Below are 115343 nucleotides of genomic sequence, written 5' to 3' on the forward strand. Positions count from 1 at the left end.
ATTAAACTTTGAATAATTACTGTGTAATCTTCTACTTCTCCATATTGAAATGATTCGCAAGCTGTTGGAATCGCATTATACTTCATGGAAACACGCATTCTTGTAGAACCTTCAACTGCTCCAGATGGTATGGTAAAATCCCCACTAACTGGTGTTGTTTTAGTTCGAGCATTAGTCCAAACTTGTTCGCCAGCATCATCAAAATCACCATCAATATTATAATCAATCCAAACAGAATATCCTTCATTATAAACCGTTCCTGTCCAAGTTGGTGTAACTATAATTGTAAATTGAGTGTCTTTAGTTAACGTTGTTGAAACACTTGTAAAATCAGTATAGAATTGTGCGCCAGAACTATTATCAATAGTATTTAATTGTACTCTGCCAATATATTCATCGTTAACATTCGTGCTAGCAGAATCACAATAATTTAACTGCACATTTGTAGTTGTAAAATTGACAGAAGCACTATAAGGCGAACTACTTCCTCCATTACAATTACTTCTAACTTGAGCTTCGTATTGTGTTAGGGCGGTTAAACCTGTTAAATTAGTAGAAGCATCTGTTAGCCCGTTTACATCTGTCCAAGTAGACGATCCCACTTCTCTATACCTTAAATCATAAGTTGCACCAGAAGTAGCATCCCAACTTAATGATACAGATGTTGCACCTAAATTAAAAGCATTTAATCCCGTAGGAGCAACTGCTCCAATTGGTGTTAATAAAACATCTGCTAAAGTAATCGTTTGATAATCTGAAATTGTTTGACCAGTTAAAGTAGCTGATTGGTAGCAAGGTGCTTCAAAAAGAATATCATAGGTTCCTGCTTTTATTGGCCTATAATAATCGCCGTGAGAAATATCTGTTACAGTATGCGAACCATAAGCATCATGACCAACAATAGTTACTGTGGCATCAATAGGATTGTTTGTATTAGCATCTTTTACAGCTCCTCTAAAACCATAAGTGCCTTGAGTTAAATAATCTAACAATGCATCACGATTGTAAAGCCAATAATTTACCAATTGGCTTTCGGGTAAAATTTTGGTATCCGATAGTTCTACAGTAATCTCTCTACACTGGTGGTAAAAGTTCATAAAATCTTGTCTGCCTCCGTAAACACGATACCATTCTGCACCATGAGTTACACCAGGGCTAGGGTAGACATTACTGTCATCATCAGCGGTCATGTATGTTGTATCTCCTAAAGCATCGCTATCATTTTGCGCATGAGTTGCATATTCAACACCTGTAAATTCAAACCAATTCCCGTCAGGATGTGTGTATTGACTAACATAAGCATTATCAAAAGGATAGTTTACCAATTCGGTACCACCATGAAAATTGGCAGAAATAACAAAATGATTTGCATCGGCCAGAGCCATAAACGCTAAAGTTTCTGTTTGGTACGCATTGCCATCGGTATGAGCTCCTTGTACGTTATCAGGATAATTTCTATTTAAATCTACGTTATTAGCATTGCCCCTTCTGGCATTGACAACCGAAGTATTGCTAGTACTATTATGATATGTTCCATCTGGATTAGCGTTAGGGTTAATCCAAATTTCAGCATTTTCTACTAAGTTTTTAACTCTTGCATGATCTGCATGTCCAGGATTTGAATATACCGTTAAAATATAATCTATTAAACTTAACATCATAGGATAGCCTGCAATTTCATCACCATGCATAGATGAAGTAAACAATAGTTTTGGTTCTTGCTCGTCAGTTGCAACATTATCTGATATTTTCACAAATAATAATTCTTTGTCGCCTTGAGTCGTTGTACCAATACTAAATTTATCAACCAAAGTAGGGTAATCATTTTCAAAATCCTGCATTTGTTGAGCATATTGAGCATAAGTTGGATAATTAGCCACAGGAAAAGTAAGCGTGTTGGCAAGACCTTTTGCCGAAAGACCTTTTGAAGATTTAGATTTATTATCATAAATTAAATTTGCATCTACTTCATTTTCGCTCACTGGGACTTGAAAAGGAATGTTTTTAGATTCAAATACTCTAAATTGTTTTTCATTTGCCCAAGCCTTAACCGTTTTAGTTTTCGAATCATAGTTTACTATAGAGAAGTCTTTAGTATAATTATCGATTTCATGTTGGCTACTAACTTTAAACGTAAAGGTTAATTCGCCTTTAGTAGACAAGTATTTTTCTGCTTTCTGCGCATCATTCTTTTGAGAGAACACAAAAGTAACATTCAATAAGATTACAAGTGATAGTAATAATTTTTTCATAATGGTTGGCTATTTGGTTAAAAGTTAGTTTGAAAATAGTAGTTTTTTAAAGATTAAAAATGTTTTTTATGGATAATTTTTATTCAATATGGTTTTTTACGGATAACCCATAATTTATATGTAGAAAAAGCTTACTTTTTGTGTTTTTTCTTTATAAAAATTATTATTATTCAATAAATCTAAAAAAAACTCAGCGGTCGAAGCTTTTATAGTAAACAAAATAATCTATAATTTATTAAATAGAAGAATGAAATAGTAGTCTAGATATAACTATAGTTTTACAAATTAAACTCATCATAATACAACGAATCATTTTTTGCTTGAAACTGCTTTTTTGCAAAACTCAAAATTTTTAAATTTACTAGATGATCTAAATGTATGTTTGCTCAATTATTAGCTAAGACCATAAGTGATAAAAAGGAATTAAATAGTGTAGATATTATCTTTAATAAAACTAAAAAAGTATTTATGCTATCTTATAAATTATAGCATAAATACTTTTTTAGTTAAATACAGCAAGCTTTTTAAAAACCTTAAGTTTTCTCTAAGTGTTTCTTTTAATTTGCTTTCATTAAATGTAGGTTGTTCAGGTAGATTTGATTCCATAATTCTGTAGGTTAAGTTTAATGATAGATTTGGGAAAATCTTAAATTTGACTTGGTTAATTTGGGACAGTAAATATGGAACTTATTTTTAAATAATCAGATTAAAAACATATAAAATCGATAAAATGTAAATTATTTTAACATTTAACATGCTTTTAGTCGGTCATCTTATTTTTTACAAACTCATTTCAGGAATATCGCCTTCAATAATCAACGTACCTTGGGTAGCGTTTTTAATATCTTCAACTGTAACTCCTGGAGCGCGTTCTAAAAGTTTAAAGCCTTTTTGTGTTACTTCTAAAACAGCTAAATTGGTGACTACCTTTTTTACACAACCAACACCAGTTAATGGTAGCGAACATTTTTTTAATAATTTTGACTCTCCTTTTTTATTAGTATGCATCATGGCTACAATAATGTTTTCGGCACTTGCAACTAAATCCATGGCGCCTCCCATGCCTTTTACCATACGCCCTGGAATTTTCCAATTAGCAATATCCCCATTTTCAGCAACTTCCATCGCTCCTAAAATGGTTAAATCTACATGTTGACCACGAATCATTGAAAAGCTCATAGCAGAATCAAAAAAACTAGCTCCTGGCAATGTGGTTATAGTTTGTTTACCTGCGTTAATAATATCAGCATCTTCTTCTCCTTCAAAAGGAAATGGCCCCATACCTAAAACACCATTTTCACTTTGAAATTCAACTTCAATATCGTTTCTCACATAATTTGCAACTAACGTAGGAATACCAATTCCTAAATTAACATAATAACCATCTTTTACTTCTTTAGCTATTCGCTTTGCTATACCTGTTTTATCTAACATAATCAATCTCTTTGTCTAACTGTTCTTTGTTCAATGCGCTTTTCATATGTTTCTCCTTGGAAAATACGTTGCACAAAAATTCCTGGAATGTGTATTTGATTTGGATCTAGGCTTCCAAGAGGCACTAACTCTTCTACCTCAGCGACTGTTATTTTTGCTGCACCGCACATGTTTGGATTGAAATTTCTAGCAGTACCTTTAAAAATTAAATTACCTGCCGCATCACCTTTCCATGCTTTTACAAAAGCAAAATCAGCATCAAAGGCATGTTCTAAAACATACATTTTTCCATTAAATTCTCGTGTTTCTTTATCATCGGCAACTTCTGTCCCAAAACCTGCAGGCGTATAAATAGCAGGAAAACCTGCTTGTGCTGCACGACAACGTTCTGCTAATGTACCTTGAGGTATTAACTCAACATCTAATTCTCCCGAAAGCATTTGTCGTTCAAACTCATCATTTTCTCCCACATAAGACGACACCATTTTTTTTATTTGTTTCTTTTGAAGTAATAAGCCCAATCCAAAATCATCTACTCCAGCATTATTAGAAATACAGGTTAACTCTTTCACTCCAAGTTTTACTAGTTCTGCTATGGCATTTTCCGGGATTCCGCTAAGTCCAAAACCACCAAGCATAAAAGTCATATTATCTTTAACGCCTTGAAGCGCTTCTTGAACGTTGGCTACTTTCTTATTAATCATTAAGTTTCTTTTTATGTTGCATAAAATTACGAATAATTGAATAATAACATCAAAATATTATCAAATAAAAAACCATTCTAAAAGAATGGCTTGAAATTTTAAGAATACAATTAAATAAAATGTATAAGAATATGGAATTAATTAAAATCTAAATCATCAGGAATAGCATCGCTTCCATCATCAATAACAGTTTTATCTTTAGCTTTAGAGCAATCAACAAGTATTGAAAGGTTTGTTGGTTCTTCAAAGTCTGCTTTAGAAATATTTAAAGTTTCATCGGCGTAACAGCTTTTCATATAAACACCCCAAATTGGTAATGCCATAGCTGCTCCTTGACCGTAAGTAATACTTTTAAAATGTATAGATCTTTCTTCACCGCCAACCCAAACACCTGTTACCAAATTTGGCACCATGCCCATAAACCACCCATCACTTTGGTTTTGTGTTGTTCCTGTTTTTCCAGCTATTGGATTCTCGAATTCGTAAGGATAGCCTGTAACCACTTCTCTATAATCTGGTCTATAAGCATCTGCTCCTTTTGTTCGTAAACGAGCTCCTGAACCTGATTGTGTAACACCTTCCATAAGTTTTACAGTAACATAAGCGGTTTCTTCGCTTAAAACATCGTTGGTTTCTGGAGTAAATTGATATAAAATAGTACCGTTTTTATCTTCAATACTAGTTACCATAACAGGTTTTGTATACACGCCTTTATTAGCAAAGGTTGAGTAGGCGCCAACCATTTCGTATACACTTAAATCTGGAGTTCCTAAAGCAATAGATGGCACTGGAGGAATATCAGACTCTATACCTAATTTTCTAGCTAAGTCTACAACGGTTTGTGGTCCAACTTTATCAATTAATCTAGCTGTAATGGTATTAACAGAGTTTGCTAAGGCGTTTTTTAATGTTCTGTTTCCTCCATAATCATTATCGCCTCCAGAATTTTTAGGGCACCATTCTTTTACATTTCCATGTTTATTTGCTTCTATACAAAAAGGGGTATCTGGAAATTCGTCGCAAGGAGATAAATGCAACTGATCTATGGCTGTAGCATAAACTAAAGGCTTAAAAGTAGAGCCTATTTGACGCTTACCTTGCTTTACCATATCGTATTGAAAATGTCTATAATTCATGCCGCCAACCCAAGCTTTTACATGACCTGTTTGTGGGTTCATAGACATCATACCTGGTCGTAAAAACGATTTGTAATAACGTATAGAATCGATAGGCTTCATTATAGTATCTCTTTCTGAAGGCTTACCATCTTTCCATTCGAAAACAGTCATTTGAACTGGCTTATAAAATGAAGCTTCAATTTCTTTATCAGTTTTTTTTAAATCGTACTTCATGTGCCTCCTACGCTCTGATTGCCTCATAGAATTTCGTAGTAAAGTATCAATAGCGCCTTTAGTTAAATCTAAAAATGGTGCTGTAGGATTTCTATCAGGTGTGTTTTGATGGAAAAACTCAGCTTGTAGCCTAGGCATGTGTTGTTGTACTGCGTCTTCTGCATATTTTTGCATACGAGAATCGATAGTAGTATAAATTTTTAAACCATCATTATATAAACTATATTTTGTGCCATCTGGTTTTGGGTTCTTATTTATCCAATCTTTCATAAAACCAGAAAGGTAGCCTCTAAAATAAGTTGCGATACCATCACGGTGAGATTGTGGTGTATAATTTAAATCTAAATCTGTTTTTTGAAGTGAATCTTTAATAGTTTCAGTTATGTAACCATATTTTTCCATCTGAGACAACACCACATTCCGTCTGTTTTTTACACCTACTGAATTCCTTCTTGGGTTATAAAGAGATGAATTAACAAACATCCCAACCAACATAGCAGCTTCTTTTATATCCAAGTCAATAGGTTCTTTATCAAAATAAATACGAGATGCGCTTCGAATACCATCACCATTATTACCAAAATCATAAATGTTGAAATATTGTGCCATAATCTCTTCTTTAGTGTACTGGCGCTCTAAACGTGTTGCGATAACCCATTCTTTTATTTTTTGAGTATACTTATCCAATTTTTTGGATCTTACACCAATAAATAGTTGTCGTGCTAATTGCTGAGAAATTGTACTGGCGCCTCCTCTTTTTCCTAAAAAGGCAAAGGCTCTTAATGTGCCTCGGGCATCAATACCAGAATGCTCATGAAAACGGGCATCTTCAGTAGCAATTAATGCATCTACTAAATGTTGAGATAAATCGTCATAACCTACAGGTGTTCTATTATCATTAAAATAAAATTTTCCTAAGGTTTCACCATCAGCAGAAATAATTTCAGTTGCCAAATGGGTTTTAGGGTTTTCTAATTGGGTATGATCTGGCATCTCTCCAAGCCAACCCCATGAAGCTGCTAAAAATATTAGTATTACCGTAAGAATGCCTCCTGAAAACAGTATCCAAAACCAACGGATATATTTTGAAAAATCTTGACTTGCTTTTGCTTGTTTCTTTTTTGCTTTTGCCATTTAATTTTGAATATTAAATACTTCTCGATACAATTCCTCATGCTTCGGAATCACTCGAAGTGACATTAATTTTTTTGTGGTTTTTCAATCCTAAAGCCAATATCTGTAACACCTTCTAAATCAACAACGCCATTAACTTTTCCGTTTTCTCGCATGGCGTGCTGAATGTTAACCATGTATTCTCCTGCTTCTTTAAAAACAACTTGTTCTTTATACCAAAGCTTGTTTTCTTTAACACCAGTTATTCCTGTACCTAAAAGTTTTCCGCTTGGATCTGCCATTTTATATTCTAAAGTGTCTTTTAAAGTTTTACCATGCGGAAAAACCATTTCGACTATTAAATACAAATTGTTAAATTTATAATCGTTCGTATTTCTTAAATTAACAAACAAATTATAAGCATTTGTAGAATCTGGCGGATTAACCTTAAAGCTTACTATACTATCTTTATGCCACGCATTGGGAACAGATTTGTAAGTGTCGAAAACACGATTAGAATCGCATGATGTTAATACTAAAGAAAAAACTAAAGAAAACAATACCGCACTACTTCGCTTCATTTTTGTTTTTTTGAGGTTTTCTTCTGTTGTTTTTGTTTCTATTATTCTGATTTGGGTTATTTGGCTTAGCGTTTTTATTTGCCTGATTCCCTTTCTTTCTATTATTTCTACGTTTATTATTACGTTTTGGACTATCGAACCTTGTTAAACTATCTTGACCTACAACGTTCTCAAACTCTGTTTTAGTATCTTCAATAAGGTCTGAAGCGTATTCTTCAAGGCTTGCTATTTTTTTATTTTTCTTATTGGCTTCAATAATTTCATTGGCTTGATCTGTAGTTATTTTATGCCAATTCATCCATTCCCCTTCGTAAGCATACCACATGTGTCCTTTAAAAATATCGGTTTTTTGGCAAACTGCTGTTCCTTTTTCGGTTTTAAGTTTTATATCCGTTTTTGGAAATGCTTTTAAAGCATCTAAATAGGTGTCGAGTTCGTAATTTAAACAACATTTTAGCTTACCACATTGTCCTGCTAATTTTTGTGGATTTAAAGATAATTGCTGGTAACGCGCTGCCGATGTGCTTACCGACCTAAAGTCGGTTAACCAAGTGGAGCAGCATAACTCTCTTCCGCAAGAACCAATACCACCAAGTCTAGCAGCTTCTTGTCGAAACCCAACTTGTTTCATTTCTATACGTGTTCTAAACTCACGTGCAAATAGTTTTATAAGCTCTCTAAAATCTACTCGCTCTTCGGCTGTATAGTAAAAAGTGGCTTTACTAGCATCGCCTTGAAATTCGATATCTGAAATTTTCATCTGCAATTTCAAATCAATAGCAAATTGACGTGCCTTAACCTTCATAGCTTCTTCTTTGTCGCGTGCTGTCGACCAAATATCAATATCTTTTTGACTTGCTTTTCGGTAAATTTTTAAAATGTCGTCGCCTGTTTCTGAAATATTTTTGCGTTTCATTTGAACACGCACCAATTCCCCCGTAAGGGTAACCATACCAATATCATGACCAGATTGCGCCTGTGTTGCAACCACATCGCCAATGCTTAGTGTTAAGTTTTCGGTATTATGATAGTAGTTTTTTCGTCCATTTTTAAAACGAACTTCTACCCAGTTAAAAGGTTTTTCGCCATTAGGAAGCGACATGTTTGATAGCCAATCGAAAACAGTTAGTTTATTACAACTATCTGTACCGCAAGTGCCATTGTTTTTACATCCTTTTGGTTGACCGTCTTTTCCAGTTGAACAACTGTTACAAGCCATAAATTTCTATATATTGAATCCGTTAATAATCAAATTATTACGAATGAAGGTTTATAAATCTTTTGAAACGTAAATATAAGATTATTCTAAAGACTTAAAACAAAGAATTTATAGTTGTTGGTTTTAGTTGAAGTTTGAGCTTATTTCTTTTTTAAAACTTCAAAAATATTTCTTAAGTCTTTTTTATAAGGCAGGTGGTCTGCACGTCCTTTTTTGAAAATATCATTACTATTACCTTGCCCTTTACGGAGTTCTTTTTGCTCTTCGAAGGGTAATGCGTGTATGTCTTTACAATTGGTTGAACAGCAGTTATTCATTTCTGCCTTACAAGCATCACATTGAATAAATAATAAATGGCAAGCATCATTAGCACAATTAGTATGTATATCTGCAGGTTTACCACATTGATGACAACAAGCAATAACATCGTCACTAATTTTTTCAGCTCTGCGTTCATCAAAAACAAAATTTTTGCCAATAAATTTATTTTCTAAATGCTTTTCGTTTACTTGTCTTGTATACTCAATAATACCGCCTTCTAATTGATACACATTTTTAAAACCTTTGTGCTTAAAATACGCGCTAGCTTTTTCGCAACGAATACCACCGGTGCAATACATAACTAGGTTTTTATCTTCTTTATGATCTTTTAAATCGGCTTCAATTATGTCTAACGATTCTCTAAACGTATCAACATCTGGAGTAACGGCATTTTTAAAATGACCTATTTCACTTTCGTAATGGTTTCGCATGTCTACCAAAACCGTTTTATCGTCTTCAATAAGGCTGTTAAACTTATTTGCGTCAACATGAATGCCTTTGTTGGTAACATCAAAAGTATCATCGTTTAAACCATCTGCAACAATTTTATGACGCACTTTTACTTTAAGTTTTAAAAACGACATATTATCTTGCTCTACAGCAATATTTAAACGAATACCTTTTAAAAAATCGATAGTATCTAAATGTGTTTTAAATTCGTTAAAACGATCTGCCGGAAGTGATAGTTGCCCATTAATACCTTCGTGTGCTACGTAGATTCTACCAAGAACATCTAAAGCGTTCCAAGCAATAAATAATTGATCTCTAAATTCTTGAGGATTGGTAATTTTAGCGTATTGATAAAAAGAAAGTGTTAATCGATCTTTACCTGCTTTTTCGATTAATTCGGCTCTTTCTTTAGCGCTTAATTTATTGTACAGTTGCATGCTATACTAATGCTTTAAGGTTAAAAAATATTTTAAAATACAAAAATACAATTTTAAAAGGATAGCGCAGTATGTTGTATAAAAAAAGCACTTTAATTTACATAAAGTGCTTTATAAAACAGTTCGAGTTAGTTTATATTCAAACCATTAATAGGTAAATTTCATAGCAAAATCTTCCTGCGTTTACTAATAGATGCAAAATGTATAAAAAGGTTGCGTGATAAAATTGTATTGTGAAAAAACTTATAGTATTTTAGCATACATAATTTCAGAAAAACAGAAAATGAGCAACGAAAAAGAAAAAGAAGCAAAATTAAAAGCACTAAAACTTACATTAGATAAATTAGATAAAGCATACGGTAAAGGCACCGTAATGAAAATGAGTGACCAAGCAGTTGTAGATGTTGATGCTATTCCATCGGGATCTTTAGGTTTAGATATTGCCTTAGGCGTTGGTGGCTATCCACGTGGTCGTGTAATAGAAATTTACGGACCAGAATCATCTGGTAAAACGACTTTAACTTTACATGCTATTGCTGAAGCTCAAAAAGCGGGAGGTATTGCTGCGTTTATTGATGCAGAGCATGCTTTTGATCGATTTTACGCAGAAAAACTAGGTGTAGACATTGACAATTTAATAATCTCGCAACCCGATAATGGCGAGCAAGCTTTAGAAATTGCCGATAATTTAATTCGCTCAGGTGCTATTGATATTGTGGTTATAGATTCCGTTGCTGCACTAACTCCTAAAAGTGAAATTGAAGGTGAAATGGGAGACTCGAAAATGGGCTTACATGCACGTTTAATGTCTCAAGCTTTAAGAAAACTTACTGGGTCTATTAGTAAAACCAATTGTACCGTAATTTTTATTAACCAATTACGTGAAAAAATTGGTGTTATGTTTGGCAACCCAGAAACCACAACCGGTGGTAATGCTTTAAAATTTTATGCATCGGTTAGATTAGACATTAGACGTTCTACTCAAATTAAAGATAGCAACGGTAATGTTTTAGGAAACAAAACTAGAGTAAAAGTAGTTAAAAATAAAGTAGCTCCTCCTTTTAAACTAGCAGAGTTTGATATTATGTATGGAGAAGGCGTAAGCAAAGTAGGAGAAATTTTAGATGTAGCTGTTGAGCACGAAATAGTTAAGAAAAGCGGCTCGTGGTTTAGTTATGATGATACTAAACTTGGCCAAGGGCGAGATGCCGTAAAAGCTATTATAAAAGACAACCCCGAACTCATGGACGAGCTCGAAGATAAAATTAGAAACATTTTAAAAGCATCAGAATAAATAAAAAATCCCGAATTTTCGGGATTTTTTTTATATAATTAAATTAATATTACACGCAACCTTTTAATTTATTTGGCATCTATAAATACAAAAACATGTATTAAACAGAAAAATTAAAAATTATTTGCAATGAAAAAGTTAGTCGCCCTAAGCTTAGCTTTATTTTTATTTGCGTCATGCAGTATTGATGATGATAGCACAAATTATAGCTTTGAAATATTACCAATAGAAAGTGTTGATATTCCTAACGAGTTTACTTTAGGTGAAGTTTATCCCATAACAGTTTCTTATTTTAGACCTTCAACATGTCACTCTTTTAAAGAGTTTTATTATTTAAAAGAAAATAATCAGCGTACTGTTGCCGCTATTAATTATGTATTTGATAATAATAGTTGTGAAACACTTACAGAAGAATTAGTAGAAGCAACATTTAATTTTATTGTTACCAGTAATGGATCATATATATTTAAGTTTTGGCAAGGTGAAGGTGATAATGGAGAAGATCAATACCTAATTATAGAAGTGCCTGTTACAAATTAAGTTTAAGTATTAATAAATACGTGTTTTAATTTGAGTTTAAACCAACTCATAGAAAATTGTAGAATTAATGATACTAAAGCCCAAGGAGAATTATACAAACTCTTTTCGAGTAAATTATTCTCTGTATGCTTGAAGTATTCGAGAAACTATGCCGAAGCAGAAGATAATTTACAAGATGCTTTTTTAACAATTTTTGATAAAATAGAACAATATAAAAGTAAAGGCTCTTTTGAGGGTTGGTTAAAACGAATAACAATAAACACCGTTTTGCAACGCTACCGAAACGAAAAAGTTTTTGATATTATAAATGAAAATGTAGCCGATGAAGTTGAATTAGAGATTGATGAAGATAATGTCTCTTTAGATTATCTCTTAAAAATAATCCAAGAATTGCCAGATCGTTACAGATTAGTATTTAACCTTTATGTTTTAGATGGTTATTCGCATAAAGAAATAGCAGATATGCTAAGTATAAATATAGGGACTTCAAAATCTAATTTAGCTCGTGCTAGACAAGCTTTAAAAGAAACTATTGAAAATCATAAAACAAGACAAAGTTTACAATCCTTATAAATGAGTGATAAAAAACATATAGACAGATTATTTCAGGAGCGTTTTAAAGATTTTGAAGCGACTCCTAGCGATACTGTTTGGGAAAATATTGAAGCCAAATTAAATAAGAAAAAGAAGAAACGACGTGTTATTCCTATTTGGTGGCGTTACGCTGGTATTGCTGCTTTATTATTGCTTTTATTAACTGTTGGTGGTTTATTTAATGGTAATGATTCTGAAGATCTTCCAACAAACCAGGTTGTTGAAACTGAAGATATAAATCTTGAGAAATCTAATACTACTGAGGATAATAATTCGACTATTAATATTGAAAAAGAAGATAAAATTATAGATATAGAAGATGATGCTATTGCAGGATCTAATACAGAAAAAGAATCTGCTGAAAAAGCTTCAGAAACTAAAATTGATAATACTCAAAAAGATATTACACCTTCAAACGAAACATCTGTTGCTGAAAATGCCTCTTCAAAACTTAAAAATGAAGGTACACAAAAATCGCAGTTACCTTCAAATAAAAAATCAAATATCGGTGATGTCATTGTAAAAACAGATAATACAACGGTAATTACTCAAAATTCAAAAGAAAAAAATAATAAGGCGATTCAAAATAAAAATCCCCAAATTGATATCAATAAAGCAAAGCATATAATTAACAATTCAACAAAAAAAAATACCGCTATTGCGGAAGTAAAACCCGATGATATTTCGACAGACGCAATAACCAAAACCGAAGCTATTGCCGATAACAGCACCAAAGAAAACACGCTTACCATTGAGGAAGTATTAGATAAAAACAAAGATATTATTGAAGAAGAGAAAGACGAAAAATTAAATAGGTGGAGTATCGCCCCAAATGCTGCGCCTGTTTATTTTAGTAGTTTAGGAGAAGGTTCTTCAATAGATCCGCAATTTAACAACAACTCGAAAAGTGGCGAACTTAATATGAGTTACGGTATTAAAGCCAGTTATGCTGTTAATAATAAATTAAGTATTCGTACGGGTATAAACAAAGTTAATTTGGGTTACAATACCAATAATGTTGTAGTCTTTCAATCTATTAGTTCTAGCTCTAACTTATTACAAAATGTAAATACAAACAGTAATACTGCTGCTGATGCCGTTTCAATAATTAGTGGTAATAGTTTAAATTCTTCTAAAAGTCCGGAAGCTTTTACGAAAAGTTCAAATACTTCTATTAATCAAGACATAGGATACATTGAAGTGCCTTTGGAAATTCAATATGCACTTACGAATAAAAAATTAGGTGTTAATTTAATTGGTGGTTTTAGCTCGTTCTTTTTAAATAAAAATGAAATATTCTCAGAGGTTTCTGGTTCTCGAACCCTTTTAGGAGAAGCTAATAACATAAACAATGTAAGCTATAGTGCTAATTTTGGTGTGGGATTAAATTATAAAGTTTCAAAAAAAATAGATTTGAATTTTGAGCCTATGTTCAAATATCAAATCAATACGTTTAATAATACGTCTGGTAATTTTAAACCTTATTTTATTGGGGTTTATACCGGATTTGCTATTAAGTTTTAGGTTTTTGGTTAGATCTAGATATGGGTTTCCTTTAAGCTCGGAAATCAATATCAAGAAAAACTGCTCTCCCCAGAGCAGTTTTTTATTTTTTAAAACCAAGAATTATTTTTCTCCAATGTAAAAATACCGAACCTCTTTGATGGTGATTATCAACTAAATTAAAGTAAAAATAGTACCAATAATGATGTTTTTCTTGATTTTTGACATTATGATCCCACTTGATTTTGGTTTTTTAATTTTTATAATCATCATACAAAACTATAATCACTTCTTGATTTAAAATATTTTATTTTCTTGAGAAAATGAATTAAAGCCAATTATTAAGCTGCAAAAAAATTAGTGTGTTAAATTTCACAAATATCCTCCTTTTTATTTTTTGATTAGAAGTAATAAACTCTATTAACCGCATTTAACTGTTTTTTTACTACTTGTTTTATATAATTATCTCAGGAAAATATCTTACTTCCTTTATTGTAATTAATTTCTTCTTTACATCATCCCCATCAATTAATAATATTTTCTTTGCTTTACTAAATAACTTCAAAGTTTCAGCATAACCAATTTTATCTATAACCTTCTTTGTTAATATTATGCTTTTGTTTTTCCTTAAAAAACTTTTATTTACGGAAACCTTGAGAGCCTTTATATTATTTGATTGGTCATCAAAATTCAAATAAGTCCAATAATGTAGCGAGAGAGATTCTTTATTATATTTACTATCAATAAAATAATAGTAATAGGATATTGTCTCTATATCATTTTTCTGCTTGCTTTCTCTTTTCTCAACGGATAAATCCTTAGCAGTATCAAAATAAACTATTAATACTTCTTGGCTTTTTATCCTTTCTAAATCTTGAGAAAAAACAGTTGTACTTATAAAGCAAAGAAAAATGGTTAAATATTTCATTTTATTTTATTTAGTTACTACAATTTATTGAAAACCCACCAACTCCAACAGATTTGTATGTCTGATAGTTCTTTTCTTCATTAGATCCCACAGGTAATTCTTGTTTAAAGGTATCTGTATTTTGCAACCCAACCATACTGAAATAATAATAAAATTGATCCCAGTTCCAAGGTAATTCATCCCCCGATGGATTAACTTCATCTATAAATGTGTAATTATTTTCAGCTCCTTGCTGATGAGATAAAGGTATTAAAGAATCCTTAATATCTGCCATAACCTCAGACATTGTAGGAATCATATTATCAAACATAAATTCATGTTGAGATTGGGAACCACAAGAAGGCTCATAATAAGTGTTTAATAACTCCCCAAAACTCATGTTGTTAAGATCATTTAAAATTTCTTTAGCAGGTGTACCGACATTACAATTAATATGTTTGATTTGTAAATAAGCATGAATGGATTCATGCAAAATTGCAGTTGCAAGTGAAAAAGCGCTAACCCCTATTTTCGTTTTATTAATTTTAATTGTAACATTTAGCTCTTTTATAGAACCATCTAAATTTAACTTCCCCTCTGTTTGTGTAGTTGCTGTAGGCTGATTAGTTGACGGTTGTATAGCAGGAATATTTTCTGCTAATTCAAATTTAACGTTTAAATTCTTATTCTCTCCAAATGTATCTAAAAATAACGTTTTAAATTTTGGTGACTTTGTAAGTTTGTCATAAACACACAAAATTTTCTCATTATGAATATCATCCGTAGAGATTTTATCACAAGGTGTTTTTGTAATCTCTTTTAAATCAACATTAAATGGAGAATTTTTACTATAATATGCATTAAGTACATCAAGAGAAGCTGCACACTCTGCATCACTTCCATCTTGATTAATTGGGGAAGATATGGTATCGTCTGTACCTGGTCCACTAGATGTGTCCCCTCCACTTGAACTTCCACCACCTGGACCAGAAGGACCACCACCATCTCCTCCTGATGAAGCACCTCCTCCCGGAGAACAGTAGGAAGATTTTAAAACCCACATAAATTCTGGGTCTTCCTCATTGCCTGCACCTACTAATTCACCTTCATCACCTAGATCTATTTCTACTACAACCCATTCTTCAACACAGCCACCTTTTGCACTAGATGCTTTTGATTTTGACCCTTTATTTAAAAATGAAGTATCAAAATCAATTAATTGATATTGTGTAGTTCTGCTACTTAATAAGTCAGCATCTAAATTATTAAACACTTCATTACTAAACTCTTCTTTTGTAAATCCATAGGTTACAATGTAAGCGTTATAGCCACCTTCACTATTTAAAGATAACAGTAAATTCTCTAGTTGATTAGTATTAGGATTATCTCTTATTATGGAAAAATTATAAGAATGGTAATCTTCTTTCTCAATGTACTTAACGTAATCTGTGTTTATAGAAAAGCCCTGTTCAGCATTATATAAAACATCTCTGTTAGAATTCTTTTGAGAAGAAAACTTTTGTAATTTACTTATAGCTTTACTGTTAGATTGAATTTCATTAAAATCTATAATCTTTACAGTAATTTCTGAAGTGTTTTGATTTGAGTCAAAGCCTTCTTTTTGACAGCTATTAAATAATAAAGAAATTCCAAAAAATAGAATTCCTAGTTTCAAATAATTTTTAAAATTAAATTTCATAAGCATATATAATTAAAGCTAATAGTTATATGCTACTAAATAATAATGAGGGAGGATTGCTATTTTATAAACCTAAAACATTTTTTTTGTAATAAAATACTTGTATTTGTTAAAATTTCAGAGTTTTAATGAATATCTTAAATTACTGCTGTGGGAAACCCGTAAAAGTTGTGTTTTTTATAAATTTTTTGGATTAAAATAAGATTCAAAGTTTTAATATTCCAGTTAAAGTTTTTCGCTTTAGGCGACTTCTTTTAGCTGTTAAAAGTCTCTAATTGCTTTAAAATAGCACTTCTCGCTTCTGCATTTAGAACCTTTGTGTCATCAACCGTTAAATTTTCAGTAGACAAAAATTTATGAATTTTAACACGCATTTTTCCCGGACCTCCGCTAAAAAAAGTATACGAAAAACGTTTTTTATTATCGGCAAAGGTTAATGGCACAATGGGTATTTTATGATTAATTGCTAATCTAAAAGCGCCATCTTTAAACTCATCTAATTCTATATGTTCCTCGGGTACGCCACCTTCAGGAAAAATACAAATACTTACCCCAGTTTGTAATCGGCGTTGCGCTCTTAAAAAAACAGCTTGTCTACTTTTTGCAGAACTTCTATCAACCAAAATACAAGTGCGTTTATAGAAAAACCCAAAAAGAGGGATTTTAACCAACTCCTTTTTGCCAACAAAAACAAACGGGTTTTTAACCGAAACTAACATGAGCATAATATCTGCCATAGAAGTGTGGTTAGCAATAAACATATAGCTTTTATTTTTTTCTGGCGTTTGTTCACGCTCTATAATTGGTCTAAATCCCATACCAATTAAAATAACTTTTGCCCAAAAACGTGCCAATTTAAAAAAGAACGGATACCAAGACTCTTTTAGAATAGAAATTAAAAGAATAGGAAACATAATCAGTATTGGTAAAGCTACAAGAATGTAGAACCAAATACGGTAAAATGTCCAAAAAGTGTACTCTATAATTTTCATTTGCATCAAAAATACTATTATAAATTGATTATCTTTAAAACATAATAACTTTAAAATCATAAAAACTATGGGTTTACTTTATGCATTATTAATAGGTGCCATTGCTGGTTGGTTAGCAGGAAAGCTAATGAAAGGCGGTGGCTTTGGATTATTACTAAACATCGTTATTGGTATTATTGGTGGCTTAGTTGGTAATTGGCTTTTTGCAACACTAAACATTAACTTTATTGATGGTGTTATTGGAGACATTTTAACAGGTGCTATTGGTGCTTCGGTTATATTATTTATAGCTGGTTTATTTAAAAAATAGACCTTTATTTAACATATTCTTAAAAAGTGGCTGTTGCCGCTTTTTTTATTGGGTAACTTATCTTTAAATTTGCGCTTTATATTAAAACTATGGCAAGAATACTTACAGGAATACAAAGTACAGGGACACCGCATTTAGGAAATATTTTAGGTGCCATTATTCCTGCAATAGACATGGCAAATACTCCTGAGAACGATTCGTTTTTGTTTATAGCAAATTTGCATACATTAACGCAAATTAAAGATGCCGAAACTTTACGCACAAATACGTATTCTACCGCTGCTACCTGGTTAGCCTTTGGATTAGATATTGAAAAAACTGTGTTTTACAGACAAAGTGATGTGCCGCAAGTAACCGAATTATCATGGTATCTAAGTTGTTTTTTTCCATATCAGCGTTTAACCTTGGCACATAGTTTTAAAGATAAAGCCGATAGATTAGAAGATGTAAATTCTGGTTTATTTGCATATCCCATGCTTATGGCTGCCGATATTTTGTTATATGATGCCGAAATTATCCCTGTTGGAAAAGATCAATTACAGCATATTGAAATGACACGCGATGTAGCCTCTCGTTTTCATGCAAAAATGGGAGAAACCTTTGTGCTTCCCGAAGGAAAAATACAAGAAAACACGATGCTTATTCCGGGAACAGATGGTGAGAAAATGAGCAAAAGTAGAAATAACATCATCAATATATTTTTAGATGATAAAAAACTACGCAAGCAAATCATGTCTATTGAAACCGATAGCACCCCACTTGAAGAACCTAAAGATTGGAGTACTTGTAACTGTTTTGCTATTTATAATTTATTGGCAAATGATGCTCAAATTAAAACTATGAAAGCCAATTACGAAAATGGTAACTATGGTTATGGGCACGCAAAACAAGCCTTGTTTGAATTGATTGTTGACAAATTTGCCACACAACGCGAGCGTTATAATTATTATATGAGTAACCTCAACAAAATTGATGCTGCATTAGCAGTTGGAGCTGAAAAAGCGAAAGTTGTTGCAGATAATGTTTTGAATAGGGTTAGAGAAAAGGTTGGGTATTAACACCCTTTTTTAACCAATTACATAAACGCTATACTTGTCCTAAATATTGTCTTTTTGGGTTAAAAACCTCATAATTGATTTTCATTTTTTACTTTTTCTAAAATGCATCAAAAAACAAAAGACATTCTAAAACGTTATGATGGTTTTCTAGAAACACCTTGTTTATGGAAACAACATGCAGTTTTTAATTTAAAGCAGTTTTATATTAAATCTAAATCAACAAAAATTGATATTGAAATTGATGAAAAATTGCGTCTTGGAAAATACATAGAACGCTTAGTTTCTTTTGAATTACAGCAAGAAAAATTAATTTCTATTTTGTCTGAAAATATTCAAATTCAAAATGGAAAAACAACTTTAGGCGAGCTGGATTGTTTGCTTTTAAAAAATGAAAAAGCTATTCATTTAGAAATTATCTATAAGTTTTATATTTATGATGATTCCATAGGTGCTTCCGAAATTGAGCATTTTATCGGTCCCAATAAAAAAGATGCTTTAGTTGAAAAATTAAAAAAACTAAGCCAAAAACAATTGCCGCTTTTACATTCTGAAGAAGCTAAAAATTATTTAAAAACTCTAAACTTGAATTCGGCTAAAATGGAACAGCAAGTCTATTTTAAAGCACAATTGTTTGTTCCATTTCAGAAAAAAATCATTTTAAAAACATTAAATCAAAATTGTATTTCAGGGTTCTATATTTACAAAAAACAGATGCAACAGTTTTCTGATTGTAAATTTTATATTCCAAAAAAGATAGATTGGATTATAGCAACGCATTCAAACGTAAATTGGTCAAATTTCGAATCTTTTAAAAAGGCATCTGACACCTATTTGGAAAGACAATTTTCACCACTTTGTTGGATAAAATTTCCTAACGGTATACTTAAAAAATTCTTTTTAGTGTGGTGGTAGTATTGGCTATTAAACCACCTCAAATAACTTCCCAGGCAACGGCCTAATAACGCCTTTTAATTCCATAGTTAACAAAATACTAGCCACTTTAAAAATGGGCATTTCGCAATTAATAGCGATTACATCTAATAGTTGTTTCTCGTTTGCTTTTAGGTAATTATAAATAATTTTTTCAGTGGTATCTAACTCAACAAATAGCTGTTTTTGTATGGTTGGTTTGGTTATTGAGCCTGTCGAAATATCATCTTCCTCCAACTGCCAATTCAAAATATAAGGTACATCTAAAGGATTGGAAAGCATGTGTGCCTTTTGGTGCTTTATCAAATTATTACAACCCACACTTTGCGAATCTGTTATGCGCCCAGGAACTGCAAATACATCGCGGTTATACGAATTTGCAATATCGGCAGTAACTAAACTTCCACCTTTTTCAGCAGACTCTATAACAATCGTAGCTTCACTTAAACCAGCAATAATTCTATTTCTTTTTAAAAAATTGTTTTTATTAAAGGTGTCACTACTCCAGAAATCGGTAAAAAACCCACCATGTTTTTTAACTTCAGCCATGTATTTTTTATGCACTTTTGGGTAAATGGTATGCATCCCATGTGCTAAACAGCCAATGGTTTGTAAATTGTGTTTTAAAGCTGCTTTATGCGCTGTTATATCGGTTCCATAAGCATAACCTGAAACAATTATGGGATTATAAGGCACCAGTGCTTCAATCAAATTCTCGCAAAATGCAATACCATTTGTTGTGATTTTTCTTGCACCAACAATACTAATAATGTGTTGTTGCTTTAAATTAATATGTCCTGATTGAAACAATACAATAGGGCCATCAATACAATGTTTTAATTTTTCAGGATAACTGTCTCCTTTAAAATATAAAACCTTGAGTTGGTTTTCTTTAATAAATTTTATCTCTTTTTCTGCTTCTTTTAAATGATAAGTTTCAAACAAATCACTTAAAATAACACTACCAATTCCATCAATTTTAAGCAGGTTTTGCTTTTTTTCTTTTAAAACAGCCTCAGCAGAACCGCAATGAGAAATGAGCCTTTTGGCAGTAATATCGCCAATATTTGGTACATGCTGTAAGGCTAAAGTATAAAGCAAACTATTTTCTGTCATCGTAAACATTTGGTTTTAAAGCTACAATAAAAGAATTTTTCGACTGTTAATAAATACTTCGCTCGAAATTTTATCTGAAAGCATAATTTTTTAACTTTGTTTTTATGCAATTAGAAACCTACATAAGCGATTTATTATATAGATATGAGTGTGTTACGATTCCAGAATTTGGATCTTTTTTAACGCAACGCGTATCTGCTTCGATTAATAATTCAACACATGCGTTTTATCCGCCAAAAAAAGCGGTGTCGTTTAACGAGCAAATTCAGCAAAACGATGGACTATTAGCACACTATATTGCCGATGTAGAAAAAATTCCTTTTGAGATTGCTTCCAAAAAAATTGCGAAACGTGTTAAAATACTTAAATCGTATTTAACCCAAGGTGAAACACTTACGTTTAATAATATTGGCGAAGTGGTATTTAATAATGAGGGCAAAATTTTATTTGAACCAACTTATAATCTTAACTATTTAACCGATTCATTTGGTTTATCTCAATTTACATCACCTTCCGTAACTCGCGAAGTATACAAGAAAGAGGTTGAGCAAATTGAAAACGTAATTCCGCTTACCGTTTCTCTTGAAAAACGTAAAACTAGACCGTATTTAAAATATGCAGCTGTAGCTTTAGTTGCATTAACGCTTGGTGGTTTTGCTGCTTCTAATTTTTATGTTAATCAAATTGAAACACACAACCAATTAGCGCAAGAAGAAGCGACAAAACAACTAGATACTAAAATACAGCAAGCTACTTTTAGTTTGAACCCATTACCTGCTATTACCTTAAATGTCTCTAAACAAACTGGCAATTATCATATTGTTGCAGGCGCTTTTAGAGTTGAAGAAAACTGTAATAAAATAATAAACAAGCTAAAAAAAGATGGTTTTAGCGCCAGAAAAATTGGCGTAAACAAATACGGTTTACACGAAGTGGTTTATGCGAGTTACGAAAATGGTCAAGAGGCACTTAAAGCCATCCGCGAGATTAGAAAAACACACAATAAAGATGCGTGGTTACTAGTTAAAAAACTCGATTAAGCTCTAAAACAATTCACGCCTTTTTACTTCTTTAATACTTAAAAGCATAGTACCTTTGCAACATCATTAAAATAAAAGTGATGCAAGCAAAAACACCCGAGCAATCAAAAACAACGCTTACCGATATGGTTTTACCTGGTGAAACCAACCCGCTAAATAATTTATTTGGTGGTGAACTACTTGCGCGAATGGATCGTGCCGCTAGTATTGCAGCTAGAAGACACAGTAGACGTATTGTTGTTACCGCATCGGTTAATCATGTAGCATTTAATAAAGCCGTTCCTTTAGGTAGCGTAGTTACCGTTGAAGCTAAGGTGTCTCGTGCCTTTAAAACTTCTATGGAAGTATTTATTGATGTTTGGATTGAAGACAGAGAATCTGGTGAAAAATCTAAAGCTAACGAAGCCATTTACACCTTTGTTGCTGTTGATGATACTGGTAGACCTGTTTCTGTTCCAGAAGTACATCCACAAACCAATTTAGAAAAAGAGCGTTTTGATGCTGCATTACGTCGTAAACAATTAAGTTTGTTGTTGGCTGGTAAAATCACACCAGATAAAGCTACCGAACTTAAGGCTTTGTTTGAGTAATTTAAATATAATTTGCTAATACATTTTATAAATCCAAGACGCAGGATTTTGGGTATTACTTTCTTTAGAAATACTAAAACTTAGTATTGTCTCTCCATTTATTTTATTAGTATAAACTTCGCCTATTTCTTGTTTAGTAACAACTTTATCACCTTCTTTTACATAAACTTTAGAAAGGTTTTTGTAGTAAGTAATGTAGTTACCATGACGAATTATAACTATAGGGTTTACATTTTTCATTCTAACAACATCTATAACTTCGCCATTAAAAATAGATCTTACTTTAGCGTTTTTTTCGGTAGCAATTCTAACACCATTACTTTTAATGGTTAACGACCGATTAATAGGATGCGGTTGTGTGCCATAGCGCACTTTTACAATACCCTTCTCAACTGGCCAACTCAGTTTCCCTTTGTTCGATTCAAAATCTTTTGCCAAAGCTTTCCCCGCTGGTGTTAAAGCAAATGTTTTTGAGCTTGAAGATTTCCCTGCTTTTTTATTAGATTTTGCAATAGCTGCTTTTATAATTTTGTCTATTTCGGCATCAATTCTATTTGCTTCGCGCTGTCTTTTATTAATTTGAGACGTGTAAAGATTAATGTTATTTTTAATAGATTTCATTAAAACTTCATGCTGCTTGCGTTCGGTTTCTAATGATTTTTGAGTCACTTTATTTTCTGTTATTAGCTTTTGTTTATCTTCTTTTTGCTTTAATAAATTGGCATTAATGTTTTGTAATTCTGCCGTTTTTCCTTTTATAGTTTCTCCTTGTTGCTTTTGATGGTCACCATATTGTTTAATGTATTGTAATCTTTTATAGGCTTGTTTAAAGTCGTTAGAAGACAACAAAAACATAATCCTACTTTGTTGGTTTTTGCTTTTATAAGACTTAACAAGCATTGCTGCATAATCTTCTTTTAATTGCTTTAATTCCGCACGAAGTTTGGTAATTTGCTTTTGATTCGAATTAATTTCTCTAGTAATTAAATTCGCTTGTTGGTTAGTAACTTTAATTAAGTTATTTAACACATTTATTTTATAATTAAAATCTTCAATTAATGACAATTGTGATTTTTCTTTTGACTTATTTTCTAAGCGTAATTCATTAATTTTCTGTATTTCGCGTCGTAATTCTTGTCGTCGTGTTTCTAACTCTTTTTGCTTATTATTTTGCGATGAACCCAAAGCAAAACACAAACAAAACCCAAGTAGCATTAAAAATTTATATGTGTGTTTGTTATTCAATGTTATAGCTTAATTTCTTTAAAACCAGAAGGTATTTTAAACGGAAAACGTAAGTCTTCATTTAACGATACGTTTTTAAATTCTAGCTTTATAATGGTTTCTTGATTTGATTCAACAGCATTAATTTTCACATACTGTGGTAATGTTTGACTACCAACTTTTTGATACGACAAATAATCAATCTGTAAAATCCTTTGTTCTTTTGGTTGTGATATTTGCTGCGATTTCACTTTAAAATGCGACGGATCTAACAAAAAAAAGATTTCAAATAAATCGCGTTGCTTTTTAGGTTGAAGCACATAAATATTATCATCAATACTCGCCTTATAAACATCGTCTTTTAAATTAAATAATGTTTCTCCTAATAATAAATTTTGAACTTTTTGAAAGTCTAATTCTGTACCTAATAAACCACTTAAATACTCATAATTCCCTTCAAAATAAGTATTATCCAACTTGTTATAAAAACTAACTTTTTCTGGTGTTACTTTGGCTCTTATAACAGAAAAAGTTGCGCTTATCCAAAATATTTCATCCTTTTTTGCTCTAAATGAGACTGAATGTGTTTGCTCTTTTTGGTTTTGAAAATAGGTTATTTTAAGTTTAGCTTGCAGTGTCTTAAAACTTGCTGCTTGTTTTGCGTTTTCCTTTATTAATTGTCTTGTAGATAAGTTATAATTTGCTACACCAGCACTAATTGTTTTGCTTGATTTACAACTAACCGCAAGCAATGTAATAAGTGTAAAAACGATATAAGTATATCTATTCATTAATTTGAGGTTTCTATTTGTTTTGCCTTATCACTAAACGTTTTTGCCTTAACCGTATTGTTTAACAAGGTATATGCTTTACTTAATTGATTATAAAAATCTGCCTCCATTTTAGTATCGTCAATAATATAATCTAATCCAGATTCTAAAACTTCGATAGCTTTTTTAGATTGATTTAAAGCGTTTAACACCACTCCATTTATTAAATAAAATATGGGTTGAGATGGATACTTTTCTAAAGCACTATTGCTTTTTTCTGAAGCTAAATTATATTTTTTCAAATCAATATAAAGCAATAATACATTACGTAAAACTTGAAAGTTATCGACCTCTAAAACCAAAGCATCTTCGTAATATTTTAAGGCTTTAGTTTTATCGCCATTTTTTAAATAATACTGTCCTAACTCAACTAAAGTTTTACTATTATTACTATCGCCAACAAGCGAAGTGACTTCAACTAAATCTGCTTCATACTCTGGATTATTACGAACAAAATTTACAAAATCTGATAATACTTTAAGCTTAGCATCTGGTTTTATTTGGTTGCTTTTTAAAACTATTTTCATAGATTCAATAGCATTTTCAGTATTATTATCATCTAAATAAAACTTGTATAAAGCTAAGTGAACCATTTGCGAATTCGGATTAATTTTAAGCAGCTCTTTCGCAGTTTCAAAAGCTTTATCCTTTTCGTTATTTTCGCTGTATCGAAAAATAAGGGCTAAATAATTCGACTCTTTATCTGGATTATTCTCAACACGCGATTCTAGGTTTTTAATTTGGTCTTTTTTTCGTCCAGTAGCTTCGTAAATTTTATTACGAAGCATATCTCTAGCAACCGATATTCCAAACTCTAAATCCAATTCATCTAAAATTTTTAAAGCCTCATTATAATTTTTTGTGCGCACGTAAAGCGATGCTAAATCTTCTTTGTAATCTGGATGATATTTTACAAGTTGTTTAACTGTTTTTATGGCTTTATCATAATCATTCTGTTCAGCATAAAAACCATATAATTCATCTAAAAACCACTCATTATCGGGTTCTTTTTTTATAGCATCTTTAAAAGCATCTTCGGCAGCACCAAAATTTTTAAGCTTGATATAGTTTTTTCCTAATTCGAAATATAAAACAGATACAGAATTATCTATTTCAATACATTTTAAAAGCACTTCAACTGATCGATCGTAATTCTCAATACCCTTTTGTTTTAAAGCTTCGTAAAAAAGTTCTTGAAATTTATCATCTACATTTCCTAAATCGTCATATGGTTTTTTATTAAAATCTACTTGGGCATAGTTTTCCTGTGGAAAGAAAAATGTTCCAAGGATAAAGAGAAATATGTAGATTCTTTGTTTCATTTAAAAAAACCTTTCGACTGTGCTCAAGGTGACATTAACAATTTCAAATACTATTCCAAAACAGAATAATCGCCAATACTTATACTCGTAAAATCACCATTATATTTTACATGATTACCAATCATGGCGTTATCTAAATTAGCATTTTTAATAGTAGTATGGGTTTGAATTAAGCTATTTTTAACGGTTGTGTTCTCAATAACACTATCGTTTCCAACAGAAACAAATGGTCCAACAGTGCTGTTTTTAAGCACTACATTGTCTCCAATAAAACATGGTTCAATAATATTTGAGTTATCTAATTTAGCTGATGAAGCCACTAATTGCTCGTCTCCATCGGCTTTTAAAAAACCTAACATCCGTTGATTGGTTTCTATGGTTATAGCTTTGTTTCCACAATCCATCCATTCATCAACGGTGCCAGTTTTAAATACTTTACCATCTGCCATCATGCGTTTAATACCATCATTAATTTGGTATTCGCCACCATTCATAATGTTTTCGTCAAGAATTTCTTGTAGCTTTCCTTTTAAAACGGCAACATCTTTAAAATAGTAAATTCCTATAACGGCTTGATTGCTTATAAAAGTTTCAGGTTTTTCAACTAGCTCAACAATTTCATTATTTTCGTTAAGTTTTACCACACCGTAGGCTTCAGGGTTTTCGACTTGCTTGGTCCAAATAACAGCATCGGCTTTGTTATCTAAATCAAACTCAGCTCTAATCAACGTATCGGCATACGCAATAACCGCAGGTCCCGAAAGCGATGGTTTAGCACACATAATAGCATGACCTGTACCCAATGGTAAATCTTGACGGTAAATAGATGCCTTGGCACCTAAACTTTCGGCTAAAGCTTCTAAACTTTTCACAACATCGTCTCCAAACCAAGCTGGATCACCTAAAACAAAAGCAATTTCTTCGATAGATTGTTTTAAAACTTTTGCAATATCTTTTACTAATCGATGAACAATAGGTTGTCCTGCAACTGGAATTAATGGTTTTGGTACAGTTAAACTATGTGGGCGTAAACGAGAACCTCGTCCTGCCATGGGTACTATTATTTTCATTAGTTTTATTTTTTGTCATTCCCTTGTAGAAGGGAATCTTTTCAATATTAAATTTTATTTCAATTAGGTATCGACTGCACTCAATCTAAAAAGTTGATTTGTGTATTTGTTTATTTGACTCCAGTACTTCCAAAACCACCTTCACCACGAGAGGTTTCAGATAATTCATTTACCTCGACCCATTCAGCACGTTCATGTTTTGCGATTACTAATTGTGCAATACGTTCGCCTTTATTAATAACAAAGTCTTCATTTGAAAGATTAACCAAAATCACGCCTATTTCACCTCGGTAGTCTGCATCAACTGTTCCGGGGGCATTTAAAACGGTAATGCCTTTTTTAGCTGCTAATCCGCTACGTGGTCGCACTTGTGCTTCATAACCTATTGGTAATTCTATAAATAAGCCTGTGCCTACTATACTACGTTCTAAAGGTTTTAAGACTCTTGATTCTGATATATTCGCACGTAAATCCATTCCTGCTGATGCTACAGTTTCGTAATGCGGTAAATCGTGACTAGATTTATTTATTATTTTAATTTGCATATTAACTTTTAATTTGAAATTCTATTTTTTTTCAATATTAGTTTTAATTCCTTTCGTTCCAAAAAAGCAACTATTACCACAAAGAGCAACAAAAATACAGTTCCTAATAAAATATTTCTATCTAAATGATAATAAGTTATGAAACTTAATGATGTACTTACTATAAGATAAATTGCAATTCGACTTAAATCATAAGGTACCGGATAATACTTTCTACCTAATACATATGAAATTAGCATCATTAAACTATAGGCAATAAGTGTTGCATAAGCACAAGCCATAAAACCTATTTTAGGAATAAACATGATATTAAATCCAATAGTAATCGCTGCCCCAGTAAGCGAAATATACATTCCGAAACGTGTACGGTCTGTAAGCTTATACCAAATTGAAAGGTTATGATAAATACCTAAACAAAGATTAGCTAACAAAACAATTGGTACTATATCTAAAGCCAATAAATAGCTTTCTTTTTTTATAAAAATTGGTCTTAACAAATCTATATATATCACAACAAACATTAAACCCAAAGCACCAACTATGGTAAAATATTTTAAAATAGTTGCGTAGGTTTGTGTTGCATTTTCTTTAACAGAATGATTAAAGAAAAACGGTTCTGCTCCCATTCGAAAGGCTTGAATAAATAAGGTCATAAACACAGCTAATTTGTAACATGCGCTATATGCTCCATTAACAAACTCGCCTTCAAGTTGTGGTAACAACCATTTATCTAAATTTTCATTGATTACAAAAGCTAATCCTGCAATCATGATAGGCCAGCCGTAGCTTAAGAATTGTTTCAGAACTTTAAATTCAAAATTTAGTTTAGCTTTAAAGAAATAAGGCAATACTAAAATTAAAACGAATGCACTAGCAATAAGGTTTGCTATAAATATGTACTCTACATTGTTTTCAACATTAAATAATGATCTCAATCCTTCTGATCCATAGGTTGTAGATAGTAGAAGCACATTTAAAAGCACCATAATAAAAACATTAATCAATTTGATTGATGCAAATTTTATTGGTCTTCCCGTGACTCTTAAATAAGCAAATGGGATTACAATTAAGGTGTCAATAAGTGTAATACCAACAAGAAGTGAATAGAAATCCGTATTGATTCTTAACGCTTCTGAAATTGGAACTCTAAATAAAAATAGCAATATTCCAAAAATAAAAGTACTAACAACAATGGTTATTATTGCTGTAGACAAAACTCTATCTTTATCTTTGTTTTTACTAAAAAATCTAAAAAAAGATGTTTCCATTCCATAAGTAAGAATGACATTAAAAAAGGCTGCAACTACGTAAAATTCTGTGTTTTCAGAATAGCCTTCATTAGGAAGCACATCTGTATGCAAACGCACTAAAAGAAAGTTAATCAGTCTAGGCAATACAATAGCCAAACCATAGATAACTGTATCTTTAAAGAAAGTTTTTAGTACGCTCAAAGGATATATTTTGTTCTGCTAAAAATACGTTTTTAGCTAACGTAAACCAAAGATAAGTTATTGCTTTATTAGGTCTCACAGTTAGCTAATGCTTAGGTTTCTTTAAAAGAATATTTGAGATTTTAAAATACTTAAGTGTATTTCCTTGTTTGTAGCTAATAACACATTCGTTGTCTTCTAATTTAAAAGGTGCTTTTTTAGGAAGTTCGGGTACTTCATTACCATATTCTGCATATGGGTCGCTACTCATTATAATATCCTTTTTTTGATTTGTAGCGGCTTTGAAACGACCTATAAAAAGTGGTTTTTTAGAAGCTTCTAATTTAGCTTGTTGCCCTTTAAAATAAACACTATCTAATATTATGCTATTAGGATTTGATGTTACAGGAATAAATAAATTAAATCTAGAATCGCCGCCCTTTACATCTTCTATCAAATGTTGATAATATACTTCTCCAATTATAAAAGGCACAGCATTTTGAAGTTTTTTAGTTGTTGAACACTTAGAAAAACTAATCATAACTAAAAGCATTAATAATGTGTTTGATATGTTTTTAATGGTTTTCATTTCAATATAATTGAATATTATAAAGATATTATTTGCAAAATGGATGCCATAAAAAAAAGCCTCACGAAATGTGAGGCTTTATATCTATTAAAAATACCTTTCGGTTATACTCAAGGTAATATTTTAAATTTATTAATTGTTCAACGCTTCCGCTCCACCAACAATCTCAAGAATTTCATTGGTAATAGCTGCTTGACGTGCTTTATTGTAAGTTAACTTAAGCTGGTCTCTTAACTCTGTTGCGTTATCTGTTGCTTTATGCATTGCTGTCATACGTGCACCATGTTCGCTAGCAAAGCTATCTCTTATTCCTTTAAATAACTGTGTTTTTAATGACTTAGGTATTAATTGCTCAACGATCTCAATTTTTGATGGTTCAAAAATATAATCTGAATTATTATCAGCTTCGCCTTCAACAGGAACAATTGGTAAAAACTGCTCGGTCATTACAATTTGCGTAGCGGCATTTTTAAACTTGTTGTAAACAATTTCGATTTTATCGAACTCTCCTGTAACAAATTTTCCCATTAGCATTTCAGCTATTTCAGAAACATTATCAAAAGTTAAATCATCGAAAACTTCACTTTTGTTAGCAATAACTCTATTTTGCTTTGCAAAAGCATCATTTGCTTTTTTACCTATTGCAACTACAGAAACTTTTTTATCTGCATACACATTGCTTATTAAGTGCTGTGTTTGCTTAATAATGTTAGAATTAAACGCTCCACATAAACCTCTATTAGAGGTAATAGGAACAATTAAAACGTTTTTTACCTCACGTTGCGTTGAGAATTTACTTCCTGAATCTGCATCTAAAGTGGCGCTTAAACTTTGTAAAAGCTCAGTTAATTTATCTGCATAAGGACGCATTGCGGTAATAGCATCTTGTGCCTTCTTTAGCTTTGCAGCAGATACCATTTTCATGGCACTGGTAATCTGCATCGTTGAAGATACTGATGATATTCTGTTACGTATTTCTTTTAAATTTGCCATTCTTTATTTTTATAAAGACTCTTCGCAATAAGCAAAAAGTGACATTAGTTTAATAATTAAGCTCTGTATTTACCTGATAAATCTTTAGCTACATTTGTTAATGTATCTGTAACCTCATCAGTTAATTTACCTGCTTTTAAAGTGTCTAAAATACCTCTATGTTTTGCGTTTAAGAATTCAATGAAATCTCTTTCAAATTCTTTTACTTTTTCAACAGGTACGTCTCTTAATAAATTTTTAGACCCTGCATAAATAATAGCAACTTGATCTTCAACTGTAAACGGATCGTTTTGTGCTTGTTTTAAAATTTCAACGTTACGTTTTCCTTTTTCAATTACATTTAAAGTTACAGCATCTAAATCTGAACCAAACTTTGCGAATGCTTCTAATTCACGGAATTGTGCTTGGTCTAATTTTAAAGTACCTGCTACTTTTTTCATTGATTTAATCTGCGCATTACCACCAACACGAGATACCGAAATACCTACGTTAATTGCCGGACGTACACCAGAGTTGAATAAATCACCATCTAAGAAAATTTGTCCATCTGTAATAGAGATTACGTTTGTTGGAATATATGCAGAAACATCACCCGCTTGCGTTTCAATAATTGGTAGCGCTGTTAACGACCCTCCACCTTTCACTAATGGTTTTAATGAATCTGGTAAATCGTTCATATCTTTAGCGATACTATCATCATTAATAACTTTTGCAGAACGCTCTAATAATCTTGAGTGTAAATAGAAAACGTCACCTGGATACGCCTCACGTCCTGGTGGACGACGTAATAATAAAGATACCTCACGGTAAGCTACGGCTTGTTTAGATAAATCATCATAGATAATTAAAGCTGGACGACCAGTATCTCTGAAGTATTCACCAATTGCAGCTCCCGCGAAAGGCGCATATACTTGCATTGGTGCAGGATCTGATGCATTTGCAGCAACAATAGTTGTATAAGCTAAAGCACCTTTTTCTTCTAATGTTTTAGCAATTAACGCTACCGTTGATGCTTTTTGACCAACAGCAACATATATACAGTATACAGGCTCACCTGCATCGTAAAATTCTTTTTGATTTAAAATGGTATCAATACATACAGCGGTTTTACCAGTTTGTCTATCTCCAATAACCAATTCACGTTGACCACGACCTACAGGAATCATCGCATCGATAGATTTAATACCTGTTTGTAATGGCTCTGTTACTGGCTCACGGAAAATAACACCAGGAGCTTTACGTTCTAATGGCATTTCGTAAGTCTTACCAGAAATTGGTCCTTTACCATCAATAGGGCTTCCTAATGTGTCAACAACACGACCAACAATACCTTCACCAACATTAATAGAAGCGATACGTCCAGTACGTTTTACTGTAGAGCCTTCAACTACTGCTATAGAGTGTCCTAGTAATACGATACCAACATTGTCTTCTTCTAGGTTAAGTACAATACCTTCAAGACCGCCATCAAATTCTACTAACTCACCATATTGAGCATTAGACAATCCGTAAGCACGTACAATACCATCACCTACTGTTAATACTGTTCCTACCTCGTCTAATGAAGCTGATGCTTCAAAACCTGATAGTTGTTGTTTTAAGATTGCTGATATTTCAGCTGGTTTTACTTCTGCCATTTTATTTTAATTTAAAGTAAATTCTCTTTTTAACTTATTTAATTTGTTTCCTATACTAGCGTTGTATTGTTTGTCTCCAACACGTAAGATGAAACCTCCTAAAATCTCTGCATCTACAATATTGTTAACTTCCACATCTTTTCCTGTAAGTTCTTTCGCTTTTGCTAAAACCTTAACTTTTAAATCATCTGTTAAGGGAATTGCAGTTGTTACTTGTGCAATTTGAATCCCTTTTAATTCATCATACAAACGGTTATAACTAGTAGCTACATCATTTAAAAGTGCTAATCTTCTGTTTGTAATAAGGGTATCTATCATAGTAGTTGTCATTGCGTTTGAGCCTTTAAAAACCTCAAGCAATACAGCCTTTTTATTAGATGATTTAACTACAGGGCTTTGAAGCATACTATTTAAGTCTTTATTACCTGCAATAGTTGTTGCAATTAACTTCATGTCATTATTTACAACCTCAGCTATATTCTTATCTGATGCTAAACTTAAAATTGCTTTTGCGTAACGTACTGCTGCTCTTGCTCCCGCCATTATTTCTTAGTTTAATTTTGCTTCACCTAACATAGACTCAACTAATTCTAATTGTTTGTCTTTATTAGATAATTCTTGACGTACTACTTTTTCTGCAATATCTAATGATAAGCCTGCAACATGATTTTTAAGCTCTGCCATAGCAGATTTCTTTTCGCTTTCAATAGCAGCTTGTGCTTGCTCAATCATTTTGTTTGCTTGTGCTTGTGCTTCATCTTTAGCATCAGTAATCATTTTTGCTTTTATATCGCGTGCTTCTTTAAGCATTGCTTCACGTTCTGCACGGGCTTCTTTTAAAATACGTTCATTATCTGCATGAAGATTCTCCATCTCTTTACGCGCCTCTTCTGCAGATGCTAAAGCATTCTTAATTCCATCTTCTCTTTCTTCAACTGCTCCTAAAATAGGTTTCCAAGCAAATTTTCTTAAAATGAATAGCAATACTAAAAATGTAATTGCTGTCCAAAAAACCAATCCAAATTGAGGTGTAATTAAATCCATTTCTTTTTTTGTTTTAAATAACTTAAATTTTAAAAAATACTGAAGCAACCAACCGTTACTTCAGTATTCTTAGGTTTTTATCCTTGTAAGAAAGCAACAACAACACCAAATAGTGCTACTGCCTCTACGAAGGCTGCTAAAATTAATGCAGAAGATTGAATCTTTCCGTGCATCTCTGGTTGACGAGCCATAGCTTCCATAGCCGATCCACCAATTTTACCAATACCAACTCCAGCTCCAATAGCTGCTAAACCAGCTCCAATAGCTGCAATTCCAGTAATAGTCATAATATAAAATTTAAATTAATTAATGATGTTCTTCTTCTGTTGCCATACCAAAATAAAGGGCTGACAATATTGTAAATATATATGCTTGTATTGCTGTAACAATAATTTCTATAACTGTAATAAACAATGAGAATGCTACAGATACTGGTGCAATTGCAACAGACTTAAATACAAATATTAATGACATTAATGCTAATATAATAACGTGTCCTGCTGTGATGTTAGCAAACAAACGAATCATTAACGAGATTGGTTTTACAAACATCCCGATAATTTCTATTGGCATTAAAAATATTTTCATTGGTACAGGAACACCAGGCATCCAAAAGATATGTTTCCAGTAATTCTTGTTACCACTAAATGTTGTGATTATAAAAGTAAATACCGCTAGTGTACATGTAAATGCAATATTACCACTTAAGTTAGCGCCATTTAAAATGGGGATTAAACCAAATATATTATTTATCCAGATAAAGAAAAAGATGGTTAGCAAGTAAGGCATGTACCTTTTATATTTACGCTCACCAATCATTGGTTTTCCTATTTCATCTCTAACAAATACTACAAGTGGCTCAATAAAACCTGCAATTCCTGTTGGTACATTATCATCAGATTTTTTATAACGTCTAGCAGTTGCAAAAAAGATTAGCAACAAAACGATTACCGAAACCCACATCATAAACACATTTCGTGTGATTGAGATATTTAATGGTTTAGAGGCATTGGTTGGATGATGTTCTGCATCAAAACTAACAGCGTTAGCTCCCGCCTCTAATTGATATATTTTTTCGTGAAATTTAACGAATTTACCACCGTTCTTTTCAACAATAGTTTTACCCGAATCATCATGATGAAACGCACTAGACATAAACGTCGTTAAACCATTATCTGTCCAAAGTATAATTGGTAAAGGAATAGATATTGGCTTTCCTTTCCAGTCAAAAATATGAAACTCATGTGCATCTTTTACGTGATGCAAAATCATTTCTTTGGCATTGAACTCTTTGTCGTCTTTGTTGTCTGAATCTTCTATTGCATATCCAGCAAATGATATTGCTAAAAATAATGCAGAAAATAATACGTTCTTAAAGGTGTTTAATGTCATTCTGTATCGCTTAAAAATACCTTACTTTAAATTCGGTGCAAATGTACACACATAAAATGAATTGACAAATAATAATTTAATGATTATTTAGCTGTGGTTTTTTAAGTGAGTTAAGTTTATGGACTCGTTACTTTTTTTGAAGAATTCTAGTTACAGAATACACTTCAAATGCAAGAAAAATAAAATAAGGAATAAAGAAATTGGCAAGGTCATATCCTTTTTGTTCTGGTTTGGATAAAATCCATGGCAACAAGAATACAACTGTTAATATCATTTTTAAAAGCATTCCCAGTATGAAAGCATTAAATACTTCTGTTTTACCAACAGACTCTCGGTAATTAATTATAGTATAGATTATAATAACTGTAACTAAATGAAACATATAGATGTGCCACAATGGAAAAAATAATATAACGCCTTTAGTAAAATGAAAGTTTAAGTAAGTGTGAATTCCAAATAATAAAACACTTAAAGCAATGAGCTGAATAAGAAAATTAGACGTTCTCTTTTTAAAAAGGTTATTCATTTTATTGTTCTTCTTTTGAAGTTGCAATAATACGTCTAATTATATATATTATTGATATAATTACTGAAGACAATGCACCAAAAAGTGTAAATAAGCTATGCTTATTTGGGTAGTTTTCATCTAACTTATACCCTATAAAAGTGCCGACACCGATAATAGCAAACATTTGAATGGCAAGTCCTGAAAATCTAGCGTAAGTATTAAGCTGTCTTTTCGGTTTCTGACTGTGTTTTTGGTTGTTGTTGTCCACTTTTATTCATTTCTTTTACAGTACCTTTCATAATACAGGTCACATTAAATGTTGCCCCAGGTTCAACCGCTAGTTTTCCAACAATTACTTCACCTTCAATATGCGCTGCTGTTTTTAATGTAAGTGTGCCAGATAGCGATAGCTTTCCTGAAAACTTACCTTCAAAATAAGCATCGGTTCCTTGCAAGGTTCCTTTTATAAAACCTGCTTTACCTACAACTACTTTTCCAGTAGTTTTTATATTGCCTTCTATAATCCCATCAACCCTAAAATCGCCTTCGCTATTAAAGTCACCTACAATTTTAGTGCCTTGAGATATAATATTTTGACTCGATGTTCCTTCTACCATGTTTTTATCTTTTTTATTATCAGAGAACATAATGTTATTAATTTTAATTATTACTGATGTTTAAATACGTGTCCAAATTTTTATGAATCTGGACGATTTGATAATTTGCAGATGATATTGCAAAATAAGGTTCGGTTATTTTTCGATTATCTTCTTTGGTTAATAACTGGTCGAATGTTTTAGCAACCTGAGCATTTTTTAAACCATGAATAATAACGAATGTAGTGTTTGGGTTATAAACATCAACTGATGTTTTTAAAGTATAATACTTTACATTTTTTAAAACAGTATCTAACGTGTTTTTAAAAGCTTCTATCTTATCAGAATCTGAGTTTTCAAATTTATAAACCACTTTAAAGTTGGTTGAAACATCGTCGGTTTCTTCAACAAAATCAGTACTTGCTATTTTTGGTAAAACCTCAGACTCTATCTTCTGCGCTTGCAGACCTTCTGGTGTGTTAGCAAATGTAATAGCTACATAATTAATGGCTTTTTTATAAGCATCGTAACCAAATAATCTACCTATTGCCGTGGCTTTTAAAAGTTCAAATTTTGAAACTATGGGATCCCCATCAAACGCATTTATATAAGTTTCGCATTTAGATATTACTTCTTCGTATTCTTGATTTTTATGCTGAGCGTATACGTTTTCATATACATTTTCAGGGCTATTCTCATCTTTTAAACTAACTAAATCTGGATTGTTTAAAATGGTTGCGTAGCGCGATTCTGGATAGTTTGTAATAATCTCATTTTTAGCAATGGAAGCTTCATCACCTTCCCCTAGTAATTCATAAATCTTATATAAATTATACCTTGATGGCACTATCAATCGTTCTTCTGGATTACTGTTTAGTAAGTTTTGAAATTTGCTTTTTGCTAAATGGTATTCTTTAAACTTCTCTTTGTAAATGAGTCCTAGTTGATAATATGCAAAATTGCGATCTTTTAAAATACTATCAATTACTTTCCCTTCGGAAGGAATTTTAGAAATGTAATACTGCGGATCGAACCGTTCTTCATCCGATGCGGAAGCTACTATACTAATGTCTGATACAGTATTTCCTGTACCTGAAATTGTTTTGTTAGACCATCTCCAATTATCTTCTAACGTTCTGTTGCCCCAAATTTTAATAAACTCATTTTTTCCATACGCCACTGTAGTGGGGTTATAAAAATAAAATAAAGTAGCTTGATTTGGTGTAGTATTATTTTGTGCTTGTCCTCCAATTTTATTATTAACCGTTGCTAAGCCTGTGTTGCGTTCTGCAGCTTCGGCTTTTTCCTTTTCTTCTTCGGCTTTAACTTTTAAAGTTTCAACAAACGACTTAAAATATTCTAATCGTTCTGTTTCAGAAAAGTTTACTAATTGTAAAACACTATCGTTTACTCGAGCAACGTTTTCATAATAGATAACATCTTCTAAATTGTCTCGTTTCCTTTTAATGATACGATATGGTTTAGAGTTTAATAGCAAATTTGTCATCGTGCTATCGTAATAATTACCAGCGATTTCATATCTAGAGGTATCAAAACTCATATCGCCAAGGGTTTGATAATTTTTAGCTCTTAACAATTTATCTTGCGAATTGGTACGCAACGATTTATTATAATAAGCCACTGCTAAAGAATCTGATTGATTGTTTAAATGGTACTCGCCAATTTGATGGTAAATCTTATCTAAATACGGTCTGTTTTCTCTATTTTCTTCAAGTTCATTAAGATGTTCTAAAAGCACTATTTTATCTTCAGTTTCATAATCGAAATTTTTAATTTTCTCAATATTAGCACTAATCATGTAAATTCGAGGCGTTTTTCTATTGAGCTCAATAACCTTATCAAATGCTATATTAGCACTGTCTTTATAACCTAATGTGTTATAGAGTTGTCCTTGAATAAAACGATAACGTCCTCGTTCGTCGTTACTTTTAGTTGCATTTGCCGCAATTTCTAATTGAGTAATAGCACTATCTACAGATTTGGTGTTTAAATACGCTTGTGCTAATATAGAAGTAGCATCGGCTAAATCTTGATCATCCAGCTCTTCTTCTTCCAATAAGCGTTTTAATTTTTTTATAGCAATTTCGTTATTATCTAAACGAATATTAGCTTTTTCACGCCAAATTTTAACTTGATTTATTTTATCACTGGTAGGATATTTATTAAGAATATTATTAAACGCCGCCAATGCCGGTACAAAACGCTGATCGAAATAACGCGCCTTTCCCAACAATAAATACGCCTCGTCTATTTGCGGATTTTTCTCTTTGCCTTCAATATTTATACTGTGTTTCTGAATGGCTTTTATCGCTTTTTCTTCGGCTCTATTAAAGCTTTCATTTTTAGATTGCCCAGGTAGCACAACCTCTTCTTGGATTTGCATACGCTCGATAGGAAGAATGTCCCAATAATTATCGGCATAACTTTCGTTTAAAGTACTTCTTCCTTGTTCTAAAGCTAAGTAGCCATTATAAAGCGCATTAAACTCGGTTGTAACTGCGTGGTAATTTCTAGTAAGGAAGGTGTCTTTTTTTCTGGAGCAACTTGTTACTAAGATAACAGAAAATATTATGAATAATATGGGTTTTATAAATCCTTTCAATGCTAGTTTTTTAGTCTAATAAATAACTGAAAAGTACAGTTATTATTATTCGATATCGTAAAAATAAGCATCTTTTTGGATTTAGCTATAAAAATCAATTGGCTTTTAAACTGCCTCCGTTCCCGAAAAATGTGCTTCAAGTTCTTTTAAAGTGGCATCACTTGTATTTAAATCTTTAACTATTTCGCCTTTTTCAAGCACTACAATACGTTCGCAAACATCGGTTACATGCATTAAATCGTGACTGGAAATTAATACCGTAACCCCTTGCTTTTCGGCTAAATCTTTAATAATGCCTTTTAATCGAATTTGTGTTGTGGGGTCCAAGTTTGCAAAAGGCTCATCTAAAATAATAACTTCGGGGTTACCAATAAGCGCAGCAACGATTCCTGCTTTTTTCTGATTTCCTTTGCTCAAATCGCGTAAATACTTTTTTTGCCCCAGAATTTCTCCGTGGAAAAAATCTGAAAATTGATTTACTAATGTATCAACATCGGCTTTATTTTGTCCGCGTAACTCGCCAATAAAATAAAAGTATTCTTCGGCTGTTAAATAGCCTATTAAAAAGCTTTCATCAATAAAAGCCGATGTAAACGGTTTCCAATCTTCACTCTCATGAACCAAAACGTTATTATTTTTAATATGCCCCGTTGTAGGCTGAATTAAATCTAATAACAAGCTAAAGTACGTGGTTTTTCCAGCTCCGTTATTACCAACTAAACCAAAGCTTTGCCCTTTAGGAATATCAAGATTTTCAATATTTAAAACAAGGTTGTTGTTGTATTTTTTTGAAAGATTTGATGTTGTAATCATTATAGTTGTATTAATTATTTTGTTTGTAAGCATCTAAAGTTTTGTATTTTTCAGATTTATATACCTTCTCTATAATATCAAAAACTTTATTTTTAAATAAAAGCCCGGCAATTCCACATATCGCTACTAATGTAAAACCAAAAACTTCACCAAGTATAAAATGCCCAATAGCATAAATTACCATTGGTAAAACCAATTTAGGAATAGTGAGTAATAGTGTTTTGGCATTAAATGATTTCTTGTCACCAAAGGCCTTTTTATTAGATGTTAAATCTATAGGTGTTTTTATATAAGCGCCTCCCCAGAGTACCATATGTGAATTTACTCCAATATTATAAATTGCTCCAACTACAACAGCAACATAGGCTTGCCAGCCAAAATACAAATAAAAGGAAGCTAAAACTGTTGTTACTATAGTTGCAATAACCATTAAATACCATTTAGATGAGATATACTCTTTATATCTAATGTTTTGACTCATCATTAATGGGTAATAAGCACTGTCCCAGCTTGGTACAAATTGCCCAAAACTGAATAGGAATCCACCAGACACAAAAATACCTGCAAAAATTCTCCAAAAAGGTCCTTTATAGGCTTCAATAGAGTTTGTGAAAAACAAAAGCCCATAAAAAATAAATAAAAAACTCATCAACAAGGTTGTTTTTGACCGCTTATTCCTTTTTAATAATCTAATGTCATTTTTTAAAAATTTTGAAACACTACCAAAACGATTTAACCAAGCAAAATCTTCTGCCTGCACAATGTTTATCTTTTTTGCTAAACCTGCATCAAGGTAAAAATTCTTCTTAAAATAATTGAATGCCATTTTATACAACACTACCATTAATAATAATGGAATTAATGCTAAATATGGTGCGTTATAAAATGATTCAAATATTGGAGAAGTAAATGTTGTTACATCAAAAACATTATAATACATCAATCCGCCAAGTACCACTAAAAACGAAATAACACTATAAAAAACAACGTCTTTGCTGTTTACAAAAACATTAATAAAATTGTTGCAGTATACTAGTGCAAAAACAGCTATATGCCAACCTAAAACATTAATAAAAGGATAACCCTCTATGACAAGCACAACAGAAAAAGGAATAAAAAAGAAAGCATGTACAAGGTTAAAGAAAGATATAATAGTTTTGTTTAAAGCAAAACTTACTACTTTACTCTTTTTAATAGGCAAATACAGTAATGGTCTAATGTTCACTAACGGCATTGCTTGTAGGAAATAACGAAATACTAAATCAAAAACCACATAGAATACCAAAAATTTGTTAATCGTTTCTAATGGATCGAGGTTTAATTCATTTTCAATAAAGTAATATGCTCCAACTCCTAAACCAAAAAAAGAGACTATCATCCATAATGCACTAAAGCCTAATAAGATCTTAAAAAAGAGATTCATTTTGAATGAAGCAGACCTAAAAAAAGACTTCCATTCTAAATTTACAAAATGCTTAATCATAGTTTTGGTTAGTTATATTTTTAAGTTTAGTTTAATGTATTAGTAAACCTTTTATCTCAATTGTTACAAATAAAGTTAAAATTTAAAAATCATCTTCACTATTTTTGTCAAAAATTTATATATGTCATCATTTCATAAACTCACTATAAAAGAAATAAAAAGAGAAACTAGTAAAGCGATCAGCATTAGTTTTAATATTCCTGAAAATTTAAAAGACACATTTTCTTTTAAAGCTGGACAGTACATCACATTAAAAACTGAAATTGATGGACATGAAGTGCGCCGCGATTACTCACTTTGTTCTTCACCAAAAAGTGGTGAGATAAAGGTTGCCGTAAAAGAAGTTAAAGATGGTACATTTTCAGCTTATGCCAATACCACATTAAAAGCTGGGGATGCTTTAGACGTTGCTCCACCAAAAGGGCGTTTTGTTTTCGAGCCTAACGATTCTAAAACTAAAAACATAGCTGCATTTGCAGCAGGAAGTGGTATAACACCTATTTTAAGTATTATTAAATGTGCTTTAGAAGAAGAAATTTTAAGTAAAGTTATTTTGGTTTTTGGTAATAAAAAGACTGAAGACACTATGTTTTTAAACGAACTTTTAGAGCTTCAACATCAATATAAAGATCGTTTTTCTATTCAATTTGTATTTAGTCAAGCTGATGAAGACGATGCTATTTTTGGTCGTATTGAAAAAAGCACGGTTAACTACGTCATGAAAAATAAGCACAAACATATTGATGTTGATGCTTATTATTTATGTGGGCCAGAAGCCATGATTCATACGGTTAAAGATGTTTTAACCGAACACGATATTGATGAAAACCGTATTCATTTTGAACTTTTTAAAGCGGCAAAACCTGCTGAAATTGAAGAAGGTGTTACCGCTAGCGGAAAAACCAAAATAACCGTTGTTGTTGATGACGAAACGACAACTTTCGAAATGTCTGCTAAACAAACCGTACTTGAAGCAGCCTTAGATGAAGATTTAGATGCGCCATATTCTTGTCAAGGCGGTATTTGTAGCAGTTGTATTGCCCGTATTACAGAAGGTGAAGCGACGATGAGGCAAAATAATATTTTAACAGAAAGTGAAGTTGCTGAAGGTTTAATTTTAACTTGTCAAGCACATCCAACAACGCCAACACTTGTTATTGATTATGATGATGTTTAGAAAAAGACGCTAAACTTTAGATCGCTTCGCTGTTAGATAATAGATACAATTTTATTAACTATAGTTTCTGGAGTAATACTTCTTGACGCTTCTTTATAGTTTTCTGGGTATTTATTCCCGTAAATTGAGGTTGGTATTTTAGGGTATTGATTTCTATTGGCAATCAAAGCATAATCTTCAGGTTGATTAAATGGCGCAAAACCAGCAAATGGATGTGTAACGCCCCAAATAGTAACCACCTTTATGCCTAACATAGTGGCAATATGAGCATTGCCCGAATCCATAGAAAGCATCACATCTAAATTTGAAATGATATCCATTTCTTCATTTAACGTCAACTTTCCTGCAAGATTAATGACGTTTTCAAATTCATTTTCAAAACCATCTAATAAATCTATTTCATGAGTTCCTCCTCCAAATAAAATCACTTTATAATCTTTTGAAAAGATTTCAATAACTTGTTTCATTAAATCCAAAGGATACATTTTTCCCTCGTGAGCCGCAAAAGGAGCAATCCCAATTCTTTTTTTTGAATCTTCACCTAAAATCAATTGGAGGTTTTGATTTAAATCTGCTTTTTTAGGAAATGTTGGTTTGGTTAAATCTAAAGGAAAACCCAATGTTTGAAAAACATCGGCATAGCGTTGATGTGTAGTTTTAAGTTGTTTGAATGCTTTTCCAGAAGTTAAAAGACGTTTTTCTTTTCTGCCTTTATCAACGGAAACAAAGCGCTTGCACCGAATAAACTTTTTTAAAATCTTGCTTCTTAAAACACTGTGTAAATCGGCAATAGCATAAAAATGATTGTCTCTGTTAAGTTGTCTCGCTAATTTGTAAAGTCCGAAAACGCCTTTATGTTTTTCTTTAACCTCAACTGGAAAAACAGTAACATTCTGTAAATTTCTAAAAAAAGGTTTAAAAAAGGATTTTGTTAAAACGGTTATTTTAACATCGGGATGTTGTTGCGATAAAGCACACAAAATAGGAACCGTCATAGCGACATCGCCCATAGCAGAGAGACGAATAACTAGGATATGTTTTGATGGTTTTGGCATCTCAACTTATATGGGATAAAATTATGGAACAGATTCAGGAATATTGTGTTCTTGTATGGTTTGTTGCTTGAGCTAAAGATAGTAAAAAGAAAGAAGCCTTGTTTATGGTAAAATAAATGTATGTACATTTAAAAGTTTTATTGTTTAATTCATCCATTTCTTTCATCAGCATTTCGTTCAATATAAAAATATTTGATAGGCTTCTCGTATCACTTTTACGAATGCCACCTTCAAAAATCAAGTGTTTCCCTTCTAGTTTTATACAAGCATTTCTACTGTCCATTAGGGATTGAGCAGTTGCGCTCCCTAAAATTAATTCAGAAAATTTGCTTTTTCCACCAGAGAAATTGAAAGTATCTGATCTTGAAATAAAAGAAAGAAATTTCGCTTCAGTTAAAGCTCAAGAAACAAATTTATCTTTAAGATTGCTTTTTCTAGATTTGAGAATAATTTGTATTCTTCTTTTATTCCATTTAACAAAAACTTCGACTGTCCAATTATTCTGTTTTTCAACAAGTCTAACCTCTCCTTCGAGTAAGGTTTTCATTGAGTGAATTATAGATTGGGTGAATTTATGATTCTCGTCCAAAAGCTCTCAATAAACTATTATTTCTGCGAACGCAATACAGGATTTAATTCATCATCATTGTACATCTTCATTTGCTTGTAAACCTTCATATATTTATCGCCGTTTTCAATGTCGCTTAAAAGTGTATCGATGGCTGTAGATAAATCTACACGTTGTTCTAATAAAACATTTAACTTTGTTTGGCAAGCTGCTCTATGCGAATCAGAAGCATCAGTTCTTGTCGCTTCTTCATTCATATGATATACTTTCAATGCTAAAATAGATAACCTATCAACACCCCAAGCTGGACTTTCAGTGTTAATCGTGGCATCATCTTTTACGTTAGCATTTTTATATTTTTCAAGAAAATAACTATCAATATATTCTACCATATCGGTTCTATCTTGATTTGATGCATCAATTTGTCGTTTTAAAGTTAAAGCTGCAACAGGATCAATTTGTGGGTCGCGAATAATGTCTTCGTAATGCCATTGCACCGTATCAATCCAACATTTTCTATATAATAAATGTTCTAACAAATTTGTGTCTTTGTTATAAACATTAATAAAAGGTTGGTCTACCGTGTTAATTACATGATATTTTTCTATAACGTCTTGAAAAATTTTATTGGCTTTACTTGTAAACATAATGTGTTAATTTTAAAGCGTAAATATACTTCTAAATAATTAACTTTACTATTTCAAAATAACAAAAAACCAAGATGCACATTCATAATTTATCTCAACAAAACTCTGTTTTAAATACGTTTATTTCTGAAATACGAGACGTTACTATTCAAAAAGACAGCATGCGTTTTAGACGAAATATTGAGCGTATTGGAGAAGTTTTAGGGTATGAAATGAGTAAATCTTTAAGTTTTAAAAATTCGGAAATTAAAACACCTCTTGCGAGTTGCTCTATGGGTTTATTAGAGAATGATATTGTTTTATGTTCTATTTTAAGAGCTGGTATCCCGTTACATAACGGCTTACTTAATTATTTTGATACCGCTGAGAATGCTTTTATTTCGGCATATAGACATCATAAGGAAAACCCTGAAAGTTTTGAAATTATTGTAGAGTATTTAGCCTGTCCAGATTTAGAAAATAAAACCTTAATTCTTGCCGATCCTATGCTGGCAACTGGTCAATCTATGGTTGCTACTTTTGAAGCTTTAAAACCTTTTGGTATACCTAAAGAGGTACATTTAGTTAGTGTTATTGGAGCTCAAGAAGGTGTTGATTATGTTAATAAAACATTCAATAAAAACACACATTTATGGATTGCTGCTATAGATGAAACTTTAAATGATAAAGGCTATATTATCCCTGGACTTGGTGACGCAGGCGATTTGGCTTTTGGTAAAAAGCTACAACAATAACATTATAAAAGGAACTACAATTATAACCGAAAGAAACAACTCTTTAAACCATTTTTCTTCTATAATTTCAATGTAATTAGCTATTATAATGGCTAAAGGCGCAAACAAAAATAAAAACTCGCTGCCATTTTTATTTGGTGCAAATACTATAATTAAAAAACCTATGAATACTGCAAATAAAACCACGTAATATGATGGTCTGAAAGCTTTCTTCTTTTGTTTAATATTTTTTATATAGAAAATAGAGGCCCACATTCCGAAAGAAAATAGCATCGTTATTATTACTACATATTGCATCAAATTATAATCACTAAAATTGTAACTTACTTCTGGTAAACTACTAAATATTCCAAAAAACCTATCGTGCCAAATTATAGAAATACTAATTGAAATTAAAAAAACGGTTAATAATCCTGTAAACGGAATCAACCAATGTCTAATACTACTATCAGTATATAAAAGCAATGTGATAATAATAAGCACAAAAAACAATATAGCCCAAAAATAAAATAGTGCTGCAATACCAAACCAAAAAGCAGCATCAAATAATTTTTTATTGACATTTATTTGAGAGCGCAAACTTATAATTCGCCTATAACCAAGCAACACAAAAAAGTTAGCAAAAATAATATCTGGGCTACTTACCGCTTGCGGAAGTGCTAATAAAAACAAGCTATACAGTACAATTTCGAAATTATTTTTTTGCGTTAAACTATTCTTTTCAACAATAAAGCTAAGCGCCAAAACAGACACGTAGCAAACAAGAAACAAAAGTGTGTTTTTAAAAAAAAACGAAACGGTTATAGGTGCTTCAACATGCTTTACATGAAATACAATAAAAGCCAAAAGCGTAATAAAAAAAACAATCGTGAAATTTATTGGTTTAGATTTATTAAAAATGCTTGTAATCATTAACTCTTTTTGTATTTTTGTAACGTAAATATACTAACTATATATTCGGTTATAAAATAATATAATACACATGAAAGATTTCTTTTACGCTATACAAGATTTATTTGTTGATGTGCTTTTTGCGCCTTACGATGCTTTAAGAGCACTAGAACTTGATAACTGGTTTGCAGCAAACACAGTGTCTTGGCTATTCTTAATCATAGGTTTTGTTGCTATGGTTTATTGGATGGGACAACTTAGAATTTTTGATAATAACAACGAAGAAGATAAAAGTATTTCTTCGCACTCTTATCTATAAATCGAAACCAATATCTTTACGATAATTCATCTTATCAAAATGTAGTTTTTCTATACTTTGGTAAGATTTTTTTATGGCTTCTTTATAGGTGTTTCCGTAAGAAGTTATAGCCATTACACGTCCGCCTGAGGTTACTATTTTATCATCCTGTATTTGCGCGCCTGCATGAAACGGGATAGAGTGTTCAATATGCTCAACACCAGAAATTTCTTTTCCTTTTTCGTAAGCCTCAGGATAACCCCCAGATACTAACATAATAGTTGTTGCAGCACGTTCATCAATTTCTATATCAATCTTATCTAAAGTTTGATTAGACATTGCTTGAAGTATTTCAACAAAATCGTTTTTTAAACGTGGCAAAACCACTTCGGTTTCCGGATCTCCCATTCTAACATTATACTCAATAACTTTAGGGTCGTCTCCAACTTTAATAAGTCCTATAAACACAAATCCTACATACGGTAAATTATCCTTTTTAAAGCCGTTAATAGTAGGTTTTACAATACGTTCTTCAATTTTATTAAGAAACTCATCAGTTGCAAATGGCACTGGAGAAACTGCCCCCATACCACCAGTATTTAATCCTGTATCGCCTTCTCCAATACGTTTATAATCTTTAGCAGTTGGTAAAATTTTATAGTTTTTACCATCGGTTAATACAAAGCAGCTTAATTCAATGCCATCTAAAAACTCCTCAATAACAACTTTTGTACTCGCTTCGCCAAATTTAGCATCAACCAACATACTTTTTAATTCCGCTTTAGCTTCATCCAAATTATTTAAAATAACAACACCTTTTCCTGCTGCTAAACCATCTGCTTTTAAAACGTAAGGTGGATTTAATGTTTCTAAAAACGCATAGCCTTTTTCAACAGATTCTTTTGTAAAACTCTCGTAGGCCGCCGTTGGAATATTATGCCTATATAAAAACTCTTTTGCAAATTCTTTACTACCTTCTAATTCGGCCGCTTTTTGTTGTGGCCCAATAACTGAAACATGCTTTAAGTCATCATCATTTAAAAAGAAATCATGTACACCTTTTACCAATGGGTCTTCTGGCCCAACAACGACCATATCGATATTTTCATTTAAAACCAAAGTTTTAATGGCTTCAAAATCGGTTACTCCAATATTTACATTAGTTGCAATTTCTGCTGTTCCAGAGTTCCCTGGAGCTACATAAAGATCTTTACATAAAGGACTTTGAGCAATTTTCCAAGCAAAAGTGTGTTCTCTTCCGCCAGAACCCAATACTAAAATATTCATTGTGGTGTAGTTTTTTATAATGCGCAAAAATAAAACTAATGCTACGAATACACGAATATTTTTTATTTACTTTACAAAAATTATCTTTTTCTTTTGAAATTATTTGATCTTTCATTAAAACTAAAAGGCTTCCCAATAAAAGAAGCTAAAACGCATTTGGAATTTATTCAAAATAAAAATGATGATAACTTTAAATCTTACCAAGAAACTAGAAAACAAGATATTGTTTTATATCATTTAAATCATAACCCTTTTTACAAAACGTTTGCAAAACATGCTAATCCTTTAGATTGGAATAGTATTCCAGTGATGACCAAACAGGATTTGCAACAGCCTTTGCAATCGCTTTTATCTGATGGCTTTTCAAAAAGCAATGTTTATATCGATAAAACTTCAGGTGCTTCGGGAACACCGTTTATTTTTTCAAAAGACAAGTTCTGCCATGCCTTAACTTGGGCTGTTATTCAAGATAGATTTGGTTGGTATAATATTGATTTCAACACCTCGAAACAAGCGCGATTTTATGGTATTCCATTAGATAAAAAAGGATATTACTCAGAAAAACTAAAAGATTTTGTGAGCAACAGAACTCGATTTGATGTGTTCGATTTAAGCGACACCGCTTTTGATAACTGGCTCTCAACATTTAAAACAAAACCCATTGAATATATAAATGGCTACACTAGCCCTATTGTGCAGTTTGCCAAACATTTACAACGTAAAAATCTGGTACTTAAAAGCGTTTGCGAATCTTTGCGAATTTGTATTGTGACTTCTGAAATGCTTTTTGATGACGACAAACAACTTATGGAAACCCAATTTGGAGTGCCCGTTGTTAATGAATATGGGGCTTCTGAATTGGATTTAATTGCTTTTGAAAATCCAAATAACGAATGGCAAGCGAATAGCGAAACCCTTTTTGTAGAGGTTTTAGACGAGCAGAATAACGTGTTGCCATTAGGTGAAGAAGGTCGGTTAGTTATCACGTCACTTTACAATAAGTCGCAACCATTTATTCGTTACGATATTGGCGATATTGGCGTGCTATCAAAAGAAAGTACCCTTAAAAAGCCCATTCTTGAAAAACTAGTGGGCAGAACCAATGATATGGCTATTTTACCCAGTGGAAAAAAAGCGGCAGGCCTTACTTTTTACTATATTACCAAAAGCATTATTGCAGACGATGGTCATGTAAAAGAGTTTGTAATAGAGCAGCAAAAGCTTGATACGTTTAAAATTATGTATGTGAGCGATAAGCTCCTTTCTAAAGAAAAAGAAGCTGTAATTAAAAATGAAATGCAGCTATATCTTGAAAAAGGTTTGCATATACTTTTTGAAAAACAAGACTATTTACAACGCTCTAAAAGTGGTAAACTAAAACAGTTTTCATCATTAATACCAAAAAAACAATGAAAATAACTATTATCGCGGGTGCGCGTCCTAACTTTATGAAAATAGCTCCGATAATTGACGCTATAAAGAAAAAGAAGTCTGAAGGTTTCGATATTAATTATAGATTGGTTCATACAGGTCAGCATTACGATAAAAATTTAAGCGATACTTTTTTCGAAGAATTAAACATTCCTTTTCCAGATTTAAATTTAGAAGTAAAAAGTGGCTCACAAGCAGAACAAACTGCAGCAATTATGATTGGTTTTGAAAAAGAATTGGAACAAAATCCATGCGATTTAGTAATGGTTGTTGGCGATGTAACCTCAACCATGGCCTGTACCATTGTAGCCAAAAAAGCAGGTATAAAAGTAGCACATGTTGAGGCTGGCATTCGATCTGGAGATATGAATATGCCCGAAGAAATAAATAGAATTGTAACTGATAGTTTAACTGATTATTTTTTTACAACCTCTACTTACGCTAATAATAATCTGGTGCAGTTGGGTGTGTTGGAAAGCAATATTTTTTTTGTTGGAAACGTGATGATTGATACATTACGAAAGCATGAAAACAGATTAAAACAACCTAATATTTGGAATAATTTAAAATTAAAGGAAAAACAATATTTGGTAATGACACTTCATAGACCAAGTAATGTTGATGAAGAATATCAATTAAAAAGTCTAATTGCACAAATAGTGATATTAGGTAAAGACTTCCCTATTGTCTTTCCTGTCCATCCCAGAACCAAAAAGCTATTACAAGGTCTTGATTTGAATTTTGAAAATCTTCATTATATAGAACCTTTAGGGTATTTAGAGTTTAATTTTTTAGTTAAAAACGCTTTTGGTGTTTTAACAGATTCTGGCGGAATAACAGAAGAAACCACAGTTATGAATGTGCCTTGTATAACGCTTCGTAATTCTACTGAACGTCCTGAAACATGCGAAATAGGAACCAACATTTTAGTTGGAAACAACCCTGTAAAAATTGAAGCTGCTTTTAAAAATTTACTCTCTGGAAATTGGAAAAGCAGTAAAATTCCTGAGCTTTGGGATGGAAAAGCTGCCGAACGAATCATTAATCATTTGGTTGAAATTTATAGGCTATAAATGAAAGATATTCTAATAATAACTAATTACTTTCCTCCTGAAACTGGTGCAGCATCAAATAGAATTTTTCATTTAGCCGAAGGACTACAAAAACATCATTTTAAGGCATCAGTAATTACGCCATTACCTAATTATCCAACAGGAAAAATATTCAACGAATATAAAGGTAAGTTTAAACATATTTCAACAGAAAAAGGTGTTAAAATATTTAGATTATGGATTTATGCTAGCAACTCAAAAAATAAATTATTACGTTTATTTGCTATGCTTTCGTATAGTTTTAACTTGGTTTGCTTTTTTCTATGTAATAAAATTCCTAAAACAGTAATTGTTCAATCACCGCCTTTATTAGTCGCTTTCACTAGTGTACTTTTTTTACGTTCTAAAAAGCGTAAACTCATTTTGAATGTGAGCGATTTATGGCCTATTGCAGGCTTAAAATTAGGAGCTTTGAAAAAGAATTTTAGTTATAAAATACTTGAGAAAATTGAACGGTTTAATTATAAAAATTCCGATTTAATCTTAGGGCAAAGCGAAGAAATAATTACACATATAAAATCCGTTTTTCCCGAAAAGGATACATTTTTATATAGAAATTACCCGAATTTTTTTTCTCTTGAAATTAATCATAAAAACAAACCTAAAGAAAAATTAACACTAGTATACGCTGGTTTACTGGGTGTTGCTCAAGGCATTTATAAGCTCATACAACATTTAGATTATACAAATATTGAGTTTCATATTTATGGTAATGGCGCAGAACAAGAAAAGATTAAAGCTTTTATTAACAATAACCCAAACTCGCCTATTTTCTACCATGGAGAAATGTCTAGAAATAAACTTCACAAAGCTCTATTACAATACGATGTGACCATTATTCCTTTGTTAAACAGGATTTATGGTTCTGTACCTTCAAAGATATTTGAATATGCACGATTAGGTTTGCCCATAATTTATTTTGGTGGGGGAGAAGGTGAAACCATTATTAAAGACAATCAGTTGGGTTGGATTGCAAAAGCTGGTAATTATAATGATTTGAATAAAGTAATTGCAAAGATTAAGTCCTTTAATATAGATTTAGAATTAAAACAAAAAATTAAAAAAACCGCTCTTAATAATTTTGATTTTAATTCACAACTAAATGTATTGATTGAGAAAATTTAGTATGCTTTTTCTTCGCCTTTTAAAGCATTTAAAAACGTTTGAATAATAATTTTTATATCTAAAAGTAATGACCAGTTTTCTATATAAAAAATATCATATTTTACTCTGTTAATAATGTCTTTATCTTTTTCTATTTCTCCTCTAAACCCACTTATTTGTGCTAAACCTGTGATTCCTGGTTTAACAAAATGACGAACCATGAATTTATCAATTTTTTGCGCAAACATGTTAGTATGACTAACCATATGTGGTCGAGGGCCAACAACAGACATATCACCAAACAACACATTAAAAAATTGAGGCAACTCATCTATACTTGTTTTACGAATAAATCTGCCTATTTTAGTTATTCGTTGATCTCCTTTTCTTGCTTGATGTAAATTAGCCTCTTTGTTTGGGGTCATAGACCTAAATTTGTAACAATCAAACTCTTCATAATTAAACCCATTTCTGGATTGTTTGAAAAATACTGGACCTTTAGATTCAAGCTTTATCAAAATTGCCAAGATTGGAGTTAACCAAGACAATATAAAAACAATGATACATGATGAAAATAAGATATCGAATAGGCGTTTTAAAAATTTATTTAAAGATTCTTGAAGCGGAATGGACCTAATGGATAAAATTGGAATATAATCATAGTACTCATATTTAAGTTTTTTAGTAAAAATATCTTTATTATCAGGGATAAACTTTAGTTCTCTTAAATTGTTATCAGCAAAATCAATTAAACGATTAATTTGTTGGTTAGATAATTCTGCTATCGAAAAATATATTTCGTCAATATCATTTTCAATAACATAGCTAAAACACTCTTGCAAAGAAAAATCGTTTTTATTGGCATTAAACTGTTTCATGAACTTATATCCAAAGTCAAGTCTATCATTAAACGTTTTTATTAATTGTCGGGTTTTTTCATTTTTACCTATAACAACCACATTTCTTATATTTCCTCTTAAAATCGACCTGTATCTTTTAAGTAAAACAAAGCTCAAAATCTTTACTGTGGAGATTAACACAAAAACTGTTGCTAGATAATTAGCTAAACCCAATCTACTTATATTTGGCTGTTTGAAAAACCCTATGTAAGCATACAGTATTATTGTGAAAAAAACTATTTGCCTTATTAAAAGTGGTATTATTTGAATAATTTTTGTATGCCTTTGAACTTCGTAAAAATAGTTCTTTAATGAAATAATTATCCATAGTAGAGACAAATAACAAACAAAAAGATAAATATTTGTTACATTCAATCTAAACAAAAAAACAGTAGCAATTATTATACTTAAATCTATAGCCCCAAATAATGGCTTCATAAAATTTGAATATCTACCCTGTCTATAATTCACCTTATCTTCTTATATGATTATTAAAATCTTTATGTTCACTTTTATACAATTCTTCTTTTGATAGAGATTTAAAATATTCGAAAGTTTTTTTCATACCTTCTTCTCTTCCAACTTTTGGCTCCCAATTTAATACTTTTTTTGCTAGAGATATGTCTGGTTGTCTTTGTAATGGGTCGTCTACTGGTAAATCTTTATAAATTACCCTTTGTTCTGTTCCTGTTAATTTAATAATCTCTTCTGCAAAATCTTTAATAGTTATTTCATGCGGATTACCAATGTTAACTGGATAGGAATAATCACTTAACAGCAAATTATATATACCTTCTACCTGATCGTTTACATAACAAAACGAACGGGTTTGCATTCCATTTCCAAAAATAGTTAAATCTTCGCCTCTTAAAGCTTGCCCCATAAATGCTGGTATAACTCTACCATCATTAAGTCGCATTCTTGGTCCATAGGTATTAAATATACGAACTATACGCGTTTCCAAACCATGAAATCTATGATATGCCATGGTGATAGATTCTTGAAAGCGTTTTGCTTCATCATAAACACCCCGTGGTCCAATGGTATTGACGTTGCCGTAATAATCTTCCGTTTGTGGGTGTACCAAAGGATCTCCATAGACCTCAGATGTTGAGGCTATAAGTATTCGTGCTTTTTTAGCTTTAGCTAGCCCCAATAAATTATGCGTTCCTAAAGAGCCGACTTTTAGGGTTTGAATAGGGATTTTTAAATAATCAATAGGACTTGCTGGTGATGCGAAATGTAGAATATAATCTAAACCGCCTTCTATACTTACAAACTCGGTGACATCATGCTCAATAAACTCGAAATTTGGATTGTTTTCTAAATGCTGAAGGTTCTTTTTATCACCTGTAATAAAGTTATCCATTCCAATAACATGGTAATTTTCTTTTATAAATCGATCACATAAGTGTGAGCCCAAAAAACCTGCTGCTCCTGTAATTAAAACTTTTTTCAAACCTTTCTAATAAATTATGATATTTCTGTTCCAAAAATAATCAAACCTTTCTACCTTTTAATTAAAAAAACTGTACAATTTCAGAATTGAATTCCAAAATTGTACAGTTTAATGTCTTTTTTTGTTTTTTAAATTAATTTCCGCTACCTATTTTATAATAGGTAAAACCTATTTCTTCCAAAGTTTTTTTATCTAAAATTCCCCTCCCATCAAATATAAATGCAGGCTTCTGCATATTATCATATACTTGTTTCCAATTGTAATTCTTAAACTCATCCCACTCAGTTAAAATAGCTATAGCATGAGATTCTTTGCAGGCTTCATAAGGATCTAAACAAACCTTTAATAAATCTTTGTTTTCTTTAGGAGAACGAGAGTTTAAATATTCTAAATCAGCATAAATTCTTTCCTCTGTAACCTTAGGATCAAAAACCGCTATTTTTGCTTGTTCGCTTAAAAGGTTATCAGCAACTTTTATGGCAGGAGACTCACGAGTATCATTAGTATCCTTTTTAAATGCCCAACCTAAAAACGTTATTTTTTTACCAGAAACGGTGTTATACAAAGTACTAACAATATTATCTGAAAAGCGATTTTTTTGATGGTCATTCATAATAATCACTTGCTCCCAATAATCTGCTACTTTATTTAAACCATAGCTTTTAGCAATATAAACAAGATTTAATATATCTTTTTGAAAGCAAGACCCACCAAAACCAACAGAAGCATTTAAAAATTTAGAACCAATTCTTGAATCCATCCCTATAGCTTTTGAAACTTCTTTAATATCTGCTCCAGTTTTTTCGCATATTTCGGACATAGCATTTATTGATGACACACGCTGCGCTAAAAATGCATTAGCAGTAAGTTTTGAAAGCTCTGAAGACCAAACATTAGTTGTTAGAATCTTATCTTTTGGTACCCAATTAGAATAAATACCTACCAAGGCTTGAACAGCTATTTCTCCTTCTTTAGTTGAAGTGTCTCCGCCAATTAATACCCGGTCTGGGTTAAGTAAGTCTTGTACTGCTGTTCCTTCTGCCAAAAATTCTGGGTTTGATAAAATTTGAAATTTGACCCCATTCCCCGTATTGTCCAAAATGCTCTTTATTGCTGAGGCAGTTCTAACTGGCAAAGTAGATTTTTCGACTACTATTTTGTCTTGTTTTGCTACTTTAGCTATTTGTCTGGCACATAATTCTATATATTTTAAATCGGCAGCCATACCTTTTCCTTTTCCGTAGGTTTTTGTAGGCGTATTTACCGATATAAAAATCATTTCTGCCTCATCTATGGCTTTATCAATATCTGTTGAGAAAAAAAGGTTTTTGCCTCTGGTTTCTTTAACAATATCTGCAAGACCAGGTTCGAATATAGGTAGCTCGTCAAGGTTTTTGGAGTTCCATGCGGCTATTCTAGATTCATTAATATCTACAACAGTAACTTCAATATAAGGGCATTGTTTAGCTATTACTGCCATAGTTGGGCCTCCAACGTAGCCTGCTCCTATACAGCAAATGGTTTTTATCTTCATGTTTTTATGGTGAAGTTACAAACTTACAAAACTAATGTGAATTAGATTTTCTAAATTTTTCTTTAAGAACCAAGATTATAAACTTACTATTGCCTACTAAATACCGCTTCCACATTCGTCTAGGTTCTTGAATGAAACGGTAAAACCACTCTAAGCCTGTATTTTGCATCCAAACAGGGGCACGTTTTACCTTTCCGGACACCACATCAAAACTACCTCCAACGCCCATAATAAAATTTACATTGCTTAGTAATTTCTTGTTTTCATACAAGAAATTTTCCTTTGTTGGTGAACTTATCGCAACAAATAGAATATTGGCTCCACTGTTTGAAATTTGTTTTGCTATATTTTGTTCGTCTTCTTTTTTAAAATACCCGTTTCTATAACCAGCAATTATATTGGGCGAGTATTCGTTTGAATATCTATCGACTACAGCTTTAACAACGTCCTCTTTAGCCCCAAAAAAGAAAATTTTATACTGATTTTGGTGTGCTAATCTAACTAACTCAATCATTAAATCAATTCCGGCTACGCGCTCTTTTAAAGGTTTTCCTAAAACTTTAGATGCCCATACAACCGCTTGTCCATCAGCATTAATTAAATCAGACTCATTGACACTTTTACGCAATTGTAAATCTGATTGCATGGCTACAATTTTCCCGGCATTTACAACTACATGATGTAATTGCAGACCTTTTTCTATTCCAGCCTCAATAGACTTTAACGTTTCTTCCATTGAAAAGTTATCAATTGAAGTATTTAAAATATTAATCTTTTCCATTCTCTTTTTCAAACTCTAAAAAATAGTAACTAAATGCATAAAACATCCATGCTTGTGCCCAACGAATATATGGAATCTTGGACATAACTGTTTTCTTTTTTTGATAATAAAAATACCCTTTACATGACTGCATATTCTCTATTGTCCAGTTTAATACTTTATCAACTAAAGGTTTTTCTTTTGATAAAACATTTAATTTCTTCAATGTGACAATAAGTTGAGCGGGAGCATGGATGTCTATAGGATAAGTTTTATCATTATAATATTTTGAAATTCCACAATCAGTAAAAAATGTTTCCAAGTAATACTTAAGCCCTCTATCAATATTATTCTTAAATGAAAAGTCTTTGGATATTTGCTGATAAGTAGTTATGCACTCTAAATTATACCCAGTGTGAAAATTATCTATCCATTGATGAAAATGCAATGTACCATAAGCCCATGACCCGTTTTTATTTTGTTTTTTACAAACATACGAAACCACTTTTTTAGCACTAATTAATAACTCATCATTCTTTGTGTGCTGGTAAATCAAACATAGTAATTTAGCACCTAATAGACCAGCATTAAATACTTGAGTGTTGTCTAATGGAGAATATGAAAACGTATAGTTTTTTTCATCATCATAAGTCTTATTTAAATCATTTAGAACAAATTTAGATGCGCTTATAGCTGCATTTAAGCATTCTTTATTTTTTGTTACCCCATACGACTCTAAAAGGGCCTCTGTAATAAATGTAGTCGCCACAACAGTTGGAGTGTGCTTAGGCTGAAAAAAAGCTCTAGCTTGCCAATCAAAATTATAACCCCAACATGCTCCCGAATACCCTTTTGTTTGAAGTTCTAAAATTTTATTGGTAAGAAAATTAATTTTTTCTAAGGTTTCTGATTTATTTTCGATTTTATAAAGATTACAATACCCTATTAAAAATAAACCTAACCCTTTTGGATTATAATCTTTTTTAATTCCAAAAAGAGACCTTAGGTTTATTGGGTTTCTTTTAAAAAGTTGAATCCAAGCGAGTCTAAAAAAAGGTAATTTACCAAGAGGTGTTTTTTGTATTATCCAACTATTTAGTCCATCATATGGATCCCATCCTTTGAAACTATTTTCTTCACAATAAACTTTTAACTGAAGAAAACTCTTGTAAAAAAAATCCATTTAAAATATATTATAAAATCTAACTATTCAAAAACTAATAAAATAATCATATTAACACTAAATTTCCTGAGGCAAACCAGTGGCAATACTATCTAAAATCTTAAATGTGGTTAATGTTGTTAAATAAATCGATTCAAAAGGTATAGGAGAGGTTTTATTTGATTTTAAAGAACTTATAAAAGCTTCAATCTCTTGTTTGTGTCCCTTTCCATCAAGCTTTAACTTTACGACCTTATTTGATTGGTGTATTTCACCGCTTCGAAAATCATGAATTCTTCCAATAGTGCCTCCTGAAAATACCTCTACTAATTCTTTAGGTAAAGATTTATCCCCATTTCCTAAATACAATAAATTTCCAATTGAGCCATCTTGAAAAGAAATAGTTATTGATATGTTATCTTCTGGTGTAAGTTTAGTGTTTTCTGTTTTAACACATGCTGCATATACTTTAATTGGCTTAGAAGAAGTAAAAAATTGCATTAAATCAATAAAATGGCACATTTCTCCTATTACTCTCCCTCCTCCAAGGTTTGGGTTTTGTGTCCAATGTTCCTTAGGTAAAAACCCAGCATTTACCCTAATGTTTATAACTTTAGCCTCATTGTTTTTTGAAAAAACTTCATTGATTTTCTCTGCAATCGGAGAAAACCTTCTATTAAACCCTACCATTAATTTTGATTTACTTTTTAAGTAAGCCTCTTTAACTTTGTCTAATTCATCTAAATTCATAGCTATGGGTTTTTCCACAAAAACATGTTTCCCGGAGTTTAAAGCCTCTATAGTATACGAGCTATGTGAGTTATGAGGTGTAGCAATAAAAACAGTATTTATTTCAGAACTGCCTATAATATCTTTAGCATCTGAAGATGCTTTGGAAAATTCAAATTTTGAACCTACATTTTTTGCTGTAATGCCTTTAGTTGTCACTACTGTGTCTAGTGAAACTCCTTGTTTTTTTACATGAGGAATTAAATAGCTTTGAGCAAAACTTCCTGCTCCTATAAACCCTACATTAATATCACTAATATTTGGAGTTGAATCTAAAGAGACTAAGCTACTTTCTTTCTTATCATTTTGATCATATTTTAATAAAATCCCAATGTGAGGCTCTCTTGTTTTTCCTAGCACAATATCATATGCTTTATCAGCTTCATCAATATCGAAAATATGTGTAATAAGATTGTCTAATTTGACAGCTCCTTGAGAAATTAAGCCTAAAAAAGTTTCCATATTTCGTTGTTCTGTATATCGAACATAGGCGTATGGATAATCTTCTCCATCTTCCTCATATTTTGTATCATACCGCCCAGGTCCATAGGAACATGACATTTTCAACTCTAATTCTTTACGGTAAAAATCTGGATCTCTTGGTATGTCCATTTTCACAGCACCAACAACAACAACCTTACCTTTTTTTCTGCTAATAATAGCTGAGAGTTCAATAGGATCGTTAGAAGGCGCCGCCGCAGTAATAATAACACTATCAAAACCATGCCCATTTGTAAAACCATCAATAGATGTAAGCAAGTTAGGGTTGTTTCTTAAAAGAGCTTCTTCAGCGCCACTTTCTATTGCTAGGTCAACTAAGTTTTTAGATAAATCTACACCAAAAACCTTACACCCGTTAGCTCGTAATAGTTGAACTGTAAGCTGACCCAATAACCCTAAACCTATAACACATACTTTGTCTCCTAGCCTAGGATCTGCTTGTCTCACCCCTTGCATAGCTATGGCTCCCAAAGTTGTAAAACTTGCTTCTTTAAAAGATACATTATCAGGTATTTTTGCTACAAGGTTTTGAGGTATTCCTACTATCTCAGAATGAGATGCGTAGTCTTGACCAGCGCATGCTACTCGATCTCCGGGTTTAAACCTACTATCGCTATCTAAAGATGCTAAAACCACTCCTGATGTACTATACCCCAATGCTTTTAAAGAATCTAGTTTGGTTTTAACTTTATCGATTGTAGCCTTTAATCCTTCTTTTTTGATGTTTTGAAGTACTTGGGCCACTAAATCTGGTCGTTGTTTAGCTTTTCCTAAAAGGTTAGCTTTCCCTACTTTTACAGTACCTCTCTCTGTTCCTGCACTAATTAAAGAAAACTTATTCTCGACCAACACCATATTGTTAGAAATTGAAGGTTTAGGTACTTCATCAACATAAAGTTCTCCAGTTTTAAAGTTTTGTATTACTTGTTTCATATTTAATTTTTTTAATAAGCTATTTCTAACTATTGCTCTTTATATTCATCATCATAAATTAAAGCATCATTATAAACAATGTCGTCAATATTATATTTTGATGCCCACGTTCTGACTCCGTCTTTTCTAAATTGCCCTACAAAGAAAGAAATGGTAGAAGCTGGTAATATCCTTTTTGCTATTGATAGATTTGGATATCTTGTAGATTTCATTTTATACTTATCGAAATAAAAATCTAAATTCTTCAATTTCTCATTATTCTTGATTTTACAGTGGAGAAAAAACCTATTTTTCAAATCTTTATCATTTGCATTTTGTTTAATGAAATATAGGATATTATCGTTATATAATAAATCAAATCCCTCGGCTCTTTTTATAAAATACCCATAGTTAAATACATTTTCCAGCTCTTTATCAAAAATATTAAACTTAGAATCTATTTTATTTAAGTACCTATTGTCGTATGTCTCATGTTTAATTTTATCTGAGGAAATATATTTGTTCCAGAGTCTGCTTTTATTAACCCCAAGTTTCCCAAAATTCACCTTAAATGGTTTATCAACGTTTATTTCAATAGGTATTTTAATTTCGCATATTAAAAGGCTTGCATACTTGTTTAGATTTTCTACTTTCTTTTTCTTAACTACAAAATCCAGGTTCTGCAATTCTTTCCCATCTTGTAAAACATGGAAAAAATATTCAGAATCTGGTTTATCAATCCCATCGTCTTGAATTAAAAATATGCTTCTTCCCAATATTACTATATCAAACCCTATATTGTTAGAAACAAACAACCCATCCTTAAAAGCTTTATCAATTTTATCATCATTTTCTGTTTTTGAATCATTTAATTCTTTTTTCAATTCTAATTCATTAAATGTTTCGTTGATAGAAGCTTTATTTTTATTATTACAATTGGTGAAAACTAAATATAAGAGTAATAGTAAAGTTGTTTTTTTCATACTGTTTTATTACATTTTTTGCAAAGATATCTTTTTTTCATTCAAAAAATAGCTACAAAAAATAATTAACCATAAAGATAGATTTATATTGTGTATGAAGTTGGAAACAAAAAAAGCCATTATAAAGAATGTTAAGAGGATAAACTTGTTTTCTTTACAATAAAATTTAACATATAGATATTTATAATAAAAATAGTATATTAAAATAGTTGCAAATATTCCAAAATAGAATATTAGATCAAAAAGTTCCATTTCTGGTCTACGGATAGCCGAATAATCTATGCCCCCAAAAAGGAATAGTTTTAAGTTTTCATAAAAGGAGTTGCCTGAAATTATATTATTTAAAAGCTCGCTTCTATGAGATGTTATAGAATTTACAAGTCCGTTTTCTTCATAAATTCTATAAAATAATGAGTATGTTTTTTTAAACGCGTTTGTTGAACAAAATATGGCTATTGCAAATACAATGAAAACTATAATAGGCTTCATTCTCTTTTCCTTTGTAATCAACAGATAGATAAAAAATAATATTAAAAACAAGTAAATTGATTTTGTACCGGTAATAAGTCCTATAAAAATTGCTAAAGCAAAAAGCAAGAAGTTTTTATAACTCCATTTTTTCATGAGCAAATAGTGATAATAAAAAATCATTAAACATGATAAGTAGCTAATTGAATCTCTAGAAAAAAATCCTGTGTAACCAAACCTTGCATCCGAGTAGCGTTTAAAAAAATCTATATCAAAAAAAACCGCAATAATCATAAGGCTTGCATTAAATATATATATATATTCAATCAAAAAAATTGCTTTTTTTATTTCTTTATCGCGATTTAAAAGAGAGCTATAAACCAAATACATTGGCATTATGTAAATATATCTTCCAAAAAATATAGAATTTTTAAAATTGAATTTGCTCTTAAAAAGAATTTGTTCTAACAAAAACAAAAATGATATTATGCCTAAAATCAACAATATTTCTTTATATTTTATTCGATTGTAATTTTTAGCTATTAAATAAAAAAATAACACTAAAAAAAGTGTTTTTATAATTAATGTTGGCCTAATATAAATAATGCTGTTTTTTGCAAAAACATGATAGATAATATCACTAATAAAAAAACCAATAATATTAAAGTAACATAAGGTGGCTAAACCTGAGTAATTTTTAGTTATATCCATATCTTTGCTAAATTATCCCTTCTATGATACAATTTTTAAAAAACCCAGACACCGTTATAAATTATTTATTTGCAATTGTAGCATTTACGATTCCGCTTCCTATGCTTATAAATAATATTGCAATCATCTTTCTTATTTTGGGAATTTGTATTGTTTTGAAAAGTAATAATATAAAAAAAATCCGTTGGAATTATTTTTTCATACTATCTTCTATATTTTTTTTGCAGATTCTAGGCCTATTATATCCTGATCTAAACTCTAACTCGTACAAATATATTGAAAGAAACTTGGTGTTTTTTCTCATGCCGTTCTTTTTTTTATCCTATCAAAAAAAAGTTAATTTAAGAATTGTATTATTGGCTTTTTCTATTTGTGTAAGTATATTGTGTTTTATATGTTTTACTAATATAGTGGTTGCCCTTTTAAAACATAATTCATCAAATAACATTTTATGGAATATTACCAACAAAAATTTAGCTGAAAAAGTGGGTTTAGAGCCTATATATTTTTCAATATATATTCTTTTATCAAATTTATATTTAATTTCTAAATACTTTAAAAACAAAACAAAAAATCACATATTAATACTTGTTGTTAACTCTATAATACTTATTCTTTTAGGGTCAAGAAATATAACTGTCTCTTATGTTTTTTTAACTGCTATTGCATTAGCCTTCTTTTTAAATAAAAATAAATTACCATTCAGAAATATTTTTTTAATCATAGGGGCCTTTTTATTATTCATTTTTAGCATTGCTTATTTAAACCCTGTTATTAAATGGCGATATATATCTGTTTTTAACACAACTTCTCTTGAAAAAAACATGCCACATTATAGCGAAAAAGGAGCTAGACTAAGAAAACAATTATGGACCTCTGCTATTGAAATTGTATCCAAAAATCCTATTTTGGGTGTTGGTACTGGAAACTACACAGATGAGTTAAAAAGAACTTACCTTAAAAATAAATATAGAATCCCATTCAGAAAAGAATTAATAACACATAATCAATATTTAACCTATGCCGTTATGTTTGGTTATGTTGGATTGTTAGTTTTTGTGGTTTATATGGCATTTTTTATAAAATATTTCTATAAAAATAAACTACTTTTACCTCTTTTATTTTTAATTAGTATTATTTGTATTTGTGTTACAGAATCCTTTCTTTATGTTAATAAAGGCATTGTTTTTTTCGCCTTTTTTAGTAACTTATTTTTAATCAATCATTTTCATGGAAAAAAAACCAAAAGTCCTATTCATATTTCAACTTCCTCCTCCAGTACATGGCGCTTCATTGATGAATGATTTAATAAATCAAAGCCATGCAATTAATAACAATATTATTTTTGACCCATACTATATTAACTTAACTACGGCCAAAGATATTAATGATGTTGGAAAAAATAAATTTTCAAAATACTTTGGAGCTCTAAGTATTTATAAAAAGTTGTTACTTACTCTTTTAAAGAATAAAATTGATTTATCTTATATAACATTGTCTCCTCATGGAATTGCTTTTTATAAAGATTCCTTGATTATTTTAATTTTACGCCTTTTTAGAATCAAGCGTGTAATTCATCTTCATGGAAAAGGGATCAATGCTATTATTAAAACAAATAGATTCAAAAAAAGCCTTTATGCTTTTATTTTCAAAAATGCCAAAGTAATTCACCTTTCTCCTAAGTTATATTTTGACATTAAGGAGATTGTTAAAAAAGAAAACATTTACTTTCTTGCAAATGGTATAGGCCACAAAGAAGTTATTAAGAAAGAAAGCGTAAATAATCGCCTTTTGTACCTATCAAATTTGCAAGAAACTAAAGGCTCTTTTATATTGTTGCAAGCTGCAAGAATCTTAAAAGAAAGAAATGTTGATTTTAATGTTGATTTTGTTGGAAAATGGCATAAGGACAAAAGTTTTAAAGAAAAATTCATATCCTATATTAGAGAGAACGGATTAAGCAATATTGTTAAACATCATGGAGCTAAATATGGAAAAGACAAGGAAACCTTTCTAGAAAACAGTTCTGTTTTTGTTCTTCCTACATTTTACAAAAATGAATGTTTCCCAATTTCTATTTTAGAAGCTATGTCGTATGGTTTAATCGTTATTTCTACATATGAGGGTGCTATTTCCGAAATTGTAGATAATAACAAAACAGGGCTTTTGCTTGACAAGGTTGATCCGATCGAACTCGCAAATAAAATAGAGTTTCTATTAAAAAGCAAAGATAAAATGCTTGAAATGGGAGTTCAAGCCCAATCTAAATTTAAGTTATGCTATACCAAAGAAATCTTTGAAAACAAATTAATTCAAATTATATCTGATATTTTGAAAACTTATGAGTAAAAAAAAGAGCTATTGAAACCATGGCCCAGAAAAAATTAATATCCATTATTGAAGCAGTTATTCCATAGGCCAAAACTGGAAGAAATAAAAGAACAAGAAAAGCACTCCTTGTTATTATTTTATAAAACTTTACAGTAATTAATATAAAAAAGGAAATCAACAAAAGCCCCCCTAAAACAAATAATTGCAATAATAAGTTATGCGGGGCTGGTATATAGCTTGTTCCAGATCTAAGTGGATACCAATGCTCAGGAGTCATAGATTTAGTAAATAAATCGTGAGTATCAAATCCATACCCAAAGATATAATCCATTAAGCCAAAATATTCTTGAATGCCTTTAAAATAAATATTCCAAATAGAGCCTCTTCCAGTTAAAAATTGTGGATCAAAATAAGGAAAAGATAAATTGATGTTAAAATACGATAATTGTTCTTTTGGCATATATTTGAATATTATATAAGCTCCAAAAAACAATACAAATACAGATGATACAAACTTTATTTTCCGATACCTTTTATCAATAAATAAAAAATAAAATAAGAATACCAATATACTTAAAACAAAGCCCATTTTTATTCTTACAATGAACATTATAAAGAGTAAAAAAAACAATATCACATATTTGCTTTTTTTTGATACCATATAAAATATGGTCATTAAAGAAAAATAGAAAAATATTGATAAGTCAAAAGGGTGGTAAAAAAAACCATTTAGTCTTTTTACCACACTTCCATCGTCTAAATGAGTAGCATTAACATAGCCTGATGCGGATAATGATAAAGGAATTGCTCCCTCTAATTGACCTAGACTAATAACCAAAATAATTGCAAACTGTAGAACAAACCCGTAGAACAAAATTTTTATAACATTTTTATTAAAAAAATCTTTCTTAATCAATATATAAGAAACAAACAAAATGTTTAGGCTATTTATAACATTAATAAAAGTTTTTAAATCAAATGATTTTGAAAAAATCGTGCTAAAAAAAATAAAAAACAAAATTACTCCTAAGTATTTTCTCCCAACTTTGTACTTTATTAAGATTAAAAGCCCTAAGAAAAGAACAATTATCCAATAAACCCAAGAGAACTTTATTTTGCCGATTGATGGTAATAAGTTACCCAAAATAGAGGCCATTGGGCTAAAAATCAATACCTGTATAAATACGAATTCAAGTAATGTAGCCTTATTAATTTTTACCTTAGTTATCATATTTTTCTACTAAGCTTTGTGGCAATAATAAATTGTATACCATATCCAATTAAAACAGGCAATGCGGCCAATACGAGCCCCTTATCACAATACATCAATACTAATAACAACAGAACGCTAATGCCGCTGCCCGACAAAACAGAAGTGGTAATTAATGGGGTACGCTTATAATAAAGAAGAACTAAACTTCTTTCTCCATACAATAAAAGCAGTATTTGAGCCAATAACAATATTGGCAATAAATAAATAGCACTTATATAAACTCCATTTTTAAAATAAGTCAAAAATAAGTAGCTCATTGGAATAAAAAATAAAAAGGATATTAATGAAATGATTAAGATTTTTTTCCTATAAAAAGGGATTTCCCTCTTTTTTGTGTTCTTTTTTAAGTACTCAAATGCATTTGGAATATAACCTTTAAGCAAAGAGCTAGATACTAAATAAAAACTATTAGCCAAACTAGATGCTATATTGAAAATACCAAGCTCAGAATAGGATAGAAACAGTTTTAATAAGACTTTGTATCCATGTGAATAGCCAATCCCACTAACAGAATTAATCATTAGCGGGTAAGAAAACTTAAGATATTCTTTTATAGTTTTCAGTCTTATCCTCGTAAATGGGTTAATTTTAAACTCTATTAATGTCCCTACAAAAATCAAAGAGGAAGCAATCGTGTAAGCTATAATATAGCTTTTTAAATCATTTTGAAAATAAAAGTAAACAAAAATTAAAGCGATAAATAAAAAAAGCCTCCCTAAAATTAAATGCAAGCCGTACTTTATAGGCTTTTTACCTACTATATAAATATTTAAAAAAGTTAAGTTAATTGAAAATAGAGCAGATGCTAATACAACTAAAATATAGAATTGAAAGGTAAACGGTAAATCGTAAAAAATTGAAAAAGATATCTTACCAACAATTAAAAAAACAACTATTAAACATATGGCACATACAAGCCAAAAACCAAAAACTTCTTGTAATAACTGTTTCTCTTTCTTATCGTAATAATACCTTTGCAATAATGCCCCAATACCAAATCCGAAAAAAGCTGATAGTGTCCCAAAAAGAGAAATAAAAAAAACCAATTTGCCGTAATTTTCTTCAGATAGAAGGGCTGCAAATAAAAAATTTTGTATAAACGGGATGCCAAAACCAATTAGTGAGCTAAAAAGATAAACTACCGAATCATTTTTAAAAAAATTTTCTGATTTTATCTTTTTTAAAAAAAACATGAAAAATTAATTAATTATTAATAATCACATCAACAATTTGTGATACCGAAGAACTTCCTTTTTGGTGAAAAACTAAATCATTTTTTATATAATCCTCTCTAGCTTCTTTATTTATTGACAAAGGTATTTTATCGTTTAAGTTTTGCCAATACTCAATAACTTTTAAGTCTTTAAAATAATCAACTGCATTTTTTGAAGCTCCAAATTTTGGGTAAACAATAGGTTTATTCAACAATATTGGTATTTCGTTAGTTGTTGAAGCATGTACAATACAAAAAGAAGAGTGGTAAACTAAAGCATAAATATCTGTCTCTTTTAACACTATTGTGTTATCGTCCATATCTAAATTAACTTTACTTATATCTGTATGGGGGTGCAATTTAACAACTAAAATATACCCCTCCCTTTTTACTCGATAAGCTATGTTTTTTATATGCTGTATTCTATACTCATCAGTCCAACCTTTTAATTTTACTTCAGGATAACCGTTTTCAATATATAAAGCATATTTTTTGCCGCTCGTCAAAATTTTATAAGGCTTGCCTTTAAGGTATGTAGATGCATCAAAATCATTTTTTGCAATTCTCCTATAGAAAACATCATAGTCTGGTTTACCAACAACTATTATTCTGTCTTTTGGATAATTTACTACTTCTTTATAATACTCCTCATATTTTTTTGAATATACAAGACAATAATCATTTAACAGGTCTTCAGTATAAATTGGTTGCATCATAGCTTGGTATTGATCTCTTAGATAAGAGAAAACAATCTTCCATAACTTAATATTTAAAAGAAAAAGTGGTTTTTTATTCAAAACTGAATAAAAATAATTTGGAATTATTTTGCTTAAATATAAAAAAGCTTTGTTCTTTTTATTTGAGAACTTACTTTTAGGTTTGAATGCTTCTATAGCATCTTTTAAGTAGTCTCCTAGAGGAAAATCCCCATGCATTAAAAATACTGTTTTTATACCTAACTTTCTGCAAGCCATAACATTTGCTCTATCCCAAATATATTTTGTATTCAACGAAACTAGAACATCTGGTTTTTCTCGTTTTAATACTTTATAAATAAACCGGGTATTGTAATAACTAATATCTCTACATAAAATACCATTTACAACTTCCTCTTTAGGAGTGTTCTCTTTATAAGAACCTGTATGAATTAGAACTGTTTCATGTCCTAATCTTTTCAATTCCTTATCAAATGGAACAAAGCACCTTGTTCCATGGGTCCAAACATCATAATAAAAAATCTTCATTATTGAGAAAATGACTTAAGGTTTTTTAAATAATCTTCTATTGCTTTTTCCGTGTTTTCCTTTTCAATAATGAGCTCTACAAACTCTCTAAAAACACCATCTCCTCCATTCTTGGAAAGTATAACTTTAGCATATTTCTTTATATAGTCTGGAGCATCTTGAGGGGTAGCACTTATTCTTGCTTTTTGTAAAACTTCAATATCGTTTAAATCGTCGCCAATATAGGCTACATCATTCCAGTTTAAGCCTAAATTACTTAGGAGAGTTTCAACCACTTTTTTTTTGTTCTTAACTCCTACAAAAACATGTTCAATCTTCAATTTCTCTGCCCTCTTTTTAACTGCTTCAGAATTCTCACCAGTAACGATTCCAACCTTAATCCCTAAAATATGGCAAAACAAAACGCCTGCACTATCCGATGTGTTGAATTTTTTAAATTCTATTCCATCATTAGAGTAATACATTCCACCATCAGTCCATACTCCATCAATATCTGTCAATATTAGTTTAGGTAACATCATCTTACTTAAGATTATTTATATAAATTATTTCGTCCTTGGGTAATGTTTTTATTAGTTTTTTTCCTAATACTTGATGTTTGTCCATCCATTTAAAACCATCTCCGGGACTTAATAAATGAATGTCATCTTCAGTTATAATATGCCCTGCCTCTAATGGTTTTAATGTGGCTATAGATCGTTCTAGTTTTTCACGTGCAATACTTACTGATTCCTCGATACATATTTTTTCCTCCCCCATTGATTGATCAAGATTCCTAATATCTCTCATCATTCTATATATTCCGTCTATGGCAAGTGAACCAGCTTGATCGGTTCCTTTCATCTGTCTATCAAGTGTAATATGTTTCTCTATTATTTTAGCTCCCATGGCAACTGCTGCTATTGGAGTCGCTATTCCTATTGTGTGATCAGAATATCCAATTTTATATTTTGGATATTTCTTTTGCAAATACGTAATCGTTTTTAAGTTTACATTTTCGTATCGAGTGGGGTATTCTGAAACACAGTGCAAAATAGATAGATCACTATTATATTTTGTAATAACATTGATAGCATCTTCTAGTTCTCTTTCTCCAGCCATGCCTGTAGATATAATCATAGGGATTTTTGTTTCCGCTAATGCTCCAAGTAAGGGCAGGTTCGTCAAATCTCTTGAAGCTACTTTTAATTTATCCGGCGTGAACAATTTCAACAAGCTCAAGCAGCCCACAGCGCATAAGGTTTCGATAAAATCTAAACCTTTATCTTTTGAATATTTATAAATTTCAAAATGCTCTTCATCATTTAATTCTAAAAAATCACGATGCTCTCCGTAAGTTTTTCCGAAAGAATGGCTTCCATTATAAGGTCTTTTCATTTGAGATGCAGATAACTCTTGTGCTAAATCTCTTTTAGTTAATTTAACAGCATTCATCTGTTTAAGTTCTTTTCCAAATAATTTATCATGAATTGGTCTAGATACCACATCTACAATTAATTTTGCAATATCTACAGAACCGTTATGGTTTTGCCCTATTTCTCCAATTATATATGTCATTTATTATATTTTTTAATGTTCAATTTCATTACTAGTGAAATATCTTGAGAGTTTTTTATATATTTTATTGTTTCATGTATATCTTTATTTAAAAAAACAAACTTGGTGTAAACTTTTTGAGCATTGATAAAATCTTCGTTATTATCTATAGTCAATCTTATTTCATCTTCGTTAAAAACAATATCTGGTGCATCCAACAGATTAATTTTAAAAATATGATCATTTTCATAAATAAAATTTGTAACATGCTCTAAATGTGTTTTTGCAGTTGTTAGCTTTAATGTTCTTTCCATAGCGCCTAAGGAAATAATTTCTGCAAAAAGACCTAAATGAGTTTTAATTACTGGTATATTTCTATGATTTTTATAGCTTAAGTAATCTAAACTCTCAGATGTTTTCCATGTCTCTATCATTTCATTTAAAAATCCAATATTCAAAAAAGGATTATCGGCACAAATTCTAATTATGCCTTTAGCTTTAAACTCGTTACCAGCATTAACAAATCTTTCAAGAACATTATGCTCACTTCCTCGAAACCATGAAACTTTAAGTCTGTCTGCTAATTCTATAATTCGGTTATCATCATAATTTGTTGATGTACAAACTACACATTTTATATTTGTTTTTCTTAATTGATTAATTAATATCTCTAAAATTGATTTTCTTTTATAAAATGGTAATAATACTTTACCTGGAAGCCTACTTGACCCGGTTCTAGCTTGTATCAAAACAATTAAGTCATTCATTATATTAGTATTAAAATATAATTAGTAAAATTTAACATCTTTATTTAATAGCATCAACAACTCCACAAAAATCTAATACTGTTTTATCATTAGAAAGCTTTAAGTCTTTAAACTCATCATGTGCCACTAAAAAAACAATAATATCAGCTAAATCGACTGCTTTTTTAAAGTCTGTTAACTTAAATATCTTATGCTCAGAAATATTAGGCTCGACAATATAATGTGCTTCATTATTAGCATTTTGCAATACTTTTTGAGCTATGTATTTGGCTGGAGATTCTCGTAAATCGTCAATATTAGGTTTAAATGCAAGCCCCATTAAGGCAATACTGGGTTTGCGCCCATGCCTTAATTCAAATTCTAACTTGGCTGTCTGTACCTTTTCGGCACACCAAAAAGATTTGTAGTTGTTAATTTCTCTTGCTTTTCCTATAATTTTAGATTCCATAGGGTAATCAGATACAATAAAATATGGGTCCACTGCAATGCAGTGACCACCAACACCACATCCTGGTTGCAATATATTCACCCTTGGGTGTTTATTTGCCAATTCGATAAGCTCCCACACATTTATATTTGCCTTATCACATATAAGAGACAACTCATTTGCAAAAGCAATCTGAACATCGCGTGAAGAATTTTCAACTAACTTACACATTTCGGCAGTTCTGGCGTTTGTTTCGTGTAAATCTCCTTTTATAAATTGGCTGTAAAACTTTATGGCTTTTTTTGTAGATTGATCGTCTACACCTCCAATAACTCTATCATTATTAACAAGCTCATACATCACATTTCCAGGCAACACACGTTCTGGACAGTAAGCTATGTGTAATTTATTTTCGAGTTCGGGTCTTTCAGAATATATTAAACGCATCATTTTTTCTGTAGTTCCAATTGGAGATGTTGATTCAATAATATATAAATCACCATCCTTTAATAAAGGAATTACAGCTTTTGTTGCAGCTTCAACAAAAGAGATATCTGGCTCATTTTTTCCTTTAAAAGGAGTTGGTACAACAATAAGATATGTATTAGCTTCAACTGGAGTTGTTGATGCTTTTAAATAACCTTCTTTAACAGCATTTGCTACTGCTATATCTAATTCTGGTTCAACAATATGTATTTTCCCTGCATTAATAGTTTCAACTACTTTTGGGTTAATATCTACTCCATGAACACTAGTTTTGTTTTGGGCAATTAACGCTGCTGTTGGCAGACCTATATATCCCAACCCTACCATAACAACTTCTGGGTTTTTATGCATAATTTAAAGGTTTGAAATAAAATTAACTATTTTTTCACAAGCTGTGCCGTCCCCGTAAGGGTTATGTAACATACTCATTGAATCATAAAATTCTTTATTATTTAATAGCTTATTGGTTTCATTTACTATTTTTTCACTATTGGTTCCTACTAATAAAACGGTACCAGCATCAACTGCTTCAGGGCGTTCAGTAGTATCTCGCATAACTAAAACAGGTTTTCCTAAGCTTGGTGCTTCTTCTTGAACACCACCACTATCTGTAATTATTAAATAGGATTGGTTCATTAACCAAACAAATGCAGGGTACGACAATGGATTAATTAATTTGATATTAGTAATATCATTCAATAACTCATAAACAGGTTTTTGAACATTTGGATTTAAATGCACAGGATAAATAATTTGGCAATCTTGATGTTGTTGTCCCAATTCCTTTAAAGCAGCGCATATATTAACAAAGCCTTGTCCGTGATTTTCTCTTCTATGCCCAGTTACTAATATGAGTTTTTTAGACGAGTCTATAATTGTTTTTAGGCTATCTATCTCTTCATCTTGAAATTGAGGTAAATTAACTTTGTTTGTGCTAAAATTAAGCGCATCAATAACTGTATTTCCAGTAATTAGTATAGTCTTTTCATCTACATTCTCTCTAATCAAATTTGCTTTTGATGTAGGTGTTGGTGAAAAGTGAAAATCTGAAATACTTCCTGTTACACTTCTGTTTATTTCTTCTGGAAAAGGTGATCGTTTATTAAAAGTTCTTAGGCCTGCTTCAACATGACACACTTGGGCTCCTGAATAAAACGCTGCGATGCTTGTAGACATAGTAGTAGTTGTATCCCCATGAACATACACGTAATCTGGTTTAAAATCTTCTAGAACAGTCTTCAAACCTGTAATTATATCTGCCGTAAGCGTATATAAGTTTTGGTTTGGTTTCATTAAATCTAAATCGAAATCTGGAGTGATTTCAAAAAAATCAAGAACTTGATCCAACATTTCTCTATGTTGAGCGGTTATACAAACCTTAGTTTCAAATTTATCTTGATGGCTTAAAAACTCCTTCACTAATGGCGCCATTTTAATGGCTTCAGGTCTTGTTCCAAAAACAATTAAATTTTTCTTTTTCATTTGGGTAGATTTGTTAAAACACTATGCTTGGGTCTGCGTGCAAAAGTACGATAATTCTTTGCCTTAACAAGTTTTACTTTATTATATAACCTGTTTTCTTTTAAAGTTTGTTCAGCAAAATCATACCAAGTCATAATCTTTTCATCACAAAAGTGTCTAATTCTGTAATCTTCTAGTTTATAGATAATTAAATTAATTGTATAATTTGCTAAACTTTCTGTGTTCGTAGGGCATCCTATTTGTGTATCTGTCACAAAGAGGTCTTCACCTGCTTTTGCTTTTTTAAAAATGGTTTTATAAAAATTATTGCCGTGTTTTTTGCTATACAACCACGAGGTTCTTATTATAAAATACTTCTCTAAAATGTCTTGAATATGTTGCTCGCCTAATAGTTTTGATTTTCCGTATTCATTAATAGGGTTTGGTTTGTCTTCGACTGTATAAGGCTCTGTTTTCTCGCCATCAAAAACATAATCTGTTGAAATATGAATTAATACCGTGTCTGTTTCTTTACAAGCTTCAGCTAAATATTTTACACCTTCTGCGTTTACTTTATAAGCTATTTTAGGCATTTTTTCAGCTTGCTCTACATTGGTGTAAGCTGCGCAATTTATACAATAATCAAATTTATTCTTTTTAAAAAACAGTTTTAAATCTGCTTCTTTGGTAATGTCTAATTCTGCTTTAGTGACAAAGGTAAATTCAAGGCTGTATTCGTTTTTAGAGAACAACTCATTAATGGTTTTTCCTAATTGACCATTTGCACCTGTTACTAAAACTCGTTTATTCATTTAAGTAAGCTTCAAATGTTGGTAGTACTTTGTCTTTTTCTGAAAGTATTAAACCTTCCGTTGGAAAATTCCAATCAATATTTAGTTCTTTATCATTATAGATGATGCCTTTTTCTGAAGCTTTATTATAATAATTATCACATTTATAAGAAAAAATAGTGTGATCTTCTAAAACTAAAAAACCATGTGCAAATCCTTTAGGAATAAAAAGTTGTTTGTGCTCAATAGTATCTAGAATTATTGAGAAATGTTTCCCGAATGTTAGTGATTTTTTTCTTAAATCAACACAAACATCTAAAACTCGCCCTTTAATAACCCTAACAAGTTTTGCTTGAGAAAACTTGCCTGTTTGAAAATGTAATCCTCTTAAAACACCTTTTGAAGATTGCGATTGATTATCTTGAATAAAGTTAGTAAGTATTCCTGTTTGGGCTTCAAATTTGGCTTTGTTAAAACTTTCGAAAAAATAGCCTCTTTCGTCTTTAATTACATTTGGAGTAACTACAAAACATTCTTTTAAAATGGTTTCTTCAACTGTCATATTTATAGTAATTGTTGAAGGTATTCGCCGTATCCGCTTTTAAGCAATGGTTGTGCTAGTTTATTTAGTTGAACGCTGTCAATATATCCCATTTTATAAGCTACTTCTTCAATACATCCTATTTTTTGCCCTTGTCGCTCTTCAATAACTTGCACAAATTGAGAGGCTTGCATAAGCGATGCAAAAGTGCCAGTGTCTAACCAAGCGGTGCCTTTATCTAATATTTGTACATTAAGTGCTCCTTTGCTTAAATATGCTTTATTAATATCGGTTATTTCTAGTTCTCCGCGATGGCTAGGTTTAATAGTTTTTGCTATTTGTACGACAGCATTATCATAAAAATATATCCCTGGGACTGCAAAATTTGATTTAGGGTTGATTGGTTTTTCTTCTATTAAAATGGCTTTGTTTTGGGTATCGAATTCAACAACGCCATAACGTTTCGGGTCGTTAACATGATATGCAAAAATAACGCCTCCTTTTGGGTTAATATTAGCTTGTAAAGTCTCGTTTAATCCAGATCCGTGAAAGATATTATCTCCTAAAATAAGAGCCACTTTATCATTCCCAATAAAGTCTTCTCCAATAATAAAAGCTTCGGCTAATCCGTTTGGTTGTTCTTGAATGGCATATTGAAAATTGCATCCATAATCACTTCCATCGCCCAATAACTCTTTAAATTTTGGGGTGTCTTTTGAAGTTGAAATAATTAAAATATCTTTTATTCCAGCAGACATTAAAGTAGTAAGCGGATAATAAATCATGGGTTTATCATAAATAGGCATAAGTTGTTTACTAATCACTTTTGTTAGTGGATGCAAACGTGTGCCCGAGCCTCCGGCTAAAATGATTCCCTTCATAATTTAATTTGAATATTTATTTATATACCAATTAATGGTTTTCATTATTCCTGTTTCAAAATTCTCTTGCGCCTGCCAACCTAATTCTTTTTCAATTTTTGTAGCGTCAATAGCATACCTATAATCATGACCTGGTCTGTCTGTAACAAAAGTAATTTGATTTTTGTACGACTTGTTTTTAGGTTTTATATCATCTAAAATCTCACAAATTCTATTTGCAATATATAAATTATTACGTTCGTTTTTTCCACCAATATTATAAGTTTCTCCTGAAACGCCCTTGTTAAAAACTAAGTTTATCCCATTACAATGATCTTTAACATATAGCCAATCGCGAATGTTTTTTCCATCGCCATAAATAGGAATATTTTCTCCAGAAAGAGCTTTTCTAATTATGGTTGGAATAAGTTTTTCGTCATGTTGATTTGGACCATAATTATTTGAACAATTTGTGGTTACCACATGCATGCCGTAGGTATGAAAATAGCTTCGCACTATAAAATCCGATGATGCTTTTGATGCACTATACGGACTGTTTGGTGCATAAGGGGTTTTTTCTGTAAATAAGCCTTGTTCTCCTAAAGTGCCGTAAACCTCATCAGTAGAAATATGATGAAACCTTGAGTTTTTATGTTGTTCCTTTGGCAAATTTGGAGCTTCCATCCAATGGTTTTTTGCTACATCTAATAAATTAAAAGTGCCTAAAATATTAGTGTTTACAAAAGCTGTTGGTTTGTTAATTGAATTATCTACATGCGATTCTGCTGCAAAATGGATAACGCCGTTAAAATCATATTCAACAAATAAGCTTTCAACCAAAGCTCTATCACAAATATCACCTTTAACAAAAGTGTATCTCGTGTTGTTTTCTACTGCTGCTAAATTAGATATGTTGGCAGCATAAGTTAGCTTATCTATGTTTACTATTTTAACATGCTGATTGCTTTTTAAATAATAGGGAATAAAATTTGACCCTATAAATCCAGCACCACCAGTAATCAAAATAGTCATAATCTATATTTTATCTTTATAACGTCCTAAAAATTTAATGAACTCTAGGCTTATTAAAATTAAAAAAGTTAATGTTATTAAAATTAATGCATAATACCTTTTTATGCTAAGTGGTTTACCAAAAATTTCTTTGCCGTTATCCATTGAGCCGCTATCTTGTTTGCTCGAAGTTATTTCAATAAGATGTTGTTTATCGGCAATATTCCTTTCTATTTCAACTAGTTTTTCTCTTAATTCCAAATCTTTAGAGTACAACTCAAACTCTTTTGTAGAACTTCCAGTATCTTTATTATCAATTGTAATTCTGGCTTGGGAGTTGTTATTGTTTTCAGCCGATTTTATAATTGCTTTTTGATAAACCGAAAGCAAAGTATCAGATTTAATCAATGATTTAGAAATTGCTAAAGCCTGATCTTTCAATTCTTTTAAATCTTTGTCTTGCTCCCTTTTAAAGTATTCGTTTGAATTGATGTTTTCTATAATCTTCTTAAAAACTGCGTTAAAACTATTTCTTTGTTTAGCCTTTATAGTTATTTGCTGATATTTATGATTATAATCTTTATCATTCCTTAAAAAGGATTCATAATCAATTGTTGCAGCAACAGTAGAATCAAGGGTTTTTATATATGTATCATACACCTTTAACTTTTGATTTTCACTGATTATCGATTCAATTTCAAAATCTATAATGAAAGATAATTCATCTTGTTTCATCCCTAAAACATTTTCTAAAGTGCTTATATCTCCCTGTGCCACTAAATCATTATAATAGCTAATGGCATTGTATAGATTTTCACCAGTATCATAATTTTGTTTAACTGTTATATAAGATTTATAAACGGGTTCGGATGTTTTTTCCAACAATAAACCTAGAGCAATTCCAACCACTCCAGCAATAACAAATTTTATAAAATGCTTTTTTAAGAAAAAGACACACCATACAAAGGCTAAAAACAGTTTATTGAATATGCTTCCAATAAACTTAAAAAAACGGTCAAAAGCATTTCCTATAAGCTTGAATAACTGTCCTAAATCGACTTCTTCAGACTGATTAGGTTGTGGTTGTGGCAAATCTTTACTCATAATTTTATGATGTTAATTAAATAGTTGTTCTAATATTTTTCTTGTAATTAAATAAGTGGGTTTTACACCAGAAGTACCTAATCCGCCAGATGCTAATGTGCTTCCAGTTTCTAAAGGGTTATCACTGGCATAATAGGCATAGCGTACTTTTACATTTGGGCTTATACTATTTCTAACTTTTGATGCCGCTTGAATAGCTTTTTGGTAATGTGCACCTTCCATTTCTAAACCTATAACACGCCATGTGGAATTGTAAAAGAATTTTAAAATGTCTTTATTTTGTAGCGATGTACCTAAAACCGTAATCATTGAGCCTTCGTAAACATTAACACCTTGGCATTCAAAATCTTCTTTTTTAAGCTCATTTTTAAAAGGATAATTGTCCGCTGTTCCTTCAAAAATATGCGCAGTTGGAATCATAATATCTCCCTTACCTCCTTCTAAAATTCCTGCTTTACCCATTATAGAAATAGATTCTACATTCAAATGAATATTCTTTCCTTTTACTTTATAGGGTTTTAATAATTCATCAATAGTTTCATAAGCTTGCTCTCCAAAAGCATAGTCCATTACAAAAATTACTGGTTTTTTATCTTTTAAAATTGTTTCGTCTGTCTTTATATCAATTTTAGAAACATCTATTTTATCAGTATCAAAAATTTGAACATCTATATTAGCCCCAGATGTATCTTCAATATAAATCATACCTCGAAGTAACGCTTCTTTAGTTACCTTATTTCGAAGATTTTCACTTTCTTTTTGGCTTAAAGACTCATAAACCTCGAAAACACCTTTTTTAGACTTCAATGCATTTGGAGCAAAAAGTGTATTCATAACACTATGCATATTTGCACTTATAATATGTATTGGTCTTTCTAATAAATCGTTTTTATGTAGTGCTTCTTTTATAGTATTCGCCCAAATTTCACCATGAATGTGATGTCCAAGGCGCTCTCTAAGTACGGGGCTAAAAGTAACTGTACGTTTATTATTATTTATTTGCTCTTCAATGGCTAATTTACCTAGCCAATATACTATATGTAATAAACGCTCTGGTTGTGTAGTTGTTGCAAATTTAGAATACACAGTACTTAATTCGCTAAAAGTACGTCCTAAAATATTAGCGGTATGTGTAATAGCAATTTCTCGCTCGGGTTGTGTTAGTTTTTTTGTTGATAAAACTGCTTTTTCTAACTTAACCCAATCTCTTGTTGTAGATCCTGTATCGTTAATTAAAACACGATTACTTATTTTATGAGACTCTACAAAAAGAAAAGTAAGGTGCGTTAAAATATCATAGATTTCTGAGCGTCCTCTGGTTATCTCAATATTCATTTGCTCCTCATCAATTCGGTAACAATTACGACGCCTTTTTGGAGGAATAATGGATTTGAAATGAGAATCTGAATATCCTTCATCACTAGTCAAATTAATAAAAGTACATTCTTCTATCCCAATTGGCAATCTATCAATAACATAAAGTAAGCCTTCTAGTTCTGCTTTTTCATCACCAATAGAACCATAAATTTCTGGACGCAATAATAATAATGATTGCCTTAACGTTTCTCCAGAAACCCCCATAGGCTTATAAAACCCTCGGTTAAACAAATGGCGCATAGTAATGTACATTCTCTCAATAGCATTCGAGCTTTCTTGGGCTCTCGTTCTTTCGTGATGTTTCTTTTTACTCATACATTTTTAATTCTTGCAAAGATAATACTATTTGCCTTAATTAGATTACGAAAAACCCTCAACAATCTTTCTATCGTTTGATAAACGTGGTATTTTGTTTTGTCCGCCTAATTTCCCGACAGATTTCATATACTTTTGAAATCCGTCTTTTTTAACCTTAGTAATTTTAAGCGGTTGCAACACTTTACCTTCTATTAAATCGAAATAATAACTATTCTGTTTTTGAAGCGATTCGTCTATTTTTTTCGCTAAAGCGGAAAGGTTTTCTGGTTCGTTTTCAAACTCTACAAACCATTCGTGGTATGGCAATCCTTCATTTGGATTTATTTGTGGAGCAACGGTAAACTCTGAAACTCTAACTTGAGTATTTAAAGTAGCGTCTCGCATGGCTTGCTCAACTTCTTTTCCAATAACATGCTCGCCAAAAGCCGAAATAAAATGTTTTATTCTACCTGAAACAATTACACGATATGGGTTAGTTGATGTAAATTCAACCGTATCGCCAATATTATATGCCCAAAGACCAGCGTTTGTTGAAATTATCATCACATAATTTATACCCACTTCAACATCGGCAATAGTGATACGTTTTGGGTTGTCATTAAAAAATTCATCGGCTTTTATAAACTCGTAAAAAATACCCGAATTTAATTGAAGCAACATGCCTTTCTCGTTCTGTTTATCTTGGAATGCAAAAAAACCTTCACTGGCAGGATACAATTCAATACTATCAACTTTTCTACCAATAAGGTTTTCGAATTTAGCTCGGTAAGGTTCGTAATTAACACCACCAAAAATAAAAAGATTGAAATTCTTAAAAATGTCACCAACCTGTTTTCCTGTTTTCTGCTGCAATTTTTCAAAATACATTTGCACCCACGAAGGGATTCCAGAAATAACCGTCATATCTTCCCGCACTGTTTCTTCAACAATGGCATCTACTTTTGTTTCCCAATCTTCAATACAATTTGTTTTAAAAGAAGGCATCCTGTTTTTTTGAAGATATTTTGGCACATAATGCGCTACAATACCTGAAAGCCGTCCTAATTGAATGCCATTTTGTTCTTTTAAAACTGGGCTTCCTTGTAAAAAAATCATTTTGCCATCAACAAATTTAGCATTGCCAGTTTCGTGAATGTATAATAAAATAGCATTTCTAGCAGCCTCAACATGAGTTGGCATACTTTCTTTTGTGATAGGAATGTATTTAGAACCCGACGTTGTTCCCGATGTTTTTGCAAAATAAAGTGGTTTGCCTATCCAAAGTATATTTTCTTCGCCTGCAACCACTCTTTCAACATAAGATTTAAGACCTTCATAATCTCTAACTGGAACGTGTTTTACAAAGTCTGAATAATTATTTATACTTATAAAGTCATGATCTTTACCAAAAGCGGTCACGGCTGCTTTACTTATTAAATCTTGAAATACTTTTTCTTGTGTTTCAATAGGCTTATTTGCCCATTTTTTAATATTCTTATAAACACGTTTTGCTAAAGATTTAGCAATGGCAGGTTTTAATGATAGCATTTATTTAAAGTCTATAAAATTTGTTGGATTAATTGGATAGCCGTCGTTCCAAAGCTCGAAATGCAAATGTGGTCCTGTTGAAAGCTCTCCAGAATTACCCGCAGTGGCAATAACTTCGCCAGCTTTTACTAAATCGCCTTGTGCTTTTGTTAAAGCACCATTGTGTTTGTAAACAGAAATTAAACCGTAACTATGCTCAATAATTATAACATGTCCCGTGCTTGGTGTCCATTCTGCAAAAATCACAATACCATCTGCAGTGGCTTTAACTGGTGCATCTTTAGCTACCACAATGTCTACGGCATAATGCTTTTTTTTAAGATTATAGTCTTCACTTATAGTACCGTTTACTGGAGGAAACAATACAAAATTTGCTGCCGATGTAGCCGATTCAAATAAATTATATTTATCTTCTTTATCAACTTTTTGACGTAATAAAGAATCTTCTAAGTTTGGATTTAAATCTACTTCTCCTACTTCAAGTTTAACCGCTTCTATTATAGAATCTTTATTAAATTCTGTTGCGCTAACATCACCTTGTAATACTTTTTTAATTGAAGCATAGTACAACTCATTCATAGAAATAACTTGTTGTAACGAATCGGTTTTATAGTTAAGTTCTATGGCTTTCTTTTTTAAAGCTGTTGAAGAATACCCAGGAATATACTCTCTAAGTGGCGTAAAAGCTATTAATGCGTAAGTCGCACTTATTAAAAGAATAATAGATATTGATGCTAATACAAAAACGTTTAGCCGTGTTAATTTAAAAGATAAACGTTCTTCAAACGTGTTTTCATTTAAGATAACTAATCGATACTTGTCAAGAAGTTTTCGTTTTATCTTTTTTGGTTCTTTTTTTTTATCCTCCATGTTAAAAACAAAAATATATAAAATTATTGCAAGAGGTGTTTCTCTTTATGCTAAAGTTATGCTTAAAACGCCATTATTAAACTTTAATTATTAACTTTGCTATTTAAATCTTTAAATTTAAAAGTTATGAGTTTATATATATTACCATTAGCAATCGGTCCTTGGCAAATAGCATTAATTGTTGTTATTGTTTTATTATTATTTGGAGGTAAAAAAATACCAGAATTAATGAGAGGATTGGGTAGCGGCATTAAAGAATTTAAAGACGCTAGTAAAGAAGAAGATAAAAAAGACAATAAAAAAGAATAGTCATATTTTTTGATATAAAAAAACAGCACAATGTGCTGTTTTTTTATATCAAAATTTTAAATAGAATCATCGTTACAGAAGCTAATAAAAAATTCTTCGCAATAGCGTAAACATCTAATTTATCTTAATAGATTTAATTATAGCTTCTAACTCGAACATATAATCTCTTTTTTCTACCGATGGTGCAAAAACAAAACCTTCTGCAATAACCCACCTATTATTAATTTTATCTTCAATAGCGTAATTTATAAAAGGTCCTGCCATAATTGCGCCTTCTTTTAAATCCCAAAGTCCTCTAGTTTCTAAAGCTGGTTTATTATCTAAAATAGTTTCTGAATTAAATGGTGTGTAAGCGTCCTCAGTTGCCATATAAGACCCTTCAATAGCGCCTTGAATAAATTTTTTGCCTATGGAGTCTCTCATTTTAATAACTTGACTTACAATAGTTGAATCCCTATTGATAGCACTTAAAGGTACTTGGTATAATAGTATATTCAAATCTCCTGAAAAATTTGAGCTTGCTTTAAACTCTTTTTTTATCCAAAAAAACTTGTCCTCTTTTGTGGCAGTTGTTTTTACAATTCTATACGCTGTTTGAAATTTAATATTTAAGCCTAAACGTTCCTGAATAATATCAGCATTATAAAGCGACTTACCAATACGACGTTGCTGCTCCTTTAGCTCTTCGTTTTTAAATTCCTCTAATATTTTTTCTGAGTTCTCTTTAAGTAAACCTATAACATCGTCTTTTGTTTTTCCAGAAACAACAATTACTTTTTGTGGTTGTGCGTATACGTTTTCAGCAACTTTAAATCCTGATTCTTTACCTAATTCTATTTTTAAAATCGTTCTGTTTCTTGTGATAAAATCAGAAAACACCTTAGTTGGTATTTGGTTTATACTAAACATGGGCTCGTCTTGTGGCAACCCATAAATTGGAGTGGTAAGTACGCCTCTAATGGCTTCGCCAACGCTACCATTCCATAGTTCATTACTTACTACAACAGATATATGATTTACATTTCCAGACGAATCGAAAAGTATTCTGTCGTTCGAAGATTTTTTGTCGCCGCAAGAGACTAGTAGTGCAATTGCTAATGCTGTTAAAAGAAAATTACGCATAATTAAGTTTTGGTTAATAGGAATTACCCTTTCGATATTTTAAGCTTCATTCCTGGTTTTAATTTATTACCACTAATATCGTTCCAATCTTTAATATTTTGAACAGAAACTCCAGGAAATTTTTGAGAAATACTCCAAAGTGAGTCTCCACTTTTTACAGTATAGGTAGTTACATTTCCTGAAATAGGCTTTGTTTTTGCAACCTTTTTGGTTGAAGATGAACTTGCTACATAAGGTTTTCGAGGATAAATTGTTAATCGTTGCCCAATTTTTAAATTGTTACTTCTTAATCCATTCCATTGCTTTATTTGACTTACTCTAACACCATATTTTCTGGCTATTTTTCCTAAATAATCACCAGATCTAACTCGATAGCGTATTTTATCGTTAGCATTAAAAAATTGTGGTAATGGTTTTTCGCGTTTTGCAAACTCTTCTTTTACAAAAGCATAAATTTTTTCTTCGTTATTTACAAAACTGCCAACCACATCTCGTGGTAATCGCAACGCATAGTTTTCTTTTTCTATAAAAGGAATAATATCTAATTTGTATGAAGGGTTTAAAAACTGAAGCTGTTCGATAGGTGTTCCTGTGACCTCTGAAACCTGATCGAGTGTTATCATATGTTTTACTCTAACGGTATCGGTTTCAATTAATGCAAATTCTGGTTTAAGTTTTTTAAAACCGTGTGCTTCAGCATATTCAAAAATATACATATTCGCTAAAAATGCTGGTAAATAGCCTGCGGTTTCTCGTGGTAAATTATGCCTTATATTCCAGTAGTTTTGGTATCCGCCAGAACGTCTAATAGCTTTTGTTACATTTCCTGGTCCTGAATTGTATGCTGCCAAAGCTAAGTCCCAATCGCCAAAAATTTTATATAATCGTGTTAAATACTCTGCTGCTGCTTTGGTAGATTTTATGGGATCGCTACGTTCATCGACATAACTGCTTACATCCAATCCGTGTTCTTTACCTGTGCCAAACATAAACTGCCATAAACCCGTTGCACCCACTCTAGATTTTGCTCGTGGTTTTAAAGCAGACTCAACTATGGCTAAATATTTTATTTCTAACGGAATATCATGTTTGTCTAATTCCTCCTCGAACATGGGGAAATAAAAAGCACTCAACGTCATCAACTTTTGTAAATGTTTTCTACGACGTTTTAAATACGACTTTATAACACTTTCTAAAGCTGGATTGTATTCTACATTAAAAGGTGTTCTGGCATCAAGCTCTTTTAATCGTCTTTTTAATGTGTCGGTGTGTAATTCTGGGTAATCGACAGGCTCATAAGTAAGCTCTGTAACCGATTTATAAATGGTGTCGAATAGATTATTACTGTACAGTTCTTCAAGCCATTTTTCATCTAATTTTGCGGCAAACTCGAGATCTTCTAATTTTTTAATTGAGGCACTATCTTTTACGGCTTCAATTTTTTTTACAGTAAGATCTTTTCCATCTATTATAGAATCTTTAACCTGTTGTTTTTGAGACAATGTAGAGTCTTGTATTTGCGAAAAACAAGTTCCAAAACCTAAAAACAAGTATACTATAAAAAATCGAAAAGCCATAAAATCTATTCCGTTGGTTATTGAACGACAGTATGGCTAAAATCGTATTTTTTAATGTAATTTGAAAACTTAATTTAGTTTATTCTAAAATAGCAGCAATTCCAGGTAATGTTTTTCCCTCTAAACTTTCAAGCATCGCGCCACCACCAGTACTTACGTAACTTACTTTATCTTCAAAACCAAATTGTTTTACAGCTGCCACAGAATCGCCACCACCAACTAGTGAGAACGCTCCATTTTTAGTGGCTTCTGCAATGGAATTTCCTAATTCTATAGTTCCGCCAGCAAAACTTTCCATTTCGAAAACACCAAGAGGGCCATTCCAAAGAATAGTTTTAGAACCCATTACAACTTTATGAAATTGTGCTCTGGATTTTGGTCCAGCATCAACCCCTTCCCATCCATCAGGGATTTCATTAATATCAACAGTTTGCGTATTGGCATCGTTGCTAAAATCGTCTGCAGCAATGGTATCTACAGGTATATGAACTTGAACACTTTTAGCTTTAGCTTGCTTTAAAATCTCTAAGGCTAAAGGCATTTTATCATCTTCACAAATTGAGTTTCCAATTTTTCCACCTTGAGCTTTTACAAAGGTAAATGCCATACCACCACCAATAATTAAATGGTCTACTTTATCAAGAATATTTTCAATAATGGTAATTTTTGAAGATACTTTAGCACCACCAAGTATTGCTAAAACTGGCTTTTCGCCTGTTTCCATAACTTTTTTAATGCTTTCAATTTCTTGAGCTAATAAATTACCAAAGCATTTTTTACCTTCAAAAAACTGTGCTACAATAGTTGTTGAAGCATGCGCACGGTGTGCCGTACCAAAAGCATCATTTACATAAATATCACCTAACTTTGATAATTTTTCGGCAAACGCAACATCGCCTGCGGTTTCTTCTTTGTAATACCGTAAGTTTTCTAACAATAAAATTTGACCAGGCTCTAAGTTTGCTGCAGCAGCTTCTACTTCTGCACCAATACAATCTGCTACAAATTTAACGTCGACACCTAAAACATCTTCAACTTTAGCTGCAATATGCTTTAATGAAAATTCGTCTTGAAATCCTTTCGGGCGACCTAAATGCGACATTAAAATACAGCTACCTCCATCTTCTAAAATTTTAATGATTGTTGGTTTTGCAGATACTATTCTTGTGGCATCTGTAACTTCAAAGTTTTCGTTTAAAGGCACATTAAAATCTACACGGATTAATGCTTTTTTATTGTCGAAATTAAAATCGTTAAGCGTTTTCATTTGTTATCTTTTTATTTTTAATTATTTGTCAAATGTAACATTCATATCATCATTTTATTATCATTGAATCTTTAAGTTATGAATGTTTCATTATATATATGTTTTTGTTTTTTAGTTATTTGAATCACAAATGTAACCAATTATGAACAGGTAAAAAATGACTTTTTTTACGAAAACGATATAGCTAATAAAGAATATTTCAATACTTATAAAAGTGCTATTTTAAGTCCCTCATTTTTTAATATTCCCACTTTATTTATTAGTAAAAAATTATGTAGGTTTGTTTTATGCTTTTTGAAGATATTTTAGGACAAGAACATATTAAAAACCATTTAACGCAAAGTGTTAATAATGGCAGAATACCACATGCACAATTGTTTGTTGGTAACGAAGGTTCTGGTACTTTACCTATGGCAATTGCTTACGCACAGTATGTTTTATGTTCAAATTCTGATGGTGAAAATAATACAGGAAATGATGCTTGTAACCTAAAGTTTAAAAACTTTTCGCATCCCGATTTACATTTTGCTTTTCCGGTTACGACAAGCGATAAAGTGAAAAGCAAACCGGTTTCTAGTTTTTATTTAGAGGAATGGAGGCAACTTTTAAAAGACCAACCATACGGTAACCTATTTGACTGGTATAAACTTCTGGGTGTTGATAATAAACAAGGGCAAATTGGAGTTGATGAAGCGCATGAAATTGTAAAATCACTTACACTAAAAGCTTACGAAGGCGGTTATAAAGTAATGTTGATTTGGATGGCTGAAAAAATGAATACAGCTTGTGCTAACAAACTTTTAAAGCTGATTGAAGAGCCGCCAAATAAAACTATTTTTTTGTTAATTGCTGAAGATGAGGAGCAAATTATAAATACAATTAGATCGCGTTGCCAAATATTACATTTTCCGCCTTTAGCTGAAGATGTAGTAAAAGAAGCTTTAATTAAAAATTACAGTTTAGAGGTTTCTGTAGCAACAAAAATTGCTCATCAATCTAACGGTAATTATAACAAAGCTTGTGATTTGGTTTATCAAGATTCTGAAGACATTCAGTTTGAAACTTGGTTTATTTTCTGGATTAGAAGTGCTTTTAAAGCTAAAGGCAATAAAGCGGCAATTCACGATTTAATTTCGTGGAGCGAGGATATTGCAAAAACAGGACGTGAAACCCAAAAGCAATTTTTAAATTTTTGTTTAGATTTTTTCCGTCAAGCTTTACTATTAAATTATAACGCTACTGATCTTGTTTTTTTAGAGCCAAAAACTGAAAAATTTAAACTTGAGAATTTTGCGCCTTTTGTGCATGGAAATAATATTATGGATATTAGTAACGAACTTCAAGATGCTATTTACCATATTGAGCGCAACGGAAATTCTAAAATAATTTTGACGGACTTGTCAATTAAATTGACGCGGTTATTGCATAAAAAGGCAGATTAATTAAAATCGTCCTTTACTTTCTTTTTACGTCCCATATTAAATATTCCTATTTTGATTCCCAATCCAGCTGAAAACCCGCTCATATCTCCTTTTCCATAAAATGGGACGTTATATTTTTCGGAAAAACGATACTTAATTCCTGTTTCAATTTGTACAAATCGCGAAATATTATACAATAAATTCACACCTGGTTCTATTATAAAGAAATGATCGAAATCGAATTTACCATTTTCGTATTCATCCGAGGTAAACTCATAACCACCCTGTTCTCTTTCTTCTAATAAAGTGATAGCACCTCCACCAATTAATACAGGAAAAGATACGCTTATAAACTTATTGCCAAACAAAATAGGTTCTAAATGTAACCCTCCGTAGCTTCCAATCAATAAAGCTTCATCACCTCTGTAAATGCCCATTTTATTAGGAACTTCGCTGAAAAAGAAAGTCCCTACAAAGCCTATCTCTAATTTTCGATTAGCTACATAAGCTAATTTTAGGCTAGTAAAACTTGCCCATTCATTTTCTAGTTTACCTACATGCTGTGTTAAGCCAATATAAACACCATGAACTGTGTTTTTTCGATCATCAAATTGTATATAATCTCCTTGTTCTTTCTTTTGTGCTGAAAGTGAATTTGTCACTATCAAAACAAAAATTATAGTAATTATTCTTTTCATGAATTTATTGTTTAGAGTTCTTTAAAAATGATGATGCCTTTATAACCTGTTATATCAAAAATACCTTTATTCTTTTTACCGTAAATAGCTCGTATTTGTCTTATTTTATTCTTTTCGTCCAAGACTTTGCTTGTTATACTATACATCGTTTTTGGTATTCTTAACACACCTTGCTCCAGTTCTGCTCCGAAATTAAAACTGGTTCCTGAAATATTAATGTATACTTCTGAAGACTTTTGTTGCACATTAACCACTGGCGATTCTGTATCTAATTTTAAGATACGTAATTCGGCTAAATTTAAATTTAAATTTACTTTGCTTGTAACGGTATTAAACACCACTTTAGAATATTTTACTTTACCAAAAACATTGTTTATTGTGTTAATTTCTAAATCGTCTTTATTAGAATCAATATCCAATTCATTAACCTTTTCAATATTAATTTCAGAACCATCAGATTCTAATTTTAAAATTTTAGCATAATCAAAAAATACTGTGGCATCTTTAGTATTAATATTCGTTTCGTGTAAACTGTTTGCTCTTAGTTTTCCATACCTTACTGATAATTTAGAATTTGTAATGCTATCTGTAATTCTTAAATCGCCATGTTCTACATCAGCAATTAGTTTTCCATTCCATCCAGATATAATAATGTCTCCGTATTTATTAAATACTTCTACTTCGGCATACCTAGGAAGGTAAACGGTATAATTAATATTAGTGTTTGCTTTTTCGCTTTTAAAAGGATCTATTTTATTGAAGTATTTATTGAAAAATGAGGATTCCCTTTCGCCAATTTCCGACTTAACAATCACCTGCTTTTTTGTGTTTACAATATTAGATGTAATTCTGTTTAATAGTGCTTTCGCTTTATCAAAATTTTTGCCTTTTACTTCAATATTTACTAATATTTGGATAGAATCTTTATCCCATCCATTGATAAAAACATCTCCATATTTATTATTCAAATAGAGCGCACCGTTATCCGATAAAGGAAACGTTTTCCTTGTTTCTTTGGTCGCTTTACTTTGCCCAAACACACTAAGTGAAAGCAACATAATTGCACCGTAAAGTATATTTTTATAAAATAATTGCTTCATCTTCAAAGTCGGTTTTAATTGGATAAGATCGTTTTAGCAAATCCTCCATTAATTGTATCTTTTTTCTATAATTGCTAATTATGGCTTCAATAATTTTTTCGTTGTTGATGCCTAATTTAAGTTCCTCTTTTAGTTTTTTATATTCGTTATCTAAATCATCTATTAGTGATAAGAAATCATCTTGATCTTCTTTAGATAAGTTTGCGTTGTTCTTTATTAAATCTATTTGATTATTTACTAATAACTTATAATGGTTGTCAATCTCGTATAATTCTTCATTAGCTATTTGATGCTCTGTATTTATATGCCCTGAAATATAAAAGAACAATGTACAACCTAACAAAAGCAAAACACTTGCCGCCACTCTAAAGGCTGGTTTACTCCATAATGGAATGACCTTTTTAGGTGCTTCTGGTAATTCTGAAACAATATCACTCCAAAGTCTTAGTTTGTCTACTTCATCTAAATCGTAATCGTCAAACTTACCTTCGTGTTTAGCTGTATATTTTCTTAATTCATCCTTCATGTTCAATTCATTAATGCTATTAATTTCTTTTTTGCTCTATGATATTGAGATTTTGATGTGGACGTGCTAATTCCTAAAATTTCACCTATCTCAACATGATCGTACCCTTCAATTAAATATAAATTGATAATGGTTTGATACCCATCGGGAAGCTGCGCTATGGCTAATTTTATACTACTTATATCTAAGTCTTGTTCTTTAACCTGTTCATCTTCCTGTTCGGGAATCCAATTTTCATGTTCCTCAAATGCTATTAATGGTATTCTTTTTAATTTTAAATGATTAATACTTTTGTTAATCACAATACGTTTTAACCAAGAACCAAAAGTACTTTCGTATCTAAAACTCTCTAAGTTTTTAAAAGCATCAATAAAGCTTTCTTGTAAAATATCTTCTGCATCTTCTTTAGATTTAACCATCCTAACACTCACATTAAACATAGCGTTTACGTATAGTGAATACAGTTTGTATTGCGTTTTACGGTCGCCCAATTTACTCCTCTCAACAAGGTCTTTATGTGTAAATAGTACTTGGTTGGTCACTACGTTTTTTTGGTTGTAATCTAATTATCGAATGAGTTCCTATTATTAAAAGACAATAGAAACCTTTAAAGGTTGCATGTGGAGCAAATTTAATTTGAATTAATTACAGAACCATCACTACTTGTTGATACATTTACTGTTGGATTGCCTTTATAAAACAAAACAGCATCGCTACTCACAGAACCAGACAAAGCCTCTAAACAAGTTATTGATACACTAGCATCTGAAGAACTATTTACATGGCATGCTTTTGTTTCAAAATTAAAACCTTCGATTCTCGCATCGCTACTAGCATCAATATCCATACTGTTTGATGAACCCGATTGTAAGATTATAAACGAATCGCTAGATACTTTTAATCTAAAAGTGTCTAAATTTTCAAAACCTGAAAGTGTTCCGAAGCTATCTGCTGAAAGCTCTAATCGGGTAATGGTAGGTATGGTGATTTCTAATCGTAAAATATTTAACCTTCTAATAGACCCTTTTACTCTTGCTGTTAGTTTTCCTCCACTAACTATAGTTGTTACTTTTCTTTGAATGTTATCACTGGTTGTTACTTTAACGGATTGAACAGAGCCTTGTTTGATTATAAGTTCAATATCGCTTGACACATCAACCTCATTAAAGTCTGATAAAACACGTTCTTCAGTTACAATATCTGCTGATGCTTTTATCGATTCTATAGAACATGACGTGAGAATTAAACCAAGCGCAATAATTAGGTAAAATAGATGAATTGTTTTCATGATGTTATGTTTTTTAAATGATTGTTTTTATTGAAATGTATAGGTTACGGTATCAAATTCTGAAAGCCTAAAGTATCCGAAAGCATAATCCTCAGGTGAATCTATATTAATGCAATTGCCTTTTAATTTTGATGGGACTGGACTAAATGGATCGCCTGCACTATCATACTGCTCTATTAACATACTCATATAATTATTGTAACGTTTTGAAACACCATACAATGTAAATTCTACAACATCTCCAGGGTTATATTCTGCTTGGTCATCAGCATCGTCTTTTTCTGCTTCAAAGAGAGCATCTAGCTCATTTCCGTTTACAAACTCATCAGAAGAATCTCCAAATATGGGTATTAAATCTCCTTGCTCTATAAATTTTATTAAATAAAAGTTCTCTTCATCAACTGGGTCATCCCAAAAAATTGAAACATCTAAAACGTCTTCATCAAAACCACCTTCCAAAGATTGTTCTACTCTTTTTATTGGCGAAACAGACTTAAATGTTTCTGTAGCATTATAAGTTTCATTGTTATATACAACCTCTAAAGTGTAATTGTTATTAATTACTGGCACAAAATTATTAACAGTATAGGTACCATCATTTTGGTCTACAAACACATATTCTGCATTGCTGTTATTATTAGTAACTTTCACCAAGGCTCCAGATACACTATTATTTATAGTGTTTTCAAAATATGGTTTTGAAGTACTTAATTTTATAATTTGGTTATTTCCAGATGTGCCTTTTTGCCAATCTAAAGAGGCTTCAATGACTAATCTAGGTTTTGAAGTTGGTACCTCTACATCTATAACATCTTCGCAAGATGTGATGCCGATGCACAATAGTATTAAAAATGATTTTATATATATTTTCATGATACTAAAATTTAAAGTTATAAGTGATTGAAGGAATGAGACCAAAAATGGCTGTTCTAGAAGCTTCATTAACGCCTGTATCATCATTTTGACGGAACGAAATTGATGCTGCATTTTTACGATTATAAGCGTTATAGATTCCAAAAACCCATTCGCCTTGCCATTTTCTATTAAGATTCTTTTTTGGATTATATGTTGCTGAAAGATCTAACCTGTGATAAGCTGGTAATCTACTTGCATTTCTATCAGAAAAGCTAGCAATTGATAAGCCTTCATATTCATATTGTCCGTCTGGATAGGTTACTGGTCTTCCTGTTTGGAATACGGCATTGGCACTAAAATTCCATCTGTCATTAAGTTTATAAACTCCAGTAACAGATATATCATGCGTTCTATCATAAGCTGTATTATACCATTTACCGCCATTTATACCTGGTCCACCAGCAATACTACCTAAAGTTCGTTGTTCAGATTTGGCAAGTGTGTAGGCGAACCAACCTGTAAAACGTCCTTTATTTTTTCGTAATAACACCTCCAAACCGTAAGCTCTAGCCTCTCCGTTTAAAATTTCAGTTTCAATGGTGTTTGTCCCTATTAAATCTGAGCCATCCACATAATCAATTCTATTATCTATAGCTTTATAATACGTCTCTAGCTCTAGTGAATATTTGCTGTTTTTGAAGTTTTTATAAAAACCCAAAGCATATTGTGTAGAGAGCTGAGGTTTAATATACTTTCCACTTGGTGTCCAAACATCAACTGGTGTTACGGCAGATGTGTTGGATAATAAATGTAAATATTGAGAAGATTTTGTAAAGCTTGCTTTTATTGATGATGAAAGATTTAATTGATAGGATAAACCTAACCTTGGTTCAAGATTATCAAAAGTTTCTATGCTTTCGTTCTTTTTAAAAAATGTGTTCCCTGTTTCTTCACCTTCTTCATAAATATCTAATTCATCATTATAAATAACTGGCATATTGTCCACATAATTCATAATATTTTGTCCACCTAGTCTGTTAAACCTACTATATCTTAAACCATAATTTAATGTGAGTTTATCTGTTAATTGGTGTTCTGCACTTACGTACAATCCACTTTCAAAAGCACGTTTTTGTTCTAATTTTAAATAGTTTACAGGCGAAGTTTCCGAAGTTGGTTTTACTTCTCCTGGATTTAAATTATATAGTATCCCGCTTACTCCAAAGTCTATATTCAATTTATCATTTACATAGTATTTAAAATCGTACTTCAAATTATAATTTTTGATATCTGCTATCCAATCTAACTCTACAAAATCTAATATAATTTGATAATCATACTTGCTATAAATTAATGATACATTGGAAAATAGTTTGTCATTGAAAACATGATTCCACCTTAAATTTCCCGATGCATTTCCGTAAGTATTCTTAATAATATTTGATAAATCGAATATATCCCTACCAAAATATCCAGAGAGGTAAACGCGGTTATTTTTATTGATTTCGTAGTTCGTTTTTAAGTTTAAATCGTAGAAAGATATTTTATCATCTTTCACCTCTTCAATGCCTTTCATCAACAAATGTGCGTATGACGAGCGTCCAGCAATTAAAAAAGAACCTTTATCTTTAAACAACGGTGCTTCTGCTGTTAATCTGCTTGAAATAAGTCCTACACCACCGCTTAATGTAAATGCTTTACTATTTCCGTCTTTTTGGCGTACATCTAATACTGAAGATACGCGTCCACCAAATTTAGCAGGAATGTCTCCCTTATACAATTTCACATCTTTAATGGCATCATTATTAAATACCGAAAAAAAACCGAAAAAGTGCGAAGTGTTATAAATAATAGCCTCATCCAGTAGTACTAAATTTTGGTCTGCTGCGCCTCCTCTAACATTAAATCCAGGTGTACCTTCACCACCATTGGTAACTCCTGGCAACATCTGAATAGATTTAATAACATCTACTTCTCCCAAAACCGCTGGCATCTGTTTTATTGTTGATGCATTTAATTTAGAGACACTCATTTGAGGTTTCTTAATACTAATGCGTTCTGGTTCTTCTGCTGTAATAACGACTTCGTCTAATTGTTGCGATGATTCAGTAAGCTCAAAATCAATAATTTGGTCTTCTTTTAAAATAATCTCTTTGGATATATCTTCATATCCCATATAAGAAACTATTAATGTATATGTTCCCTCTTTAGCTGTTAAAGAATAAAAACCATATGGATTTGTAACTGCACCATTTGTTGTGCTTTTTAAAAATACGGTTGCTCCTAATAGTGTTTCACCGTTTTTTAAATCTTTAACTGTTCCTCTAATACTGTATGTATTTTGAGCAGTTATTGCTGTGCCTAATAATAAGCACAGAACTAGTACAATGTGTTTCATTTGATCTGTTCGTTTTTTGATTGATGATTGATACTACTATTGACATATCAAAAAACGAAGGGTTGCATCAAGTTGAAAGTTTAACTTTTAAGCATAAAAAAAGACAAGCTATTCACTTGACTTTTAGTTGTTTATGTTTAAATTATTTTTATTCTTTTTTGTCGGCTTCTTTTTTAGTTCCGTTTAAAGCATCCAAAATAGTTTGTGTTAAATCATTTTCATCTGTCCCGTACATAACGGTTGATGCTGCATCAGTTGTTCCTAAAATATAAGTGTAACCGTTTTTCTTGCCGTAATCTTTAACAAAATCTTTTACTTTAATAATTACTGAATCTATTTCAGTTTGAAAAGATTGAGTCAGCAACTGTTGCTCATATTGCATTTGTTGCTGTAGTTGTTGTTGTTTTTGCTGCAAACCGCCCATTAATTCTTGTGCCTTTTTTTGAGAAGATTTTTGGGCCTTAGCTTGAGTTTGTTGTACTTCAACCTGAAAGGCTTTACCAATACTATCTGCTCTTTTCTTAAAAGCATCTTCTTTTAATTGAAATTTTGCTTCAAGGTCTTTCTTTTCTTGAAAATCGTTTATAACCGTGCCGTTATTTACATATCCAATTTTTGCTTGTTTTTCACAAGAAGATAAAACGATCATTGCTAATACTACGTAAACTATATTTTTCATGTGCTTGATTTTTCTATTTTAAGATTTCGCACAAATGTAATAAAGTAACTGATAATTTAAAGCGGAATTATTTTGAATTTAACATATAACAAAAATTTATTGGTAATATTAATTTAAATAATTATTATCTATTAAAAACAAAGACGTTTAAAGCGATATAAGACGTTTTTATGAAATTGACTAGCATTTGTCTATTTACTCCATTAAGAACCTACTAAAACAAATAAAAATTAGTTTTAGCTATTTTTAATTATATAAATTAAAGATGAAGCCTCTTTTGTTGTTATTGCTTTTAAATTAGAAACCAATCCAATCCAAATTCCTTTGATTGAATTCATTTTTTTAGATTTATATTTTTCTGAAAGCATGCTCACATAAAATGAATCAAACCACATGGGTTTTACGTTTTCAACTTTAAAAGATTGTTTTGAAACTAATTTTGAAATTGATTTTTTATTAAAATGCCAAAGGTGCCTCGGCACATCGTAAGCTGCCCAAAATTGCTTGTAATGTTTTGCGTCGAAACTTTTATAGTTTGGTACTGCAATTATTAAAGTACCATTTGTTTTTATAAGCTTTTTAAAAATTTGAATCTGATTTTCTAAATCTGGTAAATGTTCTAATACATGCCAAAGTGTAATGACATCAAAACTGTTTTCTTCAAACTTTAATAATTGTTCAGTTTTATAAACTGAATTATTAGTTTTTTTATTAGCAATTGTTCGAGCTTGCTCGTTAGGTTCTATTCCAAAAATATGCCAATTATTTTGTAGTGCAATCTCTAAAAAATCACCTGTGCCACATCCAACATCTAATAGTTTTTTTTCTTCTGAAGTTTTATACTGAGGTTCTCGAGGTGCAAATGAATTAATTAAACTTAATTTCTTTTTAAGAGAAATACTTCTTACTAAATGATATACTTTTTCGAATAGATTTCTTTTAGAATCTGTATGCGAAATGTAGTCTTCACTTTTATAGTATTCTGGTAATTTATTTGAAGATGGTTGTGGAGTAGTTTCAAGAAAACCATATTCTGAATTTGGGATTAATTCAAATTCCTCTCCTGAAACGGAGTGGTCTTTTACTTTTAAAAAAATAGATTTTTTATCCATTTGAAATAGATTCTGAAACAAATTCAGAATGACAATAAAAGAAAATTAAAACACTATGTTCCACGTGGAACGTTAAAAATTATCTACCCATATACACCAATAAAACAGAAATATCATTAGGCGACACTCCACTTATTCTTGACGCTTGAGATACCGTAGTTGGTTGGATTTTTTTCAACTTTTCACGAGCTTCATAACTCATAGACTTAATCTGAGAGTAGTCAAAATGCTCAGGTATCTTTACATATTCTAGCCTGCTTAACTTATCAGCATTGTTTTTTTCCTTAGCAATATATCCTGCATATTTAACTTGAATTTCTGCTTGCTCAACAACTTCCCTGTCCAAATTATTCTCTTGAATGTAAGCTTCAACACTTTTTACTTTCCTAACATCATCCATCTCAATATTAGGCCTTGCAAATACTTTAAACAACTTCCCAGATTGCTTTACAGCTGATGAATTTTTGTTTTCCAAAATAGGGTTTATCTCTTCTGGTTTTACACTTTGTGATTCAAAAAAGTTTACAAATTTTTCTGCCGCTTGGTGTTTTTCTTCCATGCGTTTTAAACGCTTTTCTGAAGCTAAACCAAGTTCAAAACCTTTAGGTGTTAATCTTAAATCCGCATTATCTTGACGCAATAGTGTTCTATATTCTGCTCTCGATGTAAACATTCTATAAGGCTCTTCTGTTCCCTTTGTGATTAAATCATCTATTAAAACACCAATGTAAGCCTCATCTCTTTTTAAAGTAAAAGGTTCTTTTTCTTGAACTTTTAAACTCGCATTTATACCCGCCATTAAGCCTTGCGATGCTGCTTCTTCATAGCCAGTAGTTCCATTAATTTGACCTGCAAAATATAACCCTTCAACTAACTTAGTTTCTAAAGTGTGCCTTAATTGTGTTGGCGGAAAATAATCATATTCTATAGCGTATCCAGGTCTGAAGAATTTTACATTCTCAAAACCAACCACAGAACGTAATGCCTTAAATTGTACGTCTTCTGGCAAAGATGTAGAAAACCCGTTTACATAAACTTCACAGGTATTCCAACCTTCTGGTTCTATAAATAATTGATGTCTATCTTTATCAGCAAAACGATTAATCTTATCTTCAATTGACGGGCAATATCTTGGGCCTAAACTTTTAATTCTACCATTAAACATTGGTGATCTTTCAAAGCCTTCTCTAAGTAAATCATGTACCAATTCACTAGTGTAAGTCATGTAGCATGAACGCTGATTTTCTAATGGCTTAGTAATATCTAAATACGAGAATTTTTCTGGGTTTTCATCTCCAGGTTGTTCAACCATTTTGGAAAAATCTAACGACCTCCCATCAACTCTTGGTGGTGTTCCAGTTTTCATTCTACCAGATTCAAAACCTAAATCGACAAGTTGCTCTGTTATTCCTGTAGCCGCTCTTTCGCCTGCTCTTCCTCCACCAAAATTCTTGTCGCCTATATGAATTAATCCATTTAAAAAAGTGCCGTTTGTAAGCACAACAGACCTTGCCTTTATTTCTAATCCTAGGGACGTTTTTATTCCTATGACCTTATGGTTTTTCACCAACAATCCAGAAACCATTTCTTGATAAAAATCAAGATTACGTGTGCCTTCCAAAAGCAACCTCCAGTCTTCTGCAAAACGCATTCTGTCACTCTGTACTCTCGGGCTCCACATTGCAGGCCCTTTAGATTTATTTAGCATTTTAAATTGAATCGCCGATGTATCTGACACAATTCCGCTATAACCTCCTAGCGCATCTATCTCTCTTACAATTTGCCCTTTTGCAATACCCCCCATAGCAGGATTACAAGACATTTGCGCAATGTTCTGTAAGTTCATGGTAACAAGCAGTGTTTTGCTTCCCATGTTTGCAGCAGCAGCAGCAGCTTCACTTCCTGCGTGACCCGCTCCTACGACTATAACATCATAAACTTCATTAAACATAATTCTTTTTTTTAAAACATGTTCCACGTGGAACACATCGTAATTTTGAGTTTGCAAATATACGTTGAAATACTGAATTTTATCCTAACTGTTTTAAGTAGTGATTTTCTTTTTCACGCATTACCCTAGCATCTACATCTGTCTTATCTTTATAGCCGCAGTAATGCAGTATGCCATGAATAATAACACGATGCAACTCTTCAATAAAAGACGTTTGAAAATCTTTAGCATTATCTTCTACCCTTGCAATGGAAATAAAAATATCGCCCTGTATTATTTTTCCGACTGAATAGTCAAAGCTAATAATATCGGTTAAGGTATCATGATTTAGAAATTCAACATTTAATTTATGAAGATATTTATCATCACAAAAAACGTAATTAATCTCATCTTCTTTAAAACCTTCCGCGTTAATTACCTTTGAAATCCATGAACAAACATCATCTTCATTCTTTAATAAAAAATCGGTTTCGTAATTAAAACTAATCATTTGTTTTTTTAAAATACTCTTGAACTTTCTTTCTGTAAACTTGACGCAAAGGTAAGGTTTGTCTATTCAATATTTCTGTAGTATTAAAATATTGTTTAGCAGAAGGTATTTGATTATTTGTGTTATTTATAAAATCAATCTTGTTAGTTTCAGATTCGCGTTTATTGTCTTCTCCTTGTTGAAAAGTAGCATTCTCCATTTTTAATAGTTGATGCTTTAATTCCATCATTTTTTGAAGCGTTTGATTTGTAAAACCTCTATTTAATAAATCCAATTCAATCTCTTCCATTTTTTTTAATAGTGCATCGCCTTTTCCTTTCGATCCTTTTCCTTCTTTATCTAAACGCTGCTTTAAGGCTTGTCTTAATTCTTGTTGTTGCTGATAAATCTCGTAAAGCATACCATTTAAATCTTCACTGTCTCCTTCGCCTTCACCATCGTTTTGATTGCCCTCATTTCCTTTTCCTTCATTATTTCCTTGTTTTCCATCCTTCCCTTTATTCCCTCTTTTGTCTCCTTCACCTTCTTTATCCCCTTCTCCTTTTTTAGGTTTTTGACCTTCACCCTTTTTCATACCTTCTTCCATCATTTTATTAAGCTGTTCCTGGCTCATAATAATATCTGGAAGTTGCATATCACCTTGTCCACCTTTACCTTGAGACATACTCATGCTTTCCTGCATATTGTCCAAAACATCACTTAAAAAATTGGCTAAATTATTAGCCGCAGTAATAGCAAATTGTTGATTAGACACGCCTTGATATAATTGATTTTCAGCCAATAAGCTAAGTGATTTATCAATATTATAAAACACTTCTGTAACCTCTTTGTTTACAGTTTCAGATAGTTTTGGTTGACGTAAGGATAAAGCAAATAAACTATCATCAATATGCTCGAAATGCTCTTTTAAGTTATGCTGTTTTCTTAAAAAAGAAGCATACTTATTATGATTGATTTCTATAGCTCTAAATTGATTCATTAAAGCTTCTTGGTCAAAAGAAAATAACACTAAATTATCGAGAATTTGTCGTAGCATTTCGACATCTTCTTGCATTTGATTTGAATCTCCTCCTCCCATTGAGTTTTTCATTTTCTCGCTCATTTCCATCATTTTTTTTGCAGCTTTCTTTTGACTTTTTTTAGCGTTTTGTTTATTCTCAGGCTTTGGTTTAGTAGAATCGTTCTCTTGCTTTTCTAAAGCTTTTTCTTCTTCATTTTTTTCTAATTCTTCAGATGCTTTTTGCTGCTCTTTTTCAACTTCATTTTCATCTAATTTATCTCGTGGAACTTCAATTGGTTTTTTTAATTCTTTACTGCCTTTTTCGAGTTGCTCGATTTCCTTTTTAAATTCTTGGAACTGTTTATTTAAATCATCTTGCTTTTTTTTAGTGTTGTCTGGGTCTTTTTCCTTAGATAATTTTTCTTGATCTATTGCCAATTTCATTAAATCTTCTTTTAGCTTATCTAGTTTCTTTTCAACATAAAAGCGTTTAGTCAATTCTATTAATTGCTGCAAGCTTCTCTTTTTGTTTTTGTTCTGTTTTGCTAATTCTTCAAGTTTTTGAGTTAACTCTTCTTTATTAATTTTTTCTTGAAGTTTTTTTAATTCCTCTAAAAGTTTTTCGTCTTTTTTAAGCTGCTCTTCATTTTCTTCTAATCGCTTTTTTAAATCTTCTTTAAAAACATCTTCTTTTTCATTTTCCTTTTGAAAATCTTCTAAATTCTCTTGTAGTTTTTTGTTGAAATTTTTCATCATTTCGTCTTGTTGTTCTTGACGTTTTAAAAATGATTCTAATTTCTTTTTATCATTAAAGTTTAAATTGGATTTTTCCTTTTGGATTTTAGACAACTCTTCTAGCTTTTTATCTTGTTCTTCAAATTTTTCTAGAGATTTATTTAAGTCTTTAATGGTTTCACTTTGTTCTTCTAACTTCTTTTGTTCATCTTCGTCTTTAGTGCGTTTTCTATAGGTAAACACATTACTTTTTGTACGTTTATATTTATTAACAACATCATTATCAAATACCTGAAAATACAATTCGTAAGCAACTCCAGCTTCAATATTCAAATTATTTGGAAATGCCGTAATAAATTCATCAATATTTGTATTGGAAATTGGCAGATTTTCCATTTGTTTTTTAGATTCATCATTTACAGGATAATACACCATTTGAAGTTTGCTAAACCCGTAATCATCACTAATTTGTCCGTAAAAATAAAGCGTCTGCAAATCAAGACTGTCAACCTGCATTTTTAAGTTAAGTTCTGGATATTCATCTTTAACCACATCAATTCTAAAAGCTAAATTTTCGTAGTTTTTAAGGTTGGTATTACTTGTGCTTAAACTATAGTCTAAATGATTATAAAGACGTCTAGATAACTGAAAACCATTTTCTACCACTGAAGAAAAACGCACTGTATCTTTTGCGTATAAATGCACATCATCAGTAGACTTCGTTTTAAGCTGCCATGTAATTTGTGTGCCTTCAGGAACCAAAGCATTTCCAGTGCTCTTTAAAGTTTCGTCTCGCTTTTTGGTATAACTTGGGTAATCCAATACCATTTGAAAACTTAATAACGTTGGTGTTTCAACCACATCAATCGTATATGGTTTTGAGGTTACTTCATTAGCAGACAACTGAAATCTAACCGCTTCTTTTGGCTGTGTAAATACATATTCAAATTCGCCAACAGCTTTTTGTTGTAGAAAATAAGTTTCATTATTATAAGTAATTTGAGCACTTTCTGGAGTAACCTCGCCTACTGTTTTTACAATCAACTTAAAATCTTTATTTTCTATCGCATTCAAATTTTCATTCACTACAAAAAACTGAAATGGCGCAGGTGGTTCGTAAGCAGTTTTGTAATGCACAATACGCTCGTAACTATCGCTAAACCAATTAGATTTTCCTGTTAAAAAGGTTATTAAAATGATTAAAATAGGAATTGCGGCGTATTTTAAATAGCCAATATTCTTTTTAAAATTAACAGCTAATTTAAACGGAATGGGTTTCAATTCTGCCGATTTTTGCTCAATGCTCGCCAATAATAATTCAGATTCCAATGGGTTTTGTTGTAGCTGTAATACATTCAACAATTTATCATTAACTTCTGGGAAATACTCTCCTATAATTTTAGATGCATCTTCATAATTGATGCCTTTTTGTAACTTAAATAATTTAGCTAACGGAATTGCTATAAACTTAGTGAGTAAAACAACTTCAACTAAAATAAACACCCAAAATAGAATGGTTCTCGCCAAAGGATTTAACCATAAAACATGCTCAATAAACAACGTAAACAAAAAGTAAAGTAGCCCAATAGCAAAAAATAAAATTGCGCCTTTTATTAATTCGTTAGTGTAATACCGACTAATAAATTGCTCTAATTTGGTTTGTATGTTTTTAAAATTGTTCATATATAAACAGATTTCCACCTTTGCGGAAATGATAAAACGGTTTTAACTTACTAAACTACAATTTTATTTTTATAAGGTTTATAATTATCTGTTAATTGTATCTTTGCCAAAAATAACAAAACATGACCAAAAAAGTTCGTGTGCGTTTTGCACCAAGTCCAACTGGGCCTTTACATATAGGAGGCGTTCGAACCGCTCTTTTTAACTATTTATTTGCTAAAAAACACAACGGAACTTTTATCTTAAGAATAGAAGATACCGACCAAAACCGCTATGTTGAAGGTGCAGAACAGTATATTATTGATGCGTTGAATTGGTGTGGTATGCCTACTGATGAAAGTCCTGTGGATACTGGTAAATATGGCCCTTACCGACAGAGCGAACGCAAACACTTATATAAACAATACGCGAATAAATTAATTGCTTCTGGTAATGCATATTATGCTTTTGATACTGCTGAAACTTTAGATTTCCACAGAAAAGACCACGAAGCCAAAGGCAAAACTTTTATTTACAATTGGCACAACCGCTTAAAGTTAAGTAACTCTTTATCGCTTAGCGCGGAAGAAACACAAGTAAAACTAGATGCTGGTGAAGATTATGTAATTCGGTTTAAATCGCCTCAAGATGAAACGCTGCATTTAAAAGACATTATTCGTGGTGATATTAAAATTGATACCAATATTTTAGACGATAAAGTTTTGTTTAAAAGCGATGGTATGCCTACCTATCATTTAGCAAATATTGTTGATGACCATTTAATGGAAATATCCCATGTTATTCGTGGCGAAGAGTGGTTGCCAAGTTTAGCATTACACTATCAATTATACAAAGCATTTGGTTGGGAAACACCAGAATTTGCACATTTACCATTAATTTTAAAACCAACAGGCAAGGGGAAGTTAAGCAAACGTGATGGTGATAAATTAGGTTTTCCAGTGTTTCCGTTACAATGGACAGATCCTAAAACCAACGACGTTTCTAGAGGCTATAAAGAAGATGGCTATTTCCCAGAAGCTATGGTTAATTTTTTAGCCTTTTTAGGTTGGAACCCAGGAACTGAGCAAGAAATTTTTAATCTTGAAGAATTGATTGCTGCTTTCGATTTAAATAAAGTAAACAAATCTGGTGCTCGTTTTGACCCAGATAAAATAAAGTGGTTTAATCATCATTATATGCAAGAGCAAAGTAATGATGTTTTGGCTGAATTGTTTAAACCCATTGTTGATGAAAATTTAAACGTCATTGCGAGTAAAACGAAGCAATCTGTTTCAAATGATGAGATTACCACGTCGCAAGCTCCTCGTAATGACGTTGATGCTAATTACATATCAATGGTTATTGGTTTAATAAAAGAGCGTGCCACTTTTGTATCAAATTTTTGGGATTTGAGTCATTTCTTTTTTACTGCACCAAATTCTTATGATGAAAAAGCCTCGAAAAAGGCATTTAAAGAGGATACAAAGGGCATTCTAGAAGAGGTCGTTTCAATTATAAATACTACAGAAGATTTTACCGTCGAAAACCTTCAAACTAATATTAAAGGCTGGATAACTTCTAAAGAAATAGGTTTTGGGAAAGTAATGATGCCATTGCGTTTAGCTTTAGTTGGCGCTTTACAAGGACCCGATGTGTTTGATATTATATTTATGATTGGAAAAGCAGAAACGGTAAAGCGTATTGAAAAAGTGATTAACTTACTATAAACTGTTTCATAGTTGTTAGAAGACTAAACCTTGACTTTGTCAGAAAAAAAGCATAACTTAAGTCGTTTAACTGCTGATATAAAACATTAAAACGATTTCATATCAGTTGAGCATTAAACGACTTAATGACCCGTCCTGAAATAAGGCTACATAATTTTAAACATTATGTATAGAAATGACAAAGTAATTAGACGTTACAGTGAACCTTTCAAATTAAAAATTTTAGCCGAACTTACAACCGGAAAACACACAAAGAGCGAACTTTGTAAACTCTACTCTATTGCGCCTACAACAGTCAATGAGTGGATTAAAAAATATAATCGTAAAGACTTAATGAACACCAGAGTAAAAGTGGAAACAAAAGACGAAATATCTAGAATTAAAGCACTGCAAAAAGAGATTGAACAGCTTAAAAAACTACTGCTTAAAAAGGATTTGGATGCTATGGTATTAGATTCATATCTGGAAGTAGCTGCTGAAGATTTAGGTTATAAATCCATTGCTGAACTAAAAAAAAAGTTAAGTATAAAGCCTTAATCAAAGCTAAAGAAAAATCTAAGGGATTTACCTCTTTAACAACTATAACCAGTTGTTTTGGACTTAAACGTGATGCGTATTACAAATACAAATCTAGAGCTGATAGGCGTTTAAAAATAGAACAACAGATTATAAACATAGTCAGTAAAAAACGTAAATCCCTTCCTAGAGAAGGTGTGCGTAAACTCATGAAATCATTAGATAACGAGTTTACTAAAGCTAGCCTTAAAGTTGGTAGAGATACCTTATTTAATGTCCTTAGAAAACACAATATGCTAACACTTAGAAAGAAAACTAGTGCCAGAACAACAAATTCTTATCATCGTTTTTATAAGTATAATAACATGATAAAGGATATGAAAGTCACTAGATCAAATCAAGTTTGGGTATCTGATATTACATACATCAGAACAGTAAAAGGTTTTTGTTATCTGGCTTTAATTACAGACATGCATTCCAGAAAAATTGTTGGTTATGACCTTAGTGATAGCTTAGAACTTAAAGGATGTGTAAGAGCCCTTAATAAGGCCATTTATCAAGCTAAAAACATTAAACAGCTTGTTCATCATTCGGACAGAGGAATACAGTATTGTAGTAATGTATACACTCAAATACTTAAAAGAAAAAAGATAGGTATTAGTATGACTGAAGAAAATCATTGCTATGAAAACGCAATGGCAGAGCGTGTAAATGGAATCTTAAAAGACGAATTTTATCTCGACCAAACCTTTGATAACGTGACTCACGCTAAAAGAACCGCAAAAAATGCAATTAATTTATACAATGAAATAAGATTACATTTATCTTTAGACTATAAAACACCTAATATGGTATACAAATTATCAGCCTAAATTAAATTTTAACCTGTAGCCATATTTCAGGACAAGACATTTCAAAAAACAACAACTAAAACGAGATTATTCCACCCAAAACCAACATAGACTGATTCCCTTTAAAACTATTAACACCACCAGAAGCATCAATAGTTTCAGAATTTAATCTCTTTAAAATATTGGTAAACCCATAAATGTATTGAGCTTTAAGCTTAAAGTTTTTAACTCCAACCGATGCACCAATGGCACCATTAATATTAAACTGAGAAATATTTGTAATGTCTTCAGCAGTTAAATTGCTGTAATTATTAATATAGTAGCCTTTATTAGCCTCGTCTTTAAGCTCTAGTTTTCCATTATATTGTAGCATTGGCCCTATGCCAATAGTAAAATACTCTGGCACTACTTTTATATGCATAAGCATTGCCACTTGGGCTGCAAACATTTTGTAATCGATAAACTCGTTAGAATTGCTATTACTTAACTGCGTTGGTCTTGCAGAAATATCAATAGAGCTTTCAGAAAGCTGCATGCCAAAACTTATATTATACCATCTGTTAGGAATATCTACAGTTGAAGACAGTCCACCAACAAACCCGTTTGACGATTTGGTTATAAAATTATCTGTAGTAATATCAAATTGAGTAATGCCTCCTGTTATACCAATGCCGTTACTAATTCTGTAATTTCCTTTTTGCGAAAAACTTTTTGTAACAAAACACACTATAAATGCTACTAATAAGAAAAGTCGATTATATTTCATAAGTTAAGGATATAAGCGACCAAATATAGTATAATTTTTGTATCTTAATTTTTCTAATCATTTTTTAATAAATTTATTATGAATTACTATCTTATCCCTTTTATTTTTATCGGATTAATCATATTAATCTCTGCCTTTTTTGTTGTTAAACAACAAACTGCTGCTATTATTGAGCGTTTTGGAAAATTTCAAAGCATTCGACATTCTGGTTTACAATTAAAAATTCCTTTAATTGATAAAGTAGCAGGAAGGTTAAGCTTAAAAATCCAGCAATTGGATGTTCTTATTGAAACCAAAACTCTAGATGATGTTTTTGTTAAACTAAAAGTTTCTGTGCAATACAGGGTATTAAATCAAAAGGTATATGATGCATTTTATAAACTAGATTATCCGCATGAGCAAATTACCAGTTATGTATTTGATGTCGTACGTGCCGAAGTGCCAAAAATGAAATTGGATGACGTATTTGTTAAAAAAGATGACATTGCATTGGCCGTAAAATCTGAATTGAACGATGCTATGCTCGATTATGGTTTTGACATTATTAAAACCTTAGTAACCGATATTGACCCTGATGCTCAAGTTAAGGCGGCGATGAACCGAATTAATGCATCCGATAGAGAAAAAACAGCAGCGCAATACGAAGGTGATGCAGCACGTATTTTAATTGTTGAAAAAGCAAAAGCTGAAGCTGAAAGCAAACGTTTACAAGGACAAGGTATTGCAGATCAGCGTCGAGAAATTGCTCGTGGTTTAGAAGAATCTGTTGATGTTTTAAACCGTGTTGGAATTAACTCTCAAGAAGCCTCTGCACTAATTGTTGTAACCCAGCATTATGACACATTACAAGCTATTGGTAGTGAAACAAATAGCAACTTAATATTGCTGCCTAATTCGCCACAAGCCGGAAGCACCATGTTAAATGATATGGTAGCTAGTTTTACAGCAAGTAATCAAATTGGTGAAGCCATGAAAAATGCTAAAAAGAAGAACGAATAGAATTCCTTTTAAAAATTGAAAGGTTGTCTGAAAAATATAACTTTCAGGCAGCCTCTTTTATTTGTTTCTTAAACTAATGAAAAAAAACGTTTTAATTGTTTTAGGGTCTCCAAATTCTCCCGAAGGAATATTAAGTGATATTTCTAAAAGTAGATTGAATTTTTGTGCAAGTGTGTATTCAAAAAACAATCTTGTGCTTTGTACCGGAGGTTGGGGTGATCACTTTAATACAGCCAATAAACCTCACGCTTATTATGCCAAAGCATATCTAATAAAAAAAGGTATTGTAGAAAAAGATTTTTTAGATCATGCTATATCGTCAAACACTGTTGAAGACGCGGTAAAAATAAAGTCAATTATAGAAAAATTAAATGGTGTTAGTTTAACAATTATTACTTCAGATTATCACTTAAACAGAGTTAAACTCATTTTTAATGAAATTTTAAAACCGTTTAAATTAGATTTTGTTGGAGTTAAGTCTAACCTAGATAAAAAAGACTATGACTTATTGGTAAATCATGAGAAAAAGGCCATAAAATCAATTTTAGAAAATGGATTATATTATTAAATGGTATTTAAATAGAATAGAACCTATTTAAAACAGTATTGATATAAATTAAAAGAAAGAAAAATTAGAATAAAATTCTTGTATTTATTCTAACTGTTAGATTTTTCTATATCATAGCCTTGGATGAGTTCTTTAAGGCTATCCCTATATTCTTCAAGAGTTTCCTTTTTTATTTTACCACTATCAAAACTTCCTTGAGGTAGTGTTCCTCTAGTCTCATCAAGGTATTTTTGAAGTTCTGGATATTGGTCTTCAATTATTCTTGTAAGTTTAGATATTTCGCCTATTATATCTGTTTTTATATGCTCCATTATTGCTATAATTTAATACCAAAATATAATAAATTTTATGCAACCATTGTCTTAAAGAACTGCTAAACTATCTAAACGGATGCCTTTCCTCCCATTTTTTAATAGGATTCATATATTTTACAATACACTTTAAAACCGTATTAGCAATAAAATTATTAGTATGCTTTAAATATACGTGCATCGTGTTAGGTTTTGCTCCAATCGAATTTTTAATTTCCATAGCGGTTCTGGCATATACAATAGTTTTAAAATTGTTTTCAATACCAAAAAAAGCCATATTAAATAACATGTTTAAATACATTTGATACTTTTGTTGTAAATCTTTATTATAACCTAAAAAATAAGTTTCTAAAACATCATTATTTAAAATTAGTGTATAAAAACCAATCAATTCTTCTTTTAAAAAGAAACCAAAAACTTTAAACTTTTCGCCTAAACTGACTTTTAAATTATAAAAATGTGATTTATGTAATTTAAATGAATTGACTCCAGCATTGTCTGAAACCGTTTCATAAAGTTTAAAAATAGCCTCAGAATTATTCTTAATAAAATCTTCGCTTAATGCTTTACATTCTATATTTGATGCCTTTTTTCTTGCAGTTTTGTAGCGTCTTTTATATTTCTTGTTAAATGCAGAAACATAATTTTCTGCTGTTTTCCAAGTATCTAAAATAGAAAGCACCATGTTGGGTTGCACCTGTACTTTATATAAATTATTGGTGTTGAAGAACTCAGAATCCTCATGAATTGTGTCTGTTTCAAAATAATCTTTAAAAGCAATAATCCGTATCTTTTTATTGAACTTAAATTTAATTTCTGTTGTTAAGTCTTTTAGTGCTTTTTCAAGTTGTTTTAAATACTCTTTTTGCGATATGTGTTGGATATCAAAATAAATTCCATGTTGCCCCGTATGCATTAAGTTGCCAACAATTAGCGCATTCCCTTTTATAATTTTAGAGACTATTTGTTTTGCTGTTTGTTTTATAATGCTACTGGATGTTTTTCTAAATATATCATCTAAATACATTTCTACACGTTGTATAATGGCAATGCCAACTAATCTTTCAGCTTTAAAAACGCCTAAATAATACGATGTAATATTGTTGGGAGAAGATAATTCGAGTCCTTCTAAAAAATCAGTTTTTAAAAAAATATCGTTGTTTGAAAGTGCATCCCAAGAATTTGGAAGTTTATTAACCGAATTATATATTTTATAGTGTATCAATACAAAAGAAAAAGACCGAAGTTAAACACCTCAGTCTTTATTTATGTTAAAATTACAAATTTATTATTTCCAACCGCAAACAATAGCTCCCATCACGCCAAGTGTAACAATCCAATACCCACTATTTATAAATATATATTTAGCACTTTTACGCTCAAATAAAGCGTTAGTACCAATTATTGGCAGCGCTACAAATACACCAGCTAAAACACCGTGTAATGCGCCATGTTTATAGGTTCTAAAAGCATCACCATAATCAGCCATAAAAGCAGCATAAGATGGTAAAGCAGCACTAGCGTCTCCTCCAACTAAGCTCAGCGCTCCGGTTTGATGAATACTCAGTTGCATCATAGTCATGGCTAGCAGAAAAGCAAAAACAAAGGCTAGGATAAAAATCTTTGCCATATTACCACCTTTAACTTGTTCGTCGGTCATACCAGCTGCTTGCATCCAAGCGTTGCCAAAAACTTTTGGGTTATACCAAATAAATCCGACAACTAATGCCGAAACCGCTGCAACAAGAATTGCAGGGAAATTTAAAAATTCCATAATAATTTAGTTTTAGTTAGAAGTTAAATATAACTAAAATTATTATACTACTCTTACTTTTAACACTTTACAAATTATTAAATTGATTGAGCCTCAGCGACTAACAATTCATTTTTATCTTCTAAGGCTTTAGCAATAAAGTCATTTATATCCCCATTTCGTTCTAATCCATTTTTAAGTAAAACACCTAAAGTTAGCATTGCAGCAATACGAGTTCCTGCTTTTTTAACAGCAGTTCCAAATAAGGGTTCTAAATCTTCGTAAGATACATTTTTTGCTAAGTCTTGAATTTCGGCTTTAGCTTTTAACTGCTTTTCTTCTGGAAGATTGGTGTATTTTTTTCCGAGTTGCTGAATAACACTAATCGGTTTTCGCTGATTTCGTTGTTGTGGTTTAGGTTGATTTTGATTCACATTTTCTTTAGGCTTAACTTTCGCCCAAGAATCTCGTAAACCAACCGTTTTGTTAAATACTAAATGATTTGACGTTGAATCGTCATCAACATTAAAATAGCCCAAACGTTGAAACTGAAACCTATCACCTATTTTAGCTTCTTTTAAACTTGGCTCAACAAAAGCTTCAATAGTTTTTAACGAATTGGGATTGATAAAATCCATAAAACTTTTATCTTGATGACTATCTGGAGCTTCATCCATAAATAATCTGTCGTATTCTCTAACTTCAGCTTTTATAGCATGTTTTATAGACACCCAATGAAGTGTGCCTTTTATTCTTCGTTCTGTATCTTCAGAATATGTACAATGTATTTCTGTAATATTTCCATTAACATCTTTTACAACACTTTCAGCTTTAATAATATATGCGTTTTTCAATCTAACTTCACCACCTAATTTCAATCTAAAAAACTTATTACCAGCTTCTTCTTTAAAATCATCTTTTTCTATATACAACTCACGAGAAAACGGTACTTTTCTATAGCCTGTACTTTCATCTTCTTGATTATTTTCTGCTTCTAACCACTCTGCTTTATCTTCAGGATAATTAGTAATAACTAACTTTACAGGGTTTAAAACCGCCATAACTCGTGGTGCAGTTTTGTTTAAATCTTCACGGATACAAAATTCTAAAAGAGATACATCAATAACATTATCGCGCTTTGCAACGCCAACGGTTTCAATAAATTTTCTAATGGCGTTTGGTGTATAACCGCGACGACGTAACCCTGAAATGGTAGGCATACGCGGATCGTCCCAACCCTTTACAATACCATCTTCCACCAATTGAAGCAACTTACGTTTACTCATTATAGTATAACTCAAATTCAAACGTGCAAATTCACGCTGTTTAGGAAGTTTAGGGTATTTATTTTTGCTATAACTATACACTTGTTCCTTAAACCAATTATAAAGCTCTCTATGAGGCTTAAATTCAAGTGAGCACAATGAGTGTGAAATTTGTTCAATATAATCGCTTTCGCCATGTGTCCAATCGTACATGGGGTAGATACACCAATCGTTAGCTGTTCTATGATGATGCTTCTTTAAAACACGGTACATAATGGGGTCTCTCATCAACATATTAACATGTTGCATATCAATTTTTGCTCTAAGAATGTGTGAACCTTCTTCAAATTCGCCATTTTTCATACGTTCGAAAAGGTCTAAGTTTTCAGCAATACTTCTGTTTCTATATGGCCCATCAACTCCTGGTTGGGTTGGTGTGCCTTTTTGTTCTGCCATAGCTTCACTAGATTGAGAATCTACATAAGCTTTTCCGTCTTTAATAAGTAAAACTGCCCAATCATAAAGTTGTTGGAAATAATCTGAAGAATACAACTCATTAGCCCAAGTATAGCCCAACCATGCAATATCGCGTTTTATAGCGTCTACATATTCTTGCTCTTCTTTAGCTGGATTTGTATCATCAAAACGTAAGTTTACTGGCGCATTATATTTTTCGCCTAAACCAAAACTAATACCTATCGCTTTTGTATGACCAATATGTAAATAGCCATTGGGTTCTGGTGGGAAACGAAAACGTAACTCATTTTTCAACATGCCGTTAGCTAAATCTTCTTCTATGATTTGCTCTAAAAAGTTAAGTGATTTTTTTTCTTCGGACATAAAATTAACAACTCTATTTACTAGCTTATAAAAACTAATAATATTAAACAAAATATTGTGCAAAATTAGGTAATTTTGACGACTTAAAATGACGTATAATGGGAATTATAAAAGTTGAAAATATTCGTGTATTCGCTTATCATGGTTGTTTGAAAGAAGAAACAAAAATAGGTAGTGATTATCGTGTAGATTTAGAGGTTAAAGCTAATTTACAAGAATCTGCAAAAACTGATAAATTAACAGATACGGTAGATTATGTGTTTTTAAACCGAATTATTAAAGAAGAAATGGAGAAACCTTCTCATTTACTCGAAGCCGTTGCAAAACGTATTTTAGATAGAATTTTTGCAGCAGATAAATTAGTTGAAAAAGCCACCGTTTGGGTTAGTAAACTAAACCCTCCTATTGGTGGCGATGTTGCACGCGTAACGATAAAAATGACTGATAAGCGTAAAAAGTGATATTTTGTAAGGAAAAGTGATATTTTTTTTTACATTTGCAGCAAGTTTTTGATTCCCTCTTCAAGAATATTTATAGATACATTTAATAGTAAAAAATAATGGCGTCGTGGCCGAGTGGCTAGGCAGAGGTCTGCAAAACCTTCTACAGCGGTTCGAATCCGCTCGACGCCTCTAAAACCTTCAAGTTACTCTTGAGGGTTTTTTATTGTAATCATTTACAAGAAATTATATTAAAGTAGAGAAAGCCCTCTAATAAACAGTTAGAATTTACTCGATGATTTAAAAAAGTTTTTAATTTATAGAATTGATTTGTTCTAATTTTTCCTTTATTAATTTTTTTTCATCAGGAAAAAACCCTTGTACAAGTAGCAAAATTCCAAATCCTAAAATTACTAGAGCTACAATTTTTTTAGTCTTAAAAATAAGCCTGGGCGTTAATTTATTTTTTAATTTTTTTGCAATTACAATTTTAACCAAATCCACTAAAAAATAAACAATCAATATTGTAGATAGAAATACCACTACACCATCTTTAGATTCGGTTAAAGAATTTGCTAAAACTATAAAAGCAACCCAACCTAACAATACACCAATATTTATAAAATTAAGTAAAAACCCTTTTAAAAATAGTTTACCGTATCCTTTTTTTATTTCAATTTTGTGATATTCTCTAACAATTTCGCGAAATGATTTTGAGGTTTTAACAAATGAAATGATGCCGTAGGTAACTAGCAAAACGCCTCCAAAAATTAAAAAACTGGGATCGTCTTTTACTTTTTCTAATAACCGGTTTGTGCTATAAAAAGCAATAACAATAAATAGAATATCGGCAAGCATAACACCGCAATCGAAAATTAAAGCACTTTTAAATCCTTTTGTTGCGCTGGTTTCTAGAAGCACAAAAAATACCGGGCCTATTGTAAAGGCTAATATAAAACCAAAAGGTATTGCTGCTAAAATATCATCAAACATAATTGTGAGAAGCTTTACACAAAGTAAAGAAATATTTTATGATTATTAAATGCTTTACATACTATTTAAAAAAGAAAACCCACTGTAAACAGTGGGTTTTAATTTAAATTTATATATTTTTTAATTCATACGTTTTACACGACCACCAAATACTCTACTTTCATTTACATTTTCTGGATCTCCGTAAATAAAGGCATCACCTCCGGCTCTTATTTTAATATCGGCCAATTTAGACGCATTTACATGAGCCTCACCTGCGGCTTTAATAGTAACTTCGGTTTTATCGGTTTTTAATTCTTCTCCTTTATAAACACCACCTGTTAGTAATGATACTTTTTGGTTTTTCGATTTTCCAGATGTTGTAATTACACCACCTGTAACCGATTTTATATTAGTATAACTAACATTCAATTTAACGTCTATTTTGCCACCTTCTTGGGCTTTTAAATTTATCTCGAATTGTTTTATTTTATCTTTGGAGTGTACATGTGCGCCTTCGTTAACATCAATAACTTCAACACCGGTATAATATAGTTTTACTTTAGTGTTATTACCATCAAAAATTTCTTCTAAATTCATTTTAATTTTTAGCTTTCCGTTTTTGTTATTCACAATAACATCATTGGCATTATTTCCTGAAATAACCACTTTGTTTTCTTTAGATTTAATTAATTCTACTTCTATTAAATCGAAAACTTTAAGTTCTGAGAATTCACCAATTGATTTCTCTATTGGATTTTGAGCGATTGCTAATGTTGAAATAAAAATAGTGAGGATTGTTACTAAGCGTTTCATTTGTTTTGATTTATTGTTTTTAACCTAACGCAAAACTATCAATAATTATTCCGTAGTTATTTTAATTATAAAAAATTTAATAATTATACATTTTATTTTTACTGTAAAACCAGTACCGCAGTTCCTGTAATTGAAACAAAAATTAAACCTGAAGTTGGCGAAGTTTCAACATCTAAGCTAATTCCTACTACCGCATTAGCTTTTAATTTTAAAGCATTATCTCTAAGTTTTTGAAAAGCTTCTTCTTTGACTTCGTTAATTTTAACCTCGTAAGATTCATAATATTTTTTCATATTAAAAGAAAAAGTAGCTTTTGGCATATTTACACTTATTCCTGTGACTATACCTAAATAATCTTGAATTTTATACCCTTCTATTGAATTTGTTGTTGTAAGTATCATGGTTTATATATTTTTATACAGAATAAGTAGATAATCCTTATAAAAAGTTACACAGGTAATTAATAAACAATTTATTTATGAGAAAAAAAAGACAAATTCGTTTAACGGCTGGTATAAAACATTAAAATGATTTCATATCAATTGAATATTAAACGAAACTCTTTAAAAATAAACAGCTTTCTGATTTTAAAACTCAAAATAACAAATATGTACGTTAGGGATTGCAACCCTTCAACAAGCTCAAGGTAAACTCATCCTTTTTTTAAAAGATAAATTACAACTTTGTTTGGAACTAAAATTTAACAGATAGTCACGTCCTTTGTCATCGCTATGACGTTAAAAAGATATAGCAGAAAGCCCGACCCCTTTCAAGGTAACGCTCAATTAACTTTCTGGTTTCCCTATAAGATTAAAATCAAGATGTTTTTTAACTAAATCGGTGTTTTTAACTTTTACAACAACTTCATCTCCAAGCTGATACATCGTTTTTGTGTTTCTGCCAACCATAGCGTATTGGTCTTGATCGAAGGCGTAATGATCGTCTTTCATATCGCGTACACTTACCATACCTTCACATTTATTTGATATGATTTCTACATAAATTCCCCAATCGGTTACCCCAGAAATTACGCCAACAAATTCCTCGTCTTTATGGTCTTCCATAAATTTAATTTGCATGTATTTTATAGAGTCGCGTTCTGCTTTTGTTGCCAGATTTTCCATGTTGCTAGAATGATTGCATTTATCCTCGTAAACGGCTTCGTTTACCGATTTTCCGCCATCTAAATAATGTTGTAATAATCGGTGTGCCATCACATCGGGATACCTACGAATAGGTGATGTAAAATGACTATAATAATCAAAAGCTAAACCATAATGCCCAATATTTTTGGTTGTATATTCTGCTTTACTCATGGTTCTAATGGTTAATGTATCCACTAAATTTTGTTCTTTTTTACCATTTACATCTTTAAGTAAATTATTAAGTGATGCTGAAACACTTTTACGGTCTTTAAAATTTAATTTATACCCAAATCTACTAACCACATTTTGTAAACTAGCAAGTTTACTATCATCTGGCTCATCATGTACACGATATACAAATGTTTTTTTAGGCGATTGTTTACCAACAAATTCTGATACTTTTCTGTTTGCTAATAACATAAACTCTTCAATTAATTTATTAGCATCTTTACTAGTTTTAAAGAACACACCTATTGGATTTGCTTCTTCATCAAGATTGAATTTTACTTCTACTTTATCAAACGAAATAGCTCCAGAACTCATACGTTTATTACGCATTTTTTTTGCTAATTCATCCATTTTTAAGATAGCATCTGTAATAGCTTGGTTTATTTTATAAGCTTTTCCTGTTAAAGAAACTTCTGCAGGAATATCATTAGTTTTAGATTCTATAACAGCCTGCGCTTCTTCGTAAGCAAATCGTGCATCAGAATAAGTAACTGTTCTTCCAAACCACTCGTTTTTTATTTCGCATTTATCATTCATTTGAAACACTGCTGAAAAAGTGTATTTTTCTTCATGCGGTCGTAATGAACAGGCATTATTTGATAATACTTCTGGTAACATAGGAACAACTCTATCTACCAAATATACAGATGTGGCACGCTCGTAAGCTTCATCATCTAAAACAGTTCCTTCTTGCAAATAATGTGATACATCTGCGATATGAATGCCTATTTCATATAATCCATTTTCCAGTACCTTAAAAGATAATGCATCATCAAAATCTTTTGCATCTTTTGGATCGATAGTAAAAGTTAAATCTTGTCGCATATCACGACGTTTTTTAATCTCTTCTTTGGTTATTGAAGTATCTAATTTATTTGCAAATTCTTCTACTTCGTGTGGAAATTCGTTTGGTAAACCATATTCAGCGAGTATCGCATGAATCTCAGTATTATGATCTCCTGGTTTTCCTAAAACTTGAATCACTTTTCCGTATGGAGAATCAGCTTTTTCTGGCCAATCTTCTAGTTTTACTAAAACTTTATCACCGTCTTCTGCTTTATTAATTTTATTTATAGGTACAAAAATATCTTTGTACATTTTATTACTATCAGCTACTACAAATGCAAAATTCTTTTTTTCATGTATTTGAATTACACCAACATATTCGCTTTTTTCACGCTTAATTATGTTTGTTATTTCGCCTTCTAATTTTCCTCGTTTACGTCGTTTGTAAACATAAAATTCTACCTCATCACCGTTTAATGCTTTATTTATATTGTTTGATGCTATAAATACATCATCTTCAAATTCATCACTAATAATATAACCATTTCCTTTAGCTGCTAAATCTAAAATACCTGTATGATATTCTGTATTTATAATCGCTTTATATTTACCACGTTCTACTTCTTCAATTTCTTGTTTTCCTTGTAAATCACGTAACTTTTTTATAATTTGATTTCTGCTACTTGCATCATTTACACTAAGTTTTGCAGCTATTTGTTTATAGTTTAAAGCTTGGTTTTTTTCTTTTTTTAAAATACTTAATATTGTATTTGTTAGGTTGGAAATTCCTTTATTTTTGGATTTCCCTTTTTTCTTTCTTGTCATTTAAATTTTTGTAATCATTTTCATTTCCTAAGATAATGGAAACTTCGTTATTAAATAGCGTTGTTATAAAGGAGAAGATTTGCTATTTATTTTTTACAAAGCTACGGTTTTTATATTAAATAGTATTTTTTTTATGTTAAGCTTAAGTAAATTGAAGTTATCCACATTATATATTATATAATTAGTTTTCT

At 31.3% G+C, this 115343-nt stretch carries 110 protein-coding genes and 1 tRNA gene; 26 read left to right on the forward strand and 85 right to left on the reverse strand.

Annotated features, from left to right (window positions below; genetic code table 11):
* From RG22_RS18110 to trhO, 8 genes are all read right to left on the reverse strand, one after another.
* A partial coding sequence (locus RG22_RS18110) for a M14 family zinc carboxypeptidase (protein WP_244462131.1) occupies positions 1-2252 on the reverse strand: 2252 nt, incomplete at its 3' end.
* 483 nt (positions 2253-2735) lie between these two features.
* A complete protein-coding gene (locus tag RG22_RS18200) occupies positions 2736-2858 on the reverse strand; it encodes a hypothetical protein (protein WP_262507878.1) in 123 nt (40 codons plus the stop codon).
* Positions 2859-3032: 174 nt separating this feature from the next.
* On the reverse strand, positions 3033-3686 hold the full coding sequence (locus RG22_RS07890; RefSeq protein ID WP_034042249.1) for a CoA transferase subunit B: 654 nt from the start codon (positions 3684-3686) through the stop codon (positions 3033-3035).
* A gap of 2 nt (positions 3687-3688) precedes the next feature.
* Positions 3689-4390, reverse strand: coding sequence for a CoA transferase subunit A (locus RG22_RS07895; RefSeq protein ID WP_034042250.1), 702 nt, complete (start codon positions 4388-4390; stop codon positions 3689-3691).
* 137 nt (positions 4391-4527) lie between these two features.
* A complete protein-coding gene (locus RG22_RS07900) occupies positions 4528-6876 on the reverse strand; it encodes a penicillin-binding protein 1A (RefSeq protein WP_034042251.1) in 2349 nt (782 codons plus the stop codon).
* Between the two features lie 65 nt (positions 6877-6941).
* Entirely contained in the window at positions 6942-7436 is a 495-nt protein-coding gene (locus tag RG22_RS07905) for a gliding motility lipoprotein GldH (RefSeq protein ID WP_034042252.1), read from the reverse strand.
* Complete coding sequence (locus RG22_RS07910) at positions 7423-8655, reverse strand: PSP1 domain-containing protein (RefSeq protein ID WP_034042254.1); 1233 nt, start codon at positions 8653-8655, stop codon at positions 7423-7425. Before RG22_RS07910 ends, RG22_RS07905 begins: the two co-directional genes overlap by 14 nt.
* A 140-nt stretch (positions 8656-8795) precedes the next feature.
* Positions 8796-9863: an oxygen-dependent tRNA uridine(34) hydroxylase TrhO gene (trhO, locus tag RG22_RS07915; protein WP_034042256.1), complete on the reverse strand. Its 1068-nt coding sequence runs from the start codon at positions 9861-9863 to the stop codon at positions 8796-8798.
* Between the two features lie 283 nt (positions 9864-10146).
* On the opposite strand from trhO, the gene recA reads away from it, so the two are divergent.
* From recA to RG22_RS07935, 4 genes are all read left to right on the forward strand, one after another.
* Positions 10147-11157: a recombinase RecA gene (gene recA, locus RG22_RS07920; RefSeq protein ID WP_034042258.1), complete on the forward strand. Its 1011-nt coding sequence runs from the start codon at positions 10147-10149 to the stop codon at positions 11155-11157.
* 129 nt (positions 11158-11286) lie between these two features.
* Positions 11287-11697, forward strand: coding sequence for a hypothetical protein (locus RG22_RS07925; protein WP_034042260.1), 411 nt, complete (start codon positions 11287-11289; stop codon positions 11695-11697).
* A gap of 30 nt (positions 11698-11727) precedes the next feature.
* Positions 11728-12270 carry an RNA polymerase sigma factor gene (locus RG22_RS07930; RefSeq protein ID WP_034042261.1) on the forward strand — a complete coding sequence of 181 codons (543 nt, stop codon included), beginning with the start codon at positions 11728-11730 and terminating at the stop codon, positions 12268-12270.
* Positions 12271-13815, forward strand: a complete 1545-nt coding sequence (locus tag RG22_RS07935; RefSeq protein WP_034042262.1) for a hypothetical protein — start codon at positions 12271-12273, stop codon at positions 13813-13815. It begins immediately after the preceding gene.
* 433 nt (positions 13816-14248) lie between these two features.
* On the opposite strand, the gene RG22_RS07940 is transcribed toward RG22_RS07935, so the two are convergent.
* From RG22_RS07940 to RG22_RS07950, 3 genes are all read right to left on the reverse strand, one after another.
* Positions 14249-14722, reverse strand: coding sequence for a hypothetical protein (locus RG22_RS07940; protein ID WP_034042263.1), 474 nt, complete (start codon positions 14720-14722; stop codon positions 14249-14251).
* A gap of 10 nt (positions 14723-14732) precedes the next feature.
* A complete protein-coding gene (locus tag RG22_RS07945) occupies positions 14733-16376 on the reverse strand; it encodes a hypothetical protein (protein WP_156113363.1) in 1644 nt (547 codons plus the stop codon).
* Positions 16377-16654: 278 nt separating this feature from the next.
* Positions 16655-17392, reverse strand: coding sequence for a lysophospholipid acyltransferase family protein (locus tag RG22_RS07950; RefSeq protein WP_034042267.1), 738 nt, complete (start codon positions 17390-17392; stop codon positions 16655-16657).
* Positions 17393-17459: 67 nt separating this feature from the next.
* On the opposite strand from RG22_RS07950, the gene RG22_RS07955 reads away from it, so the two are divergent.
* The 3 genes from RG22_RS07955 (at position 17460) to RG22_RS07965 (ending at position 19672) form a co-directional block, all read left to right on the forward strand.
* Positions 17460-17702, forward strand: a complete 243-nt coding sequence (locus tag RG22_RS07955) for a GlsB/YeaQ/YmgE family stress response membrane protein (RefSeq protein ID WP_034042269.1) — start codon at positions 17460-17462, stop codon at positions 17700-17702.
* Between the two features lie 89 nt (positions 17703-17791).
* On the forward strand, positions 17792-18760 hold the full coding sequence (trpS, locus tag RG22_RS07960) for a tryptophan--tRNA ligase (RefSeq protein WP_034042270.1): 969 nt from the start codon (positions 17792-17794) through the stop codon (positions 18758-18760).
* A 102-nt stretch (positions 18761-18862) separates the two neighbouring features.
* On the forward strand, positions 18863-19672 hold the full coding sequence (locus RG22_RS07965) for a DUF1853 family protein (protein WP_034042272.1): 810 nt from the start codon (positions 18863-18865) through the stop codon (positions 19670-19672).
* A gap of 9 nt (positions 19673-19681) precedes the next feature.
* Here RG22_RS07965 and dprA read toward each other — a convergent pair whose 3' ends face one another.
* Positions 19682-20806, reverse strand: coding sequence for a DNA-processing protein DprA (gene dprA, locus RG22_RS07970; protein ID WP_034042274.1), 1125 nt, complete (start codon positions 20804-20806; stop codon positions 19682-19684).
* Positions 20807-20910: 104 nt separating this feature from the next.
* Here dprA and RG22_RS07975 point away from each other — a divergent pair, with 104 nt between their 5' ends.
* Positions 20911-21846, forward strand: a complete 936-nt coding sequence (locus RG22_RS07975; RefSeq protein WP_034042275.1) for an HU domain-containing protein — start codon at positions 20911-20913, stop codon at positions 21844-21846.
* Between the two features lie 80 nt (positions 21847-21926).
* Positions 21927-22436, forward strand: coding sequence for an acyl-CoA thioesterase (locus RG22_RS07980; RefSeq protein WP_034042276.1), 510 nt, complete (start codon positions 21927-21929; stop codon positions 22434-22436).
* Between the two features lie 15 nt (positions 22437-22451).
* Here RG22_RS07980 and RG22_RS07985 read toward each other — a convergent pair whose 3' ends face one another.
* The 19 genes from RG22_RS07985 to RG22_RS08070 all read right to left on the reverse strand — a co-directional run bounded on the left by RG22_RS07985 (position 22452) and on the right by RG22_RS08070 (position 40535).
* Complete coding sequence (locus tag RG22_RS07985; protein ID WP_244462132.1) at positions 22452-23681, reverse strand: murein hydrolase activator EnvC family protein; 1230 nt, start codon at positions 23679-23681, stop codon at positions 22452-22454.
* A 2-nt stretch (positions 23682-23683) separates the two neighbouring features.
* The gene (gene lolB1, locus RG22_RS07990) at positions 23684-24451 is read right to left on the reverse strand and encodes a lipoprotein insertase outer membrane protein LolB1 (RefSeq protein ID WP_034042279.1); all 768 of its coding nucleotides are present in this window, start codon (positions 24449-24451) and stop codon (positions 23684-23686) included.
* On the reverse strand, positions 24451-25812 hold the full coding sequence (locus RG22_RS07995) for a tetratricopeptide repeat protein (protein ID WP_034042280.1): 1362 nt from the start codon (positions 25810-25812) through the stop codon (positions 24451-24453). The genes lolB1 and RG22_RS07995 overlap by 1 nt, the downstream gene beginning before the upstream one ends.
* 50 nt (positions 25813-25862) lie before the next feature.
* Complete coding sequence (locus RG22_RS08000) at positions 25863-26882, reverse strand: sugar phosphate nucleotidyltransferase (RefSeq protein ID WP_034042282.1); 1020 nt, start codon at positions 26880-26882, stop codon at positions 25863-25865.
* Between the two features lie 110 nt (positions 26883-26992).
* Positions 26993-27427: a dUTP diphosphatase gene (dut, locus tag RG22_RS08005; RefSeq protein ID WP_034042284.1), complete on the reverse strand. Its 435-nt coding sequence runs from the start codon at positions 27425-27427 to the stop codon at positions 26993-26995.
* A gap of 8 nt (positions 27428-27435) precedes the next feature.
* A complete protein-coding gene (locus RG22_RS08010) occupies positions 27436-28878 on the reverse strand; it encodes an oligosaccharide flippase family protein (RefSeq protein ID WP_034042286.1) in 1443 nt (480 codons plus the stop codon).
* A gap of 85 nt (positions 28879-28963) precedes the next feature.
* Positions 28964-29446 carry a hypothetical protein gene (locus tag RG22_RS08015; protein ID WP_034042288.1) on the reverse strand — a complete coding sequence of 161 codons (483 nt, stop codon included), beginning with the start codon at positions 29444-29446 and terminating at the stop codon, positions 28964-28966.
* Positions 29447-29578: 132 nt separating this feature from the next.
* Complete coding sequence (gene atpG / locus RG22_RS08020; protein WP_034042290.1) at positions 29579-30439, reverse strand: ATP synthase F1 subunit gamma; 861 nt, start codon at positions 30437-30439, stop codon at positions 29579-29581.
* A gap of 56 nt (positions 30440-30495) precedes the next feature.
* A complete protein-coding gene (gene atpA / locus RG22_RS08025) occupies positions 30496-32076 on the reverse strand; it encodes a F0F1 ATP synthase subunit alpha (RefSeq protein WP_034042291.1) in 1581 nt (526 codons plus the stop codon).
* 6 nt (positions 32077-32082) lie between these two features.
* Positions 32083-32619, reverse strand: a complete 537-nt coding sequence (atpH, locus tag RG22_RS08030; protein WP_034042292.1) for an ATP synthase F1 subunit delta — start codon at positions 32617-32619, stop codon at positions 32083-32085.
* Between the two features lie 6 nt (positions 32620-32625).
* Entirely contained in the window at positions 32626-33120 is a 495-nt protein-coding gene (locus RG22_RS08035; protein WP_034042293.1) for a F0F1 ATP synthase subunit B, read from the reverse strand.
* A 77-nt stretch (positions 33121-33197) separates the two neighbouring features.
* Positions 33198-33407: an ATP synthase F0 subunit C gene (gene atpE / locus RG22_RS08040; RefSeq protein WP_034042296.1), complete on the reverse strand. Its 210-nt coding sequence runs from the start codon at positions 33405-33407 to the stop codon at positions 33198-33200.
* A gap of 19 nt (positions 33408-33426) precedes the next feature.
* Positions 33427-34512: a F0F1 ATP synthase subunit A gene (gene atpB, locus RG22_RS08045; protein ID WP_034042298.1), complete on the reverse strand. Its 1086-nt coding sequence runs from the start codon at positions 34510-34512 to the stop codon at positions 33427-33429.
* Positions 34513-34639: 127 nt separating this feature from the next.
* Positions 34640-35038, reverse strand: a complete 399-nt coding sequence (locus RG22_RS08050) for a hypothetical protein (protein WP_034042301.1) — start codon at positions 35036-35038, stop codon at positions 34640-34642.
* 1 nt (position 35039) lies between these two features.
* Positions 35040-35288: an AtpZ/AtpI family protein gene (locus RG22_RS17625; protein WP_156113364.1), complete on the reverse strand. Its 249-nt coding sequence runs from the start codon at positions 35286-35288 to the stop codon at positions 35040-35042.
* Entirely contained in the window at positions 35239-35667 is a 429-nt protein-coding gene (locus RG22_RS08055; RefSeq protein WP_034042304.1) for a bactofilin family protein, read from the reverse strand. The genes RG22_RS17625 and RG22_RS08055 overlap by 50 nt, the downstream gene beginning before the upstream one ends.
* A 13-nt stretch (positions 35668-35680) precedes the next feature.
* On the reverse strand, positions 35681-38239 hold the full coding sequence (gene porW / locus RG22_RS08060; RefSeq protein ID WP_034042307.1) for a type IX secretion system periplasmic lipoprotein PorW/SprE: 2559 nt from the start codon (positions 38237-38239) through the stop codon (positions 35681-35683).
* A 105-nt stretch (positions 38240-38344) separates the two neighbouring features.
* Positions 38345-39052, reverse strand: a complete 708-nt coding sequence (locus RG22_RS08065; RefSeq protein WP_034045892.1) for an ABC transporter ATP-binding protein — start codon at positions 39050-39052, stop codon at positions 38345-38347.
* A 10-nt stretch (positions 39053-39062) separates the two neighbouring features.
* Positions 39063-40535, reverse strand: coding sequence for a DUF5687 family protein (locus tag RG22_RS08070; RefSeq protein WP_034042310.1), 1473 nt, complete (start codon positions 40533-40535; stop codon positions 39063-39065).
* 121 nt (positions 40536-40656) lie between these two features.
* On the opposite strand from RG22_RS08070, the gene RG22_RS08075 reads away from it, so the two are divergent.
* A complete protein-coding gene (locus RG22_RS08075; RefSeq protein ID WP_034042313.1) occupies positions 40657-41712 on the forward strand; it encodes a ferredoxin--NADP reductase in 1056 nt (351 codons plus the stop codon).
* Between the two features lie 32 nt (positions 41713-41744).
* Here the strand turns inward: RG22_RS08075 and RG22_RS08080 are convergent, their stop codons facing one another.
* The 4 genes from RG22_RS08080 to RG22_RS08095 all read right to left on the reverse strand — a co-directional run bounded on the left by RG22_RS08080 (position 41745) and on the right by RG22_RS08095 (position 43982).
* On the reverse strand, positions 41745-42767 hold the full coding sequence (locus tag RG22_RS08080) for a glycosyltransferase family 9 protein (RefSeq protein ID WP_034042315.1): 1023 nt from the start codon (positions 42765-42767) through the stop codon (positions 41745-41747).
* 34 nt (positions 42768-42801) lie between these two features.
* Positions 42802-43050 (reverse strand): hypothetical protein, encoded by a 249-nt coding sequence (locus tag RG22_RS08085; protein ID WP_034042317.1) that lies wholly within the window; start codon positions 43048-43050, stop codon positions 42802-42804.
* A gap of 117 nt (positions 43051-43167) precedes the next feature.
* Entirely contained in the window at positions 43168-43314 is a 147-nt protein-coding gene (locus tag RG22_RS08090; RefSeq protein WP_156113365.1) for a hypothetical protein, read from the reverse strand.
* 59 nt (positions 43315-43373) lie between these two features.
* Positions 43374-43982: a DUF4254 domain-containing protein gene (locus RG22_RS08095; RefSeq protein WP_034042320.1), complete on the reverse strand. Its 609-nt coding sequence runs from the start codon at positions 43980-43982 to the stop codon at positions 43374-43376.
* A gap of 74 nt (positions 43983-44056) precedes the next feature.
* On the opposite strand from RG22_RS08095, the gene upp reads away from it, so the two are divergent.
* A complete protein-coding gene (gene upp, locus RG22_RS08100; RefSeq protein ID WP_034042321.1) occupies positions 44057-44716 on the forward strand; it encodes a uracil phosphoribosyltransferase in 660 nt (219 codons plus the stop codon).
* Here the strand turns inward: upp and RG22_RS08105 are convergent.
* Positions 44705-45628: a DUF6427 family protein gene (locus RG22_RS08105; protein ID WP_034042322.1), complete on the reverse strand. Its 924-nt coding sequence runs from the start codon at positions 45626-45628 to the stop codon at positions 44705-44707. The two genes, upp and RG22_RS08105, sit on opposite strands and share 12 nt — an antisense overlap.
* A 70-nt stretch (positions 45629-45698) precedes the next feature.
* On the opposite strand from RG22_RS08105, the gene RG22_RS08110 reads away from it, so the two are divergent.
* A complete protein-coding gene (locus RG22_RS08110; protein ID WP_034042324.1) occupies positions 45699-45926 on the forward strand; it encodes a DUF6341 family protein in 228 nt (75 codons plus the stop codon).
* Here the strand turns inward: RG22_RS08110 and purD are convergent.
* On the reverse strand, positions 45921-47192 hold the full coding sequence (gene purD, locus RG22_RS08115) for a phosphoribosylamine--glycine ligase (protein WP_034042326.1): 1272 nt from the start codon (positions 47190-47192) through the stop codon (positions 45921-45923). The genes RG22_RS08110 and purD overlap by 6 nt on opposite strands.
* Before the next feature lie 93 nt (positions 47193-47285).
* On the opposite strand from purD, the gene RG22_RS08120 reads away from it, so the two are divergent.
* The 3 genes from RG22_RS08120 to RG22_RS08130 are packed head-to-tail and all read left to right on the forward strand — an operon-like array spanning position 47286 to position 50860.
* Complete coding sequence (locus RG22_RS08120; protein WP_034042328.1) at positions 47286-48605, forward strand: phenylacetate--CoA ligase family protein; 1320 nt, start codon at positions 47286-47288, stop codon at positions 48603-48605.
* Complete coding sequence (gene wecB / locus RG22_RS08125) at positions 48602-49696, forward strand: non-hydrolyzing UDP-N-acetylglucosamine 2-epimerase (protein WP_034042330.1); 1095 nt, start codon at positions 48602-48604, stop codon at positions 49694-49696. Before RG22_RS08120 ends, wecB (RG22_RS08125) begins: the two co-directional genes overlap by 4 nt.
* Positions 49697-50860, forward strand: coding sequence for a glycosyltransferase family 4 protein (locus tag RG22_RS08130; RefSeq protein ID WP_034042332.1), 1164 nt, complete (start codon positions 49697-49699; stop codon positions 50858-50860). It begins immediately after the preceding gene.
* Here RG22_RS08130 and RG22_RS08135 read toward each other — a convergent pair.
* The 8 genes from RG22_RS08135 to RG22_RS08170 form a co-directional block, all read right to left on the reverse strand.
* The gene (locus RG22_RS08135) at positions 50857-52209 is read right to left on the reverse strand and encodes an undecaprenyl-phosphate glucose phosphotransferase (RefSeq protein ID WP_156113366.1); all 1353 of its coding nucleotides are present in this window, start codon (positions 52207-52209) and stop codon (positions 50857-50859) included. The two genes, RG22_RS08130 and RG22_RS08135, sit on opposite strands and share 4 nt — an antisense overlap.
* A 1-nt stretch (position 52210) precedes the next feature.
* Positions 52211-53197, reverse strand: a complete 987-nt coding sequence (locus RG22_RS08140) for a UDP-glucuronic acid decarboxylase family protein (protein WP_034042336.1) — start codon at positions 53195-53197, stop codon at positions 52211-52213.
* 133 nt (positions 53198-53330) lie between these two features.
* On the reverse strand, positions 53331-54731 hold the full coding sequence (locus RG22_RS08145; protein ID WP_034042338.1) for a UDP-glucose 6-dehydrogenase: 1401 nt from the start codon (positions 54729-54731) through the stop codon (positions 53331-53333).
* A 31-nt stretch (positions 54732-54762) separates the two neighbouring features.
* On the reverse strand, positions 54763-55512 hold the full coding sequence (locus RG22_RS08150; RefSeq protein WP_034042339.1) for a WecB/TagA/CpsF family glycosyltransferase: 750 nt from the start codon (positions 55510-55512) through the stop codon (positions 54763-54765).
* Entirely contained in the window at positions 55499-56674 is a 1176-nt protein-coding gene (locus RG22_RS08155) for a prenyltransferase/squalene oxidase repeat-containing protein (RefSeq protein ID WP_034042341.1), read from the reverse strand. The genes RG22_RS08150 and RG22_RS08155 overlap by 14 nt, the downstream gene beginning before the upstream one ends.
* A gap of 57 nt (positions 56675-56731) precedes the next feature.
* Positions 56732-58876: a bi-domain-containing oxidoreductase gene (locus RG22_RS08160; RefSeq protein WP_034042342.1), complete on the reverse strand. Its 2145-nt coding sequence runs from the start codon at positions 58874-58876 to the stop codon at positions 56732-56734.
* A 29-nt stretch (positions 58877-58905) separates the two neighbouring features.
* Positions 58906-59838: a hypothetical protein gene (locus RG22_RS08165; RefSeq protein ID WP_034042344.1), complete on the reverse strand. Its 933-nt coding sequence runs from the start codon at positions 59836-59838 to the stop codon at positions 58906-58908.
* 9 nt (positions 59839-59847) lie between these two features.
* Positions 59848-61017 (reverse strand): O-antigen polymerase, encoded by a 1170-nt coding sequence (locus RG22_RS08170; RefSeq protein WP_034042345.1) that lies wholly within the window; start codon positions 61015-61017, stop codon positions 59848-59850.
* 302 nt (positions 61018-61319) lie between these two features.
* On the opposite strand from RG22_RS08170, the gene RG22_RS08175 reads away from it, so the two are divergent.
* Complete coding sequence (locus RG22_RS08175) at positions 61320-62321, forward strand: O-antigen ligase family protein (protein WP_244462133.1); 1002 nt, start codon at positions 61320-61322, stop codon at positions 62319-62321.
* Positions 62248-63366: a glycosyltransferase family 4 protein gene (locus tag RG22_RS08180; protein WP_052143682.1), complete on the forward strand. Its 1119-nt coding sequence runs from the start codon at positions 62248-62250 to the stop codon at positions 63364-63366. The genes RG22_RS08175 and RG22_RS08180 overlap by 74 nt, the downstream gene beginning before the upstream one ends.
* On the opposite strand, the gene RG22_RS08185 is transcribed toward RG22_RS08180, so the two are convergent.
* The 16 genes from RG22_RS08185 to RG22_RS08260 are packed head-to-tail and all read right to left on the reverse strand — an operon-like array spanning position 63335 to position 80154.
* The gene (locus RG22_RS08185) at positions 63335-64579 is read right to left on the reverse strand and encodes an O-antigen ligase family protein (RefSeq protein ID WP_034042348.1); all 1245 of its coding nucleotides are present in this window, start codon (positions 64577-64579) and stop codon (positions 63335-63337) included. The two genes, RG22_RS08180 and RG22_RS08185, sit on opposite strands and share 32 nt — an antisense overlap.
* A complete protein-coding gene (locus tag RG22_RS08190) occupies positions 64576-65814 on the reverse strand; it encodes an oligosaccharide flippase family protein (protein ID WP_034042350.1) in 1239 nt (412 codons plus the stop codon). The genes RG22_RS08185 and RG22_RS08190 overlap by 4 nt, the downstream gene beginning before the upstream one ends.
* Before the next feature lie 10 nt (positions 65815-65824).
* Positions 65825-67078 carry a glycosyltransferase gene (locus RG22_RS08195; RefSeq protein WP_034042351.1) on the reverse strand — a complete coding sequence of 418 codons (1254 nt, stop codon included), beginning with the start codon at positions 67076-67078 and terminating at the stop codon, positions 65825-65827.
* On the reverse strand, positions 67078-67599 hold the full coding sequence (locus RG22_RS08200) for a KdsC family phosphatase (RefSeq protein ID WP_034042353.1): 522 nt from the start codon (positions 67597-67599) through the stop codon (positions 67078-67080). Before RG22_RS08200 ends, RG22_RS08195 begins: the two co-directional genes overlap by 1 nt.
* Position 67600: 1 nt before the next feature.
* Entirely contained in the window at positions 67601-68635 is a 1035-nt protein-coding gene (locus RG22_RS08205; protein ID WP_034042355.1) for an N-acetylneuraminate synthase family protein, read from the reverse strand.
* Positions 68632-69381 carry a cytidylyltransferase domain-containing protein gene (locus RG22_RS08210; RefSeq protein ID WP_052143683.1) on the reverse strand — a complete coding sequence of 250 codons (750 nt, stop codon included), beginning with the start codon at positions 69379-69381 and terminating at the stop codon, positions 68632-68634. Before RG22_RS08210 ends, RG22_RS08205 begins: the two co-directional genes overlap by 4 nt.
* Before the next feature lie 40 nt (positions 69382-69421).
* Positions 69422-70645, reverse strand: coding sequence for a UDP-N-acetyl-D-mannosamine dehydrogenase (gene wecC / locus RG22_RS08215; protein ID WP_034042357.1), 1224 nt, complete (start codon positions 70643-70645; stop codon positions 69422-69424).
* Between the two features lie 3 nt (positions 70646-70648).
* Positions 70649-71776, reverse strand: coding sequence for a non-hydrolyzing UDP-N-acetylglucosamine 2-epimerase (gene wecB / locus RG22_RS08220; protein WP_034042359.1), 1128 nt, complete (start codon positions 71774-71776; stop codon positions 70649-70651).
* Positions 71773-72567, reverse strand: coding sequence for a dTDP-4-dehydrorhamnose reductase (rfbD, locus tag RG22_RS08225; RefSeq protein WP_034042361.1), 795 nt, complete (start codon positions 72565-72567; stop codon positions 71773-71775). Before rfbD ends, wecB (RG22_RS08220) begins: the two co-directional genes overlap by 4 nt.
* Complete coding sequence (gene rfbC / locus RG22_RS08230) at positions 72560-73108, reverse strand: dTDP-4-dehydrorhamnose 3,5-epimerase (RefSeq protein ID WP_034042364.1); 549 nt, start codon at positions 73106-73108, stop codon at positions 72560-72562. Before rfbC ends, rfbD begins: the two co-directional genes overlap by 8 nt.
* A gap of 2 nt (positions 73109-73110) precedes the next feature.
* Positions 73111-73968, reverse strand: a complete 858-nt coding sequence (rfbA, locus tag RG22_RS08235) for a glucose-1-phosphate thymidylyltransferase RfbA (protein WP_034042366.1) — start codon at positions 73966-73968, stop codon at positions 73111-73113.
* A gap of 3 nt (positions 73969-73971) precedes the next feature.
* A complete protein-coding gene (gene rfbB / locus RG22_RS08240) occupies positions 73972-74982 on the reverse strand; it encodes a dTDP-glucose 4,6-dehydratase (RefSeq protein WP_156113367.1) in 1011 nt (336 codons plus the stop codon).
* Positions 74983-76062, reverse strand: a complete 1080-nt coding sequence (locus RG22_RS08245) for a hypothetical protein (RefSeq protein ID WP_034042370.1) — start codon at positions 76060-76062, stop codon at positions 74983-74985.
* 12 nt (positions 76063-76074) lie between these two features.
* The gene (locus RG22_RS08250; RefSeq protein ID WP_034042372.1) at positions 76075-77754 is read right to left on the reverse strand and encodes a DUF6909 family protein; all 1680 of its coding nucleotides are present in this window, start codon (positions 77752-77754) and stop codon (positions 76075-76077) included.
* A gap of 45 nt (positions 77755-77799) precedes the next feature.
* A complete protein-coding gene (locus tag RG22_RS08255) occupies positions 77800-79284 on the reverse strand; it encodes a GH3 auxin-responsive promoter family protein (RefSeq protein ID WP_034042374.1) in 1485 nt (494 codons plus the stop codon).
* Positions 79285-80154, reverse strand: a complete 870-nt coding sequence (locus RG22_RS08260; RefSeq protein WP_034042375.1) for a M23 family metallopeptidase — start codon at positions 80152-80154, stop codon at positions 79285-79287.
* 126 nt (positions 80155-80280) lie between these two features.
* Here RG22_RS08260 and RG22_RS08265 point away from each other — a divergent pair, with 126 nt between their 5' ends.
* Positions 80281-80463 (forward strand): Sec-independent protein translocase subunit TatA/TatB, encoded by a 183-nt coding sequence (locus tag RG22_RS08265; protein ID WP_034042376.1) that lies wholly within the window; start codon positions 80281-80283, stop codon positions 80461-80463.
* Between the two features lie 114 nt (positions 80464-80577).
* Here the strand turns inward: RG22_RS08265 and RG22_RS08270 are convergent, their stop codons facing one another.
* The 3 genes from RG22_RS08270 to RG22_RS08280 form a co-directional block, all read right to left on the reverse strand.
* Positions 80578-81585: a DUF4837 family protein gene (locus RG22_RS08270; RefSeq protein ID WP_034042377.1), complete on the reverse strand. Its 1008-nt coding sequence runs from the start codon at positions 81583-81585 to the stop codon at positions 80578-80580.
* A 23-nt stretch (positions 81586-81608) separates the two neighbouring features.
* Complete coding sequence (locus tag RG22_RS08275; protein ID WP_034042378.1) at positions 81609-83162, reverse strand: LysM peptidoglycan-binding domain-containing protein; 1554 nt, start codon at positions 83160-83162, stop codon at positions 81609-81611.
* A gap of 79 nt (positions 83163-83241) precedes the next feature.
* Entirely contained in the window at positions 83242-84429 is a 1188-nt protein-coding gene (locus RG22_RS08280; RefSeq protein ID WP_034042379.1) for a phosphoglycerate kinase, read from the reverse strand.
* A gap of 287 nt (positions 84430-84716) precedes the next feature.
* Here RG22_RS08280 and RG22_RS08285 point away from each other — a divergent pair, with 287 nt between their 5' ends.
* Positions 84717-85871, forward strand: coding sequence for a DNA polymerase III subunit (locus RG22_RS08285; protein WP_034042380.1), 1155 nt, complete (start codon positions 84717-84719; stop codon positions 85869-85871).
* On the opposite strand, the gene RG22_RS08290 is transcribed toward RG22_RS08285, so the two are convergent.
* The 12 genes from RG22_RS08290 to RG22_RS08345 all read right to left on the reverse strand — a co-directional run bounded on the left by RG22_RS08290 (position 85868) and on the right by RG22_RS08345 (position 100365).
* On the reverse strand, positions 85868-86548 hold the full coding sequence (locus RG22_RS08290; protein ID WP_034042381.1) for a hypothetical protein: 681 nt from the start codon (positions 86546-86548) through the stop codon (positions 85868-85870). The genes RG22_RS08285 and RG22_RS08290 overlap by 4 nt on opposite strands.
* An 11-nt stretch (positions 86549-86559) precedes the next feature.
* Complete coding sequence (locus RG22_RS08295) at positions 86560-87648, reverse strand: hypothetical protein (RefSeq protein WP_034042383.1); 1089 nt, start codon at positions 87646-87648, stop codon at positions 86560-86562.
* The gene (locus RG22_RS08300; protein ID WP_034042385.1) at positions 87629-88174 is read right to left on the reverse strand and encodes a hypothetical protein; all 546 of its coding nucleotides are present in this window, start codon (positions 88172-88174) and stop codon (positions 87629-87631) included. Before RG22_RS08300 ends, RG22_RS08295 begins: the two co-directional genes overlap by 20 nt.
* 2 nt (positions 88175-88176) lie before the next feature.
* Entirely contained in the window at positions 88177-88716 is a 540-nt protein-coding gene (locus RG22_RS08305; RefSeq protein ID WP_034042387.1) for an RNA polymerase sigma factor, read from the reverse strand.
* Between the two features lie 89 nt (positions 88717-88805).
* Positions 88806-89462, reverse strand: coding sequence for a GIN domain-containing protein (locus tag RG22_RS08310; protein WP_034042389.1), 657 nt, complete (start codon positions 89460-89462; stop codon positions 88806-88808).
* Positions 89463-89489: 27 nt separating this feature from the next.
* Positions 89490-90335: a DUF4249 domain-containing protein gene (locus tag RG22_RS08315; RefSeq protein WP_034042391.1), complete on the reverse strand. Its 846-nt coding sequence runs from the start codon at positions 90333-90335 to the stop codon at positions 89490-89492.
* A gap of 4 nt (positions 90336-90339) precedes the next feature.
* On the reverse strand, positions 90340-92715 hold the full coding sequence (locus RG22_RS08320) for a TonB-dependent receptor (protein ID WP_034042393.1): 2376 nt from the start codon (positions 92713-92715) through the stop codon (positions 90340-90342).
* A gap of 148 nt (positions 92716-92863) precedes the next feature.
* Positions 92864-93394 carry an OmpH/Skp family outer membrane protein gene (locus RG22_RS08325; protein WP_034042396.1) on the reverse strand — a complete coding sequence of 177 codons (531 nt, stop codon included), beginning with the start codon at positions 93392-93394 and terminating at the stop codon, positions 92864-92866.
* A gap of 236 nt (positions 93395-93630) precedes the next feature.
* Positions 93631-94506, reverse strand: a complete 876-nt coding sequence (locus RG22_RS08330; RefSeq protein WP_034042398.1) for a class I SAM-dependent methyltransferase — start codon at positions 94504-94506, stop codon at positions 93631-93633.
* Positions 94507-94585: 79 nt separating this feature from the next.
* Positions 94586-96457, reverse strand: a complete 1872-nt coding sequence (gene mnmG / locus RG22_RS08335; protein WP_034045897.1) for a tRNA uridine-5-carboxymethylaminomethyl(34) synthesis enzyme MnmG — start codon at positions 96455-96457, stop codon at positions 94586-94588.
* Between the two features lie 79 nt (positions 96458-96536).
* Complete coding sequence (gene ybeY, locus RG22_RS08340) at positions 96537-96947, reverse strand: rRNA maturation RNase YbeY (protein ID WP_034042399.1); 411 nt, start codon at positions 96945-96947, stop codon at positions 96537-96539.
* Positions 96940-100365: a DUF4175 family protein gene (locus RG22_RS08345; RefSeq protein WP_034042400.1), complete on the reverse strand. Its 3426-nt coding sequence runs from the start codon at positions 100363-100365 to the stop codon at positions 96940-96942. Before RG22_RS08345 ends, ybeY begins: the two co-directional genes overlap by 8 nt.
* A gap of 122 nt (positions 100366-100487) precedes the next feature.
* Here RG22_RS08345 and gltX point away from each other — a divergent pair, with 122 nt between their 5' ends.
* The 3 genes from gltX to RG22_RS08360 all read left to right on the forward strand — a co-directional run bounded on the left by gltX (position 100488) and on the right by RG22_RS08360 (position 103459).
* Positions 100488-102071: a glutamate--tRNA ligase gene (gene gltX / locus RG22_RS08350; RefSeq protein ID WP_034042402.1), complete on the forward strand. Its 1584-nt coding sequence runs from the start codon at positions 100488-100490 to the stop codon at positions 102069-102071.
* Between the two features lie 165 nt (positions 102072-102236).
* Positions 102237-102608: a transposase gene (locus RG22_RS08355; RefSeq protein WP_034041369.1), complete on the forward strand. Its 372-nt coding sequence runs from the start codon at positions 102237-102239 to the stop codon at positions 102606-102608.
* Positions 102608-103459 (forward strand): IS3 family transposase, encoded by an 852-nt coding sequence (locus RG22_RS08360; RefSeq protein WP_034042404.1) that lies wholly within the window; start codon positions 102608-102610, stop codon positions 103457-103459. Before RG22_RS08355 ends, RG22_RS08360 begins: the two co-directional genes overlap by 1 nt.
* 55 nt (positions 103460-103514) lie before the next feature.
* Here the strand turns inward: RG22_RS08360 and RG22_RS08365 are convergent, their stop codons facing one another.
* Positions 103515-104204 (reverse strand): hypothetical protein, encoded by a 690-nt coding sequence (locus RG22_RS08365; protein ID WP_034042406.1) that lies wholly within the window; start codon positions 104202-104204, stop codon positions 103515-103517.
* 78 nt (positions 104205-104282) lie between these two features.
* Between RG22_RS08365 and RG22_RS08370 the strand changes: the two genes are divergently transcribed.
* Positions 104283-105203, forward strand: a complete 921-nt coding sequence (locus RG22_RS08370) for an SPFH domain-containing protein (RefSeq protein WP_034042408.1) — start codon at positions 104283-104285, stop codon at positions 105201-105203.
* 76 nt (positions 105204-105279) lie between these two features.
* On the forward strand, positions 105280-105771 hold the full coding sequence (locus RG22_RS08375) for a YdcF family protein (RefSeq protein ID WP_034042410.1): 492 nt from the start codon (positions 105280-105282) through the stop codon (positions 105769-105771).
* Between the two features lie 89 nt (positions 105772-105860).
* Here the strand turns inward: RG22_RS08375 and RG22_RS08380 are convergent, their stop codons facing one another.
* From RG22_RS08380 to RG22_RS08395, 4 genes are all read right to left on the reverse strand, one after another.
* Positions 105861-106082 (reverse strand): hypothetical protein, encoded by a 222-nt coding sequence (locus tag RG22_RS08380; protein WP_034042411.1) that lies wholly within the window; start codon positions 106080-106082, stop codon positions 105861-105863.
* 67 nt (positions 106083-106149) lie between these two features.
* Positions 106150-107307: a hypothetical protein gene (locus RG22_RS08385; protein ID WP_034042412.1), complete on the reverse strand. Its 1158-nt coding sequence runs from the start codon at positions 107305-107307 to the stop codon at positions 106150-106152.
* 63 nt (positions 107308-107370) lie between these two features.
* Complete coding sequence (locus RG22_RS08390) at positions 107371-107856, reverse strand: DUF1761 domain-containing protein (RefSeq protein ID WP_034042413.1); 486 nt, start codon at positions 107854-107856, stop codon at positions 107371-107373.
* A 77-nt stretch (positions 107857-107933) separates the two neighbouring features.
* Positions 107934-109940 carry a glutamine--tRNA ligase/YqeY domain fusion protein gene (locus tag RG22_RS08395; protein ID WP_034045898.1) on the reverse strand — a complete coding sequence of 669 codons (2007 nt, stop codon included), beginning with the start codon at positions 109938-109940 and terminating at the stop codon, positions 107934-107936.
* 98 nt (positions 109941-110038) lie between these two features.
* Between RG22_RS08395 and folB the strand changes: the two genes are divergently transcribed.
* Together folB and RG22_RS08405 are read left to right on the forward strand one after the other, a co-directional pair.
* Positions 110039-110401 (forward strand): dihydroneopterin aldolase, encoded by a 363-nt coding sequence (folB, locus tag RG22_RS08400; protein WP_034042414.1) that lies wholly within the window; start codon positions 110039-110041, stop codon positions 110399-110401.
* Positions 110402-110501: 100 nt separating this feature from the next.
* A tRNA-Cys gene (locus tag RG22_RS08405) sits at positions 110502-110572 on the forward strand.
* A 120-nt stretch (positions 110573-110692) separates the two neighbouring features.
* Here RG22_RS08405 and RG22_RS08410 read toward each other — a convergent pair.
* The 4 genes from RG22_RS08410 to rnr all read right to left on the reverse strand — a co-directional run bounded on the left by RG22_RS08410 (position 110693) and on the right by rnr (position 115152).
* The gene (locus RG22_RS08410) at positions 110693-111373 is read right to left on the reverse strand and encodes a LysE family translocator (RefSeq protein ID WP_034042415.1); all 681 of its coding nucleotides are present in this window, start codon (positions 111371-111373) and stop codon (positions 110693-110695) included.
* Between the two features lie 120 nt (positions 111374-111493).
* Entirely contained in the window at positions 111494-112168 is a 675-nt protein-coding gene (locus RG22_RS08415) for a head GIN domain-containing protein (RefSeq protein ID WP_034042418.1), read from the reverse strand.
* A 98-nt stretch (positions 112169-112266) separates the two neighbouring features.
* Complete coding sequence (locus RG22_RS08420) at positions 112267-112569, reverse strand: YbjQ family protein (protein ID WP_034042420.1); 303 nt, start codon at positions 112567-112569, stop codon at positions 112267-112269.
* Positions 112570-112953: 384 nt separating this feature from the next.
* The gene (gene rnr / locus RG22_RS08425) at positions 112954-115152 is read right to left on the reverse strand and encodes a ribonuclease R (RefSeq protein ID WP_034042422.1); all 2199 of its coding nucleotides are present in this window, start codon (positions 115150-115152) and stop codon (positions 112954-112956) included.
* Between the last annotated feature and the right edge of the window lie 191 nt (positions 115153-115343).

The organism is Wocania ichthyoenteri Th78, assembly GCF_000789235.1.
GTDB classification, from domain to species: Bacteria; Bacteroidota; Bacteroidia; order Flavobacteriales; family Flavobacteriaceae; genus Wocania_A; species Wocania_A ichthyoenteri.

What these genes read in the sequence shown, in the direction of transcription:
- RG22_RS08195 (WP_034042351.1), bottom strand. Translation starts at nt 67,078, where the DNA reads ATGAAGATTTTTTATTATGATGTTTGGACCCATGGAACAAGGTGCTTT.
- atpE (WP_034042296.1), bottom strand. Translation starts at nt 33,407, where the DNA reads ATGACTATTACTGGAATTGCAGCTATTGGAGCTGGTTTAGCAGCTATT.
- RG22_RS08210 (WP_052143683.1), bottom strand. Translation starts at nt 69,381, where the DNA reads ATGAATGACTTAATTGTTTTGATACAAGCTAGAACCGGGTCAAGTAGG.
- RG22_RS08015 (WP_034042288.1), bottom strand. Translation starts at nt 29,446, where the DNA reads ATGAAAACCATTAAAAACATATCAAACACATTATTAATGCTTTTAGTT.
- wecB (WP_034042330.1), top strand. Translation starts at nt 48,602, where the DNA reads ATGAAAATAACTATTATCGCGGGTGCGCGTCCTAACTTTATGAAAATA.
- RG22_RS08145 (WP_034042338.1), bottom strand. Translation starts at nt 54,731, where the DNA reads ATGAAGATAAAAACCATTTGCTGTATAGGAGCAGGCTACGTTGGAGGC.
- RG22_RS08355 (WP_034041369.1), top strand. Translation starts at nt 102,237, where the DNA reads ATGTATAGAAATGACAAAGTAATTAGACGTTACAGTGAACCTTTCAAA.
- RG22_RS08090 (WP_156113365.1), bottom strand. Translation starts at nt 43,314, where the DNA reads ATGAAAACCTTACTCGAAGGAGAGGTTAGACTTGTTGAAAAACAGAAT.
- RG22_RS08280 (WP_034042379.1), bottom strand. Translation starts at nt 84,429, where the DNA reads ATGAAAACGCTTAACGATTTTAATTTCGACAATAAAAAAGCATTAATC.
- wecC (WP_034042357.1), bottom strand. Translation starts at nt 70,645, where the DNA reads ATGCATAAAAACCCAGAAGTTGTTATGGTAGGGTTGGGATATATAGGT.
- RG22_RS08055 (WP_034042304.1), bottom strand. Translation starts at nt 35,667, where the DNA reads ATGTTCTCTGATAATAAAAAAGATAAAAACATGGTAGAAGGAACATCG.
- RG22_RS07950 (WP_034042267.1), bottom strand. Translation starts at nt 17,392, where the DNA reads ATGAAAATTATAGAGTACACTTTTTGGACATTTTACCGTATTTGGTTC.
- RG22_RS08085 (WP_034042317.1), bottom strand. Translation starts at nt 43,050, where the DNA reads ATGGACAGTAGAAATGCTTGTATAAAACTAGAAGGGAAACACTTGATT.
- RG22_RS08345 (WP_034042400.1), bottom strand. Translation starts at nt 100,365, where the DNA reads ATGAACAATTTTAAAAACATACAAACCAAATTAGAGCAATTTATTAGT.
- RG22_RS07965 (WP_034042272.1), top strand. Translation starts at nt 18,863, where the DNA reads ATGCATCAAAAAACAAAAGACATTCTAAAACGTTATGATGGTTTTCTA.
- lolB1 (WP_034042279.1), bottom strand. Translation starts at nt 24,451, where the DNA reads ATGAATAGATATACTTATATCGTTTTTACACTTATTACATTGCTTGCG.
- RG22_RS08275 (WP_034042378.1), bottom strand. Translation starts at nt 83,162, where the DNA reads ATGGCTTTTCGATTTTTTATAGTATACTTGTTTTTAGGTTTTGGAACT.
- RG22_RS07895 (WP_034042250.1), bottom strand. Translation starts at nt 4,390, where the DNA reads ATGATTAATAAGAAAGTAGCCAACGTTCAAGAAGCGCTTCAAGGCGTT.
- RG22_RS07890 (WP_034042249.1), bottom strand. Translation starts at nt 3,686, where the DNA reads ATGTTAGATAAAACAGGTATAGCAAAGCGAATAGCTAAAGAAGTAAAA.
- recA (WP_034042258.1), top strand. Translation starts at nt 10,147, where the DNA reads ATGAGCAACGAAAAAGAAAAAGAAGCAAAATTAAAAGCACTAAAACTT.
- atpG (WP_034042290.1), bottom strand. Translation starts at nt 30,439, where the DNA reads ATGGCAAATTTAAAAGAAATACGTAACAGAATATCATCAGTATCTTCA.
- RG22_RS07975 (WP_034042275.1), top strand. Translation starts at nt 20,911, where the DNA reads ATGCAATTAGAAACCTACATAAGCGATTTATTATATAGATATGAGTGT.
- RG22_RS08150 (WP_034042339.1), bottom strand. Translation starts at nt 55,512, where the DNA reads ATGGAAAAGATTAATATTTTAAATACTTCAATTGATAACTTTTCAATG.
- RG22_RS07980 (WP_034042276.1), top strand. Translation starts at nt 21,927, where the DNA reads ATGCAAGCAAAAACACCCGAGCAATCAAAAACAACGCTTACCGATATG.
- RG22_RS08200 (WP_034042353.1), bottom strand. Translation starts at nt 67,599, where the DNA reads ATGATGTTACCTAAACTAATATTGACAGATATTGATGGAGTATGGACT.
- atpB (WP_034042298.1), bottom strand. Translation starts at nt 34,512, where the DNA reads ATGACATTAAACACCTTTAAGAACGTATTATTTTCTGCATTATTTTTA.
- RG22_RS08250 (WP_034042372.1), bottom strand. Translation starts at nt 77,754, where the DNA reads ATGAGTAAAAAGAAACATCACGAAAGAACGAGAGCCCAAGAAAGCTCG.
- upp (WP_034042321.1), top strand. Translation starts at nt 44,057, where the DNA reads ATGCACATTCATAATTTATCTCAACAAAACTCTGTTTTAAATACGTTT.
- RG22_RS08075 (WP_034042313.1), top strand. Translation starts at nt 40,657, where the DNA reads ATGTCATCATTTCATAAACTCACTATAAAAGAAATAAAAAGAGAAACT.
- RG22_RS08295 (WP_034042383.1), bottom strand. Translation starts at nt 87,648, where the DNA reads ATGAAGCAATTATTTTATAAAAATATACTTTACGGTGCAATTATGTTG.
- RG22_RS08070 (WP_034042310.1), bottom strand. Translation starts at nt 40,535, where the DNA reads ATGATTAAGCATTTTGTAAATTTAGAATGGAAGTCTTTTTTTAGGTCT.
- trpS (WP_034042270.1), top strand. Translation starts at nt 17,792, where the DNA reads ATGGCAAGAATACTTACAGGAATACAAAGTACAGGGACACCGCATTTA.
- RG22_RS08080 (WP_034042315.1), bottom strand. Translation starts at nt 42,767, where the DNA reads ATGCCAAAACCATCAAAACATATCCTAGTTATTCGTCTCTCTGCTATG.
- RG22_RS07900 (WP_034042251.1), bottom strand. Translation starts at nt 6,876, where the DNA reads ATGGCAAAAGCAAAAAAGAAACAAGCAAAAGCAAGTCAAGATTTTTCA.
- RG22_RS08245 (WP_034042370.1), bottom strand. Translation starts at nt 76,062, where the DNA reads ATGAGTAAAGATTTGCCACAACCACAACCTAATCAGTCTGAAGAAGTC.
- RG22_RS08420 (WP_034042420.1), bottom strand. Translation starts at nt 112,569, where the DNA reads ATGATACTTACAACAACAAATTCAATAGAAGGGTATAAAATTCAAGAT.
- RG22_RS08380 (WP_034042411.1), bottom strand. Translation starts at nt 106,082, where the DNA reads ATGGAGCATATAAAAACAGATATAATAGGCGAAATATCTAAACTTACA.
- atpH (WP_034042292.1), bottom strand. Translation starts at nt 32,619, where the DNA reads ATGGCGGGAGCAAGAGCAGCAGTACGTTACGCAAAAGCAATTTTAAGT.
- RG22_RS07905 (WP_034042252.1), bottom strand. Translation starts at nt 7,436, where the DNA reads ATGAAGCGAAGTAGTGCGGTATTGTTTTCTTTAGTTTTTTCTTTAGTA.
- rfbC (WP_034042364.1), bottom strand. Translation starts at nt 73,108, where the DNA reads ATGACAGTTGAAGAAACCATTTTAAAAGAATGTTTTGTAGTTACTCCA.
- RG22_RS08330 (WP_034042398.1), bottom strand. Translation starts at nt 94,506, where the DNA reads ATGGATAAAAAATCTATTTTTTTAAAAGTAAAAGACCACTCCGTTTCA.
- RG22_RS08205 (WP_034042355.1), bottom strand. Translation starts at nt 68,635, where the DNA reads ATGACATATATAATTGGAGAAATAGGGCAAAACCATAACGGTTCTGTA.
- RG22_RS08050 (WP_034042301.1), bottom strand. Translation starts at nt 35,038, where the DNA reads ATGAATAACCTTTTTAAAAAGAGAACGTCTAATTTTCTTATTCAGCTC.
- RG22_RS08110 (WP_034042324.1), top strand. Translation starts at nt 45,699, where the DNA reads ATGAAAGATTTCTTTTACGCTATACAAGATTTATTTGTTGATGTGCTT.
- rfbD (WP_034042361.1), bottom strand. Translation starts at nt 72,567, where the DNA reads ATGAATAAACGAGTTTTAGTAACAGGTGCAAATGGTCAATTAGGAAAA.
- gltX (WP_034042402.1), top strand. Translation starts at nt 100,488, where the DNA reads ATGACCAAAAAAGTTCGTGTGCGTTTTGCACCAAGTCCAACTGGGCCT.
- RG22_RS08415 (WP_034042418.1), bottom strand. Translation starts at nt 112,168, where the DNA reads ATGAAACGCTTAGTAACAATCCTCACTATTTTTATTTCAACATTAGCA.
- RG22_RS08265 (WP_034042376.1), top strand. Translation starts at nt 80,281, where the DNA reads ATGAGTTTATATATATTACCATTAGCAATCGGTCCTTGGCAAATAGCA.
- RG22_RS07925 (WP_034042260.1), top strand. Translation starts at nt 11,287, where the DNA reads ATGAAAAAGTTAGTCGCCCTAAGCTTAGCTTTATTTTTATTTGCGTCA.
- RG22_RS08175 (WP_244462133.1), top strand. Translation starts at nt 61,320, where the DNA reads ATGCCGTTCTTTTTTTTATCCTATCAAAAAAAAGTTAATTTAAGAATT.
- RG22_RS08325 (WP_034042396.1), bottom strand. Translation starts at nt 93,394, where the DNA reads ATGAAAAATATAGTTTACGTAGTATTAGCAATGATCGTTTTATCTTCT.
- RG22_RS07995 (WP_034042280.1), bottom strand. Translation starts at nt 25,812, where the DNA reads ATGAAACAAAGAATCTACATATTTCTCTTTATCCTTGGAACATTTTTC.
- RG22_RS08300 (WP_034042385.1), bottom strand. Translation starts at nt 88,174, where the DNA reads ATGAAGGATGAATTAAGAAAATATACAGCTAAACACGAAGGTAAGTTT.
- mnmG (WP_034045897.1), bottom strand. Translation starts at nt 96,457, where the DNA reads ATGTTTAATGAAGTTTATGATGTTATAGTCGTAGGAGCGGGTCACGCA.
- RG22_RS08410 (WP_034042415.1), bottom strand. Translation starts at nt 111,373, where the DNA reads ATGTTTGATGATATTTTAGCAGCAATACCTTTTGGTTTTATATTAGCC.
- RG22_RS08315 (WP_034042391.1), bottom strand. Translation starts at nt 90,335, where the DNA reads ATGAAAATATATATAAAATCATTTTTAATACTATTGTGCATCGGCATC.
- trhO (WP_034042256.1), bottom strand. Translation starts at nt 9,863, where the DNA reads ATGCAACTGTACAATAAATTAAGCGCTAAAGAAAGAGCCGAATTAATC.
- RG22_RS08165 (WP_034042344.1), bottom strand. Translation starts at nt 59,838, where the DNA reads ATGAAAAAAACAACTTTACTATTACTCTTATATTTAGTTTTCACCAAT.
- atpA (WP_034042291.1), bottom strand. Translation starts at nt 32,076, where the DNA reads ATGGCAGAAGTAAAACCAGCTGAAATATCAGCAATCTTAAAACAACAA.
- dprA (WP_034042274.1), bottom strand. Translation starts at nt 20,806, where the DNA reads ATGACAGAAAATAGTTTGCTTTATACTTTAGCCTTACAGCATGTACCA.
- RG22_RS08160 (WP_034042342.1), bottom strand. Translation starts at nt 58,876, where the DNA reads ATGAAACAAGTAATACAAAACTTTAAAACTGGAGAACTTTATGTTGAT.
- RG22_RS08320 (WP_034042393.1), bottom strand. Translation starts at nt 92,715, where the DNA reads ATGAAACACATTGTACTAGTTCTGTGCTTATTATTAGGCACAGCAATA.
- RG22_RS08155 (WP_034042341.1), bottom strand. Translation starts at nt 56,674, where the DNA reads ATGGATTTTTTTTACAAGAGTTTTCTTCAGTTAAAAGTTTATTGTGAA.
- RG22_RS08000 (WP_034042282.1), bottom strand. Translation starts at nt 26,882, where the DNA reads ATGAAAATAATAGTACCCATGGCAGGACGAGGTTCTCGTTTACGCCCA.
- folB (WP_034042414.1), top strand. Translation starts at nt 110,039, where the DNA reads ATGGGAATTATAAAAGTTGAAAATATTCGTGTATTCGCTTATCATGGT.
- purD (WP_034042326.1), bottom strand. Translation starts at nt 47,192, where the DNA reads ATGAATATTTTAGTATTGGGTTCTGGCGGAAGAGAACACACTTTTGCT.
- dut (WP_034042284.1), bottom strand. Translation starts at nt 27,427, where the DNA reads ATGCAAATTAAAATAATAAATAAATCTAGTCACGATTTACCGCATTAC.
- RG22_RS08260 (WP_034042375.1), bottom strand. Translation starts at nt 80,154, where the DNA reads ATGGAGGATAAAAAAAAAGAACCAAAAAAGATAAAACGAAAACTTCTT.
- RG22_RS08035 (WP_034042293.1), bottom strand. Translation starts at nt 33,120, where the DNA reads ATGGATTTAATTACACCTCAATTTGGATTGGTTTTTTGGACAGCAATT.
- rnr (WP_034042422.1), bottom strand. Translation starts at nt 115,152, where the DNA reads ATGACAAGAAAGAAAAAAGGGAAATCCAAAAATAAAGGAATTTCCAAC.
- RG22_RS08185 (WP_034042348.1), bottom strand. Translation starts at nt 64,579, where the DNA reads ATGATAACTAAGGTAAAAATTAATAAGGCTACATTACTTGAATTCGTA.
- RG22_RS08390 (WP_034042413.1), bottom strand. Translation starts at nt 107,856, where the DNA reads ATGGAATTTTTAAATTTCCCTGCAATTCTTGTTGCAGCGGTTTCGGCA.
- RG22_RS08105 (WP_034042322.1), bottom strand. Translation starts at nt 45,628, where the DNA reads ATGATTACAAGCATTTTTAATAAATCTAAACCAATAAATTTCACGATT.
- RG22_RS08095 (WP_034042320.1), bottom strand. Translation starts at nt 43,982, where the DNA reads ATGTTTACAAGTAAAGCCAATAAAATTTTTCAAGACGTTATAGAAAAA.
- RG22_RS08365 (WP_034042406.1), bottom strand. Translation starts at nt 104,204, where the DNA reads ATGAAATATAATCGACTTTTCTTATTAGTAGCATTTATAGTGTGTTTT.
- RG22_RS08290 (WP_034042381.1), bottom strand. Translation starts at nt 86,548, where the DNA reads ATGAAAAGAATAATTACTATAATTTTTGTTTTGATAGTGACAAATTCA.
- RG22_RS08170 (WP_034042345.1), bottom strand. Translation starts at nt 61,017, where the DNA reads ATGGATATAACTAAAAATTACTCAGGTTTAGCCACCTTATGTTACTTT.
- RG22_RS08190 (WP_034042350.1), bottom strand. Translation starts at nt 65,814, where the DNA reads ATGTTTTTTTTAAAAAAGATAAAATCAGAAAATTTTTTTAAAAATGAT.
- RG22_RS08270 (WP_034042377.1), bottom strand. Translation starts at nt 81,585, where the DNA reads ATGCGTAATTTTCTTTTAACAGCATTAGCAATTGCACTACTAGTCTCT.
- RG22_RS18200 (WP_262507878.1), bottom strand. Translation starts at nt 2,858, where the DNA reads ATGGAATCAAATCTACCTGAACAACCTACATTTAATGAAAGCAAATTA.
- RG22_RS07910 (WP_034042254.1), bottom strand. Translation starts at nt 8,655, where the DNA reads ATGGCTTGTAACAGTTGTTCAACTGGAAAAGACGGTCAACCAAAAGGA.
- ybeY (WP_034042399.1), bottom strand. Translation starts at nt 96,947, where the DNA reads ATGATTAGTTTTAATTACGAAACCGATTTTTTATTAAAGAATGAAGAT.
- RG22_RS08285 (WP_034042380.1), top strand. Translation starts at nt 84,717, where the DNA reads ATGCTTTTTGAAGATATTTTAGGACAAGAACATATTAAAAACCATTTA.
- RG22_RS08255 (WP_034042374.1), bottom strand. Translation starts at nt 79,284, where the DNA reads ATGCTATCATTAAAACCTGCCATTGCTAAATCTTTAGCAAAACGTGTT.
- RG22_RS08130 (WP_034042332.1), top strand. Translation starts at nt 49,697, where the DNA reads ATGAAAGATATTCTAATAATAACTAATTACTTTCCTCCTGAAACTGGT.
- RG22_RS08065 (WP_034045892.1), bottom strand. Translation starts at nt 39,052, where the DNA reads ATGATTACAACATCAAATCTTTCAAAAAAATACAACAACAACCTTGTT.
- rfbA (WP_034042366.1), bottom strand. Translation starts at nt 73,968, where the DNA reads ATGAAGGGAATCATTTTAGCCGGAGGCTCGGGCACACGTTTGCATCCA.
- RG22_RS08375 (WP_034042410.1), top strand. Translation starts at nt 105,280, where the DNA reads ATGAAAAAAAACGTTTTAATTGTTTTAGGGTCTCCAAATTCTCCCGAA.
- RG22_RS08180 (WP_052143682.1), top strand. Translation starts at nt 62,248, where the DNA reads ATGGAAAAAAAACCAAAAGTCCTATTCATATTTCAACTTCCTCCTCCA.
- RG22_RS07940 (WP_034042263.1), bottom strand. Translation starts at nt 14,722, where the DNA reads ATGAAATATTTAACCATTTTTCTTTGCTTTATAAGTACAACTGTTTTT.
- RG22_RS08370 (WP_034042408.1), top strand. Translation starts at nt 104,283, where the DNA reads ATGAATTACTATCTTATCCCTTTTATTTTTATCGGATTAATCATATTA.
- RG22_RS08310 (WP_034042389.1), bottom strand. Translation starts at nt 89,462, where the DNA reads ATGAAAACAATTCATCTATTTTACCTAATTATTGCGCTTGGTTTAATT.
- RG22_RS07935 (WP_034042262.1), top strand. Translation starts at nt 12,271, where the DNA reads ATGAGTGATAAAAAACATATAGACAGATTATTTCAGGAGCGTTTTAAA.
- RG22_RS07955 (WP_034042269.1), top strand. Translation starts at nt 17,460, where the DNA reads ATGGGTTTACTTTATGCATTATTAATAGGTGCCATTGCTGGTTGGTTA.
- wecB (WP_034042359.1), bottom strand. Translation starts at nt 71,776, where the DNA reads ATGAAAAAGAAAAATTTAATTGTTTTTGGAACAAGACCTGAAGCCATT.
- RG22_RS08395 (WP_034045898.1), bottom strand. Translation starts at nt 109,940, where the DNA reads ATGTCCGAAGAAAAAAAATCACTTAACTTTTTAGAGCAAATCATAGAA.